Genomic DNA, 114049 nt, shown 5'->3' with positions numbered 1-114049 from the left:
GTAATCACTATTCCGTATTCACATTCTCCATAATGTCATCTTAACATTGACAATATTGTAAAAACCGGTACTAGTATCGGCATCAGGGATGCTGGTCTTTGAAATAAATACAGTTTCATTACCCACATCAGTATCGGAAAGGACTACTTTTTTCGAGATCATTACTGCGTTGTCCGAAGGGTCTCCGTTGTAAATATATGAATTATCCATCACAATCCCATTATCCGCAATCCAGCTAAAATGGACGTTATGTGCGATTCCCCTTGGGACTGCTATTTGTGTCAGAGTATCGGTAAGTGAACTGTTAAGGGTTGTCTTGTTCTGGTTATTTGTCGACCTGTATGTGCTGCCGTTCCAGACATATTCTTTCCCGTCCCAGTTCATTACATCCTCTTTTAGTTGCGAGTCCTGTCCGTATGATGAATATGAGAGGGCACTCAGCATGTCCTGGCCCATTGTCTGGAGCTGTGCTTCGATATGAGCATTTGCCGTAGAAGATGTAAGTGGTGTAAGAGAAGTTGCCTGGACTGCGAATATTATTATCCCGACCATTATCATCGCTGCAATTACAGCTTCAAGGGTGTGCATCTGGGCTGATGGATCTGTTTTAAAACCGGATTTTACTTTGCCTGGCAATTTACCACACCCTGAATGACATGATGAGGGTTTCGGTGCTTCCGGTGATGTCATCTTTTAGCAGCACGACCCTTTTGGTCTGTCCCACATTAACGCCCAAAGGTATCTTCTTACCGGCTGAGTCAATGATTCCCGTGCTGTTTTCCAGGGTTACATTAAGATCGTATCGCAGGTAACTGCCGTTTAATCCAAGTGAATCACTCGTAGTATCATAACTGTCGTTGAGCTCGGTGAAGAAATTATCAACTTCTGTTTTATTAACAAGGTTCGGGGTGCTTTCATCGCCAGAGCTTAGTCTTTTTTCCACAAGGGTGGTTGATATCCTGTCGGCTATAAGCGTAACCTCATCTGAATTGGACTGAAAAGGTGTGAAGATACCTGAGGTATAGTTGAAAACGAATACCACTGCAAACAGAAAAACCGTGATACTGATTAGATAATCTATGGTGATCTGACCTTTATCGTCCATAATACCCATTATAATATAGTTATCTATTATATAAATATAAGCTGTATTATATTTTCCAGATCATGACTTTCTCCTTATATTGAGTCGGTGCATATGTTTCCTGAATGCATTTGATAGGCAATCTTAAAAACGGGGAGTGCGTATCATACCTTCTGATGGATGAGATAAGGATTATCCACACAGGGGATACACATTTAGGGTACCGTCAGTACCACAGTGAAGTACGCAGACAGGATTTCATGGACGCTTTCTCCAGGGTCATAGATGATGCTATTGAGATGGAAGTGGATGCTGTAGTGCATGCAGGTGACCTTTTTGATTCAAGGAATCCCACACTGGATGACATACTCGGAACAATGGAACTATTTTCCAGACTCAGAAACGCCGGAATTCCGCTGCTTGCAATTGTGGGAAACCATGAAAGCAAGCAGGATACCCAATGGCTGGATCTTTACGCGAGTATGGGACTTGTTGTAAGGCTTGGCGCTACGCCATTTCTGCTGGGGGATGTTGCGATCTACGGCATAGACTGTGTTCCCAAATCCCGTATTCCTTTGTTCGATTACTCGGTCTTTGATGGCAAGGCTACGGATGCAGGGTACAATCTGCTTGTCATGCATCAGCTCATGAAGCCATTTGCTTTCGGGGAATGGGACATGCATGAAGTGCTGGATGCTGTGCCGTTCGATGTGGATGCGGTACTTCTCGGAGACAACCACAAGCATGAGATCATAAAAGTGGATGATACATGGGTTACGTATTGCGGTAGTACGGAACGCAACAGTACGTCCGAGAAAGAACCTCGTTCCTATAATATAGTCTCCGTAAGTGATGCAGGAGTGGATATCAGCAGGCGTATTATCCGGACACGGGATTTTGTTTTCATCCCCGTGACACTTGAAAATGATGTTGATGCCTATAATGAGATATTCTCAGCCATAAAGGAATACGATGTGGAAGATAAGGTGGTATTTGTCAATATATCCGGGGAGCCTGCTGCTAAAGTCACATTCAGTGAGATTGAGAAATTTCTGCTCTCCCGAAATGCCCTGGTGCCGGGTATCAAGGATCTCAGGACAGGTGAGATATCGCTGGACGATGCTCAGGTGCCTGTTTCTTTTGCCGACCCGGATGACGCGGTAAAGGAAGAAATAAAGAAAATGCATCTGACTCAGGGAGGCCTGCTGGTGGATGAGATTGTCAGGGATCCCTCGGTGGTGAAGACAAAGGTAGATGCCGAAGTGGAAAAAAGAGTTGGTGATCTGCTGGAAAGCACCGATTTCTCGGAACATGTGATTGTGAGGTCAGTGCCGGAAGAAGCAGTAAAAGCAGTCGAGGTGATTCCTGATACACAGGTTCATGTTGGCGATGTGGATGTTCCTGTCAGAGTTTCGGAGGATGCCGCAAATGCGGGCGATGTTCCGGCAGGCGAAGCTGCGGCGGGTCAGAAGGCTGTTACTTCTGCCGAGGTCCGGGCTGAGGATACTCCGGAACAGATTCCTGAAAAAGTCCAAGAGAAAGAAATTTCAGTCACGGAAAATGTGGATGAAGTATCTGATAATGATATCCCGGTAGATGACAGGGAACAGGAAAAAGCAAAAGAAAAGACAAAAGATAGATCTTCAACCAAAAAAAGCTCTTCCCCGGAGAAGGAAACAGAGCATAAACCACGTCAGTATAACCTTGGTGACTACCTATGATGATAAAACGGCTCAAGATCCAGAACATAAGAAGTTACGAAAGCCTGGACCTTTCCTTTGACGAGGGTGTGACCGTGGTCTCGGGAGTAAACGGTAGTGGTAAGTCCAGTCTGCTGGAAGCTTGCTTTACATGCCTTTTCGGAAGCAAAACGCTCGACAGGGACTTCGTGCTCTCGGACATAATACGCAAGGGTGCGACCAGGGCATCCATTATGCTTGAATTCGAGCAAAGTGGCCATGACTATTCCATTGAGCAGACTTTCAGGAACGATCCGGAAAAAGGACGTGCTTCAAATACAAGTGCGGTCTTGAAAAAGGACGGAGAGATAATCTTCGACCAGGCATCCCGTACCTATGAAGCGATCAGGTCATTGTTGAATATGGACGAGGAAGCCTACAGGAACTGTGTGTATATCAGGCAGGGTGAGATAGATGTCCTGATAAACTCAAAGCCAAAGGACCGGCAGAAGATGATCGACGATCTTCTCCGGCTCGGTAAACTGGAAGATTACAGGGAACGTGCGTCCAGTGCGCGTATAGGTGTGGGCCGGCACCAGCGTGATGCACAGAGGCGTATCAAGGAAGTGACCGCTGAAGTAGAAGGGATTGAGGATTCCAAGCCTGCAGAAAGGCTGGCTAAGCTTCGTTCCCGCTCCAAAGAACTTGAAGATTCCATTTCCTCACTGAATGAAAAAAGAGATCGTGCTCTTTCCCTAAAAGACGAGACCTCTAAGAGAATAGCAGGATACAGGGAACTTGCGGACAAGAGGGCTTCTGTCCTGGAGCAGATAAAGGAGCTTGGTGGGAAAAAAACAAAGGCTTATGCCCAGATCGAGTCGCTTTCCAGAGATATAGATTCCAGAAAGGAAACTATCGAAAAAACTGAGGCCAAAATTTCTGAGATGCGTTCAAAGTTAAGTGCTGAAGATGCGGATATTGAAGCTGTGATCTCAGATATTGAAGATAAAGAGCGTTCGATGAGGGATAAATTAAGCGGCATTAACAGGGATAAGGCTGTTATCGAAAAAGAGATGTCAGTTATGTCTTCTTCTCTTGATGAGAACAGCAAACAAAGCGAGCTTCTGGAAAAAGCCGGAAAGCAGGCAGAGGAAAAGATGACATCTACAGAGGATGAGATAAAAAAAATGCAAAAGATGATCTCGGACTCCGGGGAAAAAAGATCTGATGTACTATCCAGAATAGAATCCATGAGCCTCACATTGGAAAAATTGGAAAATATCGAAGATATATTCGATCTGGTAAATGATCAACTAAAGAATCTTCACGGGCAGGAGCGGGAGATTTCCGTCAAGATTGCCGATTTGGAAGAGAAGATCAAAAAATCAGGTGAGCTGCTGGATAAAGGTAAATGCCCGACCTGCAGTCAGGACTTGCATGGTTCGGCCATCGAAGAGAATACCAGGGCCGATTCCCTCAAAGTAAAAGAATTCACAGAAAAACTCTCTGAGCTAAAGAAAAAACAGGAAACCCTTGAATCCAAACTTGGCCGGGTCAAGGATGCCCGGGTCTACAGGACACAGGTAGAGGACTTGGATAAAGAAATAAAATCCCTGAATGAGCGGATATCGGATCATAAGAAACTGCTGGAAGAATATCAGACCGGTATGGAAGACCGGGAAAAGCAGAAGAAAGAACTCCTTACACAGAAAAGTTCTCTTGAGGAATCCATGAAAGAGCTCAAGACAAAACTTTCACAAATGCAGGAGAGTATGCTAACAGCTCAAAAAGAGCATAAGGATCTGTTAGGGCTTCTTGAGATCGCAAAGGAAGTACGCAAAAGTACTCTTGAAGTCGAAAAAAGTGTCTCGGACATGAACAAGATGGAGGAGCGCATAACCGGGGTCCGGGAAATGATCTCTCTTTTTGACGGTCAGATAGCTGAGAAAAAAGCAGATGCCACTGAGCTGAATAAGCAGATGGGTGACCTTGATATTGACGAACTGGAGTCTAAACTTAAAAATTATGAAATAGCATTGAAAAATATAACTACTGAGATCGGAAAACTTACAACGGAAAGAGAAGGTGTTACAAAGCAGGCCGGAATGGTTGAAAGTGAGCTCAAGCGTCTGGATGAGCTTAAAAAGCTGCTTGATGTGCTTGGTAACAGGGCTGAATACCTTAATGCGGTCTATGAGGATGCCGAAGGTCTCGAGGCAATGTATATGAGAGTCCGTGCCGAGTTGCGCTCTAACAATATAGGTCTGCTGGATTCACTTATTAATGAGATATTTGCCTTCATGTATTCGAACAATGCATACTCGCACATCAGGCTGGATCATGAATACAACCTGACGGTGTTTGAGAAGGACGGCACTCCACTGGAACCAAAGTTGCTGAGTGGCGGCGAGAGGGCGATTTTCAATCTGGTATTAAGATGTGCAATATATCGTCTTCTTTCCATGGGAATGTCGGGGGAAGGCTCGGGGCTTCCGCCGCTTATCATGGACGAGCCCACGGTTTTCCTGGACCGCGGACATGTTCAGCAACTTATTAAACTGATAGATATGATGCGTGATATCGGTGTGGGGCAAATACTTGTTGTATCCCATGATGAGTCGCTGATAGACTCTGCGGATAATGTATTCACTGTCGAGAAGGATCCTATCTCCAATAGCTCAACAATTTACGCTAAATAACTTAAGGTCCATGAGGGTTCTTTATTCGGGAATAAGTGTAAAACCAAAGAAAAATAACAATTGCAACCATAAATTATATTATACTTTTGTTCATATATTAACACAAGATTTTTGAAACACTTTATGAGGGACGAATGGATTTGCGAGGTATTTAATGAATTCTGAAAACAGAGATTTTATCATTGAGCGGCTGGAGCGGCAGTTAAAGGAAAAAGAGGCGGAGATAGAAGATATCAAGACCACTCTCCGCGATTCAATACTCCGGGAGATCAGAAGCGATCTTAAAAGTGACTTGGATATCAATAACCGTATTGTTCAGCTCGAACAGAAAGTCCAGGCACTCTCAAGCAATCTGAACGGAATAATGGATGAACTCCTTGACCAGAAATCAATGATCAGGTCCCTCGGTGAACTATCAGTGTCCAGGCATAGAAATGAAGAGCCAAGGTCAGAGGAGGTCAGGCCAGAGGAAATAAGACCTGCTCAGGAAAAAACAGTGGAAAACACTGAGCCTAAACTATACAGGCCTGACCCGGAACCTGTTAACGAGGTTCAGCAGCCAGTCTCGCCTGAGGAGAAGGTGCCTTCCGAAACACCGGTGATCACTGCTCCGGTTAAACCCTATACTCCGCCACAAATGGCAACTCCTCCGGGCAGGGAAAATAATAACTCCAAGGTATCCATAAGATCCAATGGCGAAGCCTCTGATCCACAACAGGGCACATCTCCAAGACGTCCCGGCAATCTGCGTTTTAATGTGCGTGATGCTGCTCCTGCTGTCCGGTCGGAGGTAGAGGAACCCGAACCTGAATCACAATACATAGTCGCAGAGACCGATGATGAAAGGGAAATGCGTACCCGTGGAAAAGGACCTCGCGAACACTGTGATTATATAGTAGCTGAAGAGGAAAGCAAGCGCAGGCAGACCGAAACAGAATACGAGACAGTTGAGGCACGTGAAGATGAAGATGCAGTGATAACCATCACACGCAGGAAGTAATCATTACCTGACCTTAAGATTCAGGTCTTTATAAAAAAGGGGAATCACGTGCATATCAAGGAAATTGAGTTCATCAACTTCAAATCCTTCGGTAAAAAGGTAAAGATCCCGTTCTTTGAAGGCTTTACCACCATCTCCGGACCGAACGGTAGTGGCAAATCCAATATAATTGACGGTATACTTTTTGTGCTGGGGCTCTCCAGCTCCAGGACCATGAGGGCTGAAAAGCTTACGGATCTTATCTATAATGGTGACAGTTCTAAAAAACCGGATTTTGCCCAGGTAAGTATAAAGTTCGATAATTCTGACCGGAAGATGCCGGTAGCCAGTGACGAGATATCCATTACCAGAAAGATACGTGAGACCGATACCGGTTATTACAGTTATTTTTACTTCAACGGCAAGGCTGTGAGCCTGACCGATGTACACAATCATCTGGCAAAAGCTGGTGTGACTCCCGAGGGCTACAATGTTGTGATGCAGGGTGATGTAACCCGTATTATCAATATGACACCCGGAGAAAGGCGTAAGATCATCGATGAGATCGCCGGTGTCGCGGAATTCGATAATAAAAAAGACCGTGCCTTGAACGAACTTGAGATCGTGCGAGAAAGAGTTGAAAGGGTCGATATCATTATCGAAGAGGTCGGTCAGCAACTGGAAAAGCTCAAGTACGAACGTGATCAGGCACTCAAATACCAATCCCTCAAGGAAGAGAAGATGAAGTTCGAGGGTTTTGTCCTGCTCTCAAAGCTCAAGGATGCAAAGATCGAACTTGGCTCGGTTGAAGATGATATTGTCTCAAAGGAAGATGTGCTAGGAAAGCTGGGACAGTCTCTTGAGGAGCGCCGAAAAAAAGTTGAGGAACTGGAGAATGCCCTGGAAGAGATGACATCCACCATCCACAAGATGGGAGAGGACGAACAGATCCAGATCAAGAGGGATATCGAGGAGATCCGTGGTGAGATCTCCCGGTGTAATGACAGTATAGAGCTTGCTGACAACGAGATGGAGGATATCGAAGCCAGGCGAAGGAAGACCTTTGTTGAGATCGATGAGACCAAGGGTAAGCTTGAGGAACTGGACTCTCGCATTTCAGAAGAATCCATGCGCAAGGAAGGTATCCTGGCCGAGATGTCGGAACGCAAGACCGAAAGGATGATCCTGCAGAGCAAGATCTCAGATGTTGATGCCAAATTTGCGGAGACCAGGGACCAGGTTTCCGATCTGAAATCAAAGCTCGAACTTGCCAAGAACGAGAAGAACGAACTGATGCGTCAGGAGGATCGCCTGCTGGATGCCCTTAGGCGCAAGTCTGCCGAGGTCAGGGACATTGAAAGTGAGATCGAGGATGCAAAGTCCAAGGCTGAGTCTTCTGACAGTGACACACTTTCTGTAAAGTATGATATTGAGAAACTGAATGAGAAGATCGATGCTCTCACAAAGGACATTGATGATCTTGAGCGTAACCGCGCCCAGATAAAATCAGTTATCAAGGACCTCGAAGATGAGTTGCGTACCTATGAAAAAGACTATGCACGCCTTGAGATGAGAGTCAGGGCCTCAGAGGATCACAGTAATTATTCAAAGGCAGTCGAGATGGTGATGAATGAGAAAAAGCACCATGGTCTGCCAGGAATCTATGGTACGATCGCAGAGCTTGGAAGTGTGGACCAGAAGTATTCCACTGCTCTTGAGATCGCTGCCGGCGGAAGGATGCAGGCAATTGTCGTTGAGAACGATGAGGATGGAGCCCGTGCAATCGATTTCCTGAAACGCAACCGTGGTGGGAGAGCAACATTTCTTCCTCTGAACAAGATGGACCAGCGCAGGCCGTACAAGAATCTCTCCGACAGGCAGGGTGTGATTGGTTATGCTCTTGATCTCATTGAGTTCGATTCCAAGTTCGAGCCCGCTTTCTGGTATGTGTTCAGGGATACGCTTATTGTTGACACACTCAGTAATGCCCGCCGCCTTATGGGAGGCCTCAGGATGGTAACCCTTGAAGGTGATGTGGTCGAGAAGAGCGGTGCAATGGTGGGAGGTTCCAAACATCGCTCAAGCGGTCTGTCATTTGCAGCTTCCGAGAAGGACAAACTTGTAAAACTTGCTGAAAAGGTAACCGAATTCGACTCAAGACGAAGCACTGCAATAAAGAAACTGGACCAGATCGAGAGCCATATCTCACAGGTTAACCGCGAGATCCACGAACATGACAAGGAGATCTCCAAAAAGGAGATGTATATCGAGGAGATAGCAGGACGGGGTGAACGCCTTTCCCAGCTTATCGAATCAAAGAATGCCGAACTTGCTGAGATAGAGGAGTCCCGAAAAGAGCTCAGGGAAGAGATGGATTCTGTTGTCTCTCAGAAAGAAGAGAAGACCGGACTTGCGGAATCCCTCGAGCAGGAGATCTCTGTACTTGAGGAGAAACTTGCAGGCTCCGAAGTTCCCGAACTCAACCGCCAGGCAGAGCAGCTTGACGAGGAACTGAGACGTCTTGACGGCAGGGTACGTGACATCGAATCCGATATCAACGCATTGAAGCTTGACAGGGACTACGCAAACTCGAAGATCGAGGAGAATCGTGAACTGATCAAAACCATGGATGAGAAGAAATCCACGCACAAGGGCCGTGTGAAGCAGTTAAATGAAAAGATCGAAGAGCTCGAGGGGGCACTTCTGGAGAAAAAGCAGCGTGAGAGCGAACTTGCAGAGGAGCTCAGGGAACTCCAGCAGGAGCGCACCCGTCTGCATGATGAACACCTTGCGGTCAAGAAGCAGTTCGACGATACTAAATCAAAATTCGAGGAAGCCAATCGTCAGAAACTTGCACTGGATGCCACAAAGGCCGCACTTGAGGAGCAGGTCGGAGAGCTTAGCGAAGAGCTCCAGAGACGTGGTATCGAGGAAAGTGAAGAGGTTCCGAATTATGAGACCGTGCGCACGAGGATAGCGTCCATTGAAAAGGCAATGGAGAAACTCGAGCCTGTGAATATGCGTGCTATTGACGAATACGCTGAAGTGGAACTCAGGCTTGAAGAGCTTGTCACAAGGCGTGACACACTTGCAACTGAAAGGGAACAGATCCTGGAAAGGATCACACAGTACGAGGAGCTCAAGAAAGATACCTTCATGGCCACGTTCGAGGGTATAAACGAACCTTTCAAGGAGATATTCAATGAACTCTCGGATGGTATCGGTGAGCTTGTTCTTGACAATTATGAAGATCCCTTTGCCGGGGGCCTGACCTTAAAGGCACAGCCAAAGGAGAAAACTCTGCAACGCCTTGAAGCAATGTCAGGAGGAGAGAAGAGCCTCACGGCACTTTCCTTTGTATTTGCCATACAGCAGTATCGTCCGGCTCCTTTCTATGCATTTGATGAGATTGACATGTTCCTTGATGGTGCCAATGCGGGAAGGGTTGCCCAGCGTGTGAAAACCGCTGTGAAGAACGCACAGTTCATTGTGGTCTCCCTGAGAAAGCCGATGATAGAGGCTGCAGAGAGGACAATAGGTGTCACCATGCAGGAAAACAATATTACAAGCATCACGGGAGTGAAATTACGTTGAACGAGATCATTGATGAGATGGATATCGGACAGTCAGTGGAAACAGTTACTCTGACGGGATCCTCACTTCCTGAGACCATCGACCCTGCTTTCATGGAGACTCTCAGGGGACTTGGTGTGGATGAATCCTTGCTGGAGTTCTCTGATGATGTGCTCAACGAACCCGTGGAGATCCTGATGAACCTTGCAAAGAATGGTGATATCAATCCATGGGATATTGATATAGTAAATGTTACGGATATGTTCCTCGAGCGTATCGAGCAGATGCAGATGACAGACCTTCGTATATCCGGCAGGACACTGCTCTATGCATCGATCCTGTTGCGTATGAAGTCAACCGGGATCGTGCAAGAAGAGGAAGATGAAGACGACCTTGAAATGCTCGATGACGAACTTGATTTTTATGATGTCGAGGAATATCCTGTTCCAAAACTCCCCATTCGACGCCGTGCCACCAGGCCGGTCACCCTCCAGGAGCTTATTCTGGAGCTTCAGAAGGCAGAGAAGGTCGAAACCCGGAGAAAGGACAGGAAGGTACGCCGCAAACTTGAGGAAAAGGCTGCCGTTACCACTGATGAAGTACTCGGCATAGCCCATGAAGAGGATATTCTCGGGCGTGTCAGAACCCTTGGTGAGCGGCTTATGAAAGATATGGCTGAGAAGGAATTTGTGGTCCTTTCGGACCTGCTGGGTGATGACCGTTCAGAGAATATAATGACCTATGTATCACTTCTTTTCCTTGCAACTGAAAAGAAGGTCTGGCTGAAACAGAAGGAATTGTTTGGTGAACTCTACGTGTACCCGTTCGATAGTATGCGGGACACTGCTGAATAATAAAGTATCATTATGAGCGACAGGGAAACAATTGAGGCGGCTTTGTTTGCCGCAGGTTCGGCACTTGATGTCGCGACCCTTTCAAAACTGGTGGGCAAGCAAAAGAAAAAGGTAGCTCCCATAATCGAGCAGCTTATCAGTGAATACGAGTCTCGTGAAAGCGGAATCGAGATACTGGATCTTGGTGGCCGTTATGTGATGCAGGTGAAAGCCGAGTATGCAGAACTCGTAAGGCCTCTGGCTCCGAAGGAGTTGAGTGCTCCCATGCTTCGTACTCTTTCCATGATTGCTTATCATCAGCCCCTTGTCCAGTCCGAACTGATCGATATGAGGGGCAACTCCGCCTATGATCATATCCGTGAACTCAAGGAGCGTGGACTTGTTGAAGCTGCTCCTCACGGTAGGACAAAGATACTCAGCACCACTCCTCTTTTTGCTGACTATTTCGGACTTGAATCCAATGATCCGGAACTTGTGAAGAAGAAGATCGTTGAGCTCTCCCGTGTGCAGAGCGGACAGAGTGGCCTGAACAAGTGGCTTGGACGTAAGTTCGTGGGGGTCACTCCAATGTACGAATCCCTTATGGAGATGTGCGGTATCAGGGATTACAAGGTCATCAATGCCTACGAACCCACAGAAGAGGAGCTTGAGGAACTGGAAGATGTCTACAAGCTTGTGATCTCAAGGGGATATACCGAGAAGGTCAGCAAACACTACGATGGTGAGATCATCGAAGTGGGTTCCACGACCTTTGATGATATCATTGAGGCCATGAGGTCACTGGAAAACGTTTCCGATTCTGAGAAGGTGCAGTCCAATATTGAAACAGTAAAGGACCTGAAAGACCGCTATTTCTCCAAGGCACTTGTCTTCAGTAAAAAGGTACAACCTGCAACGGATATGGTTGCACGCATAGTAAGTGATCTGAGGCTCGGTGTTTCTGCTGACGGCATAATCATAGCTCCTGATTACGGTATGTCCGTTGAAGGTGTGAATGTCAGTGAAGGAGCGGACATTACGGTTCCCACGCATCGCAGCCTTGAAGGAGATCTTATCGAGAGGGTATGCGGCAAGTATGATGCGATACTGGACGGACTGAAGGAATTTGAGAACTGATGTCTTTATCAGTATCAATGTTATCCTGTAGTGTCCGATGCATTTTCTGCATTTATTTAAAAAGATATATAAACATGAGGGTATAAGTTTATATACTCAATTGCTGAATATAAGTCCGCTTTAAATACGAGGATATACCATGTCAGATTATAACATAAAGATTGAAAATGTAGTAGCATCTACTAAACTTGCAGAGGAGTTCGATCTTACAAAGATAGAGGCAGAATTCGAGGGCGCTGAGTATAACAAGCAGAAGTTCCCCGGACTTGTGTACAGGGTTTCTGACCCAAAGGCTGCATTTTTGGTCTTCACATCTGGAAAAGTGGTATGTACAGGTGCAAAGAATGTTGATGATGTTCACACCGTAATCGGCAATATGGCAAAGAAGCTCAATGATATCGGTATCAAGACAATAGCCGATCCTGAGATCACCGTACAGAATATTGTTGCTTCCGCGGACCTCCAGGCAGTACTCAACCTTAATGCTATTGCAATAGGTCTTGGTCTCGAGAACATTGAATATGAACCTGAACAGTTCCCCGGACTTGTCTACCGTATCGATGATCCGAAGGTCGTAGTACTTATTTTCAGTTCAGGTAAACTTGTGGTTACAGGCGGCAAATCTCCCGAGAACTGTGAGCAGGGTGTCGAGGTCGTAAGACAGCAGCTCGACAGCATGGGCTTACTGTAAAACGGACAAGTGTGAGTTCTTTGTCGAACGAAGATGTTTGTGTCCTGATACCTGCGTTAAACGAAGAAGCCACCATAGGGCAGCTCATAGAGGATTTTCATTCCGAGGGCTTTGATAACATCCTCGTTATGGATGGTCACAGCAGTGACCGCACCCGTGAGATCGCTGAAAAGAAAGGTGCAAAGGTCGTTGTCCAGAGTGGCAGGGGCAAGGGTCAGGCCATCCAGGAAGCCTTTGAACTGATAGACAGTGATTATACTGTCATGGTTGACGGTGACGGCACGTACCTTGCCAATGATATACACACGATACTCAAACCGCTGCGTGACGGAAGTGCGGATCAGGTCATAGGTAACAGGTTTGCGGATTATGAAGCCGGTGCCTTTACACGCTTAAACCGCATGGGTAACCGTGTGCTCAACAAACTGTTCGGTTTTGCATACGGTGAATGGCTTGAGGACATACTTACGGGTTACAGGGGCTATACTCTCAGGGCTATCAAATCCTTTGACCTGAGGGAGACCGGTTTTGAGATCGAGTCCGAGATGACCATAGACAGTATCAAGAAGGACCACAGAATAGAGGTTGTCCCGATCACCTATTTGAAAAGGCATTCCAAAGCAGCTACCAAACTAAATCCGCTGAAGGATGGTTTCAGGATAGGCCGTACGATCTATAAAATGGCAAAATTGCATAACCCTATGTTCTATTTCGGCCTGATTGGTGGCGTTTTCATTGTGGCAGGTCTGATCGCGGGAATTTATGTGGTCTCCGAATGGCTGCAGGGTGTTACCCGTGTTCCTCTTACCGTTTTAACTGCCCTTCTTATTATTGCCGGTTTTCAGATGTTCGTTTTCGGTATGTTAAGTGATCTGATAGTTTCTCTTCACAGGGAGAACATGCGCACCCTGCGCAAGATGCATGATCATGAGAAGGACTGATTTCTCTTTTCTTCTATTTTTTCCGGCAAAGATTCGGTACAATTCAAGTTTCTCTTACTATTTGTAAATACAACTTTATTTGTGTTAATTATTGAGGATGTATGGTTATTTTACTAGTCTTTCTTAAAAAAATAGCTCTTGCTAATCTTTTAGAATTTTATATTATCTGTTTGACTTGAGTTCTCTTTTCAGAATATGCAATACTAAAATAAACTTGACTTTATCTAAAGTTTGATTTTTGACAAGCCTTATATACAATTTGATTCTTCTAAGGTACATCAAAGACTGAGGTATAACAATGACAATCGTAACAGATGCAAAGAACGGTAAAATCACAGAAGAGATGAAGATCGTTGCCGAATCCGAAGGTAAGGATCCAGAATTCATCAGACGTGGAATCGCTGCAGGCAGAATTGTAATCCCTATGACCCCATACAGGGATATCAAGCTCTGTGGTATGGGTGAAGGCCTGAGGACAAAGGTCAACGCATCCATCGGTGCATCATCAGACATCGTTGATGAGGAAATGGAAGTTGCAAAGGCAAAGGCAGCAGAAGCTGCAGGCGCAGACACACTCATGGAACTCGGTACCGGCGGAGACTTCCTTGGTATCAGGAAAAAGGTATGTGACGCAATCTCCCTTCCTGTAGGTTCAGTTCCACTCTATCAGGCATTCATCACAGCAGCAAAGAGGGACGGTTCAATTGTCCACATGACAGAGGACGATCTCTGGCACGCAACCGAGGAGCAGGCTAAGCTCGGTACAAACTTCATGGCCATCCACACAGGTATCAACAACATTGTCCTTGACAGGTTGAAGGGACATGGCAGATACGGTGGTCTCTGTTCCCGTGGCGGTGCGTTCATGAGCACATGGATGCTGCACAACGAGAAGGAAAACCCGCTTTACGCAGACTTCGATTACCTTTGTGAGATCCTCAAGGAACACGAAGTTACCCTGTCCACTGGTAACGGAATGCGTGCAGGAGCAGTCCACGACGCAACCGACAGGGCACAGGTACAGGAGCTCATCATCAACTCCGAATGCGCACAGAAAGCACACGACGAATACGACCTTCAGGTAATCGTTGAAGGCCCGGGTCACGTACCACTTGACCAGGTAGAAATGAACGTCAAGCTCATGAAAGCAATGAGCGGTGGAAAACCATTCTACATGCTCGGTCCACTCGTATCAGACATCGGCGCAGGTCGCGACCACATCGTAACAGCTATCGGTGCATCAGCTTCCGCAGCAGCTGGCTGTGACTTCCTCTGTTACGTAACACCTGCAGAACACCTCGCACTTCCAAACCTTGAAGATGTTGTTGAAGGTGTCAAGACCTCAAAGATCGCAGCACATGTCGGTGACATGGTCAAGTACCCAGAAACAGCTCGTGATGTTGACCTTGCAATGGGCAGGGCACGCGCAAAACTCGACTGGGAGGCACAGTACAAGCTTGCACTCGACCCCGAACTCGCAAGGAGCATCAGGGACAGCAGAGCACCAGGCGACGAAGACGCATGTACAATGTGCGGTGACTTCTGCGCTCTTAAGATTGTCAACGCGAACTACGACCTCTGCAAGTAATGCCATCAGGCATTACTTTCTTTCATTTTCTTCCCTTTTTTTAGTTCTCTATTCCGGCTGTTTTCAACTTTTTAGTAATTAGGCCAAATTCAGGAATTGACAAATCCGTATCTGCTTTATAGTATTCAGGCCAATTTCCTGTTATGCCGGTAATCACACTGACGACTGATTTTGGTTCACTTTATCCCGCAGCTCTCAAGGCAGTTATACTCGGGATAGAGCCCGGAGCACAGATCGTGGATATTACCCATTCGATAGCCCATGCGGACATCCGGGCAGGAGCATTTGCGATGTATACGGTGGTGGATTATTTTCCGAAAGGCACCGTGCATGTGGCTGTGGTGGACCCGGGTGTAGGAACTGAGAGAAACTCTATTGTAATCTCCTCCGGTGGTCAGTTCTTTGTTGGTCCTGATAATGGGCTCATGATCCCTGCTGCTTTAAAGCTCGGAGATATCCAGGTCTACAAAATTACAAATACAGAGTTATTGGGTGATGTTTCATCTACTTTTCATGGAAGGGATATATTTGCCCGTATAGGTGCCCACCTCTTGGGGGATATGATGCCTGATGATGTGGGAGAAAAAACAGAAGGTTATGTGAATATGGATTTCGGAGCCGTGGATGCTATAGGTAACTCGGTTTCAGGTGAAGTGATCTATGTGGATGATTTTGGTAATATTATCACCAACATATCCGGAAAGCTGATACTGGATCGTATCGGTTTCGGAGAAAAGCTGAATGTGTCTGGGACAAAAATTCCGTTCATGCAGACCTATGGTTTTGTGAACAAAGGAGAACTTTTATCACTTATCGGAAGCCATGGATTTTTTGAGATTGCTGTGAACCTGGGAAGTGCGGCATCGGAACTTGGGATCAAAAATGGAGATAAGATTAATATTCTTATTCCTTGAATCAAATTACATCCATTCATAGTGCTGCATGACCTCAAGATTGAAATCGTACATGAGGCTGTTTTCCACATATCCGAAGAAAAGGCACTTCTGACACTTATCTGAGATTGCTTTCCTCTTCTCTCTGGTGGCTTCCCAGACGTTCTCAATACCATCACGTATGTGTCCGATGGGTTCCCTGTGGACCCGGCAGTTCTCGATACTTCCATCTGCGGCAACGTCAAGTATGATGTCATTGGCGTGGCAGCTAAAGTTTGTTTTGAGCTCTCTTACCATTTTCAGGTAGGTGAGGGAATTGATGATCGGGTATCCCTCTCTTTTCATGTCAATGATCCTGTCGACAACCCTGCGGTACTTTTCCATGTCCCGTATACCAAATTCGTTCCAGGTATCGCTATCAATCCCTCCGAACTCGTACATTGGTTCGAATGAGACTTTAACATCAAGTTCCTTTGCCATGATGATGAGCTCTTCAATGTCATCAAGGTTTTTGCCGCTGATCACACAGTTCAGAAGCAGGGGATTCTCCATCTTTTCCTTTGCTTTGATTATTCCCGGCAGTATCCTGTCAAATTCGATTCCTCTTATCTCTTTATAACTTGAGATACCGTCCACTGAAACTGAGAGATAATCCAGATTGTCAAGCTCATCTGCCCTTTTTTCCAGAAGCAGCCCGTTGGTAATAAGTGATGTTATCATGCCAAGTCCTTTTGCATGGGCAAGTATCTCAGGAAGGTCTTCTCTGAGCAGAGGTTCGACCGTCCAGGCATTATAGGCAAGTATGCCAAAATCCCTTGCTTCGTCAAGCAGCCTGAAGACTTCCTCAAGATCCATCTGCGAACCACTCTCTTTCCAGTATTCACAGAATCCGCACCTCATATTACATCTGCTGTTGATGGCATGGGAAAGTACAAAGGGTCTTTTTCTGATCCGCATCTGCCAGAGGGCCTTTGCGGCGATCACAGGTGAGAATGTCGTCATTTTCCTACTCTTAGGTTCTTTCGGCTTTTTAAGACTTGCCCGCTTAAAGAATATTCCATACAATCCAGGTAATACGAAAGATTAAGCTGATGTTCCAAAAGGTATATATTTCATTATTCCCGTATGCACAAGTATTACAAATGAGAATATTTTTCATATTATCTCATGATTCACAGGTTAAAGAGGAACTAAAATGCATATACCGGATTCATTTATGCCTTTAAGTCAGGCACTTATCTACTGGGTGGCCGCCCTGCCCTTTATACTGATGTCAGTCAGATGGGCGCGAAACGAACTTGACGAAACCAAGGTACCAATACTTGCAGCACTTGCCGCAGGTATATTTGCCATACAGGCCTTAAATATCCCGATAGGTATGGGTACCAGCGGACATATGGTGGGAGCGGCCCTTGTTGCAATAATCCTGGGTAGCCCGCTGGCAGGTGTACTTGTACTGACGCTTGTCCTGCTTGTACAGGGATTCGTGTTTGCTGACGGGGGCATCACGGTTATGGGTGCGAATATTCTCAATATGGGAGTAATATCCGGCTTTGTTGGCTACTATACCTTCGTAGTTCTGAGGAAGAGCAGGATCAGCATTGCAGCCTCCGCTTTTGTGGGTGCATGGCTGGGTCTGCTTGTATCCGCACTTGCAACTGCCGTTGAATTATATCTTGCAGGAACCTTCCCGCTGGTTCCGGGACTCACCGCAATGGGTCTTTATCATCTGATCATAGGATTCGTGGGCGAAGGTATTATCACTGCAGTGGTGATCACAGCAATACAGAAATCAAGGCCGGACCTCATTGATAACTCCTTTCTGAGTTCTGAGGCAAAGGGGGCGGCGGCATGAGTGATACAATGTCAGGCAATCAGAATATGAAGTTTCTCTATGCGGGTATAGCAATTGCGCTGCTAATATCCGTACTTGCACCATTCCTTGCATCATCTGATCCAGATGGTCTTGAGAGTGCTGCAATGGATATAGTAGATGAGGCGAAGCTGACCGCAATGGAAGAGGTGGCACCTGCTGTTGAATCTCCTATGCCTGATTATGCAATTGAAGGTATGGGTAAGACCGGAGAAGTTGCAGCTATTGTTGCAGGCACTCTTATTGTGCTTGTAATCGGTTTTGCTTTTGGTAAGCTGACCAAAAAATAATCTCTCTTCTTCCAGGATAAGGCTAGTTTCTTATCCTGCTTTTGATTTCATTTTTACATTAATATTTTACATCAAAACCAGCAAAAGCAGAATTGCTGCTGTGCTTATAATAAAAGTAGCATCCGTGAACCTGAGTTTGTTCTTGTGGATGTATATATTATCCGTATCATTACCGTAACCCCTGCACAGCATGCTTATGTATGTTCTCTCTCCCTGCTCGTAGGAACGCAGGAACAGTGAACTGATGGTGTAGCCCACCTGCTCCAGTATCCATCTGCGGGGTACGTTCTTGTTCCATATGTCAAAGAGTCTGGTCTTCTGTGCTGTCCTGATACGCTTGAGCATAATCCAGAACACAAAGAGATACCTGACCATCATGGTCAGCAGAAGTGTGAACTCCTTTGGTATTCCCAGGCGCCTTGCGGACACCACCATGTCGTTCATTTTCATTGTTGAGGATAGAAGCACGATGGCGCTTACGCAAACTATGTACTTTGCAAGGAGTGAAAGGCCGAAGTACAAGCCTTCATATGTCATTGTGATTCCCAGCGGAAATTCAGCGATAACTGTAAATGTGTCGATAAATGGCTGTCTTACAAACGGCTGTATCACGACCATTGCCAGGCCGAAGGGCAGAACTGCCAGAAATCGAATCAATACATAGAACAGGTTCAGCCTTGCCAGCAGTATAAGCGATAAAAGATACAGTTCAATTGCTGCAAGTCGGACGAAGTTGCTGTCATCAATACGTGGAAGGCTTACGGCAAAGACTATTATTGCAATGGTTGCGAGTATCTTGGCCCTGCCGTCCAGTCTGTGCACAGGGCTGTCCTTGTAGGATTCTCTCTCAATATCAGTAAGCGTGATTTGCATTTTCCTGCCTTTGTTTCTCTGCCTGTGATCCCAGAAGACGCAGTATCTCATCCCGGGCATCGGATGGTGTTATTTTTATGTCCACATCAACTCCGCTCTCCAGCAGCAGCTCGAAAACCTCTGCAATCCTGGGCATCCTGAGATGTGCATTCTCCAGTACCTCGTGTTTTTTGAATATCTCCCTGGCAGTTCCCTCGGCTTCTATCCTGCCATGATGGATAACGTAAACCCTGTCGGCGAACAGGGGCACGATATCTACATCGTGCGTGGAGAGTATTACTGTGATGCCAAGCTCCCGATTCATCTCTTCTATAACATTGATGACCTGATTTGCTGTCTGGGGGTCCAGTCCTGCGGTGGGTTCATCCAGCACAACGACCCTGGGTCGCATGGCAAGTATTCCTGCGATGGCCACGAGCTTTTTCTGTCCTCCGCTAAGGTGATGGGGAGAACGCTCTTCAAAACCTGACATGTGTACGAGTTTTAGTGCCTCTGCGACCCTGCTCTCAACTTCCTTTTCAGGAAGTCCCATATTCATGGGTCCGAAGGCAACGTCCTGTTCCACTGTGGGGGCAAGTATCTGGTCATCCGGATTCTGGAAAACGATTCCCACTGTTTGCCTCACTTCCCGGATGTTATTCCTGGATATCTCCTTCCCGTTGACAAGTACCTGACCTGAAGCCGGTTTTAGGATTCCGTTCAGGTGTTTGAAGAGGGTTGACTTTCCGGCACCGTTTGCACCCAGCAGTGCTATCTTCTCTCCGGGATATATCCTCAGACTGGCATCATCAAGAGCTTTTGTTTTGCTGCTTGCGTAAAAGTAGGAGGTGTTTTTCAGTTCTATTACAGGGGTATCTGGTTTCATGTTTATCCGTTGCCTGGACCTATTACGAGCATGAGTCTAATCTATGTGGACAGCACATTTGGTTCTACATAAGGATGCTGTTATAAATAGTTGTTTAGTAATACCATTTGAGGATTTTATCATATCTTTATCGGTGAATCTGATTATCTACCTTGTTAATATTGATTGAAATTGAAAATCTCCTGATATCAGAAAGAGGTCTTAGATACACGAAAATATATCTAGTAACAGGACAAATAATAGAGTGATGTTCAAAAAACTCCGCAGATACATTACCATTTTTCGCGTCTTTTCAAAATATAACCTTTTCAGTCTTCTGTACACAGAGGCCAATAATTATTATGTTTCCAGCAAACGTAACCCATGTGTTGCTGATGTCAAGAATCAGAAGAATGCTGAAAAGCTGAGAATGGCACTGGAGGAACTTGGTCCTACCTTTGTTAAGCTCGGGCAGATACTGAGCAAAAGACCGGATATCGTGCCTCCTGTATATGTGGAAGAACTATCCGGGCTTCAGGACAATGTCAGGTCCATCGATTTTGAACAGATGAAAATTGCCTTTGATGGCTTCCAATGCCGTATTGATGAATCAGGAGAGCAGGTAAGCGATTTTGATGTACTGGACGTTTTCGATAGTTTCAATAAGGTTCCCATAGCATCTGCTTCCATTGCACAGGTCTATGAGGCACAGCTCGATGGTAAAAAAGTTGCAGTAAAGATCACAAGACCCAATATTATCGATACCATAAACCTGGATCTGGACATACTCGATGATATGAAACCTCTCATGGTAAAGGTTCTGGGACTTGGAAGCAACTTTGATATTGACGCATTTCTTTTTGAGTTCAGGGACCTTCTGAACCGTGAGATTGACCTGAGGAACGAGGCCAGGAACCTGAAACGCTTCCGGGATAATTTCGAGGATGTGAAAGAGGTCCACGTTCCGCAGGTCTATGATGAATACTCCAATGAGAGTGTGCTCATCATGGAGTATATGGAAGGTGTTCCTGTAAAGAAAGTTTCCCGTATTTCCGTTGAAAAAAGGAAGTGGTATGCAAAGATCATCAGCCAGAGCTACCTGAAACAGGTATACCTTGACGGCTTCTACCATGCGGACCCCCACAGCTCCAATATCCTTATTCAGGAAGATGGTATCGCCTACATTGATTTCGGGGCCGTGGGTACGATAGATGACGAGCTTCGCCGCAATATGCTGAACCTTTTCTACGGTATCTATAAGAAAAAGATAGATATCGTCTTTGATGCGTTCCTGAAAATATCCGGAGTATACAGGGAAGATATTAACGTTCGCCGTTTCAGGATAGACCTTGACGATATCATCTCAAAGCAGAACTATTCCGTGGGGGAGCGTCAGAGTGATAATTACGCGACACTGGGTCTGAGATACAATCTCTCACTTCCAAGTGAGTTCTCCACCCTTGAGAGGGCACTGATCCTTATCGAAGCCAATTGCTTTGAGCTTGATCCGAAGTTCAATCTGCTGGAGAATGCAAAGGATATTATCAATCAGGTTTTACTGAAACGCTATTCTCCTTTCGAGGCTGCAGAATATCTCCAGCTTGAAGGAGACAGGTATCTTGATATCGTGAAGGACCTTCCACAGGGTATAAACGATGTGATCGAGACTATCCGGGGTTACAGGATCGAGAGGTTTGAGCAGAAAAGTAAAGAGATCAAACGTTATCGCACCGTTGATACTGCCCTGAAATACATATTCCTTATTGCTATATTGATCTCATCCGCGTATCTGGCTGTTAACGGTGAGGGTTACCTGCCGACTATGGGTGTGGTGGGGTTCAGTAGTTCCATTGTTCTTTTTGGAATCATGTTTTTCAGGAGTTCTTGAATTCCCTATTTTTTTTATCTTCCAAAAATGGATTGTTCATGGAATCCGGATTTTAAAAGAATAAGCCTTCGGCTTGATGATTGGTGAATATATAAGCTAAAAAAAGAAGGTGTTGCCCGCCGAATGGCGAGCAATGTTTTGATCTTATCCGAAAAGTGCTCCGAGGCCGGCCATTCCGTCCTCTTCTGCTTCTTCCTCTGATTCTTCTTCTGCAGCTGCCTCTTCCTCGGCGGCAGGTGCTTCTTCTGCGGCTGCTGCAGGTGCACCGGCTGCTGCAGGTGCTGCGACTGCTGCGGTTGCCATTGCCTCTTCGATGTCTACATCTTCAAGAGCTGCAACGAGTGCCTTTGCGCGTGCGTCGTTTACTTCTGTACCTGCTGCCTCGAGTACGGCAGTGATTGCTTCTTCTGTAACGTCTTTACCAGCTTTGTGCAATAAAAGTGCTGCATATATGTATTCCATGTGAAATCACCTTTTCTTTATCAACGTAATTAATGTGTAAATCTCTAATCTTAATTCTCATCCGAAGAGTGCTCCAAGTCCGGCCATTCCGTCCTCTTCTGACTCTTCCTCACTTTCCTCTTCCTTCTCTTCAACCGTCTCTTCTGCTTCGGCAGCTTCAGCCACTTCTGCTGTTGCAGCAGCGGTAGCTCTTGCGCCAAGAGCTTCTTTCAGTTCGTCATCAACAGCCTCTTCATTGTTGGCTGATGCTGCAGATGCCACTGAAAGCATCTCTGACTGTGCCTTCCCAAGCAGGGATCCCATGATATCCGGCTCGTACACAGTTGCATTGATTCCCAGGTTGCGTGCCTCTGATGCAGCCTTGGAGATAATTGCAGTGATGTTGTCCTTTGTCGGATATGTTGCATTGACTGACAGGTTGAATGCCTGCTGTGTTGCAAGAACGATATCTGAGAAGTATTTGCTTTCGTCTATTGCCAGGACATCCGGTGTGAACACGGATCCTGATTCAAGAACTGCCCTGAGATCAAGACCTACTGTTACAGGATAGATCTCAAGTCTTGTAAGCATGGATGCCAGTTTCTGTGAAACTACCTCGCCCTCTTTTGCGACGGTCTTTGTTTCTCTGACGACCACCTTTCCGGCATCGATTGCCGCAGGTATTCCCACGCTTTGCAGATCACCAAGTATCGGTCCCGGCGGGAAGCTTGTGGGTCCGGCCTCGACCACGATATCGTTTGGTGCTACCGCCCCTCCCTTGATCGGGGATGGGCTCTTACTCTGCTCAAGTATCTTGTAAAGCTTGAAAGGATTGTTCTCTGTGAATATAAGAGCAGTCTGTGAGTCTATGTACTCATGCATCTTATTGACGTCTTCATTTGATTCGTCAAATGCTCTTCTGATAAGTGTGTTCCTTGACACTTTCAAAACAGCAGTGCCCTGAAGACCCTTTCTCATTTTCTGGAGCTGCTTTGCAGGTATGCCGCCGATGGCTACTACTCCGAACAGAGGGTATTTGTTTATATGTTCCTTTATGTCCTCTACTTCATCTTTCTTCCACTGAGGTACATGTTCTGTGTGGTGAACTTCTTCCATTTACATCACCTTCACGGAATTGCCCATAGTGGTCGTAACATAAATAGACCTTACGTTATGCTTTCCCTTTTCCAGGGATTGCTCGACCCTATTCAGAACAGTTTCGACGTTGTCTGCAAGCTTGTCAACACCCATGTCCTTACGTCCGATTGATACGTGGAACGTAAGTTTATCCTTGGACCTTATCTTTATAGAACTCCTTGCGTTATTGATAAGGTCTCCAACATTTCTGCCTGGTGGCAGGGGTGTCGGCATCTTTCCTCTAGGACCCAGGATTGCACCCAGGTTCTTACCGATCTGGGCCATGTACTGTACCTCTGCAATGAAGAAGTCACACTCGTTGGCAATACTTCTAGCACGTGGCTTGTCTGAACCGAGTTCAGCAATGTCTTCTTCTCCGAAGACATATTCTGCACCTGCTTCCTTTGCCTGGAGACCTACTTCTCCTTTTGCAAATACAGCAATTGTGAGGTCCTTTCCAAGACCGTGTGGTAATAATATCTCCTCATCAACACGGTTTTTGGGTTGACTCATGTCAAGATTCTTCAAGTTGATTGCCAGATCCACACTTTCTGGAAAGTTACGTTGTGGTGATTCCTGCAATAACTTGTCAATTGCATCTACTATATTTTGTTCTGCCATTCTTTACCTCCCGTAGTTTGAACATAGTGTTCAGGCAGGACCGTTGCGGTCTACTACGGCTTTTTTATTCGAGTTCATCAGACTATTGTCTCAGTCTAATGGGCTCTCCTTTATTTAAGCAATAGTTTTAAACTTATCGGTTAAAGCTGATATCAAGCCTGAATTACCAGGCTTCGTTTGCGAGCACATCGTCGAATTTGCCTTCATCTATCTGTTTCTGGCATTCTCTTGCGTGTACTCCTTCAGCGTTAACTCCCATCGGTACGCATGCTCCGAGGACTTCCTTCACAGCTGCCTTTAAGCTGTAAGCAAGTATGTCGTCCCTCTTCATACGGGCTATCTTTGCAGCCTGACTTACACTGAGGTCGCCAACGACTTCAGAACCGGCAAGACCGGATCCCTTCTGGATTCCAAGCTCCGAAAGGATAAGCGCGGATGTAGGAGGTGTACCAACTTCTATCTCGAAGTTCTTGTTCGAATCTACTATTACTTTGACAGGGACCTGCATCCCATTGAAATCTTTTGTTTTCTCGTTGATCTTATCGATCACATCTTTGACATTAATCCCAAGTGGACCAAGGGCCGGACCGAGTGGCGGACCGGGGTTTGCCTTTCCTCCGGGGACCAGTGCTTCAACAACATCTGCCATTTGAATATCACCGTTGAATTTTGATTATTGATAAATTGTAATCAGGTGTTTTCCTCTTCTTCTTTCCTGAGGACTCTTACAGTATCACCACGAATAGTTATAGGTATCGGTACAACAGCATCAAAGAGCTCGACTGTAATCTCTTCATGACCTTCATCCACCCTCTTGACGCGTGCCCTCTCACCCTTGAAAGGTCCGGATGTGACCTCGATGATCGCACCTTCTGCGATACCTGTTACAGTTGGCTTTGGTGTAAGGAAATGTGATATCTCTTCTATACTTGACTGTCCTTTCACTACTGCCCTTGCATGTGGAACTGTCTGGATTGCCTGTTCTACCACACCTGGCTCCGGGGCTTCTATCAGTATGTAACCCTTGAGCTCATCCGGTGCGATGATGGCCCTGATATCCAGATGATCCTTCCGTGCAACCTGTGTGATCATGTTTGCAACGGAACGTTCCTGGTTTGCGGTTGTTTTTACAACAAATATTGCAGATTCTTCGACCATGCTTACACCAATTGTGGTATCTCTACCAGCAATACGTATATCAGGAATCCGACAAAGCCAATAGCAAGTATTCCGAGCCCTGCAACCTTTGCGATTGTCTGGAACTCTTCTCTTGATGGTTTCTTTGTCAGTTTGAGGACCCTGAGATATGTTTTAAGGGTCTGTCCCATGTTACTGTTCAGTTTGTTCAGATCAAATGCATTTTCTGCCAAGTACATCACAACCGGTCATGATTGATGAATATATAAGAATGGATTGTTTGAGGCTGCTTTGAAATATAAGCATTTCTATTGAATGCCTGATTACAGCGCCACCTAAATAACGTCAATGATAAAATACTTTTCGATTGAAGGATGAAATAATCCTTCAATCGTTATCTGCAAAAGCGTAAATTATTTTACGAAATCGATGCCGTATCTTCTGGTAACGTTCTTTGCGCCACCATGGCCGTATATCTGTGGGGACTTCACACCTGTTACAACTATCATTGTACGCACTGTCTGCTCAAGTGAGTTGTCGATCTGAGCACCCCATATGAGTCTTGCATCGGGGTCAATACGGCTGTAGACTTCCTGTACCACGCTTTCTGCTTCCGCGATGGTCATATCTGCCCCGCCGACCACATTCACAAGTGCGGATGTGGCACCGGATATGTCAACATCAAGCAGAGGGCTGCGAAGTGCTTTCTGCACGGATTCCACTGCTTTCATCTCGCCGTCTGCCTCGCCAAGTCCGATCATTGCCACGCCTCCATTCTGCATGACTGTTCTGACATCGGCAAAGTCAAGGTTAACAAGACCTGGTTTTGTGATAAGCTCAGTGATACCTTTTACTGCTCTCATAAGGACTTCATCGGACACTTTGAATGCTGCCTGAAGTGGTAATCTTGGAACAACTTCAAGAAGCTTGTCATTTGGAACCACAATTACTGTGTCTGCTACTTCTCTGAGTCTTTCGAGTCCTGCCTCGGCATTCGTACGCCTGACATGGCCCTCCACTCCGAAAGGAAGTGTTACAACGGCAATTGTCAATGCGCCTGCATCCCTGGCAGCTTCAGCGACCACTGGTGCGGAACCGGTTCCGGTTCCTCCGCCCAGACCTGCTGTAATGAAGACCATGTCACTGCCGGCTACGGCCTCTGCAATGTCGTCTACGCTTTCAAGAGCAGCGTCCTCACCTATCTGTGGAAGACTGCCTGCGCCGAGTCCTCTTGTCTTCTTCTTTCCGATGAGTATCTTCCTGTCAGCGTTAATGTTCAGAAGGTGCTGTGCATCGGTGTTAAGGGCAACGAGCTCAGCACCCTTGATTCCTTCGTCGGCCATTCTCTGGGTACTGTTTGATCCACCGCCGCCGCAACCTATTACTTTAATGTTTGTCTGCAGTTCACTTAACAGATCTTCCAGCTCTGCATTGATATTCTTATTTTGCTGAGCCGGCTCAGAACTGCGAAGCTGTGACTCCTGTTCAGATCTTGCCAGTGCCTCTTCTACTATGGATTTCATCTTTTTTCCCTCAAGTGAAAATCGTATCTTTAACTCCGGGTAGGGTTATTTGGTGAATTGGTTAATGGGATTTCTTTGATCTTGCGTTCATGGACCATATCCGGCCTGATCGTTTTTCCATTAACTGTAACAGTTTCCATATTTGCCAGTTTACCGTACAGCGGGCCGGGGTTTATGCCCATGTCTTTTGCCATCATGGGACTGAATCTTTCGGTAACTATGTACAGCAGATTCTCCTGTGGGGCATATTTAACTTCATAATGCTCTTTTAGTATTTTAATGCATTCATTTGTGATATCCTGCATCGTAATTTTGACATGTTCGGCCGGAATAATCATATGATTGGATATTGTCCCGTTATCTCTTTCGATATATACAAGGGGTAACTCTTCCAAAGTATTAAGTAAGCTTCCCCTGTCTGCGCTAAAAGTTTCCTGTACAAGTTTGCTGCTTATTTCACTATCTTTTAAATTGTTTCCTTCCTGAACCCATCCTTCAGAATTTAGATATTGGCTCCTTAGCCTGTCTGTGATCCTGAATCTTCCTCCGCTGCACAGCTTCTCTGCCATATACCTTATGCGGAGGAACCGGTCCCATTCCAGGCCTTTAAGTTCTTTAATGTCTCCTTCACGCAGTATCGGATATCCAAGCTCTTCTATGATTTCCCGGATCCTTTCTCTTTCTGCGGAAGGCATTGACTTTCTGTCAAAATATGCAAAATCAGCTCCGGATTTAAGAAAAGCCTGTTCAATAAGATCTTTATCAATGTCTGCAAGCTGATAGTCCGGGAAATTATGGCCAAAGGCGATATCTTCTTCAAGCAGAAGTTTTGTCTGCCGGCTCGCGTAGTGCCCTCCGCCAAAACCAATGGCTACAGGTAAGTCCATCTCTTCTGCTTCCAGGATCGACCTTGCGACTATCTCTCCTGCATCAGGATCAGACCACTGCTTTTCTCCACTGCCGATCTCCGCATAGACCATCGGGATCCTGATATCAGAGGGGCCGTGGTGTGTGGATTCCATGTTTATCTCGTAGTTTGCTTCCCGAGCTTGGGTTTGCATATTCTTGAGAATGGAACTCATTATGCCGGGAGAAGCTACTGAAAGTTCGTAGGGTTTGCCTCCGAAATCCGCACTCTTGACATTACCTGTGAAGTGCGCGGTAAGAACAGATCTTCCATCACTACTTTTGTGCTTGGAGGCAACTATTATCAGATCGGTGTCAAAGCCATACTTTTTCATCTTCTGATCAATACGGTCCTGATATATGTGGTGCTGATCTATCTCGATAATCCTGTAATCCTTATTTTCGTAAACCCCGGCCAACTCTTCCCACGCTTCAGGCAGGTTCTTTGCTTTCTCCCATTCTCCCTTTAGAAGCAGATGTTCTTTGATATTCTGGCCTGCCCTGTCGACTGTGGAACAAAGTATGTTTATCTTTTTAGATTTCATGGATCTCTGGCCAATATATGATCAGTTCTATTATGGATATCTATTTCCGATGGTTTTATATTTTTTTTGGCTATTTTATAATTTTCCCTGCTTTAAGTTTCTGAATGATGCTCTCTCGTTTTTCAGTAAACTTAAGACATATTATGGCATCTGTATGATTTGAGATCAGTAAATGCAAGATACAAACGTGAAGTGATTATGTGGGCAGTATTACAATAGACAATGTGCTTATAGAGTGGCTTGGATATGCAGGTTTTATGATCAAAGCGGAAGAGCTGGTGGTACATATCGACCCTTATCTATTACCGGACGTTTTTTCTCCTGAAGACATGGCGGATATACTCCTGATAACTCATGAACATGAAGGCCACTGTAATCCCGATTCTATCAGAAAGGTCCGCAAACCCCGTGCAACCACTCTTATTCCTGAGAATATGAGTCTGCAGTTCAGGGGCGATGCCAGAAGGGTCGAAGAAGGCGATTCCCTCACAGGTGATCTAAATATTAAAGGTGTGGGTATAGAAGTGGTTCCCGCTTATAATGTCGGATCTGATTATCATTCACGGGCTGACGGGGTTGGATATGTTGTCGAAATCGGAGGTCTGAAGATCTATCATGCGGGTGATACGGGCCTGATTCCTGAGATGAATGGCATATCCTGCGATATTGCACTGCTTCCCATAGGTGGTACTTCAACGATGGATGAAGAACAGGCAGCAGATGCGGTGGCAATCCTTTCACCAAAGACCGTGATACCCATGCATTATGGCGCAGATGGTATATCTGCGAATCCAGAAAAATTCAGTGCAATGGTAAAGGAAAGATCACCTGGGACTGATGTTGCAATACTTTGATTTATTTTGATTCTTATTCAGGCAGGTATCATGGCAAAACGCAAACATAAAAAAAAGGCGGTTGCAAAGGAAATTGCCCTTGAACGTATAAAATATCTGTTCGAACTGGCCGACAGGGAATATCCTACAGATCCTGATCGTAGTGACAGGTATGTCTCCCTTGCAAGAAGAATTGGTATGCGCTATCGTGTAAGTGTTCCTCCTGAGCTGAAAAAAAGGATGTGCAAGAGCTGTAGTTCTTTTCTCACACCGGGGAGTAACTGCAGGGTACGCCTGAAAGGCGGCCTATTGATAGTTACATGTCAGAAATGTGGGAATATACAGCGTTATCTGTTTTCAAAGAAAAAGAAACCTTAGAATTTCAGATAATTGATAATAATCTGGTCATCAGGTAGGCCACTACAAAAATAATTATGCCCATGCCAAGGTAGAGAAAGATATTCCTGTACACCACTTCTTTCTCAGAGCCTGCCTTAATGCCAAATCCTCCGCTGCATCCTCCTGTGCTGCAGGAATTGCATGCAGTGTTCTTGTCATTTTGCTCCTGTGATTTTTTATTTATGACAGGGATTATTATCTTGTTATCTGACATCAGTTGCTCGTTATGATCTCATTTGATTTAGTAGTTTCCAATCCGGCAATTCATAGCGAGGAACTGGCAAAAGGGTATTTAGCGACGAGAGGGGGATTCGAACCCCCGAGGCGCATAGCACCACAGGATTAGCAATCCTGCGCCATACCGGGCTTGGCTATCTCGTCAGAAATCGAGTTCGTTCCTAAACGTAATTCATCTATTTAACGCTTTCCGGTTTCATTGAAGTGACGGGCATGCCTTGAGTCGTTGTTTTTCCCATTCCCAAATGGTCTGTGACCTCTTCTCCACCCCGCAGCCCTACAAGCGACGGCTGCCCACGGTCGGTCTGCTCCCTTCCGGGCCTGGACTGGTTCCCGCGGTTAAGATATGAAAACAGGTTCTCCAACAAGCCCTCATATCAACACCGTCCAAGCAGGACGGGGTTTCTCAGTTGAAATCACAGGTTTGGAAATGATCCAAACATCTTCTCTTGGCTTCGTCCCCCGCGTATCGGCGATTTCGGGTTACAGGTAACGCCGGCCTACCCGGACTAGCCCGTCACCCCTACATGCTCATTACTGCTTATAAATGTATCCTTTACTATTGATTGAATAAAATGAGGCTTCAGGCAAGATATATTATATTTACCAGTGCAGTCATATCTACAATATGAATCTACAATAGGAGGTAGAAAAATGGAAGACCTAATAGGATTTGTAAGTGGTAATAAAAATCGTCAGAAACTGCTGGCTCTGCTGGGGTCAAAACACAGCCTTGATGCTGATAAAATGGCAAAGAATATGAGAGTGGCTTCACCCTCAGTGAATAAGATCATCGGGGAGCTGCTTGAAAGGAATCTTATAAAGCGGGATAATGGCTCTTATAGTCTGACAGAACTCGGGGAATCTGTGGAGAAAAGGATACAGAGTATCTGAGATATTCTGCTTTTAGTATCTAGTTATATATTTCTAGATCAGGGTATCAGTACGCATCTTAATTCCATCTTCTGTGATGGCGTACTCCTTTACTGATCTTTTATGTTTTGTACCCCTTGATTTTACAATGCACATATATCTGCGGTTCTTTGCCCTTGAGTTATGGAGAACCACAACCGAATCCATCAAAAAGGCAACATCTATCTTTTCCTCGCCGGGTCCCTCAGAAGGGCTTACCTCGGTTGTGAAAAGTGAAGTTATGTTCCTGCTTTTGAGATGGCTTGTAAGCGAATGTATGTATGCTCTCAGTTTCAGGTTATCGGATATAGACATCTCCAGATTGTTGATCCCGTCAAAGAAAACCCTCTTGCTGCTCATATTTTCAAGGGTATTCTTGATACGGGTTGAATGCTCCGCAGGGTATATATTCCCGGGGTTGGTGCAGATGAATTGTAACATGCCGCTGTTAACATGCGTTTCAAGGTCCCATCCGAGCCTTTTCGCATCCATGAGCAACTGATGGGGTGAGTCTTCAAAAGTGATAATAAGTCCCGGCTCGCCATTTTCAAGCCCGTGGTATATGAATTGAAGTCCGAAAATCTTTTTTCCGGTACCGGGTCTTCCTGCTATCAGTGTACTGCTGTATTTGAGGAGTCCGCCGCCTAGCATATCATCAAGGCCCGGTATCCCTGCTTCAACACGTGTATCTTCAAGCCTGAAATCGTCTTCCGGTTTAATGGGTGGGTATACTGTGAATCCGCCTGATGTTATATCATACAGGTATTTGCAAGAAGTGATCTCAGAACGTTTTCCGGGATCTATGCCTCGCATCTTGATAAATTCCAGGTAATGGTCCGCCCTTGAGTCGTTCTCTCCCCTTGACATGTAGATTATCCCGTCCGAGAGATGGCTTACGACTGACTGGTGCAGCTCTGACTTTACAAGCTCACCAACGAGTAAGGTGAGCATGTTCCTCTCCTGGAGCATGGAGTCAAGTGTGTAGAAAAAGCGTCTCCTTTCCTGTTCAACAAATCCGAATCCCAGGGGTGTTATGGGGTCTATCACAAGCCTGTCAGGTTTGACGGATTCGATCACATTGCCGATGTCGATAAGTGTTGTAAGCGGATCCTTTTCCGATAGCTGTCGGTTTATTGCATGTACTTCAAAAGAATCATCAAAAAAGTCAAGGGTGGAATGATACATCTTCAGCTTATTCGTTTTGGATGTGGTTATAGGGATGTAAAGGGCCTTCTCGCCCTGCCTGGATGCTTCCGAGAGCATCTGGAGGGACATTATGGTCTTTCCAACTCCTGTTGTACCGGCTATCAGCAGGGTTGCAGGTGATTTGAAGCCTCCTAGTAGATCATCGAGGCTCTCGATCCCACAGGATATGTTCTTAAGTTCTTCCATTTTGATCTTCTGTGTTTTTTATACGCATGGGCTTTCACAGTGTTATTGTTCGCAAATTTAAAATATATTTTAATACTATCATTCTTCAGGTGATGTCATGAACTATCGATGTCCAGTATGTGAAGGAAAAATGAACCGATGGAGATATCCGGTTCTCAAAAGGCATGACCATTTCGGTCGTGCGCTTGCCATATATAAATGTGTGGAGTGCGGTCATGAGGAAACATACCCGGATATATGATCTCTTGGATTTTTATTTTTGACCTTTATCAGAACATTGAATATACTTCTTCATGTGGATGTATCACAAAGCCGCCTGGTGTGATATCATAGGGATGGATCTTCTTGCTGTGGTCGGACCCTCTCATCTTATAGATCTCCATGCTTCTCATACGGACATTCTCGTGCCTTTTGTAGTATAATACTATAGTACCGTCAGTGACGAAGTTTTCAACACCGAATCTTGAAGGTTTTGATTCGTCAATAAGCTCACATGTCATCATGGAGGTCAGACCTATGACTTCCAGCGTGGTGCTAAGTTTCAGGAGTTCTATTCTAATTTTGGCAGGGTCCTGAAGGTAGAAACTCACGGATGTTGTAGAGTCGACAAGTGCACGCTTTGCATTGATCTCTTCTTGCGTAGCAATAATCTGATCCATCATGGATCTGATATCAAAAGGTCTTACATCTACATATTTTTCCTGTGACGGTATTCCAATCTTGGTGGAACATGCATCAATGATAACAAGCTTATTCTCGTCTTCAAGTGCCTGTAGATCCCATCCAAACTTGAGAACGTTTTCTCTTATCTGCTCGGGCCTTTCCTCGGTTGCGACAATTATTCCGTTTTCCCCGTATTTCGTTATCCCGTTGTAAATGAATTGGATGGAAAAATTAGTTTTACCTGCACCAGAAGTACCTGATATCAGGTAGGTCCTGTCACGGATAAGGCCACCACCGCATAATTCGTCAAAACCCGGAATGCCTGTCTTGACACGATTTGTTTCATCATCCATTGATATCTCTTCAGAAACTGCACCATCGAACATCTTATTTATTCACTCCTAATGATTGGTAATATCCCTCATCGATTATGTCAAAATTTTTGTGTATATTGCCAGACTTTATTTCATGTCTCTTTTATGTTATAACATATATAAATATATTGAACTATTCCGTGTATAATGACTTTGATTTTATCGATATTCAATGAAAAATATAATATGCAATGTAATATAGCATCGACGATTAGTAAATATTAGTTCACGTTTTGTCTGTTTTTTCTTTTAAATTTCAATGTGACTTCGACATTTCCCGTCAATTGCATCGATGTTTGCCAATGCAATGCGATAATTGTTCTGATATAGACCACAAAAGATTTAATACGGCAATTGTTTAATAGAACACTTGTAATCCAATATGACGGGATCAAGAGGGTGATGAGCTTCCTTTCGTCAATGAGCGTAATGTTCACCGATGAAAGGTTGATTTAACGTACATGTGTACGTTTTATTGTTTATCAATCACTCTTTACCTTGACCATATATCTATAAATTAACTAACGGAGGAGAATTATGAAAAGACTAACAGCAACTTTAATGGCTGCCCTTATGGTCTTGACAGTATTTGCTGGCGTAGCAAGCGCTGCAGATACTGTGGAGGTCAGGGGACCAGTCTATAACGGTTCTAGTGTGTCAGATATAGTAGACAGCTATAGCGGATCATCAAATTACATTGAAATGAATGCAACGAATTTTGCAGGATTCTACTACGATCTTGATGACGGACTCGAATCCGAATATCTCAGGATATACAATAAAGGAAAGGAAGGTATAGGCGAAAATTTGAGCGGTGACAAGATACCAGAAGGTGCCCTTGTCTATTATTCCGTTATCAACGAAACCGACTTTGAGATCACATACAATAACAATGATACAGATGGGGACCCAATCCGCAGCCAGTATCCAGTTATTGGTTTCTTTGCCGAGGAATATGTTCCACTCAAGAACACCACACCTGACAAGCTTGCAAAACTGCTTCTTGACAACGATGACAAGTACACACTCAGGACCGGTTCAGCACTCGAGCTTCCAAACGGCTATGAACTGACCGCAAAGCAGATCGATGTCGAGGGTGACAAGGTCTGGATGGAGCTTAGCAAGGATGGAGAGTTTATAGAGGATCAGGTAGTTGATCTTACAGGAACTACAGGCTCTGCAACCTGGAGCTATGAAGAAGACGTTGCCGGTGAGGATGATGTTGAAGTTTTCAGAGTACGCGTCACTGATGTCTTCCAGGGCCAGGTCGACAGCCTCGCTGTAATTGAGGGTGTCTGGATGATTGACTATATGAATGTTGTTGAAATCGATGATGACGACACATTTGGCGAGCTCGAAGTTCAGACAACAGGTAAACTCAGCGAATTCAATAATGCATATGGTATCAAGATGTGGAATGATAATTCCATGACCCTTGATGAAGATGATACAGAGAAAATCGCTGAAGGTCTTGCCTTCAAGACGGCTGATGTTGAATCTGGCGATGTCATGAGATTCTACCTCATGAAAGAATACACAGAACCAGGTACATATGAAATCAGAGGACAGGTCTTTGAAGATGAGCCAGGATCCTGGACTTATGCAAACTTTGCTGGATTCTACTATGACCTTGATGACAATCTTACAAGTGAATCTTTGATCATAACCACATCAGCTCCTTTCAACCTACAGAGTTCAAAAATTGATAAAGACGAGTTGGTTTACTATGCCAACATCACAGAAACCGGCTTTGAGATCGAGTACAATGAAGTAGATACAGATGGGGACCCAATCCGCGACAAGTATCCAGTTATTGGTCTCTTTGCCGAAGCATATGTTCCACTCAAGAACGACACGCCTGACCTACTCGCCAAACTTATCCTGGACAATGATGACAAGTATACACTCAGGACCGGTTCAGCACTCGAGCTTCCAAACGGCTATGAACTGACCGCAAAGCAGATCGATGTCGAGGGTGACAAGGTCTGGATGGAGCTTAGCAAGGATGGAGAGTTTATAGAGGATCAGGTAGTTGATCTTACAGGAACTACAGGCTCTGCAACCTGGAGCTATGAAGAAGACGTTGCCGGTGAGGATGATGTTGAAGTTTTCAGAGTACGCGTCACTGATGTCTTCCAGGGCCAGGTCGACAGCCTCGCTGTAATTGAGGGTGTCTGGATGATTGACTATATGAATGTTGTTGAAATCGATGATGACGACACATTTGGCGAACTCGAAGTTCAGACAACAGGTAAACTCGGTAATGACGCTGCTGGAAATCCTGTTTATGGAATTAAGATGACTAATGATAATTCCATAACCCTTGATGAAGATGACACCGAGGAAATCGCTGAAGGTCTTGCCTTCAAGACGGCTGATGTTGAATCTGGCAATGACACACTGAGGTACTATCTGTACAAGGAAGTCACCATCGAAGGCGAGGAAACAACCCAGCCTGATGAAGAAGAAGATATGGACGAAGAAGAGCAGGTAACTGACAACGAAACAGAAGGTAACGATACCGTTGAAACTCCAGTAGATGAGACTCCAGATGAAACTGAAGAGCCACCTGTGGAGGATGAAGGTAACGAGACAACTGATGAAGAACCAGTTCCTGGATTTGAAGCAGTCTTCGCAGTTGCAGGTCTTCTTGCAGTCGCATACCTTGTCAGAAGGAACTAAATAAACAATAAATAAACAGAAGGGATTTTTCCCTTCTAACTATTCTTTTTTGAGTTTACTACTAAATTTACGTCTTTTTTTGCTGTTCAATATCGAGGTGAAACAGTGGTTAATAAACTAGTATTAGTGTCAGCTTTAATCATAATGATGCTATTTGTTTCCGGTTGTACGGACGGACAGAATCCTGATGGTGGGCAGGAAAACAATGTTACGGATGTCGGAGAAAATACCGATATTGCTGAAATGTCAGCAGAGGACCTTACTACAATAGATAATCTTCCGGAAGGGTATGAGTATCTTGGTGCTCCTACGCTTACGGTAGAGGAAGTTCAAAGGGAATATGTTAATTCCTCAGGTATCACTGATGCATCTGAAGGCTTCTACAAGGCAGACAGTGTTGATCTATACATCGATGTGATTGAGCTGGAAAGTCCTGAAATGGCAGAAGAATTCGTTTCAGAGTACAGATCCGGCTTCAAAGAACTTGCAAGTGGTACGCGCTTCACGGAAGAGAGTTTCAACGGACATTCTGCAGTAAGAATAAAAACCTATTCCACGGTAGGAGGGGAACAGGTTCCACGATACACTTACATCTGGAGTAATGACAGATTTGTTTTTGTTGTAGGTGGTGCGACTGAGGATTATACAATGCTGCGCACACATGCAGAAGCTACGGGGTACTGACCCTGTGGCTTTCCTTTCTATAAAAGACGTTCAATCGACATGCTTTAATATAACTTTGCCCTTTGTACATGCTGCACTGCCCGGATAGCCTAGTTGGTTGGGGCGCCAGACTCATAGGGAAAATTAACCGTGCGTCCAAATCTCCTGAGAAATCTGGAGGTCGCGTGTTCGAGTCACGCTCCGGGCATCAAATCTCTATTTTCATGCCTTAATACTTTCACTTAGGTAGGCAAATTTTCTTTTTAAAGAAGTGGAAGTTAAAGTATGTCTCTTTACAACTATGATCGCTCACTTGCCGCGGCTGAATCGAAGATAGAACAGGCAACTTACAGCGAGAATAACAAGAAGCTGATATTTCGTTTTGAGAGCTATCTTTTTGCTGAAGGACTGTCAAAGGCGCGGGTGATCAAGTACCTGAGCCAGCTTAACATGATTGCGGGATGGGCTGATTTTGAACTGGATGAAGCGTCGCGGGAAGATATAGAATATATTGCAGGGATAGTTGCAAAAAAGGATGTTAAGGACTGGACCAAACACGGCTATCTTACGGCAATAAAGAGGTTTTACCGCTGGTTGAACGGCGGGGAGGATCCGGAGATAACCGCCTGGATAAAACCCAAGGTAAAAAATCCTGTAAAGCTTCCTGAAGAGATGCTACCTGAGGATGATATCATGTCTATGGTTGAGTCTGTCGATCATCCAAGGGATAAAGCACTTGTATCTATTTTCTGGGATGCCGGAGGAAGACCTGGGGAACTGGGTGAGCTGGACATTAAACATATTGTCTTTGATCAGTACGGAGCTGTGGCTGTAGTAGATGGCAAGACGGGAATGAGAAGGATACGGCTTGTATTCAGTACACCTTACCTTGCCGCGTGGATTAACATTCATCCTGATAAAAACAATCCAAATGCTCCCCTGTGGGTTGGTATTGGCCAGAGGGGAAGAGGGAAAAAACTGAAATATGCAGCTATCAGGATGATCATTAAAAGAGCGGCCAAAAAAGCAGGAATTAGGAAGAGGACATACTGCTATCTGTTCAGGCATTCCCGGAGTACGGATCTGGCGCAATATCTTACTGAATCACAGATGAAGGAACATCTTGGATGGAAGCAGGATTCAAAGATGCCTGCGGTCTATGTGCACCTGTCTGGAAAGCAAATTGATGATGCCATGTTGAGAATACACGGCATAGTTAAGAAAGAGGACCATAAACCGGAACTCACAACTGTTATCTGTGCCAGGTGCAAGCATGTGAACAGTACGGCTTCTAAATTCTGTGCACAATGTGGTATGACACTGAGTATAGATGCTGCGGTAGAGGTGGAGGAGAAACGCTCAGATATCGCTATGGCCCTGATGGAGCTTGTTGAAAAGGATCCTGAGGTTGCTGAGGTTTTGAGGAAGGTGATGGAGTGATGTTTATTAAGTTTAAAACCTACTATTAATAGTAATGTCTGATACTGAAAAAACGTATGATGGAGATGATGCAAAGAATTATAAAAATCAGTCATTCGAATCTTTAAAATACGTCTTCAACATGCAAAATGAAAGAATAAAGGAAATTGGCAATAAAGCGAACAATAGCTTACTACTTGCCACTATCCTTATTGGTGTCGGTTTTACTATTTATTCAATTGATTCTGACAAAGGAAATGCATATAATAAGATAATTATGCTTTTAACATTTATCGTATTATTATCGTCTCTTACTTCGTCTTTTGTTGTTATGTATCTGATAGCTTTACGCCCCATTCCTTTTATAAACACTGATAAAGTCTACATGTGTCTTAACCGTTCAGATTTAGATCAAAATTGCTTAATTGGTAATCTCATTGTACTAAAGGAAATGAATGAAAAATATTTTCCTTACTATCAAAAGTTATCTCTCGTTAGCTACGCGTTAATGCTAGTAGGGATGATTTTTGAAGTATATTATGCAGTTTTAGTAGTTATTTAAGTAAATTTTACTTCAACCATAATAACCACCATACTGAAACTCTGCCTATACGCCCCCAAAGGCGGGCGCTTGGAGTGAACACAGGCAAGCATTCAAAAGTGTTTTGTAAGTTCTTGATGCAGCTAGGTAAATGATGCGAAGATATTAAGAAATACGAACATGGGAAGGAGTTAAATTGATTTTGAGAAGAGCAGTAATTTTGATGTTGAAGTTATCAAAGACCGCGAAAATGATACGAATTAAAGGATAGAGTGGCATGTGAATGGATGAAGGGATTCCTTTTTTGAGTGAAGTAGAAACCTTTTCTTTGTAGGAGATTAGTGTTTCTCATCTCGGAACACCTCCCGGGGCTAGCCAAACAACGAGAAAGATATCACTCTGAGAGATGAATTATATCACTTTTATACGATATTCGTTTTACTTATATAGAGTTTTTAACATTCAGTAAATATGAATAATTTAGATATTGATACCTATATTCAAGAAGCCGAAGCAATTGAAGGGCTATATTTAGAGTTAATTGAAAATACGGCAAAACCAAACAAAAGGACACAACTATTTAGTACAATTTTTAAAGAAGCTGAAACTAAAGGTATGTATGCTCAACCTTTACCAGTTAGTAAATATGAAGTGGAAGAAGAAATTTGTGAAACTGACCTTAAAACAAAACCTCTCCAACGGCAAGTATTGAGGAAATATGAAATATGGTACGAAATTTGCAGAATGGTTGTACAGGAATATCTTGGGAATGAAGAAACAGGTAAGTATGAACTCTTCTGTAAGCAATATAAAAAGATAAAAGATTTAATAAAACTATCAACTCCTAATAGTGAAAAAGAGTGCTTAATAAACAATTTTATGGATTATTTTGACATTCAAGTCAATATATTGTATACAATAAAACCTATCGTTTCCTTAAGAAAGAACAATTATAAAAAGTTGGTTTCTGCAGATTTATTAAATTCAGAACTTGATGGGGCAGAAATACTTTATGAAAAAGATTTTGTTCGCCCTGCGGGAATCATAGCGGGAATTGTTCTTGAAAGATATTTAAAAACATTGTGTGAGTTAAATGAAATAGAATTGGATTCAAAAGATACATTGTATCCAATGGCTCAAAAGCTTCGTAAGTCTGATAAAGTCCCTTATTTTGACTTAGCAATATTTAAGTCGATAGATCATCTTGCTACTTTAAGAAATAAATGTGCTCATCCAAAAGAAGAACCTAAAAAGCACGAAGTCAGAGAATTAATTGATAAAACGAAGAAAATAACCTTTATGGCTTTTTCTTAAAACTATTTTAGAGAATGGTGTAATTAATAATAGGTGAGAATATGGATCCTGCGACAACGGGAATAGGGGCCGGTTTAGCTCTGTATGGTGGAAAAGACATTGTTGACAAGTTGTTAGGCCCAACAGCAGAGTATCTCGGTGAAGAGATAAAAAATAGTGTAGCAAAGAAAAATGAGAATCTTAAAAGAATCTTTAGTAAAAGTGTAGATACACTCGGAGAAAAGATTAACCAGTCCGGACAGGTGCCACCTAGAGTTCTAAAACAGGTATGGGATGAAGGGAGGTTTATAGAGGATGAACTGACTGCTCAATATTTTGGTGGGATTCTAGCTTCATCAAGGAGTGAAGATGGAACAGATGATCGAACATTACCTTATTTAGATTTAGTCAAATCTATGTCTACATATCAAATAAAATTTCATCACCTTTTTTATACATTGGCTAGGAGGTATTATTTTGATAGTGAATATGATTGCGAAAAAGATGAAGATCGAAACAAAATGAGATTATTTATTCCTTTGAGCTTGTGTCGTGAACTGATGGGACTTAGTGAAAATAGGAATACAGATTCAATCTTTAGGCATACTATACTTGGTTTATATCGATTAGGATTAATTGCTCAAGGCTATGCTTATGGCAAATATGAAAAAGATGTATTGAATTTTCCAGAAATAGAAGAGCCAGGAATAGTCTCATGTATTTCTTCAGCAGGCATTGAATTATATTTACTTGCACATGGATATCCTGATGTTGAAATTAACCAATTTTTGAATCCTGACATTCATCTTGGAGAAATGGACATTTCAGCTGCGGAGTTAGGTAAAACTTTTGAAATCAAAAATTATAGGTTAAACTTCCTTCCACATTCATTTTGAATATTATATCCAAGTGTACCAATAACCTCGCAGGTATTATACAATTCAATAACTAGCGAAGGATCAATTAGGATTTGCGAGGGAAAGAGGAAAAATTCCCCACTTGTCTTTTTTAAGACTATTGACCTTAATCAGCACAGGCCTATCAGTATCGTCTTGAAAGGTTTCAACGATTAGAATTACCATTATCATATCAATATATCGACCGTCTATGAGGTTCATGGATTACATATTGAGGTATGCATTCATGTTACGTTTTGCCAGTTTTGAGAAAATCCTTTTTTCTTCTAGTTCTTCCGAAATTATTATTGCCAAAAATATGGTGGATTTTGTTCATTCTATGTTTACGTGGGTTCCTGTAGCATTCAGAAGCTTGATAAAATGAATTGCTTTTTCCCTTGCAAGTTGTGAGGGCGCCGGCCAGGTGGGCCGGGCGCCAGTCTCACAAGGTAAATGCAAGAGATCAGTCCTGCATTTGATTTACAGTCGTTTCTATTTCTTCCCTGTCAAGTTGCAGATGGTATTTGAGATAAGGGACAATCACATCGTTCAGGAGAAGCGCTGTTCCAAAGCCACCGATTGAGCAGATGATTGCCACTGTGAGCAATGCCTGTACGTATTGAGCAAGGAAATGATCGGAAACGTATAGCTGGTTCTGGAACAGGATTATATCGGTTGTACTTACGTTGAGCATAGTATGGCCTCTTCTGGTTTTTGGGCAATATCGTCTTCTGGATCATCCGCAATGTCGAGCACATCTGCCCAGTTCTCAAACTGTATCTGGTCGATGTCCGGGGATCTGTAGAAGTGTGTGTCATAGGCATTGCCTACTGTACGGCTGAATGGGAAGCGTTCAACACAGTAGATAGCATGGGGTGACGTGTAGCGTTGTGCAACTGCCAGCTCATCCAGGAAGACGTCAGCAGAGAACCACAAGGGCCAGCCAAGGAAGGGGACCTTGTGGCAATGCATGAGAATGAATTCCTCGGTGATCTCCCGGATTACCACATCGATCCTTGCGGGATTGTGGGCTATGAGGAAGATATCGTTGTTGAGGTGACGGTTCGTTGCAAAGAAGGTGTGCTCATCATGCTGGAACTTCTTGTAATCCCGGCTGTTGTAGTTCCTGTAGGCTTCGTCTATCACTATCATGGAGTCAGTGATATTCTGCTTTGCAAGTTCTGATTTCCAGACATCTGTAAAGCCTTTCTTTGGGTGCTCTACCGGGAAGTTGGTGAAGTAGTGTTCTTTACGGTTCTTTCCCATTGATCCTAAGAGCTTGCGGACGGTGTAGTATGTCTTACCAGCTCCGGGAACTCCCCAGATGATCTTGATCGCCATATTTTGAATTGATTAAAGAGGGGGTGGTTGGATGTGCTCCAACCGATGCACACGAAGCTATACGGTGGTCAGCGGTGGAGCATACCCTTGACCAGGTAGGCAACGGATCCGAAGATACCAAGACCTACGAACACGATAAGCGGGGGTTCCATGAAGATACCCATGATATCAACGACCCAACCACTTACTGAAGTGATTACCTCGGACAGGTTGCCGAGAAATCCGGTAAGATCAGCCATGCTTTTTCACCTCCTTTTTACCTTCTCCCAACGCGAAACATATTCGCAGTGAGCCTGAACAGATGAAGGATGAAGAATATCACAAGCAGTGAAACAAAGCAGGCAGTCATGTACAATACAAGTGCCTGGTAATCGTTGGCCGGCACTCCCACAATGTCTATCAGGATATCATACATCGGCGCCATTATTCACCATCCTCCTTTTTGAATGATAAGAAATACAATACAACAACAAGCTGCACACCCTGGCAGAAAGCTATGAACAGAAGCAGGACTATCACCAGCTCCAGATTATAGACCGTCACAGGTGCAGGGTCTGTAAAGTTGAATGTTGAGAAGTTAAGGGTCATCTGGACCGCTCCTTTGATTTACGTTTTCTATTGTCAATGGTTGAACCATACCGCTTATACAGTGAAACCCGGTTCTTGGCCTGCTTCAGATGATACCTAGAGCGCCCTTTCTGGTACATCCCGGCTGAGAATGTACGCAAACCGTCTGCGGTCCTCTCCAGATCCTTTTCAAGCTCAACGCCGAACAAACGACAGATGAACCAGATTACAAGCCTGAGCAGAAGCAGTGATATGAATACTGTAAGCAGGCTGAATTCGCCAAAATCAACCTGTGCAAGTATCGAGAACCACTCCGCAACCATACCGGCTATGAACTGCATTACTATGACAAAATCACCCATTCTTTACACCTCATGTAATCCTCGTTATCAGGTTGTAAGCCCACAGAGCGACACCGAACACAAAAGCAGCCAGTATCAGTACTCCCCACTCTCCAGGAAAGAACGATAACACAGAATCAAGGAACTGATAGACCGCATCAAAGAGTGAGTAAACACTATCAAAGAGACTCAGGAATGGATCCAGTAACTGATCAAGCAAAGACCGGACCATCAGGACCAGCATTTTAAAGGGATACAGCAGGGCATCCATAAGGGATCCCAGCAGTTGCGAAAGATCATCCAGGAAGGTCACTGCACACCCCTCCATATCCAGGCAACGATTACCAGGAAGATCGAGAAAGTACCTGTTGTGATGTAGGATTCAGGAAGGGCTGAGAATAGAGCAGTGAGAATCGCACCTGCAGGAGCAAACATCAGGGAAACAGAGTTCATTGTGGAAGTTCCCACGCCTGAAATGGTAGAAATTCCTTCCTTCATGGTCCGGACAGGGGATGTAACTGCATATACAAATCCACCAAGAGCACCATGCAGGGAATTGACAGCGTTATCAACACCATCATAGTATCCCTGGAGAACACTGTCGTTTATTGTTGTGTTCCCGTCACCTGGGTCTAGTTCCGGTGGTTCATACTCTGGATCATCCTGTATAGGATCTGTGAGGTTATCGGGAATCTCAGGGTCCGGGATATCAGGAGAATCAACCGGATCTTCCTGATCTTCCAGGTTAATGGTGAAAGAATACAGATCCATAGGGTAATAATCGCTTGGATCATCATCATAAGAGCGTTCCAGGTATGCAGTATATGTTCCGGATTCCGAGAAACTAACATCGAAGTATCCGGATCGAGCAGTAACGCCGGAACGAGAATAATAATTCCCTTCGGGGTCAGGGTTGATTGAAACCCAGTAATCATAAGTTAAAATATTGAAATTCTCGATATCCCAGTAAAAACGAATAGTATTATTTCCAATTAGTTCTGAATTGGTCCAGATCTCTGACTTAGAGCTTGCAGGACGCTGCACAAACTCAATTTCCATTTCATCTAGAACGTTAGTGTGCCATTCAGTAGCACCAATGGAATCATTATAATATTCGTAATACTCCATCACCTCAAAAGATTTAACACCAGGCTGGTCAGGAACAATCGAGAAATCATATTCATAGTATTTCTCATCATCGTCTATTACTGAATAATAAGTAACATCCGACAAGAACCCGTTCTCATCATTAAGATAATAGCTGTGGGTATCGAAATTTTCGTTGTCAATATGGTGAATATTGACTTGGAAATTAGCAGTTTCACCAACAAAAAAAGAGCTGCTATCGTTCCATTCTATTGTTCCGGTTGAATATGAGCTGTAATCTACAGTTTCAACGGTAAGGGCTGAAACATCATCAATGTCAAAATACATACTGGCACTGGTAGAATCATCATGGAGATAGAAGGTTAGTTTTGTAGGACCCGTATAACCTGAAACGTCTATACTATCAGAAACATATGTACTACCGGTATGAACATCATAAATTTTAACAGGCACATCATTGAGAGCAACAACACCATATTGAGAACCGGGAATTGGATTTCTTGAAGCATATTTATAAGTCAGTTCATCAACATCGGTCAGATCAACATACTGGTATCTTCCGATCTTACCCTTATCACCCGAACCAAGATACATATTAAAAACATCAGATTTACCGCCAAAAGAATCAGTAAATACACACGCCCAACCTTCATAAGCTCCCCAGTCGACAAAGTACCATTCCCAATGCAACGGGATAAAAGTTGAAGAAACACTGTAATCATAATCAGGTTCGCTGAAATTACCATTAAAAACCATTTCAACAGGTTCAGCAGATGTAGGAATAATTAAGAGTAAGAGAGCCAGCAAAAACAGTATTCTGGGTTGGTGGCTGGATATACAAGAATTCATTGCAGGCCCTCTTGAATATGATTGAAAAAGGATTTCTCACTGGGCTATACCTTTCAAGCGAGAGAGTATATCCGGGATCTTAAGTCCGAGAAGCTCAAGATCGTCTGCAAAGATCGAGAAGTTTTCATATTCATCCTTGAATTTGTTGTATTTTGACAACTGCGCCCATCTGACGGTAGATCCGTCTTCCTTTTTCTTTTCAGATACCGATACACTGATACCAGGAAGGCGCACCCTGTCGCCTACCTGCCGAATTCCATATTCATTGAAGTCTGACATATTCATCAGGTAAGGCTTGCAAAAAAGAACATATAAACATTACAAATTATCTTAAATTTAAGCTTAAATTTAGGCTTAAAATTAGGTATAAAAAAGAGTTTTGAAAAAAGTGACAGGCTGAATTACTGCGCAAATCAGCCTTTTGTTAAATGGATGGTGTGTCAATACGGCTGGTCGCCTCATTCACACAGGGTTGGGGATCACTTACTGCTAGGTTCATTTAGTGAACGGACCGTATCGCATGCGAAGCGGTCCTGCAAAAGAGGCTTTGCGTCAATGTGACCGGCTCTGCAAGTCACATTCACGCGGGAATTGGGATAACTGGTCGAGACTCCGGTTGAGTTCTTGGTACATTTGCTGAACGCTCATTCGCTCCGGTCCCGTTGGTCCTCGCGAGCTGCAAGGCTAACTGGGAGTATGAGGATACCCCGGTATAATCTGGGAGCTTGGTTTGTGGGGAGTCTGGTTTTGAGTGGATCGGGGGTTTTTGGACTACTAAAAGGTGGGGCTTGCAGCCCCACGCATACCGTTTACTACGGGGGCAAGGTTTGACGGCCCCACTCCGTAAACGATATCGCTTTTGTATGGGGATTGAGGGCTGTGAAAAAAGGAATTTGTGAGACTATACCATCTGCACAATCTCACTGGATTTTCAGATAAATCATTACCACTTATTTTTTATTTATAAGTGGGGGGATAGGAATAGGCATTTGCATTTTTTCTGCGAGATTTATTGCTACCGGCATAGTAAAATAAAAAATTGAATTATCTATTTGAGTTCTAATAGGCTGAGGCAACTTTTTGTCACCTGTGTTTTCCCATTCAGAAATTAACTCCTCTTTAGAGTCAACTCCTATCAAAACATCTAACTGAGCATTTATATTACCTATGTCTGTTTTAGTATTGTGTTCTAAAATAGATAATGTAAAACTAGACTTGATAACAAAATCATCACTCTCAGTTTCTTTAAGCTCTATCAGTGATATATTGATATTTATTTTTACAGCTAGTTTCTCTTTATTTGGAATCACATTTTCTCGATATGCATCCAATTTTTTGATATATATACCCTTTACTTCCGCCTGCATAAAATATCATCCTGTCGATATTATTGAATATAAGAGATAGCATCATCGTCTGTACTACTAAAAACAATATTGTCTTGAGGACATTGAGCGAAGGTTCTTATTGGAGTATTTGTATTTATCGAAAAATTTGAAACGGGTTCCATAAATTCTATAGATTCAAAACTATATGCAGAATTATCAGTTACCTTGAAAATAACAGTTTCATTTTTATTTTCAATCAATGAAATTGTTTCTTTTTCAATTTCGCAAAGCTCAGATATACGCTCTGCTGAAGGTACCCACTCAAAAGATTCTAGCATTTCTTCAACTTCGTCTTTCGAAACCTCAAGCAAACTAGAAGCTTCGGAAAAAGTCATTTCACCTTCGTATAGTGAACGCAAAGTATCTTTTATTAAATCATTCATGTTTGTACCCTCACTGTAGACCAAATACGACTTAACTCCTTATTAAGTGGTTCTCTATATAAATCAAATCTATATTTGAAATTTTTTTTGCAATCATTTATTATTGCGATTTGGTCTTGTCTATTAGTATTGAGATTTTGTCTACTTAAATCATTTAATACGTTATCTATTTCTTTGTTCTTGAACAAATATAAACTCTTCTCAAAAAAAACATCATACTCGATATTTCCTTGTTTATATAAATATGCAAGTAAAGAAACTGTAGTAAGTGGCCTTAAATGTTCAAAATTTCTATAACGTTGATATTTTTCCGTTTTATCTACAACATTTAAATCGGAACTAACAACATAATCAGCATCTATTGTTTTTGCTAGAAACAAAACATGGCGATCTTTTTTACCCATATTTATTTTTAAAGGTTCAAGCTCATCTGAAAATTGTTCAAATGCCGATTGATCATTTTCATGTATACTTACTTTCGGAGAACGCTGAAGTTTTCTACGAATGTCTCCGTTAAATATTTCCTGATAATTGATTGAAGAAATGTGTATTGTGTCTTCTCCAAGCACATTTAAAAAATCGTCTAAAAAACTTACTTTGTGAACATTTAAATCAATAGCAACACATGCGTCAATCACGATTTTTTTGCCCAATTATCCACTTCCTGTACAAGCAAGTTTAATACATAACGATAATATTTAAAACATTCGTCATTCTTTTTTTAGATACATTATTATCTTAGAAATCATTTAACGTCCCAAATAATAAAAGAGTACAATATTTTTTAATTCTTATTCTTGAAAACAGCTAGAGTACATAATACTTAAGCGTTACAAAACACAAGGCCAATTTCGAATGGAAAATTTGAAACCCAATTTTAGACTTAAAATCGCATTACAGGTCAATCGTGGCACACACGCCTTAATCGTGTACCTAAGGGAACGGATGAAAAAAGCCACAAGCGCCGCTTCGCGGCGCTAATGCTGGGTAGGTGGGATATTTCAGAGGAATAGAATATATTGCATAAGCAGTAGCAGGAGATTTTTTAGAGGAAAATCGTAAGAGAAAATTTCAGTACCATGGATAGATAGGTTGCAGTGGAAACAAAGAGCAGTTACCATTGAAATGATTTTATCAGAAAGTTAATATGTTATTATATATTTTTATATGTGTTGTCAATGGTGCTTTAAAATGTCCAAAGTTTACAGAGATTCTCCAATAGGTAATGCCAGTCATTTTAATTTTGAGAATTACGCAGATTCTTTATCAAAAATTATTCTCAACAAGGATAATAAGACTCCTTTTACAGTAGCAATTAATGGTAAATGGGGTAGTGGAAAAACAACTTTGATGAGAACATTAAAAAATAAATTAGATGAATCTACTTTGGATAAACAGACAAGAAAGGTCAAAACCGTATGGTTTGATGCATGGAAATATTCAGAATGCGATTCAATGCTTGCAGCTTTGATACGCGAAATTTTAGAAGAAATGGAAAGAAAAGGGCTTTTAGACAAACTTAAATCTAAAGTTCTGGTTGGTTCTGAAAAAATAGATGTGTTAAAACAGATGAGTGATTTGGCGAAAATATTAACTCTTGGAAATGGTCCAGAACTTGAAAAATGGACTAGAAAGACGGAATATCAAAATAAACTATCATTTTTCGACCTTTTCCAAGATTACATGAAGACAATACTTCAAACATTTGTTCTTGAGAAAACTGAAGGTAAATACACAGATAACGATGGAGTTATGGTAATTTTTATTGATGATTTGGATAGATGCTCTCCAAAAAATATAGCATCTGTTTTAGAATCCATCAATCTATTTTTAGATCAAGAAGGATGCTTTTTCATTATAGGAACTGATATTTCTATGATTGCAAAAGCAATCGATGCTCAATACAATGGCATAAAAGATTTTTCTGGTGTGGACTATATTAAAAAGATGATCCAGCTAAATTTTGATCTCCCTCTTCTAAAAGATGATCATATAAGGTCTTTCATTAAAGATGAATTAAAAGCTGATTCCGAATTAGATCCCTATTTAGATATAATTGTCAAAGGTTTGAAAGGCAATCAGAGAGAAATTATACGATTTTTGAATTCACTAAATTTGATGAGAATTTTAGGAGAATCACTTAAAGGTGAATTAGGATATGAAGAAGAGCTTTTGATTAAATGGAATATTCTATGCTTCTCTTCACCTAAGTTTACGGATGAGATTAAAGGGAATCAAAAAATTCTTTTTGAAATTCAGAATATTGCTAGGATGGATGATGAAAAAAGGGATGAGGCAATTTCAAATTTTAAAAAAGAAGAAGGCAAAGAGGAATACTACGATTACTGCAAAAATGAAAAGATTGTTCATGTTCTCTCAAGTGGAGAAGAGCAATTTGAAGAAACTAACATTGGAACTTATTTATTTCTCAGTAGCATTGCTCCAAAAGAGATTGAGTTAGATACATCTTCCCATGAATATGAAATTAAACCAAGAGCAGACCTTAGGGGAGCAGACCTAAGGGAGGCAGACCTTAGGGGGGCAGATCTGAAGGAGGCAGACTTGAGGGGGGCAGACCTGAGAGTAGCAGACCTAAGGGAGGCAAACCTAAAGGGGGCAAACCTTAGGGGGGCAGACCTGAGAGTAGCAGACCTAAGGAAAGCAAGCCTGATAGATGCAGATTTGAGAGAGGCAAAACTGAGGGATGCAAATTTGAAGGGAGCAGGCTTGCTGAATGCAGATCTGAGAGAGGCAGACTTGCTGGACGCGGGCATGAATGAAGTAGACCTAGCATGGGCAAACCTAAAGGGAGCAAATCTGACGGGGGCAAGCCTAATAGGGGCAGATCTGTTAGAGGTAGACCTGACGGGGACAGACCTGACAGGTTCTAATCTGCGAGGAGTACGGAATTTATTTGTCGAACAGCTTTCCAAGGTAAAATCACTTTCTAAAGCTAAATTAGACAATGAAATTCTTACAAATATAGTGAATACAAAACATCCACTAGCTGCGAAAGTGAATCCTATAGATACTGTAGCAGCAAGTACAGCTTCAGTGAGAGGCAGGCTGTATGCTGGTACAGATCTTAACAATATAATAGGTTCAGATGATAATGATTTTATCGAAATGAACGCAACTAACTTTGATGGATTCGTTTTCGGAGAAAAGCTTAAAGTTTACGGTGGGTCTTTTATCAATGATAGAAATATAATGAAAGGTGGACTTGCGTACGAAACCCAAATTAAACAGATTGATTTTGAATCTGGTGCTTGGGGAGACAGTTATAACGCCATGGGCTTGTTTGGAGATAAGTATATTCCATTAAAGAAAAACACGCCAGACAAGTTAACCAAGCTGCTCCTTGACAACGGCGACAAGTATACCCTGAGAGTCGGCTCTGCGCTTGAACTGCCAAATGGTTATGAACTTACCGCAAAACAGATTGATGTAAGTGGTGACAAAGTATGGATGGAATTATCAAGAAACGGCGAATTCATAGATGATAGAGTAATCATTGCTGGTGACAAAACACGTGGAACATGGATATTCAATACCAATGTTGCAGATGAGATTGGTGTTGAAGTTATGAGGGTGCATGTAACCAATATATTCCAAGGTCAAGTAGACAGCCTTGTTGTAGTCGAAGGTCTCTGGCTCATTGACTACAAGGATGTTCTTGAGATTGAAATCGGCAACAAGTTTGGAAAACTTGAAGTCGAATCTATTGGTTCCAACGTTATCGTTATGAAGAACACATGTACCGTTACACTCAGCAAGGACAACACTGTAGACATTGCAGAAGGCATGAAGTTCAAAGTTGCTGACTCAAACAATCTTAAGTTCAATCTAATTAGAGATAAACACTAAATTTGTTCACTGATTTATTCAAACTGTTTATTTTTCATAGCTACTGCTAACTGAATACACGGCTGTATCTCATTGTGTTGTGGCTAGACCGAACTCCAATCTTACGATGAACACCAAGTTCGTTTAGTTCTTTTCTCAGTTTATCGGCATGTCTGTAACTATCAACGATAATAGGTTCCTGGTCCTGGGACTTTTTAGCAGACTTTTTGGATTTGATTATCCTTAGGTTCTTGGCACGTTCCCGGTATTGTCGGATGACTCCGGAATCTATGAACACCTCACCGAATATCTTCTTGAAGCCTATGTGGAATGCGCTGCAGAAGTCTATAAGGGGCTGTTTTGATGCTTCCCAGATGCTCCTTGTTTTGAAGAACACCTTTGTGCAGTGTTCCCTTACTGTGTCGAGATATCCTTCCGATTTCCAGTAATTGATGTAACGCCATAGGGAACGCTCGGGTATTTCGGTTCCTTCCTGGATATCCCGGAAATCTGCACAGCCTTCAGACTGCAGGGCTATGTATGCAAGGGCTTTGACTGCTCTCATGTTCTCTCCAAGGTCTATATGCTGGCTCTGGTGAGATTGGTTCTTATAGTCCCATTCTGGAAGATCATGACGATGATCGAAAACAGATTCTGCATTAAAGTAGTTGTCAGAAACGTACTCTAGGGGTTGGTTCAGGAAGCTGATAAGAGAATACAGGAGTTTATCCAGATCTCTTTTCAGGGAAAGGAATTCAGAGATAGAGGGGTTTAATTTTGTATTGGATTTGAGGAATACTTCTAGTTTGGGATGTCTTAGAGGATCCTCGGGTACACGGTCAAGGAAATTGGTGATACGGTATGATTTTACGCTGTGCTGCCATTCAGTTCTTAAATTGCATACTGAAAAATCGGGATTATCCAGCTTATACATATCGTATTTACCGGATTTGAGAGTTTTTACAAGCTTGGAGTCTCCGAGCATAGAGGACTCCTGCTCTATTGCCTGCAGCATGGCTACCATATCATGTTCGTGTCGCTCATGATATCGGACATGCCTGGCCATCTGGTAAATGGTGGACCTTGAACGATCAATCTTATCCTGGAAGCGTGAAGCTCCAAGGAAATCCATTATTTCAAAAATGATATCGAAGTGTTCGTCTAGGTCTATATATGAGGATTCGATATGGATCTGAGTCCCTACGGTTGGAAGATTGAGGACCTTACCATTTTTTGTCTTTGTACCTGCTCCAAAGAGAGGTTTAATTGAATAACTGCATTTTGATGCTCCTGTTTCATCCTTCCAGTGGAACATGTATTCAAATGCAAGTTTCTTGGTTTTTGGATTATAGAGGCCGCCTTGTTTTGAGAAGAACTTGAAGTTTCGGTGGCCTATCTTGATGTAGTGATTATACGGATCATCTACATTGTGGGAGAAGTAATTGACCACTGCAAAGTAGAAGTTCAGGTCTGTTATGTGCAAAAAACAGCCGAACTCATGGGTCACAGGTTCAGGGAATTTCATTCCTGGTCAATGGCCGGCCTGATTATACCATACGGTCCTGTATCATCATAGCCAAGCTCGAACCTGACACAGCCGGTGATGATGTTCCCGTTAAGGTCCCGGAGACCAAGGGCAAAGGCAAGCTCGGAAGGGATAGTGACATAGATGCCACTACCATTGTTGTCCTTCAATCGGTATTTTGCCTTAGCCATCAGACTACCTCCAGATAAGCAGACCAGTCCCTGGGATAGTATCTGGAGCAGTTCTTGTAACCCTTGAAACCGTTCCTTGTCTTTTCACGATGGATTCCCATCAGGCACTTAGGCCCGCCTGATCCATCGTGAATACAGGAAATGCAGGGATTATCAGAGCTTTTTCTTGCTCGCATTTTTATCCCTCCACTTTGTGCAGGATCTGAAGTGATGGCATGAAGATCTTCCTGCCTGAGGATGTCATGAATACTCCCGGACACTTGCAGGCAACAACCTCTTCTGGGCTTATATTCCGCTGTCCGAAGGGATTCAAAATAAGACGAGACATTAAGCAGACACCCCTGCAAGATATTTGATAGTTCTTGCTACACGCATATTCCAGTCAGAACCGGACTCTGCATCGTTGTCTATCAGTTCCTTGTTGTCCTGGTAGATGTGCAGAGCAATCTCACGGGATAGAGGATTGAGACTCATGCCTGTACCTCCGCGACAGATACTTCAGTCTGATCACATTTCCACAAAGGATGGTGCAATCTATTGCCGCGGAGATAGCTTTCGCTAATTGGTTGATATGCTGTGCTAAAAAAGTCTTTACTATACGTATTTGTTTGCATTTATTTAGCCTTCTTAGTCATTTTATCTGGTAGTCAGCCAGATGTAAATTCTTTTAGCAGAAACAATATATATAAGTTTCGCCAAATTCTAAATTGGGCTGTGGTTCCTAAGTCTAGTCAACTTAGATCGCCCTTTTGCAGGCGATTAGCCACCACAGCCCAAGAAACCTATTAGCCAACTGGTAAAAATAGGTAAAGTTAGTAAAGTGAAAGTATTAGACTGGCATAAAATTTAGGGATTTATCCCCGCTCCGGGCATCAAATCTTTCATTTTGAAGTTGATTTTATAGCATCTTGTTTTTTAGACACTTTTTCAAACTATATTCTTTTGTGGTATTTTGAAATCTTCTTATTTGCCAAAACAAAACATATATGAATAGTACAACCCTAAGATAGGGCATGAATTTTCAGATACTGGACGCCGATTATATCCGTGAGGATAAAGGACCCGTGATCCGCCTTTTCGGAAGGAATGAGGATGGGGAAAGTGTCTGCTGCTTTGTACCGGACTTTGAGCCTTATTTTTATGTCAATATCACTGGTGATCCGGAATCTGCCGGGGAATTACTGAAGGAACGTTTTCCCTCGGCGATCAAAAGAGTGGAGCTTGTCCGGAAGTTCGAGCCTGTGGGATATCAGGTCTCTAAAAAAACAATGTTAAAGATCATCACATTCGAACCGGGAAATGTTCCTGAAATACGTGATGACATCTCGAACATACCTGCTGTAAAAGAAATATATGAAACTGACATCCTTTTCAGGAATCGTTTCCTGATCGACCGGGAACTGCATGGTATGGGCTGGGTAAATGTCGAAGAATCATCCGAAATAAGCCACTCAGGCGGACAGACCCGATACTGTGATAAGGCGTTCACAGCTTCTTCTCTGGAAGAAATTGAAAAACTCTCCAATGCTCCGCTGAAACATCTGGCATTTGATATTGAATGCCTGCCTCTGGGTGGTTCCCTACCTGTACCTGAATCTTCTCCTATAATCATGATAAGTCTTTCCTTCAGTCCTGCTTTTGAAGAATTTGATACTAAAGTCCTGGTTGCCAAGGAAGTTGAAGGTGTTTCGGACAATGTAGAATGTTTCGAGAACGAAGTAGCCATGCTTGAGCGTTTTTTCGAGATCTTCCAGAACTATGATCCGGATATCGTTGAGGGATATAACGAAATTGATTTTGATATACCTTATATCGCTGACAGGGTGAATGTGCTCAATGACATGGGCCATAGGCTAAAGCCTGTTGTTGGCAGGGATGGCAGAATACTGAGTTACCGCAGGATAGGCAACCGTACAATGGTATCGATCCCGGGGCGTGTTGTCGTGGATGCCCTCCCGCTTATCAGGACTCAATACAGTCTCAAGCGCTATACGCTGAGAAATGTTGCAAAAGAATTGCTTGAGAGGGAAAAGCTGGACGTTGCTCCCGCTGAGATGGAAGAGTACTGGAATGACGACGGTGAAAAGATACTGCATTTCATTGATTATGCACAGCGTGACTCCGAGCTGGCCCTTGAGCTGTTCATGAAACTCAGGCTTCTGGATAAACACATCGCTATAGCGCAGGTAAGTGGTTCGCTCCTGCAGGAAGTGGTGGACGGGGGTCAGACCTCCATGGTTGAGAACCTGCTCCTGCGTGAGTACGGTAAAAGGGACCGTGTCATCTCTACAAAACCGTCCGATGATCTGGTGAGTTTCAGAAATCGCAGTAGTGAAGGTCTGAAAGGAGGCGAGGTGCTTGAGCCCAAGAAGGGCCTGCTTGAGAACATAGTCATACTTGACTACAAGTCTCTCTATCCCACCATAATGATGGCACACAACCTCTGCTATACCACTGTTGTGGATCAGGACCGTCCCGACAGCGAGACTATAAAGCCACCTTCCGGAGGAGAATTCGTTTCAACAGAAGTCTCGAAAGGTATAATGCCGTCTATTCTCGAGAATCTGCTGGACCGAAGGGTGGAAACCAAGAAACTCATGAAAAATGCGGTCAATGAGAGTGAATATCGTGTACTCGATGCTACTCAGCTTGCCCTGAAGATCCTTCTGAACAGTTTCTATGGTTATTCCGGATATACAAGGGCACGGCTTTACAGCCTTGCACTTGCAAATGCAGTTACCAGTTTCGGAAGAGAGAATATTCTCAATACCCGCTCAATTGTCAATGGTAGCATAAATAAGGTAATACTGCGTGACAGCAAAGTCTGTTTCACCGAAGAAGTTGATGCTATCAATGATGATGATCGCATAGTAGCGCTCTCTGTTGTGTACGGTGACACCGACAGTGTGTTTGTACAGTGCAGCTCTGATGATCCGATCTCCCTTGAAGATGCGGAACTTGTGGGCAACAGGATCGCAGGCACGGTCTCGGCTTCACTGCCGGATCCCATGGAACTTGAGTTCGAGTCGATTGCCCGCAGAGGTCTTTTCATAGCCAAGAAACGATATGCTATCTGGGTCTTTGAGAGGTCCGGTGATCAGTGGGAAGACTCCATAAAGGTCAAGGGAATGGAGACCGTCCGCCGGGACTGGTGTGGATTGACATCCAAGACCCTGAACAAAGTACTTGAACTGGTTCTTAAAGAAGGTGACTATGAAGCTGCAGTATTGCATGTGAGGGATGTAGTTGACGGAATCCGGAACATCGATGTTCAGAAGGATGAGGATATAATCGATGATCTTGTGATGACAAGGATGTTCTCAAAAAGTGCTTCCCGATATAAGAACAAACAGCCTCATCTTACGGTTGTCGAGAAGATCGAGGAAAGGACGGGTAACCCTCCTCCGGTTGGTGAACGTATACCTTTTGTCATAGTTGCAGGTAAAGATTTGTTCGTTAATCGCGCCGAAGATCCGGACTACGTTAGAGAGCACAACATACCCATTGATGTGGACTATTATGTCAAGAAGCAGTTGTTGCCTCCTGTGGAGCGCATACTTGGCGTATTTGGCGTGGATACTGCAAACCTTGACTATGATTCAAAACAAAAGGGTCTGTTCGATTTTTCTGACAAGCCAAAGGAATTGCCCATAAAAAGAATAAAAAGAGAAGAAAAGCCAGTTGATGACTCACAGGCAAGCAATGCCCAGAGTTCACTGTTTGACTTTTAGTTTTGTCTAATTAAGGTCTGCTCTTTCGCCGGATGCAATGTATACAACACTTTCACAGATATTGCAGGCATGGTCTCCTATCCTTTCAAGGTAGCGCAGGACAAATAGCAGGTATGAAGCATTGTTGATTATTAATTTATCCTCGCTCATCATCTCCATGAGCTGATTTTCAGATTCATAGAAGAGCTTGTCAACCTCATCATCCTTTGCGGCTGTTTTTCTTGCCAGGTCTTCATCCAGCGTTTCAAAGGCAATCATTGAATGCTGCAGCATTTGCTTACCCATTTCAGACATCTTAAGGATATTGGAGAAAGGTTTTGTATGTTCTTCTTCAATGCATTTTGTGACCTTGGCAATGTCCACTGCAAGATCACTCATTCTTTCAAGATCAAGTGATATCTTTAAGCAAGATGTTACCAACCTCATGTCTCCGGCAGTGGGGCTCTGGCGTGCAATTAGCTGACTGACACACTTTTCGATCTTCAGATCATATTCGTCAATCTCTCTGTCACCCTGAATTACCTGTTCTGCAAGCTCCATGTCAATGGAATTTAGGGAATACATGGAATCTTCCACAGACTTGTAGGACTTCTCCCCCATTTCAATAACATATCTTTTGAGTGTATCCAGATTTTCCTGATATCGTTGACGTGTCATTTTTTCACCCAAATCTTCCGGTGATGTAATCCTCGGTTTCTTTTTCCTTAGGACTCTCAAAGATCTGTTCGGTCTTTCCGAACTCTATCAGATCTCCCAGCAGGAAGAATGCCGTATAATCTGATATCCTGGCAGCCTGCTGCATATTGTGTGTTACTATAACTATAGTATAATTCTTTTTTAACTCTGATATAAGGTCTTCGATTTTACCTGTGGATATGGGGTCCAGTGCACTTGCAGGCTCATCAAGAAGAATCACCTCAGGTTTGACTGCGAGTGTCCTTGCTATGCATAATCTCTGTTGCTGGCCACCACTAAGGTCAAGGGCCGAGACCTTTAACCTGTCTGAGACCTCATTCCATAGGGCACCTGATTTGAGTGCATCCTCTACAACGCCGTCGAGATCTTTTTTCTTGGCGCCATGTATGCGGGGACCATATGCTATATTGTCGTATATGGACATAGGGAAGGGATTTGGCTTCTGGAATACCATTCCCACTCTTTTTCTCAGGTCTACTACATCCACATCCCTGGAGTATATGTCCTCTCCATTGATGTTCACATCGCCTTCTATCCTGCAGCTGGGAATAAGGTCGTTCATTCTGTTCAGGCATCTGAGAAACGTAGATTTTCCGCAACCAGAGGGTCCAATGAAAGCTGTGACACTGTTTTTTGGAATATCTATTGATATATCATGAAGGGCGTGGTTCTCGCCGTACCAGAGATTCAGGTCCCTGACCTCTATCTCTGTTCCGTTTGTGAAATTATCTGACATTTGATGTACCTCTAAGACACTGGAATTCTCTTTTTGACTAAATTATGATTGTGATTACCGTTTTATCTTCTTCTTGTAGTGGTTTCTGATAGTGACGGCCAGCAGGTTCACTCCAAGGACTATTAACAGCAGTACAAGTGCGGTTCCGTATTGAATGGGTCTTGTTTGTGAGATGTTGGTACCTGCGGTTGCAAGCACGAACAGGTGGTATGGCAATGCCATGAACTGTGAGAATACCGAATCCGGTAACCTTGGAAGGAAATAAGCTGCACCAGTAAGCAAAATTGGCGCAGTTTCTCCTGCTACTCTTCCTACACTGAGTATTGCACCTGTTACCATTCCGGGTATTGCTGCCGGGAGGACAACCTTGCGTATTGTCTGCCATTTGGTTACTCCCAGGGCGAGTGACGCTTCTCTGTATTCCTTTGGTACGGTAATGAGGGCTTCCTGGCTTGCTCTTATAATAACCGGCAGGATCAGCAATGCAAGAGTTAACGAGGCTGAAAGTATTGCTGGGCCGAAGCCAAAGTATTTTACGAACATCGCAAGTCCGAACAGTCCGAAAACCACCGATGGCGTTCCCGCAAGATTATTTATCGCGAGTTCTATGGTCCATGTGGTCCTTCCTGGCTTTGCGTATTCATTCAGGTAGATCGCTGCAAGAATACCCACAGGAAGTGCAACTGCCATGGATATCACTATCAGGTAGACAGTTCCGACAATAGCGGGATATATGCCTCCCTCTGTCATCCTGCTTCGTGGCATCTCTGTTATGAAGTCAATGCTAAGTGCACCGAGTCCGTTGTAGAGTACATAAGCCAGTATGGCAATGACGAAAAAGACAACCAGTGCAGCGGAGAGCCTAAGTATTGTAAATGCTATCTTTTCATTTGTTTTGGGATTGAATAACATCGCTATCACAGGTTGAATTTGTATCTCTTTTTTATGTTGCTGGCTACAACACTTATGATGAATGTGATTATGAACAGCACAGAACCAACAGCGAACAGTGCATGGAAGTGTTCACTTCCCTGAGGCACCTCTCCCATTTCAAGGGCTATGGTGGCTGTCATGGTCCTGACCGGATCGAACAGTCCCGAGGGGAATCCCGGTATCACCGCTGCATTTCCTGTTACCATCATGACTGTCATGGTCTCGCCGATGGCACGTCCTATGCCAAGCATTACCGCTGCTGATATTCCTGAGAGTGCAGCGGGTATTGTTACCTTGTAGATGGTCTGCCATTTAGTGGATCCAAGTGCCAGCGATCCTTCCTTGATGGCTCGCGGGACAGAACTGATTGCATCTTCCGATATTGATATTATGGTGGGCAATGCCATTATCCCCAGCATTATGGATCCTGTAAGTGCCGTTTGTCCCGTACGAAGGTCCAGAGCATCCTGTAACAATGGTACAAGTACTACCAGGCCAAAGAATCCGAAGACCACTGATGGGATACCTGCAAGAATCTCTGTGAAGGGCTTGAGTATGCCGGCAATGCGAGGGTCCGCAAGTTCGGAGATGTAGATTGCTGCGGCTATTCCAAGAGGAACTGAGAATAATATGGCTCCAATAGTTACAATTACGGAACCAAGGAACAAAGGTACCAGGCCGAACAATGGTGGGCTGGATGTGGGATACCATCTCTCACCTGTAAGGAAGTCTATAACTGACTCATCCTGGAAAAGAAGAATTCCGTCCCGGAATAAAAAAAGACAGAGAAGGAAAAGAGCTATTACCGCCACTGCTCCAGAAACGAAGAGCAGTGACTCGATCGCCTTTTCCTTTTTATTCCTTTTTATCATTTCTTTCCCTTTTAGGAGTTACTCAGGCTACAGGGAAATATCCTATTTCTGAGACAATTTCCTGTCCGGTCGGGCTCAGTACGAAGTCGATGAATTCTCCTTCAAGGCCTTCAGGCTCACCATTGGTGTAGTACTGCAGTGGTCTTGCAAGAGGATAGTCTCCACTGATTATGTTCTCAGGGTTAGCTTCTACGAATCCGTCTCCACCGTCAAGTGAGAGTGCCTTTGTGCTTTCATCAAGGTATGCAAATCCGATGTAGCCGATTGCACCCTCATTCTGGGAGACTTCCTGAACAATTGCACCGGTGGTTGGCTGGGTGATTGCGTCCTGGCGGTATTCCTCATCGAGAAGAACTTCTTCCTTGAAGTATCCGTATGTTCCTGAACTGCTGTCACGGCTCATTACTGCAATTTCCTGGTTATCTCCGCCAACTTCTTCCCAGTTGCTGATACTTCCGTCGTAGATTCCTTTAAGCTGTTCAAAGGTGAGTTCACTGACAGGATTATCAGGGTTGACTATGACTGCAATACCATCGATTGCAATTTGAGTTCTCACTGGATCAATTCCATTGGCCTGTGCATTTTCTATCTCTGAGTCTTTCATGAGCCTTGAGGCCATTGCGATCTCTACTTCACCGTCGATAAGTGCTGCAATACCTACTCCTGACCCTCCGCCAATGACGGTAACACTTGCTTCAGGGTTTTCCATCATGAAATCTTCAGCTTCTGCCTGGGTCAGTGGAAGTACGGTGTCAGAACCCTTTACTATTATACTTCCGGATGCTGAGTCTCCTGTAGTTGTTGCTCCGGCTTCTTCCTCTGTATCTTCTCCCTGGTCCACACAGCCAACACCGGCAAATGCAGACACTAGAATGAGTAATACAATAGAACAGATGGAGATGTTTCTTAAAAACTTCTTGTCCATTTTATTTCTTCTCCTTTTGGTTTTGTACTATATGATTGATTTTATGCCAGGTGAACCAACACGAAAAGACTACATAAAAATTATGTATGTACAATATATAATCCTATACACATCCAGATAGTAATCATATTCTATATAGCACCTATTGTGATTATATATTATTACTAGGTCGGTGTCAGGTAAAAATGAGATATGTACATCCTGTATCATAAAATGCATATACTCTGAAAAAGATACTTGCTGTCATGCCAGATATCCTGATTAAGAATACAAAAGTTTATGTGAATAATTATCTCCAGCCTGCCGAAGTTCTCATTGAGGACGGGAAGATCATTAAGATCGCAAGGCAGATAGATGCTCAAAGATTGAATGAGGTCATAGATGCAAAGGGCGCCCTGACGCTGCCTGCGGGAATTGACGCACATGTGCATTTCAGGGAACCTGGTCTTATAGAGAAGGAAGACTGGTACACAGGTTCCTGCTCTGCCGCAGCAGGTGGCGTTACGACAGTCATCGATCACCCAAATACCATTCCCCCGACAATCGATAAGAAGTCCTTCAGGGAGAAGGTCAAACTTGCAAACAGAAAATCAATAATCGATTTTGGGATATACGGAGGAGTTACCGGTAATATTGAAAAGCTTCCTGAACTCTGGGAACTTGGTGCTACAGCTTTTGGTGAGATCTTTATGGCCGAGTCCACAGGAGCACTCAATATCAGTGAAGAAACCCTTGATGAGGCACTGGCTGTTATCAAAGAGCTCGGTGCCATGGCCTGCATCCATGCCGAGGATGAGAAGATACGGCAGGAGTGTGAGGCTTACCTGAAAAATGATTTCACTCCCCAGTCACACTCCAGGGCGAGGCCAAATCTGTGTGAGGCTTTTGCTGCTGAGAAGGCTTTAAAGCTTGCAAAGAAGCATGGAACTCAGACTCATTTCTGTCATATCAGTGCATTTGAGACCGTGGGTCTTCTGCGTAAGGAGAAATACCTTCAGCAGAGTTCCGGCGCCCCCTGCAATGTCACCAGTGAGGTAACTCCTCACCATCTATTCCTGTCAACCAGGGACTGGGAGCGCCTTGGTTCATTCGGTAAAATGAACCCTCCATTGAGGGATCGCCGCAATCCTAAAATGCTTCTGAACGCCTTGAACGATGGTACTATAGATATAGTGGCAACAGACCATGCTCCGCATACGGAGGCTGAAAAAGACGTTGGCATAAAATCAGCACCATCAGGTGTTCCGGGTGTGGAGACATTCCTGCCTTTAATGCTTGTGGCAGTTAAGAGAAATCTTATCCCCATCGGACGGATGATCGATGTAACAAGCAAAAATCCCGCAAGGATATTCGGACTCAACCGCTATTCCAAGGGAATATTTGCCGAAGGTTATGATGCGGACCTGATCATTGTGGACCCCTCAAATATTACTACCATAAAAGGGGATAATCTCCACAGTAAGGCTGGCTGGACGCCTTATGAGGGAATGGATGGCATTTTCCCTGAACACACCCTTTCAAGGGGTGAAATCATCTGGGACGGTGAGGTCCTGGCATCACGTGGACATGGCAGCTTCCTGCCCGGAAAAGGACTGATCTCTGAAGAAGACTAAGTATGTACATAATAAATTGGGTATGTACATAAAACCATAACCTTTTAAATATATAAAACGATATTAATGTTCACGGTGGTGTGATGAAAACAAAATTCCCCATCCATACTACATTAAGTGCAGATGCGATCAAGGTCCTTGAACGATACGAAAAAGAACTTGGTGCGAAAAACGTCGTACTGGAAAAAGCTCTTCTTAATCTAGATACTACCCGATTTAAAGCAAAACTTGATACACAGAACATTGACAAACTGATAAAACGTATAAATACCGGTATACCCGGCCTGGATGACTTCCTTGAGGGAGGTATCCCAAAAGGCTTTGCGGTCATTGTTACCGGTCCCCCTGGTACTGGAAAGACTACCTTTTCAATGCAGTATCTCATGGAGGGGGTTAAAAATGGAGAGAGATGCATCTTTTTCTCATTCGAGGAAAGGGCGCAACAGCTCGTGCAACATTTCACCCGTTTCGGCTGGGATGTGGGCAAGTACATCGACGATGGCTATCTCGAGATATTCGGTATTTCCATGCTGACTTCGGAAGAAATGATAGAGATCATCGATTCACATAAACCCGAACGTGTGGTGTTTGATTCTCTGAACGTTCTTACGGCCCCGGCAGATTTCCGCACATCCACGGCATGGAGGAGTCTGCACAGGTTGCTCAAGAAGAACATGATCACTTCTCTTCTTGTTACTGAAAAGTCACATGGCATTGAAAGGAAAGAGTTCGATGATTTTGATTTCCTGGGTGATGGTGTGGTTTTCCTCGATTTCATTCAGACGAACGATATTGATACTACGCCCATGCCTGTTATGGCCGTGCAGAAGATGCGGGCAACCCGGGTTGACCATACGCCGCAACCTTTCAGGTTCACAAATTCCGGAATAGCCAAGTATCGCGCACTCAATATCCCTTCGCAGACATTGCAACAGAGGATTGAGAAAAGAAGGGCAGAAAGACTGGGTATTGAAAAATCAGCTGAAATGTGATAGAAGGCTTGCAAGAATGGCAGTGACATATATTGCTCTGAAGCTGCCTGCCCCTCCTATACTGATATAGGCACTACCACTGTTCTCTTTGTTAAAGGCAATGACTGATGCTATTGTTCCGATCAGTATGCCTCCTATTCCTGCAATGAAAGTCACGGATCCTGCATTCTGAGGTTCAATAAGCAGTGAGAATGGCACTGCTATGATGCCTATATATTGCGGGACAACTATTCCTACGCCGTTGATCATCTCTGACAGAAAACTGACTGCTACTATTATTATAAGCATCACTTCAAGGGCAGTGATGTTTGCTTCTGTCAGAAAAAGATAGGTGATCGCAAACAGGGGGATTATAAGTCCGCCAAAGTTCAGGGTTATGGTGGTATCAAAAACCCTTTCTTTGCCGATGTTCAGTTCCCTGACAACAGGGACTGAAAAAATATATTCGATAAAAGGAGCAAACCTAGTAAGCTGCTCTGTTTTTTTGGTCCTGGTCTTAAGGACCGGTATCTCTACAAAAGAGCCTGCAAGCATCAGTATAAGTATTGCCAGAAGCGGATAAGCAGATATGGTTCCGATGGAAAGTTCCTGATTGTAACAGAGGATGGTAATCGGTAGCAATATCAGGATAAAACCTGCATACATTTTGATATCGGATCTGTTGATATATCCTCGCATTTATCCACCGGTCTTATATCGACTTTAATACATTTAAATATTTTTGTTAAAATATAATACTAAATCAGTAATAGTCGAGCTGGGATTGCAGGAGTTCCTGTCTCTTTTTCTCAAGGAAACTGTAAACGGTTCCGTGCGGTGCACCGTCAACAAGCATCTCTATGGCCGTTCTGGCAATCTGGTTCTGCTCTGGGTTTCCGATGATACTGACAGTTTTGCCGTAAACCGATATCTTTACTCCTATCAGCCTTTCGGTAATCTCTCTTGTCTTACCGCCCTTGCCTATTATCCGGCCTTTGAGACGAAGCAGATCCTTCTGGGTACTTGCGATCTTTGAAAGGTCTATGACCTCAAGCATTATCAGGTCATCGTCAAGCATGGATATGGTCTTGTCAGGATTGAATCCTCGTGCGATGGCATTTACGACTTCTGCGGCCCGCAGGGCACCTACAGGGTCATCTCCCTGAATAATCTCCACCACTCCGCTCTCACTATCGATGTCAAGTTTTGCATCTGACTTGCTCTCGATCAATTCTTTAACGCTTCCCTTTGGGCCTATGATGGCACCTATTCTGTCTTTGGGAACTTTTACATGTGTCATAGTGAATCTACCGTTTCAGTAATTATGATAATTTATTGGTCTTTTGTTTTATTTCCTTCATGCTCGAGTAGATATCTTCAGCCTGCTCTTTGATACCGTATCGTTTAAAGAAGCGCAGTATGTTCTCTATGTCCCGCATCAGGAATTCCCTTGCTTTGGGATGCTCGAGCGTTACGGATTGACCCATATCGATAAAGATGGGTTCCATTGTACGTGGGTTCACTATTATATTATATTCGCTCAAATCTCCGTGTACGAGATTTGCTTTCACGTAAAGAAGTTCCACATATCTGATCACGGTGTCAAAAATAAGCTTTGCATCTTCCGGATCAAGATTAACGTCTTTTAACAGGGGGTAAGCTTTGCCTTCCTCTCCTAAAAACTCCATCATGAGCACGTTGCGCTCGGCATGGACGGGCTCCGGGACTCTAACTCCTGCTTCTTTTGCGCGCGTGAGGTTTCTGTGTTCTTTTTTTGTCCATGCGAAGATTATGTCCTTTTTTGCATGCCTCACGTTACGAAACCTGGGATCTCCAAGGATGTACTCTTCCATGGATCTGAAAGTACTGGATGAGATTCTGTATATCTTTACTGCAATGTCGCCGTCTTTGCCTTCTCCGAGAAAAACGTTGGCTTCTTTGCCAGTACTGATGGATCCTCCGATGGCATTGAGGATTCCCTTGTTAGATACGGTGTAAAGTATCTTCAGGGTTGCGTCATCAAATACATTCTCCTTTACCTTGAGAGTATTTGTGTCTTTGCGACGCATACGCATTTTATCGACTTTGGTGTCGATCCGTTGCACCCTTTTTGCAACTTCTTTTTTCATGGATCAACCTTTAAGGTAACCTTTGCGTTCCAGCCAGTTTGCCTGTGGACGGGTGTATTTCCAGATTACGTCCGCTTTTTCGTCCTGGAATTCCCACGGAACTGCAAGTACAATGTCACCTTCGCGTATCTATGTTTTCTTCTTCATTGAACCAGGGATCCTGCCCATTCTTACAACGCCGTCCATGCATCTGAGTCTTACACGGTTTGCCCCGAGCATGCTCTCGACTGTTGCAAGTACTTCGTTGTTCTCTTTGCGTGGGGTTCTTACTCTGGTTACTGCGGTTTCACCCGCGCTTCTGGTACTATGCTTCTTTCTCTGCAGTTATGATTCCTCATTTAGGTTTATCTTTCTCGGATTTGAATACTTATTGTATCATATGTTGTTAAATCTTGTGTACATGTGGCTGTTTTTCAGATGACTTTAATCTATTTCAAATTAATTAAATACGTGAGTTTTATATACTAGTGCACGTATCTAGGTATCCCTGCAAAGGTGGCTTTTGTAGGTGCTTCGTGCACTACTCTTGCTGAATTTTGCAGTTAGAAAGGCATTCCACAAGTCTTATATCGGATTAAATCTTACAGTTATAATCCGAGTGGAAATGTGGTTATTGCCACGAACATTCATAAATGCTAACAATCTTTGCCTGCGTTCTTCGGAATGCAAAGGTATATATACGATTGCAGCGTTAGAAAGTCTCCGCGCATCCGTGCGCGAAAATGACTCAAAAAAGAAGTCGGTCAAAGTCTTCGGCCTTGATGGTCGGAAGGTTTATATATGATCGCTGCCTTGTAGGAGTCCTCGCGCAATGCGCGAAAATCAATTACAATCACCGCCTTATAACAAGTGGAGGCAGGAGTTATTTCCTGTCTGACGTTGGATTTGGCAGTTCGGTTAATTCTGACCGGTAGTGCATAATACACTACATAAGGAATTAACCAAACTTATGTGCAGAAAGGAAAATTCTCTCAAATAGAATTTCTCCGATCGATTCCTTAAAATGACTTCCAAAATTTTGTGTGTGATCAACAATTCTGGTTGATCCTGCCAGAGGTTACTGCTATCAGTGTTCGATTAAGCCATGCGAGTCAAATGTTCTTCGTGAACATGGCGTACTGCTCAGTAACACGTGGATAACCTGCCCTAAGGTCCGGCATAACCCCGGGAAACTGGGGATAATACCGGATAAACCATAGATACTGGAATGTTCTGTGGTTAAAAGTTCCGGCGCCTTAGGATGGATCTGCGGCCTATCAGGTAGTAGTGGGTGTAAAGTACCTACTAGCCGACGACGGGTACGGGTTGTGAGAGCAAGAGCCCGGAGATGGATTCTGAGACATGAATCCAGGCCCTACGGGGCGCAGCAGGCGCGAAATCTTTACAATGCGGGAAACCGCGATAAGGGGACACTGAGTGCCAGCATATTATGCTGGCTGTCCACCTGTATAAATCACAGGTGTTAGCAAGGGCCGGGCAAGACCGGTGCCAGCCGCCGCGGTAACACCGGCGGCCCGAGTGGTAGCCACTATTATTGGGTCTAAAGGGTCCGTAGCCGGTTTGATCAGTCTTCCGGGAAATCTGACAGCTCAACTGTTAGGCTTCCGGGGGATACTGTCAGGCTTGGGACCGGGAGAGGTAAGAGGTACTACAGGGGTAGGAGTGAAATCTTGTAATCCCTGTGGGACCACCAGTGGCGAAGGCGTCTTACCAGAACGGGTCCGACGGTGAGGGACGAAAGCTGGGGGCACGAACCGGATTAGATACCCGGGTAGTCCCAGCCGTAAACGATGCTCGCTAGGTGTCTGGGATGGTGCGACCGTTTCAGGTGCCGCAGGGAAGCCGTGAAGCGAGCCACCTGGGAAGTACGGCCGCAAGGCTGAAACTTAAAGGAATTGGCGGGGGAGCACTACAACGGGTGGAGCCTGCGGTTTAATTGGACTCAACGCCGGAAAACTCACCTGGGGCGACAGCAATATGTAGGTCAGGCTGAAGGTCTTACCTGAATCGCTGAGAGGAGGTGCATGGCCGTCGTCAGTTCGTACTGTGAAGCATCCTGTTAAGTCAGGCAACGAGCGAGACCCGTGCCCACTGTTGCCAGCATATCCTTCGGGATGATGGGTACTCTGTGGGGACCGCTGGTGCTAAACCAGAGGAAGGTGCGGGCTACGGTAGGTCAGTATGCCCCGAATCTCCAGGGCTACACGCGGGCTACAATGACCGGGACAATGGGCTCCTACCCCGAAAGGGGTTGGTAATCTCATAAACCCGGCCGTAGTTCGGATCGAGGGCTGCAACTCGCCCTCGTGAAGCTGGAATCCGTAGTAATCGCGTTTCAATATAGCGCGGTGAATACGTCCCTGCTCCTTGCACACACCGCCCGTCAAACCACCCGAGTGAGGTATGGGTGAGGGCACGAACTTTGTGTCGTGTTCGAACCTAAATTTCGCAAGGGGGGTTAAGTCGTAACAAGGTAGCCGTAGGGGAATCTGCGGCTGGATCACCTCCTAAGCAGATCGGCACAAAGCCGATCACCACTTACCGGTCAGAAATCGATAAACTGCCAGATCCAATACACAAGCGGGACGCTCAAGGGCTTGTAGATCAGTTGGAAGATCGTCGCCTTTGCAAGGCGAAGGCCCTGGGTTCGAATCCCAGCAAGTCCATTTAATTATTAGTGCACCAGGCAAGTAATTTTGCCAGGGAAGGATGAAGTGTTCACATCCCCAATGTCGAACACAATGAGATCATTATAAGCATGCATATATCAGACGCTCACTGGATAAAGTGAGGTGGACTCTGGTAATTATGCCTTCAGGTGGATGGCTCGGCTCAAGTGCTGACGAGGGACGTGCCAAGCTGCGATATGCCCAGGGTAGGTGCATGGAACCGATGAACCTGGGATCTCCTAATGGGTCTTCCTGATGCGTTTTGCGCATCGATCAGCAATGATCGGGAACGCCCCGAACTGAAACATCTTAGTAGGGGCAGGAAAAGAAATCGAAGAGATGCCGCTAGTAATGGCGAATGAACACGGTATAGTTCAAACTGAATCCCGCCGGTAACGGACGGGAGATGTGGTGTTATAGGCTTTTTCTAAAGATCCCACTTGATCATAACCGAATTTCTCTGGAACGTGAAACCAAAGAGTGTGAAAGTCACGTAGGTATTGATCAAAGGATCTGGATTTTGTCCTGAGTAGCGTGGGTCGGAATTCCCGCGCGAATTTGGGAGGCACCAACTTCCAAAACTAAATACATCTTGAGACCGATAGCGAACTAGTAGGGTGACCGAAAACTGAAAAGTACCCCAAAAAGGGAGGTTAAAAGTGCCTGAAACCTGGAGGCGATGGAGCGATATGGCATGAAAGGATCTGTGATACGAAGGAAACAGTCGCGAGGCTGCTGTACGAGTATCATTGCCGATGTCATATCTTACGTTTTGAAGAACGGGCCAGGGAGTGTATTAGAATGGCGAAGGCTAACTTTTAAATTAGGAAGCCGAAGCGAAAGCAACATGCTCGCAACCCTTGTGGTGAGGAGCGACGTATACAAGTGCGTGGAGTCATTGTGATACGACCCGAAGCCGGGTGATCTAGGCGTGGGCAGGTTGAAGCGTGGCGAAAGCTACGTGGAGGACCGCAAGCGGTATTGATCTGCAAATCATTCGTGTGACCTGCGTCTTGGAGTGAAAGGCTAATCAAACCCGGCATCAGCTGGTTCCTTCCGAAACATGTCGTAGCATGACCTGACTGGAGATAGTCGGTGGAGTAGAGCACTGATTGGAGATCCTGGGGGAGAAATCCCTCACTCTCCTGCCAAACTCCAAAACCACCGTCGTCTTAGAAGGTCGGAGTCCGGGCTACTGGGGTAAGCTTGTAGTCCGTAAGGGAGACAACCCAGCCCGTGGTTAAGGTCCCAAAGTGTCGACTAAGTGTTAATACTAAAGGGTGTCCTAAGCCCTAGACAGCTGGAAGGTTAGCTTAGAAGCAGCTACCCTTTAAAGAGTGCGTAACAGCCCACCAGTCGAGGTTTAGGGCCCCGAAAATGGACGGGGCTCAAGTCGACCACCGATACCACGGAGCACCGTAAAGGTGATCTTGTAGGAAGGCGTTGCGCTCGGGCAGAAGCAGGGCTGTGAAGTCCTGTGGACCGTGCGGAAACGAAAATCCTGGTAATAGTAACAGCATAGATAGGTGAGAATCCTATCCGCCGAAGGGGCTAGGTTTCCTCGGCAATGATCGTCAGCCGAGGGTTAGTCGGTCCTAAGTTGTACCGTAATTCGAGTACATCAAAAGGGAAACAGGTTAATATTCCTGTACCATCTGGCAATAAACTGACGTTTTTGGGCAGGCCAAGCGGCGTTGTCGCGCCGTCTAAGCATCGAACTCTGTGGAGAGCCGTAATGGCGAGAAGCAGACGAATATGTTATGGCGAAAGTTGGCTGCACCCGGGAACCCGTGAAAAGGGAGTCAGATGTCCGTACCGAGAACTGACACAGGTGCCCCTAGCTGAAAAGGCTTAGGCGTGTCGGAATATTTTGGCTAAGGGAATTCGGCAAATTAGCTCCGTAACTTCGGGAGAAGGAGTGCCTGCTGTGTAGACAGCAGGTCGCAGTGACAAGAGAGCTCTAACTGTCTAATACCAACATAGGAGATCGCAAACCTGAAAAGGCTAGTACGATCTCTGAATCCTGCTCAGTGCAGGTACCTGAACACCCAGTACAATGGGACGAAGGGCCTGTAAACAGCGGGGGTAACTATGACCCTCTTAAGGTAGCGTAGTACCTTGTCGCTTAATTGGCGACTCGCATGAATGGATCAATGAGAGCTCTACTGTCCCTAGCCAGAGTCCGGTGAAGCTTACTTTCTAGTGCACAGTCTAGAGACCTCTAGGGGGAAGTGAAGACCCCGTAGAGCTTTACTGCAGCCTGTCGCTGGGTTGTGATCTCGGATGTACAGTGTAGGTAGGAGGCGTCGAAGTCGGTGCGCCAGCATCGATGGAGCCACCAATGGGACACTACCCTTCTGAGATTACGATTCTAACTCCGCGAGGAGGACCCCGATAGGTGGGCAGTTTGCCTGGGGCGGGACGCCCTTGAAAAGATATCAAGGGCGCACAATGGTTGACTCAAGTGGGTCGGAAACCTACTGAAGAGTGCAAGAGCATAAGTCAGCCTGACGTTATTCAGCATAGCAGTGGATGACGAGACGAAAGTCGGTTCTAGCGAACTTTTGTGTCCCGCTTGGTGCGGGCCAAAAATGACAGAAAAGTTACCTCGGGGATAATTGAGTTGTTGCCGGCAAGAGCACATATCGACCCGGCAGCTTGCTACTTCGATGTCGGTTCTTTCCATCCTGGCCGTGCAGCAGCGGCCAAGGGTGAGGTTGTTCGCCTATTAAAGGAGATCGTGAGCTGGGTTTAGACCGTCGTGAGACAGGTCGGTTACTATCTACTAGAGGTGTACGTGGTCTGAGGGTAAGCTACCTTTAGTACGAGAGGAACAGGGTAGCGGCGCCACTGGTGTATCGGTTGTCTGACAAGGCATAGCCGAGCAGCTACGCGCTAAGGAATAAGAGCTGAATGCATCTAAGCTCGAAATCTGACCTGAAAAGAGACTGCATTAAGGGTTCCGATAGAAGATCGGTTTGATAGGGTCGGGATGTAAGCACCAAGGCAACGAGGTGTTCAGTCCGCGGCTACTAACCATCCGTGCCTATCTACCTTACTTTGTCCAGGCGAAATCTGATATGTGTATGTGATTATCTTGATCTAAAAGGTAAAGTATTTAAGATACTGGCTACAATGAATTATCGCTCTTTGCGCCAAGGTGGCGGAGCGGCTACGCAATCGCCTGCAGAGCGATTTCATTCCGGTTCGAATCCGGACCTTGGCTTTACCTTCATCATATGTAAGTGAGTCTGGCGGCCATAGCGGCAGGGCAACTCCTGTACCCATCCCGAACACAGAAGATAAGCCTGCCAGCGTTTCGTACTGTACTGAAGTACGAGAGTCTTTGGGAACTACGAATCGCTGCTGGCTCACTTACATTTACTCTAACTTAAACCTACTTTTTCTACTGACTTTTACAATGCTGAGATTAATCTCTGTTATTTACATTGCTTTTTACAAGTTGTCAATCGTTCTTAGCGGAAGCTGTGAGAGTTTTATATGATTTTATCCATTCAAACGTTGTCTGTTCTCGTTAAAAGCGGATTGGCAAAAAAATATCTCTGCATTTGTATTTTACCAGTAATATACACAAAAGCATCTATATACCATCAAAAACGTTCAGTATTTGTTTCTCTCTCGTTCGAAAGTAATGGGGTCAATTGACCCTTGTTACTTTTTTGAGTTTTCTGCATTACTACGTACTTATTACTTACAATATCTCCAGCCATCCCTTTATCATTATCACCAGGATAATAACCGGCAGTACAAAGTTCAGATAGGGTTTTATCCAGAGAGGAAATTTAATTCCTTTTCCTTCATCCACCTCCTCTATGAAATTATCCCATCCCCAACCGAATCTGTAGGTGCAGAAAAGGACAAAGGAGAGTGCACCTATCGGGAGGATAAGATTACTGAAAACAAAGTCCTCAAGATCGATGATGCCGGTTCCGTTTCCAAGAGGTTGTATCCATTTCAGTAATGTAAAACCCAGTGTGCAGGGTAGGGAAAGTATGAAAATACCTGTTGCATTGATCAACGCAGCCTTTTTTCTTCCCCATCCTCTCTCATCCATGGTAAATGCCATGATGTTCTCAAAAACGGCTATCAGTGTCGTCATTGCCGCAAATGACAGGAATACAAAGAAGAAAGTTCCCCATATCTGCCCGCCTGTCATCTGGTTGAATATATTGGGCAGGGTCACAAATATCAGTCCCGGCCCGGAATCCGCAGCAATACCAAAGGCAAAGGCTGCAGGGAATATTACAAGTCCTGTGAGCAGTGCAATTGTCGTATCAAGTGCAACAACATTGATGGATTCACCTGTAAGGCGGCGCTCTTTACCGATGTAGCTTCCGAAGATCGCCATTCCTCCCGCTCCTATGCTGAGTGTGAAAAAAGCCTGTCCCATTGCTGCATTTACAGCTTCCCAGCTCAGTCTTGAAAAATCCGGAAGCAGGTAAAAAGTGATACCCTCTGCTGCTCCGGGCAGCGTCACAGCTCTGACTATAAGTGCAAGCAGGATTACAAACAGACCTGCCATCAGGGATTTACTGGCCTTCTCCACTCCCTTCTGCAGTCCGAGGGAACATACCCAGAATCCGAGGAGCACAGCCAGTGTCATCCAGAATACAAGAGCTTCCGTGTTTCCCAGAAAGCTGCTAAAGAAGGTACCTACTTCTTCAGGTCCCATTCCGTTGAATCTGCCGCTGAGTGAAAAATAAACATACGCAAGTCCCCATCCGGCCACAGTAGTGTAGAACATTGCCAGAAGGAAATTTCCCATCATGGCAAAATAACCAAGTCTGTGCCATTTGCTTCCATCAGGTTCCAGATTCCTCATGGAACCTGCGATATTAAGTCTCCCGCCCCTTCCGATGGAATACTCCATTATAAGTATTGGCAGGCCAAGCAAAAGTAAAAACATCAGATAGACTGTGACAAAGGCGGCACCACCATATTTCCCCGTAATAAAAGGGAATCTCCAGACATTCCCAAGACCGATGGCACATCCTGCTGATATAAGCAGAAATCCGATTCTGCTTGCCAGCTGTTCTCTTTTATCAGGCATCGTTTTTCTCCGTGAGAGGATAATAATACGGTACAATAAATATATTTACTCTGAGTGGCGGTTATTATTTTAAGTTTTTGAGCAGCCGATAGAACCAATAAATAATAGGATTATGTAACTCTAATATCCATAATAAATATCTACTGTGGGGAAATCACATGAAAGAATATGATCTAATCGTTATTGGTACGGGTTCCGGTATGAACTATGTCTATCCTATGATGGATGCGAACCCGGAACTTAAAGTTGCTGTCGTGGATAAGGACGAACCCGGAGGGATATGTCTCACCCGCGGATGCATACCTTCAAAGATACTCCTTTACCCGGCAGAACTTGTGAGAGATATAAAAAAAGCAAAGAATTTCGGTATACGGGCCAGTATCGAAGACATCGATTTCAGGGCTGTCATGGGCAGGATGAGAAACTCCATATCTGAGGACATAGAAAACGTAAAGAAAGGCTATTCCTACAGTGAAAGGATCGATTACTACAGGGATATTGCCAGTTTCACAGCTCCCTATACACTCAGGGTCGGAGACGAAGAGATCAGCGCAGAGATGATATTTCTGTGCACCGGCTCAAAACCCATGATCCCGCCCATTAAGGGACTTGATGATACCGGTTATCTGACAAGTGACACTGTTCTTGAACTTGAGGCACTTCCTGAAAGTCTGGCTATCATCGGTGGAGGCTACATCGCGGCAGAATACGGACATTTTTTCTCTGCAATGGGATCAAAGGTCACGGTCCTCGGAAGAAATCCTTTCTTCATTCCAGGTGAAGAACCGGAAGTCTCGACGCTTGCAAAGAAGATGATGTCGGGTTACATGGATATCATCACAAACTGTGAGGTTCTTGAGGTCAGCTCATCTCCAGAAGGTAAAAAAGTGATCTGCAAAGACCGTGAGACCGATGAGGAGATAATAGTAGTTGCAAGTGAGATACTTGTTGCCACAGGAAGGTCTCCGAATACTGATATCCTGAATCCTGAAAAGGGTGGAATAGAAGTAGATGACAGAGGCTGGATAAAGGTAAATGAACACCTGGAAACTTCGGCAAAGAATGTCTGGGCTTTCGGGGATGCAAATGGGATGTACCTTTTCAAACATGTAGCTAACCATGAATCCACTGTAGTCTATTATAACGCAGTTCTTGGCAAGAAAAAGAGTGTGGATTATCATGCGGTACCCCACGCGGTTTTCTCATATCCTGAAATCGCTGCAGTGGGAATGAATGAGTTCAGGGCCATAGAGGAATACGGAGAAGAGAATATCATAATAGGTTTCTATCGGTTTGAGGAAACCGGAAAAGGTCATGCAATGGACCTTAAGGATGAATTTGTGAAAATAATCATGGAAGCAGAGAATGAAAAAATTCTCGGTGCTCATATAATAGGGCCACATGCTTCAGTACTCATCCATGAGATCACTCCTGTGATATACACTTCCGAACAGAGTGCCCACCCGATAATGCATGCTATGGATATACATCCTTCTCTGAGTGAAGTGATCAAGAGGGCATTTTATTCAAGGATGCATGTAGGCGACTATCACATGATCATGAAGGGTCTGGGTCTTGAGGAGTAAATAGTAATATGCAGCCCATAAGTAAATTGGGTTATTCGTCAGCTTTTAAGGCCTGTTCCTTCATGCAGGTCAGATAGATCAATATTAAATTTGCTGAATATCTCTGCTTGATGGGATATCACTAAAAAAGAAAAGGGAATATAATCCCTTTGATTTTGGCTTTAAGCGTTGTTGATGATCTCGATTGCTTCATGTGGGATGTAGAAATCATCATCTGCGCTGAGTGTTCCATCTCCATCGGCCATCGGGACAGCCACAACGATACCTTCAAGATCGTACTCAGTGCCATCAATTCTCAGGATGTCCTTGCTTATTGGAAGTTCAGCTTCACCGTTGATCACAAGGACCGGGTTTGCAGGGTCGGTTGTATCAAGTGACCACATTCCAGGGAATGCTTCATCAACTTCCACAAAGAGCTCCTCATTTACATCAGCAAGATCGAAGCCGAATGCATCAGCTACACATGTTGCAAGTTCGGTATTGTCAAGGAGTCCGGTTGGCTTGTCGGGACCATACGCCCAGAGAGGTACATCTCCACCAGCATGTCCGCCTGTTGTCCATCCTATCTCTACAGTGCCTTCTTCTCCCTCAATTGGATTAACAAGTTCTTCCACTGTCAGATCTGTGTAAGATGTATCATAGTTTCCTATTGTCATACCACCGGTGTTGTGATCAGGGAAGACTATTACCAGTGTGTGTCCGTCCTGTTCGGCAAAGTCAACAGCAACCTCAACAGCTTCATCAAATGCAAGGAAGTCTGTTACCATGTGTTCAGGGTCGTTTGCGTGTCCTGCCCAGTCAACCTGACTGCCTTCCACCATAAGGAAGAATCCGTCCTTATCCTGAGATAGCAGCTCGATCGCTTTATCAGTCATCTCTGAAATTGAAGGCTCTTCTGTACCCTCGCGGTCGATATCGTAATGCATGTGTCCGCTTGAAAACATTCCCCAGGCCTGGCCTGATTTCAGGGATTCCATTTCATCTGCTGTAGTAACAAACTGGTATCCTTCGTCCAGGAGAACTTCTTTGAGGTTCTCACCATCGTTACGACTGTTACTCAGATAATTCTCTCCGCCTGCAAATACGACATCGATATCCTGGTAGACTATGTGTTCCATTATTTCGCTGTCCATTCCTCTGTCATGTATGTGTACTGCATAAGCTGCAGGTGTTGCATGGGTAACACTGGAAGTTGCAATAAGGCCAGTTGCTTTTCCTTCAAGTTTTGCACCTTCGAGTACTGATGCCACTGGTGCATAAGGCTCGGTCATGTCTTCTGCTTCATATATTGAAAGCAGATCATCGGTCCTTGGTCCTACTCCAAGGAATCTGGCTGTGGTCTTCTCACCTGTTGCAAAGGCTGTTGCAGCAGCAGCAGAACCGGTGATGACCGAGTTTGCCATGTTTGTGGAAACCATTCCTGTGAACATACTGTCAAGCTGCAGTTCCTCTCCACTGTACCAGCGTGCAAGGGTCTGAATATCCTGGTCACATCCGTCTGGTACCATGACAATTACATTCTTTATCTTTGAGTTATCCTTTTGCTTCGTAAGTCCTTTTGCATGCTCTGGAAAATCAATATCATTTTTGTTTTCTCTATCAAATTGTTTTCCAGATACTGCGGAAGCCATGCTTCCGAGCAGAATTAACCCTACGATTGCGAGGGTTACCATAAAATTAATCTTTTGTCTTTCCATATTTGACCAACCTTGGATTGCGAATGAATCCAGCATGGGACTTTACCGGAAAGAACATGAACTTTGTACCAATATTTTGTTGAGTGGTAAATAGCTCTTTTTAGAAACAATGAGCTCTATATGAGATTGTAATTATTATTTCTCTATAGTGTTCTATAACACTGACAATATTCTATATTTTCAAAATTTCAGGCCAGGAATACAGCTTCCTACTGTTTCCTGATATTGCTGTAGTACATACATTCGTCCGGTGAGAAAAGAGGCATTTCCACAGATTCCTTAGTAGACTGTACCGGTGCTCCACGGATAAGCACTGCAGGAATACTTTCCCCGGCTTCTCCCATAAGAATCTGTGCGGCAGAAACAAGATTATCGGCAACAGCTTTTCGGGTGATCTTCATCTCCTTTCCGAAAAGATCCACCGAACCCCTGACATCCTCTACAGGTACTATACCGGAGCTTCCCAGGGCAATGCCCACACACCCGAGTCTGAGGGGTTGTGTGCGGCTGTCACCCACTATCACTCCTATATGGCAATTGCAATGACTCTCTATGTCACTGCGGATCCGTTCGGCACTGGCCTGCGGGTCTTCGGGAAGCAGTACCACATATCCTTCAGGGGCGTTAGAACTGTCAATGCCCGCATTAGGTGAGAGAGTACCGTCCGTGATGGTCAGTGCGGCACCGGGAACTCCACCGAATATTTCGTCACATTCCTGCAGTATAAGCTCCATTTCCCGTGGGTCCAGACGGTATTGAAGTGCGAGTTCTTTTGCTTTTCCGGATGGCTCCACATCCCCAAGAAATACCAGACGATTCTCGGCGGTTGCAAGTGGTGATTCTGCAATGATGAGGATATCATTGTCCTGAAAAGTGATCCCTGAATTTTCGACAGAACTTATAAGTATCTCTGCAATATTGTCTCCCGGTCTGATGAGCGGAGTCCTTATTCCGAATATCTGCAACGAGGAATGATCTGTCTGCATTCAGTTATCTCCGGAAAGATAGTTTTTCATGATCTTAATTGCACAGTAATCTCCACACATGGAACATGGCCCCTCATCAGGGCACATCTGAGTCGGTCTGTCCGGATCAATAGCAAGCTCTGCCTGTGCTTTCCAGTCAAATTCAGCTCTTTTTCTTGCAAGCATGAGGTCATTATCACTCAAGCCGTATTTTATGGAATCTCCTATATGGGCTGCTATTCTGAATGCGATAAGCCCTTCTCTGACCTGTTGCGGGCTTGGCAACGAGAGATGTTCTGCGGGTGTTATGTAGCAAAGGTAATCTGCACCTGCTCCGCTTGCCATGCTCGCTCCCACCGCACCTGCGATATGATCGTACCCTACCGCAATATCCGTTGGCAGAGGACCGGCTACAAATAATGGAAAGTCTGCTTTTTCCTTATATAATTTCACGGATTCCGGTATCTCTGATGCCTGAATATGGCCGCCCATGCCGTTGATGATCACCTGTACGCCTATATCATTTGCTCTTTTAGCAAGTGTGGCGTTCCTTTCGATTTCCATCAACTGCGCACCGTCCTTCAAGTCATGAACACACCCGCTTCTCATGGTATTTCCCAGGGAGAGCACGACATCGTTCTTCCTGAGTATCTGCATGATCTCGTCAAAATGCTCGATGAAAGGATTCTCACAATCATTAAGAAGCATAAAGCTGCTGGTAAAGGATCCTCCCTTGGATACCATTCCCATGACCCTTCCGGAACCTTTGAGTTGCTCCAGCATCTTCCTTTCGACACAGTGCAGAAGTACCGAACTTACACCCTCATAAATGTGTTTTTTCAGATATGAAAGAATGTCATCAAAGCTGACATTATCCATTCCGCATTCGACTATTGTCTGGTATATTGGTACTGTTGTAACAGGGAGTTGAGTATTTTCAAGTACCAGCTTTCTGATGGCGGATATGTCTCCTCCCATTGAGAGGTCGGTGATGGTGGCAGCACCGTATTTCTGTGCGATCTTAACTTTCTCTATCTCGGAACCCGGATCAATTGAAGCTGAAGACGTCCCCATGTTGACATTGATCTTGGTACCTGCACCCTTTCCGATCGCAACGGGAGGACAACCTTTTCGTGTCATAATCACGAGGCTGCCGTTTGCAACCCTTTCCAGAACAAGTTCTTCTTCAATATTCTCTGTCCTTGCAACTTCAAGCATCTCGGCTGTGAGGGTGCCATCCTTTGCGTGGTCTATTTGCGTTTTAGTCATCAAATGTTCTTCCTGATTCCGGCCATTTCAAGTATCCGGGGGGTTCTATCATGTTTTCCTATAGGCATGATGTGGATTCCCCTGCAGAGTTTTTTGAGCTCACGCGCTGTTTCCGCACATATGGCCAGACCTTCGTCAACTGGTCTCTCTGCATTTTCAATCCTTTGTATTATTTCTTCAGGAACATTAATTCCCGGCACGTTCTGATTCATAAATCGTGCCATTCTCGCGGATTTGAGAGGGATCAATCCGGCAATGACGGGAGCTTCGATATCTTCTGTCATCTCCATGAACATCTCGAACTGGCCGGTGTCATAAACAGCCTGAGTCTGAATGAAATCAAGTCCCGATTTTGCCTTTTTCCGCAGCTTCATCATCTGCATAAGTTTTGAAGGATTCGTATTTGTAACCGCACCCACCGTGAATTCAGGGGGATTATCTATAACATTGCCCGCAAGGTCATATCCTTCCCTCATCCTGCGGACAATATCAAGAAGCTGAACGGAATCCATATCATATACCGGCCTTGAACCGGGATGGTCGCCTTTGGTGGTGTGATCCCCGGTCATCACACAGATGTTCCTGATACCCATTGCATAGGCTCCCAGCAGCTCCGATTGCAGTGCAAGCCTGTTGCGGTCCCTGCATGTGAGCTGCATGATAACCTCGTGTCCCGCATCCTGCAGTGCCCTGCTGACTGCCAGCGGACTCATTCTCATGACCGCACGCTGGTTATCCGTGACATTGAGAGCATCTACCTGATCCCGTATAAGCTCTGCATCCGCAAGGGCTTCGCTGAGATCTGTTCCTTTCGGGGGGCTGATCTCTGCCGTAATAAGAAAATGATCGGATTCAAGTTTATCTTTGAAGGTCAGGGACATCGAGGAGGTTATATGCAGGTCGGGCTTTTAAAATCATCGCAGCAGGTGGTCAAGTCTTTCCCGAATCAGGCAGACCCTGACCTATTGCAATCATGGACTGTTTCAGACTATCATCATGAATCTTGACGTCAAATCAGTGATGAAATGAAATTAGCAATCAGAAACATGAAGAATGCAATCAATATCCAAACAAATATATTTAATCTACAGCTCTTTCTATCCGCTATTGCTTTTAAGCTGAGCATCAGTATCAAGAATATGGCAATAAATACGTAAATATTTGTCAGATTGTAAGCGTAGAAATAATCCATGTCCTAAATCTCCATTCTATTTTTATTGCCAAGTACAAACGTGCTATTCATGATGGCTTCTCCTGCATTCCAGTATCAGCAATCATTCTGAAATCTTCCGCATCATGACTATAGAATCTGAATTTGCCCTTCTTGGCAATGACTTCAATAAAAGAAGAATATCTAAGCCTTTTTTCAGCATTTAAAGATAGGATTAGTAAAAAAATGGGTACAATAGAATTGGACAGGACTGAAAAAACCATTGCTTCAACTGGTCTCCCATCTATGAGGTCTTTATTGATATTATTATATGCATGGAAAGATACGTAGATTAAAGCTGCAAGCATAAATATAGTCTTTAACTCAACAAATCACACTTTTTATTTGTGCATTAAAAGTTTCCATCCATTTTTTTGCAAACGATAATGAGCTCTCTACCCTCATAAATTCCATTTTGATAATATTCCTCAAATGTTCTTTTGATCTGACAAATTTGACTGATACTTCTCTTTTGATTGTTTTCCAGACAAATTCTACTGGATTTAGATCTGGTGAATAAGGTGGTAGAAACACAAGTGTTATTTTTAAATCTCTCGCTTTACTTATCGTTTTCTTTGCATGATGCGATCTTGCATTATCGAGAACAAGAATTATTCTTTTCCCTGGGTTTTGCTCTACAATTTTTTCCAAGAATTTGCACACATCTTCTGTTTTTGAGCTTTCCATAAAATCAATGATACTGTTCCCGTTGATAGAATAAAATGCAAATGCATTTGCTTTAATGTAATCCATATTTTTTATTATCAACGGTTTTTTAAATGACCATAACCTTTGAGTGTTTGCTTTTGTTTGTGGGGAAGATTCATCCAGGAAACCTACGATATACTGCTCGTCTTGACCAATATCTTTTGGAATTGCTTCGCTTAGTTTTTTTTAAGATCTCTTCAGCGTTTTTAGGTTTTCTGTAGTCAAGAGGATATGGTTTTGAGTGATACATGTTAAAATTGTGGAGTATAACTCCTACTTGTTTCTCTGAATATTCTACGCCGTATTTTTCCTTTATTAACTCCCAGACTTCTCTTGTGGTCCAGTAATCCTTATTTTCTAACAAAGTTCTTAATTCCTTTTTTTGTTCATCAGTAAGTTTGGATTTCCTACCTCCACCAAAATTTGGTATTAAGGCGGCATAGCCGCCTTTATTCCAACTTTCTTGCCAGCAATATCCTGTTTTCTTAGTCACTCCGACTTTAGTAGAAGCTTCTTCTACAGAATCACCTAAATATCTAAATTTAACAAAATAGAGCCTTTTCAACACTCTTGAATTACTTTCATACTTGATCAGATCGTTAACCTCGTCGAGAGTTACCTTTCGGTCAATCAGAATTTGTTCTTTCCCCGCCATAAAATAAGATAGGAATTAATACGTGTAGTAAGTTGCGTTGAACACTATAAATAGAACAAAATGCGGTATATGGCACTAATATTGTTTTTTAGCTTTACCAGTTCAATGTCTTTCTTTTTTACTTCAATGGGACTGAAAAAATATCTCTGGATTACAATCCTGTCCTTGTTTACTTCTACAGTAGTGATATCCTGCAATATAAGCGCTCCGAAGCAAAAAAACCAATCTGAAAAAAACAGTATGTCAAAAACAGGTGACTGGATTCCCGGCAAAAACATTAGAAATAGTGAAATAAAAAAAGCAATAGTAATTATCAGGACATTACTGAAATCACCAATTATGTCCACATTCATTCTTTTTTTTATATACTCTGTCGGTGACATGTCATCAATGCTCCTGAGCTTCTATTCTCTTTTTTAATGTTGCAGTTTCCTGTGAATAAAATATGAATCTGGATTTATCCGTATCAACTCTCAGTAAGGTAGAATATGGGAGTTTAATCCAAATTCCATATAAAATAACCATCAATAAGAATACTAACCAGAATTCATACAGAATTACAAGTATTCCCTGTGTTAGTGTTTCTCCCTGTATTGCATACAGGACATCCTGGAGTCTGTGGTAAGCAACATATACTGTTAGAAGCAGGAGAATTATGAATATTAAGTAGCGAAAGATCGGATTTGTGTTCTTTTTGATCTGGATATCTTTTATTCTTCTCTTGTCAATTATTATTGGAGCAAAAAAAGGTCTGTGAATAATTGCCATTTGGGTTGTGATCTCTACAACAGTATTATCTTTTAGCAGAAGCAGAATAAAGCTCAGGTATAAGCTAAAATATATAAGTATTTTACATTCAGGTGTTTGGCCACACAGGAAATACAGGATAATTATTACCAGTACTACAGGTATAAGAACTTTCAATATGGTGGTGTCAAAAAAGATATCCACATGCATTTTCTGTTTAATATCAGTTTCAGCATTCATATTGTCTGTTCTCTGTTTTGTTGAATCTGCAGGACATAATTAATTTATTTAGTAAATACTAAAATTTGCTTAAGATATTAAATGATTATGGCCAAAAGTTCCAATTGAAAAGATAATCTACTTTTTGTTTTGCCTTTCTCCAATCATCCCTTCTCCTATTACTATAAAACCGATTCCAATTAGAGTTCCAACAAATATCCCGTTTATCAGGTCATCATACAGGTATCCTAATAATGTACTGACAATAAGGATTGTAAGGAAATGCAAAAATCGTTCTCTGACCGGGACTTTTTTCATGTTCACTCTCTCTTTGGTTTGATTTGATTTTTTGTTTTCAGTTGGAAAAGTGGCCATAATCTATTAATCTAAGTTTTTTTATTTAATATATAAACAATTCTCTGAACATCGGAATAACTATATGAAGTCATTCAATGAAATCCGTTTTGTCACTATGATAATCTCATAAAATGGTGGAGCCAAATATCAATTGAAAATTAATATCTCCCTGTTACTGAAAATATCGTGTATCATGCTTCTCATCTCAACAGCTTGCTTTACTGGAAGTGCCGGATATACTATTATTCCCTCTTCAGAACGTCCTGACGACATCCCGGAAGAATTGATTGATAGCAGCGGAGCTGATGGGACGCATACTTTTTGGGATTTACCTCTTTACTTTAAACTGATATCGATATTTTGTTTCCTTTCGTTTTCATCCTTTGGATTTTTCAAGTTCTTTCCGTTCCTTCTTGGAAAGATCGGATTCAGGAGGGGAGAGAAAAACAGGAAACGCATCCTCTCCTATATTTCTAACCATCCGGGGTGTTCTGAAGGCGATATATTAAAAGATCTTCGTATGAAAAGAGGAACCTTCAGGTATCATGCAGATAAACTCAAAATGGCCAACATGCTGTCATCTGCCTGATTTGGCAGGCTGACGGGTTATTTTCGCAAAGGACTCTGTACTGAAGACGAAATTATTTCACTAAACCCTTATCCGGAAAACAACACAACAACGGATGTATTTGAAGCCATTCTCAAGGAGCCGGGCATTACAAATAAGGATTTGTCCTTAAAGCTGGGTGTGGACAAAAGCACTATAAGCTGGCATGTCAGCAAACTCACGGATGAAAATTTTATCTGTTTCGAAAAAAGTGGCAGGTTCAAAAGATATTATCCGAATACAAATCCCAGAATAAGCCCTGACCAGCTAACCTGAAAATAAATTACCCTGTGACCTCTTCGCAAGTCCACACTTTTTCCAGCAAATCAAGTCTGCCTATCTTCTCAAGCCTGCTGTAGATCAGTTCCCATACACAGTCCTTTTCAGGGTCAACCTCGCATTTTCCCTCGATGGAACCGCCGCAGGGGCCATTAAGTAATTGCTTTGGACACTGGCCTTTAGGGCAGATGCCGCCAAAATAATACACCTTACAATCTCCGCACATGGCACAGAGTTCAGGGATAATTTCTCCCTGTGAGCGCCCTCCGAGGGATTCCGTGTTATTGGACGGATAAACAGCTAGCTCCACGATCTGGGATACAATGGAAACTCCACTTCCGCATGCCATGACAAGGACGGTTTTTGCATCCTTTATGGCAGGGTTTTTTTCCATAAGTGAATCAAAGGAAGCAACACTGCATGCAGCGCTGGGTATGCACCATCCCACCACATGTTTTCCCGCCTCTTCAAGGCGCTGGCGCATGTTCAGGACTTCAGGTTCCCCTCCTACATGCAGCTTAGCAGCACATGCACTGCATCCGATAATGAATATATCGTCTTCATCCTTTAACAGTTCAAGGACCTCTTCAAAGGGTTTTGCAGATGAGATTATCATAATTCTCTCCGGTAACGATGCTCCACATCCATATCATGCTCAAGGGCCTCTGCTATCATCTCAGCAATAAGCGGTAGATTACGTGCCTGGTACGAGAGTTTTGGTATCAGTTTCTCGAATTGCAGAAGTGTACCTATTATCAGGATATCTGTCTTTTCGGTCTCATGGGAAACTGCATTGCGTTCAAGGGCTGCATCTCCTCCACGGGCCAGGATTTCCTGCTTGATTATCAGTGCCTCGGTGGTAGTGATGTTGTTTACGCGCATGACCTTGCTCACGGTCTTGTTCTTCATGACCTTTGCACCTGTGCCGGTGACACCGATGTTCTTCATCAGGTATTCTGCATCATCAGGATGGATTATGTCCTTCAGGGATACCTCGAAATCCCCTGCCTTTACAGAGGATTCTTTCTTCCTCATCGCCCTTGCAACCTCGACCACATCCTTTGTTTCGGGAATGTCGTGTGTCCTGATGATATGTGCTCCTTTATGTACAACAATTGCCGTTGCGGCAAGGCTTCCGTACAATCTCTCGCTTGCGGGTTTATGCAGCACCGCATCGATACAGGATTTTCGTGAGATCGCTGCAAGCAGGGGCTTTTCAAAGACCTTCAGGCTTTCGAACTGGTCGATGGTCTCAAAATCATATATGGGGTCCTTTTCAGGGATCCACTTGCCTATGGCAGGGTCCAGTATGAGCTTATCAGTATCTATCCCTCTGGCATCCGCCCTGTCAATTATGGATGCCAGTGAATCCATTATAGCATCCATGCCGATAGGGTCTCCGGGAACGTTTTCCGATGCCATCACCACTGCAGGACAGTCATAATCTGCAACAACATCGATCATGTGGGGATCACTTGTAAAGCCTGATACGTCATTGACAATATCGGCACCGTGTTTTAGTGATTCTTCAGCAACGCTTGAGTATACCGTATCCACGGATATGAGTGCATCCACGTTGTCCTTCAGGATATCCAGTGCAGGGATCATGCGCTCCAGTTCCTCTTCTTTCCCGATAACGGGTTTTGCAAGAGGCCATGTGGAGCGTGCTCCGATATCCAGTATAGTTGCCCCGTCATCTACCATTTTATGGGCAACATCAAGAAGAGAATCAGTACTAACCACAGAACCCTTGTAAAAGGATTCCTTGCTGAGGTTAATGACTCCCATCAACCTGACAGGATGTTCATCACCAACTTTCAAACCGCATATGTCAACATCAACAACCATTATTCAGCCCTGAATCAATTCAGTATAAAAAACAGCATTTTTAAATAAATATTAGTGTGTTTCAGCAAAATTCCTTGCTGCCATGAGCACGTGTTCCATGAGGATTGCGATAGTCATTGGCCCAACTCCTCCGGGGACCGGAGTAATGAGGGAGGCTTTTTTGACCACATTATCGTAATCGACATCTCCGTAGACCTTGCCGTTCTCCTCGGTGATCCCTACATCAAAAATAACCGCACCTTCTTTCACCATATCGGCTTTTATGAGGTGTTTGACACCTGTACCCACAACAAGGATATCAGCATCTAGGGTATACTTCTTCAGGTCGTCGGTGTACACATGACATACGGAAACAGTTGCGTTCCTGTTGACCAGCATTGCAGCCATTGGTTTTCCAACGACATTGCTGTGTCCCACAATAACTGCATGTTTTCCCTGTACCTCAACATCATATTCTTCCAGAGCCCTGATCACTCCTTTAGGTGTGCAGGGTACGAGTCCTTCTTCTCCTATCAGGAGTTTTCCCATATTATAAGGATGGAAGCCGTCGGCATCCTTGGCAGGATCGATTGCAAGCATGGCAGCTTTCTCATCCAGGCACTCGGGGAGAGGTAGCTGTAGAAGGATTCCGTGTATGTCCTCCCTTTCATTAAGTTCCCAGATGCGCTGCATGAGCTGTTCCTGGGTGGTGTACTCGGGCATCTCGTGGTCCTCCGCATGTATGCCGACCCTCTCGCATGCTTTGTGCTTCAGGCGCACGTACATCTTTGATGCCGGATCAGCACCTACGAGTATTGTTGCAAGTCCGGGTACTATACCCTCTTCTGCCTGGAGCTGGTCTATTCCCTTTTCGACCTGTTCCTCTACCTTCCTTGCCAGGCTTCTGCCGTCTATCTTCCTGGAATCGTAGTTCTCTTCTGCCATATGCAAACCCCTGTTATATTCCCTATACAGGATTGCCTTTCAATTATTTATATATGGGGAATCCGCTGCAGAGTTGCTCCACGTCGGAGTTTATGCTGTGAAGGACAGTATCTTTGTCGAGATTATTGATGACATCACTGATGTACCCTGCAATCTCCTTCATCTGCTCTTCTTTCATTCCCCTGGTGGTTGCCGCAGGTGTACCGATCCTGATACCGCTTGTGATGAACGGACTTCTTGTTTCGAAAGGAATGGTATTCTTGTTGAGCACGATGCCTGCCTTACTCATTGCAGCCTCTGCATCTTTGCCGGTAATATCGAATTTGTTCAGGTTCAGGAGCATGACATGGTTGTCCGTTCCGCCTGAGACTATATCGAAATCCTTTTCCTGAAGCTCTTTTGCCAGAACATTCGCATTCTTTACTGTCTGATGCTGGTCTGCTTTGAACTTCTCTCCCATGGCTTCCTTGAATGCAACAGCCTTAGCCGCGATGACATGCATAAGCGGTCCGCCCTGGATTCCGGGGAAAACTGACTTGTTCAGGTTCTTTGCATACTCCTCTTTACACATCACCATTCCACCCCTGGGGCCCCTGAGGGTCTTGTGGGTCGTGGTTGTGACAAAATCAGCGTAAGGGACAGGACTTGGATGTGCTCCGGCGGCAACAAGTCCTGCTATGTGTGCAATATCCGCAAGCAGGTATGCTCCAACCTCATCGGCTATTTCCCTGAATGCCTTGAAATCCAGTGTTCTTGAATATGCTGAAGCTCCACAGACTATCATCCGGGGCTTGTTCACCTTTGCAGTCTCCATGAGTGCGTCGTAATCAAGAGCTTCGGTTTCCCTGTCAACACCATATGGTACTATATTATAGAGCTGTCCTGCAAAGTTCACGGGACTTCCGTGTGAGAGGTGCCCTCCGTGTGAGAGGTCCATTGACATGATGGTATCTCCGGGCTTGAGAACTGAGAAGTAACATGCCATATTGGCACCGGAACCGGAATGTGGCTGGACGTTCACATGCTCTGCACCGAAGATTTCCTTTGCCCTCTCAATGGCAAGATCCTCTGCAATATCGACGTATTCGCATCCGCCGTAGTAGCGTTTTCCTGAATATCCTTCAGCGTATTTATTCGTCATCACAGAGCCCTGTGCTTCCATTACTGCCCGGCTTGCATAGTTCTCTGATGCTATCAGGTTCAATTTGTAATCCTGACGGTTCGCCTCAAGCTTGAGAGCCTCGGCGATCTCTGGGTCAACTTCCGAGATATAAGACATTTTAATCAACCGTTAGATCCGTAATAATAAATTCCTGGGTATATGAATGTAAATTATGTGTGTACTACAATCCTGCCTTCCACTTTAAGCTTACCCTCAGCAAAAAGCTTCACAGCCTCGGGAAATATCTTGTGTTCCTGTTCAAGGATACGTGCCGCAAGGGTGTCAGCGGTATCGTCTTCAAGGACAGGTACGCATTTCTGAATGATTATCGGTCCTGTATCCATACCCTCATCAACAAAATGAACAGTACATCCCGATACCTTTACACCGTATTTGAAAGCCTGCTGCTGTGCATGCAGTCCCTTAAATGCCGGAAGCAGTGCAGGATGGATATTTATGATCCTGTTCGGATAGGCGCTGATTATCTCCTTTCCTACAATGCGCATATAGCCTGCAAGAAGGATCAGATCGATATTGTGCTCCTTAAGGGTCTTCAATATTTCCAGCTCAAAGGCCGGCTTGTTCTCAAAAGATAAAGGATCCGTAAAAACAGCAGGAATCCCGTGTTTGCGGGCTCGTTCAAGAGCATAGGCATCTCCGACGTCGCTGATAACGACCTTAATTTCTGCGTCCCGGATATAACCGCTTTCTATATTGTCTATCACAGACTGCAGATTGGAGCCCCTTCCTGAAACAAGCACTGCTATCTTGGTAGTCATTGCTACTCCTTAAGGGATTTCCATATATTAGGGTTTTGGAAATTACCTCTTCCGATAAAAAAAGATCAGACTTTTATATCTTTCACGCTGGGCTTCTTCGTCCTCTCATCGATAAGCTCTGCAAGCTCCTCTGTTCCGGCCAGCTGATCAAGTTCCCTTTTCTCGATAAGTACTGTGTTCTCGACAGTCTGAGTCTTGATCTTGCCGTTGATAATAAAGACTGATTTTGTCATCGTCACACAGGATATGCTGCTCATAAGATCCGCACGCTTTATCATTGCACTGCTATAGTTACTGATTCCTGTGAGCAATGTGTCACATGTATCCCTTGAGATGGCCTTAAAGGGTGCCTGGCTGGTAGACATAACCTGATAACCAAGCATGTGGAGCATGTTCAGTATTCCATCATCAGGTGTCTGCTTTTCAATAATATGTTTTTCAACAATCTCTTCCGGTGCGATCTCAATCCTTCCATGCTTATCAAAGCGTTGCAGCAGATCAATGGATTGCGCCAGTGCCACATCAAGTATCTCTTCAAGGTGCAGGACGATGTCAATTGAAGCATCCATGTTGCCATCTTCATATTTGCTGATAGTCCTGCGTGAGACTCCGAGCTCTGAGGCAAGTGATCCCAGTGACATAGAAACCTTCTGGCGTGCTTCTTTTAGCACATCCCCGTCAATGGATACATAGAGCCCTCCGGGCGAAGCGGATACAAGAGGCGGTATATTCTCTACAAAATAATCATAAAAGGTCTGTAAATTGACTGCAGGTATGTCATAGCGCATATAGACAACGCTGTCTTCCAGCAGCTGATCCCGGGTCTTTGCTCCGACAAGCAGTGCGGAGCCTCCAAGGTATCTTGCAAGACATCTCATCTCCTTTGCGGTTTCTTCATTGAGGCCGTCAATATTGTATAATACCTTACAGAAAAGAAGTGTTTCAGCATTCCTGGCCGCCAGGTCAAAACTTCTGGGTCTTATGTTACAGCGTTTTGAAACGATGAATCCTGCCTGTTTTAATACATCAACGATCTGATGTATTAGAATTTCTTTCGTCATTACGAAATAGCCTTCGTTTGCAGGTCTATATAAATATATCTATTATATACCGGGGATATTTAACCCAGACACTTTCTGACTTATATTTAGACATGTTCTCCACGCAAAAATTTATTTATACATTGTTTAAAAGTAATAGTGTATATACAAAAAAAGCGTAAAACCACTATCATATTTTCTCACATGCACACTCTGTCTTAAAAAGTTATCAAATATTTTCAGGAAAAGGTGTCATATTGGATCTAAAAACATCCGGAAGGAAAAAGATATTCTCAAAGACCATTTCACTTTTCCTGCTCATGGGCCTGCTTTTCTGGGTATTCGATTCCATTGTTGATTATCTTTTCTTCTACGATAACAATTTCAGCAATCTGCTGTTATTGGATGTACCGGGCCATGAGATCTATGTCCGCTCTTCTTTCCTGCTTATTATGCTCATTCTGGGTGTTCTTAGCTCAAAAATGATATATGAGCATAACCTGACCCTGCAGGAGAACGAAACACGTTTCAGAAAAGCTGTCGAAAACTTTCCCTTTTCCATTGCTCTTATTGATCAGAAAGCAGATCCTGTATATTTCAACAAAAAATTCACTGAAACCTTCGGATACACAGATGAGGACATCCCCACTATGGAAAAATGGTGGGAGCTTGCCTATCCTGATGAGGAATACAGGAAGGAGGTCTATTCATCATGGATGGATTCCTGCAGATCGGTCATACGTGGCGAAAAGTTATGCAGATCCGAATGGAAGGTAAGCTGCAAAGATGGTTCTGTAAAGAATATAGAGTTCCATTTTACTAAAACCGATGGCGACCAGGGGATGCTTATCTTCAACGATGTGACCTCTAAAAAAGAAGCTGAAAAGGCCCTTTTCCTGGATGAGTCCCGGCTGGAAGCGTTGCTGGAACTTAATAATATGATTGACTCAAATATCCGTGAGATCACTCTCTTTGCCCTGGAGGAAGCTGTGAAACTTACCCGGAGCAAGATCGGTTATATTGGTTTTCTCAGTGAGGATGAATCAATTATAACAATGCATTCCTGGTCCAGAAATGCCATGCAAACGTGTGAGATCAAGGACAGACCCATAGAGTACAGGGTGGCTGATACGGGGATATGGGGTGAGCCGATACGTCAGCGAAAGCCCATCATAATAAATGACTTCTCAGCCGACCATCCCCTGAAGAAAGGCTACCCTGAAGGCCATGTGAGCATCAGCAGCCATCTTGGGGTACCAGTATTCGATAATGACAATATAGTTGTAATTGCAGGTGTCGGCAATAAGGAAGGCGACTATGACAGTTCTGATGTCCGGCAGATAACCCTGCTCATGAAAGGCATGTGGAACATCGTTAAGAAAAAACGGGATGATGATAAGTTCAGGGAATATGCAGAGGAACTGGCAAGGAAGAACAAGGAACTTGAGTCTCTTGACATCATGAAGAACGAGTTCCTCTCAAACCTCACCCATGAACTCAAAACACCACTGATATCCATAAAAGGTTATGCAGAACTGCTCCATGAAGGACAGCTTGGTTCTCTGAACAATAGCCAGAGCAAGAGTGTGGGCAACATAGTCATGAGTGCCGAAAAGCTGCACAAAAGGATCGACTCCCTGCTATGTATGCAGAATGTGCAGTCCGGCAATATACAATACGACATTGATGTTATCCATGTCAGCGATGTTCTGGAAAAAGTGTTATATGAGACCAATCTCTTCCAGGGTGACAGTCTGCCTGAAATTAAAAGGAATTTCCCGGCTTCTCTGCCCTTTGTGCTTGGTAACCTTAACTATATTGAAATGGTATTCTCTCACCTTCTGGAAAATGCCGTTAAATTCACCCCGGTCTCCGGGGAGATCACGGTCTCAGCTTATCCTAAAAATGGCTGTCTGCATGTAGTTTTCAAGGATACGGGCATCGGTATTCCTAAAGAGCGGATGCCGGATCTTTTCAGACGCTTCTATCAGGTGGACGGTTCGATGACCCGCAAATATGGTGGAAACGGGGTCGGACTATATCTCTGTAAGAGTATCGTTGAAGGTCATGGAGGTACCATAAGGCTGGAAAGCGAACCTGATACCGGTACACAGGTCGAGGTAATTCTGCCTGTAATGAAGCCAACCGACACTTATTAATCGTTTCTTGTCATGCGGGACCATTAGTTACAATCACGATTATTTGCTGGTGACCCAATGACCCGCGATACGATAAAAATGGTTATCGGAATAGATGACACGGATTCCAGGGAAGGTATGTGCACAACATATCTAGGAGCTCTGCTTGCAGATGAGATATCGGCATTCGGAGAGCATGTAGGCGACCCCCTGCTCATACGTCTGAACCCCACGATTCCCTATAAGACCAGAGGAAACGCTTCGGTTGCTATCTGTGTGAGATGCCGGAACCCCGGGAAGGTGATCGATCATGTGGTATCAAGAATCGAATCTCTTTCCATAATGGAATGTGAGAACACAAATCCGGGCGTTGTTTTTGTACTTGAGAGCGATTTTGAAGTGGTCAAAAAGGAACTTCGCAGCTTTTTCAGACGGGCTGTAAGGGATGTTATCGGTATAGACGAGGCAAAGGACCTTGCAGACAAACTTTCTCTCAAGTTCAGGGCTTTTAAGAACGGAAGAGGCCTGATAGGTGCGCTTGCAGCCTGCGGGGCAATGCTCAATCCCGGATGGGATCACACCTATGAGTATCTTGCATACAGGAAAAAGGAAGTCTGGGGCAGCAGGCGCTCTGTTGATTCCGGATCCCTGTACGAGGCCGACGATTGCACATATCCGGAAACATGGGACTCTGTGGACAGGGAGAACAATGTTGTGGTTTGTGTGCCCCGATCCCCTGACCCTGTACTTTACGGTATCAGGGGAAATAGTAAACATGCGGTGAAAAAGGCAGCGCAAATGGTCCGTTCCGAGGATATTGAGCGCTCATGTATTTATAAAACAAATCAGGGAACAGATATGCACCTTGTCCGGGCAGCAGGGGTAGATGGTGTGGAAGCAATGCACTCATATATTCTGGAAGGAACAGTTGAGAATGCTGCAGATACTATTCAGGGCGGACATTCCATCTTCGTATTGAAAGATGATTCTGGACAGAGCATTGATTGTGCGGCCTTTGAGCCGACAAAGAATTTCAGGGATGTAGTACGTGAACTGCTTCCCGGTGACCGGGTTGTTGTTTACGGCAGTGTTATGGACAATACTCTGAACATCGAGAAGATGAAGGTACTCTCACTTGCGGAGAAACTGGAAAAAAGAAATCCCGGATGCCCTTCCTGTGGCAAGAGGATGAAATCCGCAGGTGCGGATCAGGGATACCGCTGTAAAAAATGCGGAACAAGCGCAAACGAAGCTGAAACCGTCCGCCGGGAGAGAAACATAGAAGCGGGGTTCTATGAAGTACCGCCCTGCGCCAGAAGACACCTTGCAAAACCCCTTGTGAGGTTTACAGATTCGGAGAATACACTTTTTCCTGCAAGGTGAAGCTATATATTGAAATTATACTGTGATGTAGGATCCTCTCAGTGAATCCAGGTCTGCAGCAGGTGGAGCTTTCTGTTTATGCAGGTTCGTGTGGATCCTTGAGACCACGGAATCCCTTTGCTGGGCTGTCAGTCCCAAGGTGTTCTGTGCCATCTGCGGACTTTCTCCTTCAAGCAGGAGCCCCAGGAACCTGTCAACAAGTTCGTAACTGATACCAAGTTCGTCCTCGTCGGTCTGTCCTTCCCAGAGTCCGGCGGATGGGGCTTTGTCGATGATATCCGCAGGCACTCCCACCATGTTTGCCATCTCTCTTACTTCTGTTTTGTAGAGATCGCCAATTGGTTCCAGGTCAACTCCTCCGTCACCGTACTTTGTGAAGTAGCCAAGCAGTATCTCGGTCTTATTACCTGTACCCATTACCATCCTTCCCATGATATTGGCGTAGTAATAGAGTATTGACATACGTATCCTTGCCTTTAGATTACCGTTGGCATGATTGAAGGATTGTCCGCTGTCAGGTATGGCTTCCATGTAGGATACCAGAGGCCCTGAAATATCAATGGTCTTGAACTCGATCCCAAGGCGTTCGGCTATCTCGGTAGCATCCAGGACATCTTCTGCAGGCGTGAGCTTGAGTTCGGGCAGATGGATCCCCAGCACATTTTCCTTTCCAAGGGCCTCCACTGTGAGGTATGCTGTCAGGGCCGAATCGATCCCTCCGCTGATCCCGACAACAGCTCCCTTTACTCCTGCTTCTTTTGTTCTTTCCCTGATAAAATCAACAATAATATCCCTGGCTTTTTCGATGTCCATGTTACATACCTGCTTACTTTAGAGAAGTATCGGCAATAATGCTTAATCTTTTTTGCCCTGAGATGTGGATAATTTGATACCTTCGTCGCTGATATCATAAACAATGGGATCCAGTGAGATCTTCGTTCCTCTCATCTTGGGTATATGCATGAAGCGCTCCATTTTTCCCGTATAGGGATTTTCCTTTGTCAGCAGTCTTATGGTCCCATAGGTGGAATACTCGGCTATCCTGTGGGTGAGCTCATGGGCAGTTCCGTCTATCATCAGCAATGATGTGATCTTCTGTGATGAGAGGAAATATGCTATTGTTTCAAGCTTATCCCTGAACAGGCGAACCTCGTCTCCTATTGAAAAGGTACCTATGTTGTCGATAACCACTGCCTCGACATCATCCGCTATCAGGTGGGTGAGGTTTGTAAGATCTTCCATGTGCATGCTTGTATCACCTAAACTCTCGGATGATATTCCGGTATAGGAAGCCCTCATTTCCAGTATGCGCATTATCAATAACAGATTGCTTTCAAAGAAGGGTTTCAGATCAAACCCCAGCAATTTAGCGTGGAGCAGTATCTTTTCAGGTGTTTCCTCTGTGGCTATCATCATACACTTCTTGCCTTGAGAACATGCCTGGTGCAAAAACTGGATTCCCATGATGGTCTTACCGGTACCGGGTTCCCCGGTTATGAGGATTGATTCTCCTTCCGGGTAGCCGCCCTGTAATTTTTTATCAAATCTGGATATACCTGTGGATAATCTGTTCATTATAACCATGTATTATTATATGCAGTAAATATATATAATCTGGCATTGAAATCTATATATTTGTTTATGTTTCTCGAGACCGGTTCGTTTTATTGTCCTGGAATAAGATACTTCCAAAGAGTTAATCAGGGTCGGACGCATTATCAGGGATGATGGTTCACTATATAGCCGACTCAGCAGTCTTTATAATGGGGAAGGATATCGACCCGGGAACGATCATAACGGTCAGCTCCGTTGTTGAGGAGCTCAGAAGTTCCGAGGCTTCCCTGAGGTTCGAACTTGCCCGCGAAGGAGGCACCAGGGTGGAATTACCAGATCCTCTCATACGCAAAAAGGTGCTTGAAATAGCCGAAGGGACGCGGGATGTCGAGGAACTGTCTTCAACGGATATAGATATACTTTCCAAGGCACTCGAGTACAAAGATGACGCCGTGCTGCTCACGGATGATTATGCAGTGCAGAACGTGGCACATGTGCTGGGTATTGAGGTTATGCCTGTGGCCCAGAAAAAGATACGCGACGTACTCCAGTGGCAGAAGGAATGCACCGGATGTCACAGGCGCTTTGATAAGGGAGATGTCTGTCCGGTCTGCGGCTGCACCCTGAAAAAAAGGCGTAAAAGAAAAATATAACATCTTTCACATGTATTAGGAACTAATGAATCTTATCTTATCTTAGCGGGGTTCACATGAAGAATATTGATAAATTGATCCAGAAAGCCGAGGAGTTGCAGGCGAACGGGCTTGTTACCAGGCAGATCGCAGATGAACTGAATGTTTCCAGAGATACGGTTACATGGCTTTTGACCCGTTCCAGGAAGGAAGAGGTCCCTCCTGCTCCCAAGGACATTTCAGTAAACTGGAGCAACATAGGGAAAAGTGCTTTCAGGCTCCGCCATATAGGTATCGCCCTCTGTGACATGGTAGTTGATACTATGAGCAAAACAGATGTGGAAGCAGACCTGATTGTGGGTATTGGCCTGAGTGGTGTTCCGCTTGCAAGCCTTATGGCAGATGAGCTGGAACTCGGACTTTCCGTCTATCATGCATATAACGAACAGAATGATGAAACTCAGAACAGGGGCGCCTTCAGCAGGAACTTTGCAGGTATCGATGGCAAGAGCTGTATCATTGTGGATGATGTCATCACAACCGGAAGCACAATGAAAGACGTGATCAAGCACCTGAGAAGCGCCGGTGCAAAGCCAATTGCGGTTGCGGTCCTTGTTGACAAGAGCGGCTCGGAGACAATATCCGATGTACCTGTGAACTCACTGGTACGTATAGTAAGGGTTGACTGAGAATCAGTTATTGAAATTAAAATTTAAAGTGTAGAAGTGTTAATCCACTTCTACGGCTCCTACTTTTTCTGCAAGCTTGGACAGTACTTCGGTACGCATTCCTTCAACGAATTTGATACTGCCTACCACAAGGTGTCCTCCTCCGTTGACTCCTCCGCCTTTTACTTCCTCGTGGAGTTCCTTTACCATCTTCGGGATGTTCATCCTCACACCTCTGGAACGTATCACTGCAAAGTCCGGACCAAAACCAAGTGTTATCACTGGCTTGCCTTCGAATCTTTTGCAGAGGCGGTCATGGACTTCTCCCGATGTCTTGCCCGGTGGCGGGAATGTGAACTTGTGGGCATAGTTTTCCACATCAAGCACATTCAGGAGTGCTCCGTTTGCAAGTGTCTGTGTCTTGACATGGGCCATGCAGACGTCTATCTGTTCGTCGATCATCTCGTTTGCCTGCTCGCATAACAGTTTCACAAGATTTTTGTGTACCTTTGTGTCACCGAAATCGAGGATATCATCAAGTATTCCCTTACCATTGTTGAACTTGAGCCAGTATGCTTCAAAATCAAGTGCAAGTGCCATATCCTTCAGGTCCTGCAGGGAGTATCTGTCAGAGACCATGTCTATGTAATCCTTTGCTTCTTCCGCTTCGGAACGGTCTCCTACTGCCGCAACCGCTGGAAGATGCTTGATAAGGTCCTCTACATCCGGATTGATCATACGTGCGACCTCAGTGCACAGCATTCCTGCTGTCATACCGAAGTCACCGCCGACGTGTGCGGGATTCACATGTGCTTTGAGGAATTCATCGACTTCCTCATCCGGATGATGGTGATCCACGACTATCATTTCAATACCGTATACCCTTGCCTGTCTCATGGCAGGCACGTCCTCAAGGGTTGAGCCGTTATCCACGCTGACAACAAGTGGCATCTTCTGGCCGTGACGTGCCATGTCCTCAAGTGCGAAACTGATGTCACGCACAACATCTGTGGTCTCGTAGAATGGTGCCTTGGAAGGAGCTCTCTTGTAGAAATAGTACTCTCCGTCCTGGCCATTGACCTCGCGTATCAATGGTAATATAGCCTTCTCGATCGCCAGGGCAGCGGTCATTCCGTCGGCATCAGCATGGTGTCGGAGCAGTATGGGTATTGACTTGATCACCGCCTTGCGTATCTCCTTGGCAACCTTCATCATGGCTGGCCTGAGCTTCTCAAGAACCTCGCTCTCCACCATGAAATCAACAGTGTAAGGCTCAGCTCTTCTGTCAAGGGCAGCCTCTATACGCTTTAATATCTCGTCTTCCTTTGCACCACTCACTTTCTTAAGACTTCTGATCTCAAGCTGAACGCTATCGCCACGGGAGGTGATCTCACCTGTGGCGGAGACTATCATATCCGAGCCGATATGTGGGTAAGCTCTCTCCCCTGCACTCTCAAAGGCAGCGGCGGATATCTGTCCGCTCTCATCGGCTATGGTGAAGATCGTCGGACCCGCGGTTTGCTTGACCTGTATTACTTCTCCTTCCATCCTAACATTCATTCCCACAAGATCTGACGCCTCGGATGCAAGCTTAAGAGGAAGGCCTTTTTCCAGCTCTACAGTCTGGTATTCTTTTATCTTCACAGGTACAAGGTCCAGTTTGCCTTTCGGTCTGATCTCCTTGACCCCTACGATCACCGGCTCACCGACTTTGAGTTCCTCTTTCAGGTTGCTGGAATGGATGAGTCCCCTGAGACTGGAGTTCAGGTCTACGAAAACTCCGAAGTCCGCCAGGTTCCTGACTGTTGAATGATAATATTTTCCTACTTCCATCTCATTGATGTCGCAGGAATCATCTATCTTGTATACTATCTGCTTTTTAGCACAGCCTGCACATACCTCTTCTCCGTTATACAGGTCTGCTATTGCATTCCCGCATATCTTACACTTATAAAATGCACCTTTTCCGGAACACACTGTACAGTCTTCTCTTGTTTCAATCTCACCTGATCCGCCACAGCGGTTGCAGTCCGAACCGTTTTTGAGAAAGCTGTCCACGTCTTTCTCGGAAAGCTTCATAAGATCAATGGATTTTGATTTTCCCGCTCCTTTGCACTCGGGACATTTATTTGAGCCGACGACCCTGTAACCTTTCCCGTCGCACTCCTGACATTTTTCGCTCATTATATCAAGTCCTAAATGTAGCACGTTGGATTTATGTCTTTGCTTGGTTTATTAATTTATTTATATGCAGGGAAAGCCCTTCCTATTTGCTGAAGCCGTTTTCCTGTTGGTGGTTTGAAATTATCAACATCAAAATCAATCACATTAATAAACAATAAAGGAGTTCTATAATTTGCTGGGCCTGAAGGTTATTGATCCAATGATAACAATTTTGCTATCATGCTTTCGTGTACATTCCCCTCAAGTAATATCTCAGGCCCATCTCCTATATCTCTTCTGAAAACGTTTTCAAGTTTTGACCGATGTGTTTTTAATTCACTGAGCCTTTCTTTTAAATATCGATATTATAGTAAGGTGTGTGTTATAATTGGTCGAAGTTGAACTTATAACTATTATTATTGCGGTTTTCGCATTTGTTATTCTGTCCAAGGCGATACAGATAGTAAAGGAATACGAACGTGTTGTTATCTTCCGTTTAGGTCGGTTGAGCGGGGTGAAAGGTCCGGGTCTGTTCTTCATCATCCCTGTCATCGATACGGTGGAGAAGGTGGACCTTCGTGTGGTTACCATAGATGTCCCCAAACAGGTGGTGATCACCAAGGACAACGTAACCGTTGCAGTTGATGCTGTTATCTATTATAAGGTGATAGAGCCTTCAAAGGCCGTCAATGAGGTTGAGAACTACAGGTATGCCACATCGACCCTGTCCCAGACAACGCTACGTGATGTCATCGGACAGATCGAGCTTGACGATGTCCTGTCCAAAAGAGAGGAGATTAACCTGCAGATTCAGGAACTATTGGATGCTTCCACTGATCCGTGGGGTATCAAGGTTACCAACGTGACCATCAGGGATGTGAGCATCGACGAGACTATGCTGCGTGCGATTGCAAAGCAGGCCGAGGCAGAACGTGAGAAGCGTGCCCGTATCATCCTTGCGGACGGTGAGTTCATTGCCGCAGAGAAGATGAAGGATGCCGCCAAGTTGTATGAACAGGTGCCTGTGACGATAAAGCTCAGGGAATTGCAGACACTTGCAGAGATCTCCAGGGAAAGGAATCTGATAGTGGTCTCAAATTCCACCAATACGGCAGAGATAGCAGCCATGTCGAAGGCATTCTCAAAGCAAGATTTGTCAAAGGAGTAATATGAGATTCCTGCAAAGGTTCTGTATTATCCTTTTTTTAATTTTTATCCTGATCTCATCCATTGCACCGGGTATTGTATCGGCTCAGGACGAGCGGAGGGTGCTGGTACTTGAGATATCCGATTCGATCACACCGGTCACCGATGACATTATCGCCGATGCGATTGCCTTTGCAGAGAACGAAGACTATGAAGCTCTCGTGATAACCCTTAATACTCCGGGAGGAGGTCTCGATGAAACCCTCAACATCATTGAGCAGATAGGAGTTACCGACGTACCTGTGATAGGATATGTTTATCCTGAAGGCACCCAGGCATGGTCTGCCGGAACGCTGATTCTTATCAGTACGGATATCGCCGCCATGGCTCCCTTTACGGTCATTGGTTCTGCACAGCCCGTGACAGTGACGACTGGGGGCTCGGAGCCGGTAAACGATTCCAAGGTCATCAATGCCATAGTGACCCGTACAACCGAGAGTGCCAAAAAGCATGGCAGGAACCAGACCGCAGCAGCCGAGTTCATTACAGAGAACCTGAACCTTGATGCTGAAACCGCCCTTGAATATGATGTTATAGAGTATGTGTCCCCTTCTGTTGAGGATCTGCTTGTGCAGGTTGATGGTGAGGAGATAAAGGGCAGAGTGCTTGAAACAGAGGGTGCCACGATCGTATACTATGATACTCCTCTCAGACTCGCCTTCATGAACATAATATCCAATCCCATAGTCTCGTCGTTGCTGCTGCTGCTAGGTATATATGCGGTAATACTGGGGATATCGAATCCGGGGTTCGGAGCAGAACTCTTCGGAATCGTGGCTATTGCTCTTGGTCTGATCGGGACGGGCTTTGATGTGAACATAGGGGCTGTTTTCCTGATACTGGTGGGTATTGGACTGATCGTGCTGGAATTGCAGGCTCCCGGAATAGGAATATTCGGAATTGCAGGCCTTGTATGCATCATAGCCGGCAGTGTGCTGCTAGCACCTACGGATTTCCCGAGGAACTACACCCCTGCCGATTTCCAGAGGACTATACTGGTGTCCGTAGTCGCGCCGACAATTCTGGTGGGTTTGTTCCTGCTCTTTGCTTTGTACAAAGTTGTAGAGGTCAGAAAACGCAAGCCTCAGTTCGGTGAACTGCTGGGTGAGACTGCAACTGTGATCAGGCCCATTGAACCGGGGTCAGAAGGCTACGTGCTTCACAGGGGGGAATACTGGAAGGCACGCTCAGGTGTGTCCATAGAGAAAGGAGATAAGGTAACAATTATGGAAAAGGATGATACGGTGCTCATAGTTGAGCCAGTGAAAGAAGAAAAAGCTGAAAGTGCGGAAGAATAGACCCTGTCTATCCCTTCCTTACCTTTTCGATTACCCGTTTCTTTTTTGCGATTGCTTCAAGGGTTGCCCTGTCAATGGCCCTCTGCATCTCCTCAAAGTCACGGGGTTCTTCCTCGCCTATCATCTTCTTGATGGGGGTGTATGCCGATTCCCTGAAACGCGGGGTGAAATCCTTCAATTCACCGTTTATCTCGATCATGGCACCGCTGCCCTCCTCTACCTGTCCAATGATGCTGATATCAACACCTGCGGACCTGATGGTTTCCATTATATCATCGGCAAACTCTTCCGGTGCGATAATGAGCAGGGCATCAAGCGAGACTCCGAGGTAGTCGATCTCAAGGGATTCCAGCATTTCAAGTACCACGGGATTTACGAGTTTTCTCATCTTCTTTTCCCGGAATACGAGCCTGACGCCTGCGGTTCTTGATATCTCCTTTGCATCACCGCGTATGCCACCGTTTGTGACATCCGTCATGGCATGGATATGTTCCACAAGACCTGAGTCAAGGAGTTTTTCACATGCTTCCAGGAACTTGATGTTAATGGTCTCATCCACCACCTCATGCATGCCGTAGTAGAGTGCGGCCGTGGAAATGGTTCCGCCGCCTGCTCCCTCGGTCATTAGGATCATGTCCCCTGCCTTTGTCTGCTCGCGTGCCGTGAGGTCCGATGTGACTCCAACAGCTCCGACACCGCCGGTCATGCGCTCACCTATTACCATGTCACCGCCGATCCTGAGCGTGCTTCCTGTGATAAGCGGTATCCCGGAAAGCTCTGCCACTGCTGTGATACCTGCGATGTGGTCCAGGATCTTGCCAACGTCTCCGTCGTCCGCAACATGGATGTCCGAGAGCATGGCAATCGGTCTTGCACCCATGACATATACATCCCTGAGGGCTGCACGGGCTACGTGAAAACCTGCAAGGAAGGAAAAGTCGCTCAGCCTGGAGTGTATGCCGTCAACTGTCAATATAATATACTCCCCTGCTTCCCCGGCTTTTACAACACCCGAGTCGTCAAGGTGGGTGGTGTCAACCACGGCCTCGGTCTTCCCTATCACTTCTGCTATCTTTTCATGGGTATAGAAGTCTCCCATGCCACGTGATCCGACACCGAACTCGCCCATGCTCACTCCGGATACTGTCGGCTCGAGTACGTCTCCTCTCACGTTTATAGTAGCCTTTGCTTCCACAATGGTGGCTCTGGCAAGATCCCTGGCATGCTTTTCACTCGTCTTTTTTACTTCCAGTATCCTCGAGGCAAGTTTTTCCTCGAGGTCGGGATCATTATTCCTGAGCCCTCTTTTTGCGTAGCCTTCGATGTCCATGTTTTTCCTCTTATTAGCACATTGCAACAAAGTTTCTGAGCATTTTCAGACCGGTGTCCCCGCTTTTCTCGGGATGGAACTGGGTGCCTATTACATTGCCCGCATCATTGACCACGGAAGCTGCAAACTTTTTACCGTATTCGCATGAGGCAAGTGTGTTACCTTTTCCCGTATCCACATAGAATGAGTGTACGAAATACACATAAGTGTCATCGGGTATATCCTTGAAAAGGGGATGGTCCTGATCTATGCTGATGGAGTTCCATCCCATGTGGGGTACTTTCAGATCGGTGTGCGGGAACCTGAGGACTTCTCCTTTTATCAGGCCAAGTCCTGTGGAATGTCCTCCTTCTTCCGACCGGCTCATCAGTATCTGCTGTCCGAGGCAGATCCCGAGCATGGGCTTTCCGGAATCCACATACTCATTGATCGTATCAAGCATTTGTTTTATGTTCTTCATGGCATCCTTAAAAGCGCCAACTCCTGGCAGGATTACCCCGTCAGCACTCATTATCTCTTCGGGATCACTGGATATCACGACATTCGCACCTGCGTGTTCCAGTCCCTTGCGGACACTTCTGAGGTTGCCGAGTCCGTAGTCTATGATTACGATCTTTTTCATGAGAATTTAAAGCAGGGTTTTGGTACATGAATGTAACGATTATTTATTATTCAGATCACAATATAAAAAGACGAAACAAATCATAGAATTTATATACAATGTTATTTTTTTGGAAGTGGTGGTATTTTTTGAAAAAGATAAGAAAAATATTTGCCGATGATTCGGCAATCGAACTTCCGATCAATATCGTCGTAATGCTCGTGGTTGGTATGGTGGCTCTGGCCGCACTTATCGCTATCATTCCGCCTCCGACCAAGAACATGGCTGTGACGATCGATGCGGTTGGCCTTAACAGCACTTCTACAAGCCCCGGAAATACTGTTATTGTCAGTTCTGCAACGGCAAACTCTCCCTTTGCCATAGATGTGGAACTGTCCGTAACCGATCCTGACGGATATCCTGTCAGGGATGCCAACGTGGTCCTGCGCGGGCTCGGTGGTGTTGCGACAAGTGTTACTGATGACGACGGCTACTGTCTGCTGACCACCAGTAACACAAGCAGCGGGGATGAGATCAGCCTCGGGACCAACCAGAACGAAGGAAGTATGGACCTTACGATATCTGCAGACGGTTTCTACGATTACGAAAAAACCGATGCAGTGAGGGTTGTCAGGACCACATGAGCTGGTTCTGATATTTTTTTTTTTACTATGTCCGACCATTCTTTTTTAAATGACTGCAGTGCAGCCACGGGACTCCCGATACGCATGGTGGTACTGACCATCATCGGTATGATAGGGATGTACGCTATTCTCTCAGCGGTCCTCAGCACTCCCCTTACCCCAGGTAGCATGTATGCAACGGTAAATAGCAGCAGTTTCAGCATCAATGATACTAACACGGATTCCCCTGAGTTGCTGGTGCGGGTTATCGATCAGGAGGACGCAGCTGTTGGAGGCGCCAATGTCATAATATGGGGCCCTGCAAGAAAACAGGTAATAGGTGGGATTACGGACGTCTCGGGGGAGTTTAGCTTCAGACTTACAAATGTCACGCTTCCCACTGGCAAGAGCGAGGGCTTCATAGCTGTGGAAGTAATGCAGGAAGGCTATCTTGATTATTCGGATGATTTTTTTGTCAAGGTAAGAAAGGAATAGAGTCTTGGGGTTTATGCTCTTGAATGGTTGGCCAGATAGAACTTCATGAGCACGGCGACTGCGAAGATGAAAGCGATACCAAAGGAGAAGTAGGGAGAGCGGATGATGTCCCATCTCCCGGCCATGATAAGGCCGCCGGTTGCCAGAAGGATCAGTGCCCCGACGATTCCTGACATTTCCATCGGGACCTGCATTGAGCCGATGTTGATACGGTTACGCTTCTCTGTTTTTTCAAGACGCTCGCGCAATTGTGCGATCTCTGTTTTCAGTTCTTCTGAGGAATGCTCTGTATTTTTATTTTTGTCTTTGGATAACAGATCCTTAAGCCCTGCATTCTCTTCTTTTAGCCCTTGGAGGCTCTGGCTGAGTTCCGCGACCTGCTGGCGCAGGTGCTGCAACTCCGTATCGAGTTCTTCAGAGGTGGCGGTGCTGCTTTTGAGATCCGCCAGTTCCTGTGTGATCGCTGTGATGCCTTCCCTGGTCTCTTCGAGTTCCCGCTCAAGTTCAGCCTCATACTCCGCCAGTTCTACTCCTGAAGCGTCTCCTCCGGACAATCTTCTCTCCACGGCACGCAGCCGTTTTTCAACACTTCGCAGACCCTGGTCAAGGGAGTGGAGCCTGCCATTGATGTCTTCTCTGATCCTTTTTTCGTCACTCATATGAATCTGCCTGCCAACAGATCCATACTTAATTAATATTTTGTATTAAAACCCTTCGATTTTTACTCAGATACCTGAAGGGTTATGTTCTCTGGAGTGACGTTGCGGACGTGGTATTTCTTTTTATCAAGGGTGATGGATGTGGATCTTGCAGGAAAGAAAAGATTGAGGCCATGTCCCTGATACCCTTCTGAAAAGAGCAGGCCGATGGAGAACGTCTTCTCACCGGACATTCCACAGTAGACCATTTCCACATTACCTCCGAAAAAGCTTCCCTTGATCTTTTTCTTCTCGCCGACTTCGAGTATGAATATCTCTTCCATGATTACTTACCAGCAGATGCCCTCGTAGTCGATATCAGTACTGAGCTTTTCCGGCTCTATCATCTTCCTGCCGTCGATGACCACCTTCTTTGTCATGAGTTCGAACTCTTTGTCCAGTTTCCCGAACTCAACCCATTCTGTCATTATCAGGCATCCTTCGGCCTCTTCGAGGGCCTCGGATGAGTATTCGCAATAAGTGATATCGGGAAAGATCTTCCGCATGTTCTCCTCTGCCATGGGATCATATGCAGCAATATCGGCTTCCTGTCGCAGGAGTTCCGCAATAACCGGAATTGAGCGTGATTCCCGGATGTCGTCTGTATCGTTCTTGAAGGCCAGCCCGAGCACGGCTATTCTTTTGTTCTTGAGCTCGCCCAGTTTTCCCTGCAAAAGTTCCACCATTTTCAGGGGCTGGCGGTCGTTGACACCAACAACAGATTCCAGTAGCTGTGGCTTATATCCTATCTCGTTGGCCTTGCCGATTATGGCCTTCACATCCTTGGGGAAACAGGATCCGCCGAATCCGGCACCTGAGTTGAGGAAGCTGCGCTCGATCCTGAAGTCTGTGCCTACGGCATCCATGACCTCGTAGGTATCGATGCCGAGCTGCTTGCAGATATTGCCGATCTCGTTGGAAAATGATATCTTGGTTGCCAGGAATGAGTTGTTGACGTACTTGATCATCTCGGCGGTCCTGGGATTTGTGTGCGTGATCTCACAGTCCAGCCCGCGGTAGAGCTCGGAGATCACAAAGCCCGACCTCTCGTCAATGGCGCCCACCACGATCTTGTCAGGGTGCATGAAGTCATACACGGCCTTGCCTTCCCTGAGGAATTCCGGGTTCATCACGATCCCGAAGTCCCTGCCTGCCTTCTTGCCGGAGTGCTCCTCCACGATCGGCAGCACGACCTTCTCGGTGGTCTCGGGCACGACAGTACTCTTCACCACGACCACATGGTAGTGGTCCTTCTTTGCGATGGCCTTTCCGAGACTGGCACTCGCAGCCTTCACGATGGAGAGGTCGATACTCCCGTCCTCTCCCGATGGCGTGCCAACGCAGATAAAGGACGCATCCGAGTTCTGCACCGCATAGTCATAATCGGATGTTGCAATGAGCGTCTTCTGTGAATACTTCTCCAGCAGGTCGTCAAGCCCCTCCTCCCAGATGGGCGCCCTGCCGGAGTTGATCATTTCCACTTTCTTCTCATCGATATCGATACAGATGACCTCATGGCCAAGTTCGGCAAAGCAGGCGGCAGAGACCGAGCCTACGTAGCCGGAGCCTATTATGGATACTTTCATGGGTGTTTTCTCCTGGGAGTGTAAATTGTTGTGGAGTGTATATTAGGATTTGGGAATGAAGCTATTTTGAATAAGTTATTTATTCCAAATAGCAATTTCTTAATATATTCTTAATTTAATACTTCTTTCAAATTTTGGTTAAAAGTGTGAATGCTATGAAATCAGGATTGTATGAACATATTGTAAATGAGTTCCTTTCCAAAGACTTGTTCGACATCGATGATAAGCATAAACATTTATCTCGACTTAATGATGCCGATAGCAATGACTACTTAGCACAATATATGTATCGAGTTCTTTCTCATGTTTTATCTGAGATTAAAGGCGATAAGAACGGGAAAACAAAGATCGATAAGCAGATTGAAATATGCAATGCAATAGTAGATGTTTTGAATAATTATGGTATCGAAACCCAAGGTTTAGACATCTCAGAATCTGCTGAAAAACTCATGGCAGTGTTTGATGAAAATTTAAGTTTTGATTTCTCGCGTCCTGATACTCCACTTTCCCTAGGTACATTGCTTACAGGCACAAGGCAAGACCCTTCATTAGTTTCTCAACTTAAAAAAGAGATTTTGTCGTCTGATAGAGTGGATATTCTTTGTTCTTTCATAAAATGGAGCGGTATCAGAATACTTCAGGAAGAACTAAAGGAGTTCACTTCACGAAATGGAACGGAATTAAGGATTATAACAACTAGTTACATGGGCGCAACCGATGCAAAAGCTATTGAGTTTCTAGAAAGTTTGCCAAACACGACTTTAAAGGTGAGTTATGATAGTAGAAGGACGAGATTGCATGCGAAAGCCTATTTGTTTGAAAGACAAACTGGTTTTTCTTCGGCATATATTGGTTCTTCTAATATTTCTAATGCAGCATTGACTGACGGATTAGAATGGAATATAAAAATTAGTCAGTATGAGCAGTCTTTTCAATGGGCTAAAATTAAAGCCACCTTTGATACCTATTGGAACGATAGGGAATTTGAGACTTATAAAAAAGATGACAAGTCTAGATTGATAAAGGCGTTGCAAGCAGAAAAATATGAAAACAATACAGATTTCTTGATGCCTAATTTTGATTTAACGCCATATCCATTCCAAAAAGAAATACTCGAATCAATATGGGCTGAACGTCAACTGCATAGAAACAAACACTTAATAGTGGCTGCAACAGGCACGGGTAAAACAATGATTGCAGCTTTTGATTTCAAGAAATTCAGGAAGGAGTTTTTTGAAACCCACAAAAGAGAGCCACGTCTATTGTTCATAGCACATAGAGAAGAGATATTAAAGCAATCTCTATACATATTTCGAATGGTTCTAAGAGATCATAATTATGGGGATATGATGGTTGGTGGAAATATTCCTGCAACTACGGGACAAATATTTGCATCAATTCAAACATATAACTCTAAAGAAATTCACGGCCTTTTAGATTCTGAATATTTCGATTATATTGTAGTAGACGAGTTTCATCACGCAGCAGCACCTAGTTATAAATCATTTTTAGATCACGTAAATCCAAGCTGTCTGTTAGGTTTAACTGCAACTCCAGAACGTGCTGATAATTTAGATGTTAAGAAGTTCTTTGATAATCACATAACTGCTGAAATTCGCTTGCCAGATGCAATAGACAGAAAGTTGCTTTGTCCTTTCCAATATTTTGGTATTACTGATAGTGTTGATTATTCCAAGTTGAAATGGCAGCGTGGAGGTTATGTTCAAAGTGAACTCAGCGATCGATATGTATCAGATGACCATCGTGCAAAAATGATTTGTGAAAAAACGGTACAGACTGTTTTGGATATCAGAAACGTCAAAGGTTTAGGTTTCTGCGTTTCAAAAGCACATGCAGAATACATGTCTGAAATATTCAACAAATACGGTATTGCAAGTGAATATTTAACTTCAGATTCCAGCAAAGATGTAAGAAACTCTGTTCAGAATAAATTGCTAAACAAAGAGATTAACTTCATTTTTGTTGTAGACTTGTACAATGAAGGAGTTGACATTCCTGAGATTGACACCGTTCTTTTTTTGCGTCCAACAGAAAGTTTAACAGTATTCCTTCAACAATTAGGACGTGGACTTAGGCTAAGCGATGATAAAGACTGTTTAACGGTATTGGATTTTGTGGGACAAGCGAACAAAAACTATAGATTTGATTTGAAGTTCAAAGCATTGATTGAAAATATAGGTCAAGATATCGCTTTTGAAGTAGAGCAAGGATTCCCACATTTGCCTGCTGGTTGCAGTATAGAATTGGAGAGAAAATCTAAGGAATACATATTAGATAATATTAGTCAAGTTCTCAATCTAAGACGACAAACAATCGTGAATAGAATTTCTAGCTTTGTTGCTGACACAGGAATGGAATTGTCTTTTGAAAATTTCATAAATTACTATAATTTCGACCTTGATGATATCTACAAAAAAATGTGCTGGTCAAGAGCACTGGCAGAAGCTGAAATCATTGATGATTTCAATGAACCTGATGAAAAACAATTAACTAGCGGTCTAAGAAGAATTCAACATATCGATGATAGCAGCTACATTGATTGTGTCATCAGCTGTCTAATTGGCAAAAATATAGATGAGGGTAATCTCTCGGAAAAAGAAAGATACTATTTGACAATGTTTGTTCTAACTATCTGGAATAAGGAAAAGTTCTCCTCTTTAAAAAATGCTTTTTCTAAGTTAGTAGATAATTCTACAATCTATGATGAAATTATCATGTTGTTAGAACACAAAAAGAGTATCATAAGAAATATTTCTCCAGAAATAACTTTGCCATATATTTCATCTCTAAGGTTACATTCTAAATACACGCAAGCAGAAGCACTTGCTGGACTTGGATATTTTGATTTGCAAAAAAACCATACTATACAGACTGGAGTATTATACATCAAAGACAAAAAGACAGATGTGTTTTTCATTACATTAAACAAGAATGAAAAAGACTATTCTCCAACTACGATGTACAATGACTATGCAATTAATGAAAATCTCTTCCATTGGCAAAGTCAAGCATCAACCAGGATTGATTCTAAAACCGGACAGAGATATATTAACCACAAAGGTATGGGTCATACAATCCTTCTTTTTGTGAGAATAAACAAAAGTGTCAATTCTTTAGCTCAACCCTATTATTTCTTGGGGCCAGCGGAATATGTGAGTCATGAAGGCGAAAAACCGATTAACTTCGTATGGAGACTAAAATATCCAATGCCTGCTCACTTATTAAGAGAGACCTCAAGACTTGTTGTAGGGTGACCACAAACACCTATATTTTATGTAGTCCCCCCACCTTTCCACAACAGATCTTTTTCGGCAAATTAATCTACTTTTAGATGATATCTCTACAATAAACAATATTCTAAAATGTAACCTAATTTAGTGGAGCGTGTAGCAATGACTTCAAGAAATACCCATGTGTGTCCCGTACAACTATCCGGCAGCCTTGATAACAGAATCAGGAAATGGCTGCAGAATCCGCAGAAGATACTTGCCCCTTATGTCAGGGAGGGTATGGATGTGCTGGAGGTTGGCTGCGGTCCGGGTTTCTTTACCCTTGATCTGGCCTGGATGGTCGGCAACAGCGGTAAGGTGGTGGCCGTTGACCTGCAGGAAGGCATGCTTGAGCAGATAAGGGAAAAGATCCGGGGGTCTGAGATCGAGCAGAACGTCGAGCTGCATCAGTGCACCGAGGACAGGATTGGCGTATCCGGAAGCTTTGATCTTGTCTTCCTCTTCTATGTGGTACATGAGCTGCCGGACAAGGAATCGTTCTTCAGTGAACTGGTATCCGTGCTCAAAGACGGTGGCCGCATATACATGGAGGAGCCGCCCTTCCATGTTTCCAAAAGGGAATTCGAGGAGAGCCTCAGGATAGCCGGCGATGCCGGGCTTAGGGTTGCGGACAGGCCGGGGCGTTTTCCTGACAGGGCGGCGGTGCTGGAAAAGGCGTAGGAGCTATTTGATCACTTATTTACTGTAAGAACGATTGGAGAACTGATAGCACACAACCACCCGCCGCAGGCGGCACGACCCTTTGCTGCTGAACTAGTGGAGGGACATTAATGCAAGCTACTGTTCACTAAAGTTCAAAAGGAATATTTTTTATTGCATGGACTATCAGTAATTTCCTGCCAGAAGTTCATCGAAATCCGGGTGAAACCTAGTTTCTTGGTAGTGGAACAAAAGGAAGCCACGTATATCTCAAAAATTTACATTGACCACACTCTGTGGAAATCCTGCTGAAATAAATGCAATGGTCTTCAGTACATTGTGAAGGAATGTGCCGCCTTCGGCGGATGGTTACGTTGTTCCTTCTCTTGGAGGGACAAATCTTAATTGCTCATTGGCACATACAAAATATTTAAAAACCTCAAAGCATCGATGCCCATGGATTCAAAAACCCCGATTCCGTCAAAAGAACAACTCCTGCCTATCCTCAGAGAGTTTTTCAGTAAAGAGGAATGTGTTGAGCTTGCCTATCTTTTTGGCTCGGTGGCAGAGGGTAAATCCACCGCTTTGAGTGACATTGACATAGGCATTTACCTGTCCCGCGGGCTGACGAAAGTCCAGAGGAACAAAAAGCGTCTTGAACAGATTGCAGGTTTATGTGATCTTCTCAGAACCGATAGGATCGACCTGCAAGTGCTCAACGATACACCTCCGGTACTCAGCTTTGAGATAATCCGGCCCAATGTTCTGGTGTTTGAAAGGGACAGTGATCTGAAGGTGGATGTAGAGCAGAGTATCATGTCCGTGTACCTTGACTGGAAATATTACGAGGACCGCATGAACCGGCACAGACTGGAAAGGATTCTGGAAAAGGGGCTGGCATAATGCACTACGGGGACAGAATACAAAGGAAACTTGATTTCATGCAGAAGTGTGTCAGCTATCTTGGATCCGTGGATGCAGACAGCTCCGAGCTTGAGGATAATTACGAGCTTCGTAGTGCTGTTGAGCGTAACTTCCAGCTAGCAATTGAAAGTGCGATAGACATCGGCGAGATGATAATTTCCAGAGAAGGATTCGAAAGGCCTGAGATTTACAGAAGTGTATTTCTAATATTGGGGAGGAATGGGATAATTCCCGAGGATTTTGCAAAAGAATTCGCCCAGGCAGCAGGATTCAGGAATGTTCTTGTTCATATGTATGAAGAAGTGAATATCGATATCCTTCATATGTTCCTGACAGAAAGGCTGGAGGATTTCGATGAATTTGCAAAGTACATAGCACAGTACCTAAACAGAAACTCCTGAGTAGAATCCTTTGATTTGTGTCATAAGCCTGGAGCACGATGCTTAATTCTTATTCTCTCACTGGAATTTTCTATCACTAATCTGAAATGCATCAAAAAAGAAAAACCATCCTGGCCTTCAGGCCGGGCAGATAACCAAAATCCAAAAGTTCACATCATATGCACTGTCACGGTCTCGCCTTCCTCAACCGCATCCAGCACACTTTCTGCTACAGTGGAATCGTTCCTGACCTTGATATCACCATGACGTCCCACGGTTGCCGAGAACAGGAACCTGTCCCCTGCGTATATTTCCACATCCTGTGCCGCCAGTTCGGGAACATTGAGGATCACGTGCCTGTCGGTACGCTCTATAATGGGTCGCTGGGGCTTAATCTCCTTTTCTTCACCCTGCTTCTTTTGCTCCTTCTCATCGGACCTGCGTACGTCAATGTGGATACCTAGCATCCTCTCGATGTCATCAATGGTGCTGCCGCCCTTGCCTATAATGCGGGGCAGGTCCTTTTCACGTACCTTGACCAGCGCCCGGCTGTCCGAGACCATCTCTACGCTGACGGGACCGCTGGCATAGTCCTCCAGCACTTCCTGAACCTCTCCCTCTGCAAGTTTCCAGGATGGTTTTCTCTCCTGCTCCTCTCCCAGGGGCATCACAACGACCTGCTCGCCGTATGTGTATATCTCGAACTCGCTCTTTCCTGTCTCAAAGTCCGATATCAGGATGACGGGTCTTGCAAGATCCTGCTCCATCATGCCTGCTGGCACTTTCACGGTGAACTGGAGGATCTGCACCTTGGCAACCTCTCCTTTATCGATGAAGATCACAGTATCAACGACCTGGGGTATCACACCAAGCTCAACCCTGCCGATAAGTCTCTGGATAGCATCCACGGCCCGGTTGGCATGCACGACTCCTATCATTCCAACACCTGCAAGCCTCATGTCCGAGAATATCTCAAAGTCCTTTGTCTTGCGTACCTCATCGTAGATCGTATAGTCCGGGCGTACAAGCAGGAGCACGTCCGCGGTGTTCTCCAGGCTGTCATCAAGGGGTGCATACTGGGTTATCTCGTTCGGTACCTGCAGGTCCCTGGGGGATTCCATGGTCTTGACAACAAATCCCTTATTGTTCAGGTAAGTTGCCACACCAGCGGCAAAAGTGGATTTTCCTGCACCGGGAGGTCCTGAGATAAGAATTCCTCTCTGGTCGCGTATTCTCTCCTTGAGCTTATCGCTCAGGCGGTACTGTTCCAGTGATACCGATGCCACAGGACGCACTGCGGTTATTTCGAAATCATCGGAGAACGGGGGATTTGCAATGGCTATTCTCATATTGCCTATCTGCAATACCGATGCCCCGCTGAAGGAGAGCTCGAAGAAAGAGTTATGGTCCGAGCGTGCCCTGTCAAGCAGCTCTCTTGACATATCCTTCAGTTCTCCGTAAGTGCTGGGTACATCGCCTATCTTGACGTATCTTACGTCCCCTATGGAGCCTTTCTTTGCCATGGGAGGGACTCTGTTCTTAAGGTGGACCGACATGGTATCCGGTGTGAAGAACTTCTCTATGCTCAGGGGCTCCGGGTCCTTTGGTTCGGGCTTGACAAATTCCACATCTATGCCCATAGCCTTTGCGACCATGGACTGTATCCTGTCACCTGTAATGAACTTCGCTCCAAGCTCGATTGCCGTTTCACGTATCAGGGAATCGATCTCCCCACCCCTGGCAAGTTTTACCTGGTCGAGGTTCGGTCTTTTACCATGGAAGAAAAGCTTGATCCTGTTCTCGTTTGCCAGATCCTGCAGTCTCTGCAACTCCTCGAGTCCCTCGAACCCGATCTCAAGTCCGCGGTTTGCCTGTGCTTCAAGCTCCGCCACCACGGCTTCGGGAATAACTATACTGGAACCCTTGAAATCTCCCCTTTTCACGCCTTCAGAAATGATCGCATCTATAACTGAACTCGTATCAGGGACGACTTTCTGTCCGTCCTTGCTACCTTCTATCATAATGAGCTCTATGAAGTGGATTCTATAATTCAGTTGCGACCCCGGTAAGCCGGTAGTGGCACCACCGGTAGATATTTTCCCGGGCCGCATCAAAAATATCAGTACACGTCTTCAGGGTCAAATATTTTCTTCCCTGTTACATCTCCTTCGATCGTGCGGTAAAAACATGATCTGTAGCCTGTGTGGCATGCGCCGCCTTCCTGCTCGACCATGATCAGGACCGCATCCATGTCGCAGTCGATGTAGATTGCTTTTACATCCTGCATATGGCCGGAGCTCTCTCCTTTTTTCCAGAGTTTGCCACGGCTGCGGCTCCAGTAGTGGACTATTCCTGTCTCAATGGTCTTCTCGAGTGCTTCCCTGTTCATAAAAGCGGACATAAGCACTTCTTTTGTATCATTGTCCTGCGCAATTGCCTGTATCAGGCCATTATCATCATACTTCAGCTCATCCAGATCTATCATGGTGTCACCGGTGTTCTCTTAAGATTTTTAATTAACAGCAATCACTAATTGATATATACTATAAAAGTCTATTATCTATCAATATAAATATAATTACTACATAATTATAGATGTAAGTTTACCGATTACATTTACAGAGGGTGAAAACATGGATTATAGTTTCGATGGAACCGGAGGATATCGTATTCCCACCGGTATAAGCGGATTGGATGTACAGCTTGGAGGAGGTGTTCCTCCAGGCACGACAATACTTGCACTGGGAGAGCCTGGAGCAAATTCGGAGATGTTCGCAAAGCAGTTCGTCTACGGAGGGCTCCTGAACAATGAGGATGTCTATTATTTCTCTTCAGAACACCCCGTATCCGAGATCATTCATGAAATGGAGGATCACAAATGGGAAGTAGGAAAGCACATCGAGAACGGCAGTCTCCAGTTTATCGATGCTTACGGTCCCAGGTTCTACAATGTGCTTCCCAAAGAGTTCACAAGTAATCTTTCTGCAAAGGATTTCCTGAAAAAAGGGACTGATTCCCTGAACCTGCTCAAATCCACGGTCATGTACAAAAGAGAGAACAAGTACCGTGGTGTGGTCGATTCGATCTCCTATTTCCTGCGTGCATATGATCTCAATACTGTCGTGGAGGCCATAGAGATAGTATCTTCCGTTGGCAAGGCAACGGGAGCCATCCAGCTCATACTCATGACCAGCGGCATGCATGATGCAATTACCGAGAACAATCTCAAGCACATATGTGACGGTGTCATCGAGTTCAGGCTCAAGGAACGCGGCAGTGAGATCGAGCGCACCATCATGATCCGGAAGATGCGCGGGATGATCGTTCCCAACAGGACGATATCATACATTATCACTAACAAGGGAATTGAGCTTGAAACCACTACACGGGTACTCTGAAAAGGACCCTGCAGATTTTATTTTTTTTAACAGATAGGTTTATTGCTTATCTTTTTATTTTATGACGGCTATTTTATTTGTGCAAAACAGGGGATACTGATTTTCATGAAACAAGATTTAGTGCGCATCTTGAGGGATATATTCTCCTCGGCTGGTTACAGTGTTACGGATTCTCATAAGCATGATTTTATCGCTGAGAAGAACGGTCAGAGAACGTACGTCAAATTATCTTCAAATCCGGATTCGGTGGAGATAAAGAACTTTGCCAACCAGATGACAGATGGCGAGGGATTGTACATTATAACAGACAGGACAGACGCTGATATGCTTCAATATGCTGAAGAAGCAGGCCTGAAGGTATGGGATCGTGATGACATGTCCCTGCAGATAGGCAGGGCTGTTGTGGCTGATATTGAAGGCAATGCCATGGATCTGGACCTGCTGGACAGTCCTGCCAGGAAAAGAGTGGTTGCTGCAGCGCCCATTGCAAAAACTGTCACTCCTCAGAGTGCCGATGAGATTGCAAAGGTGGCTATCGAATCTATTTTCGGGAACGGTACAGCTTACAAGGCAGAAGAACCTGCACCTGCATCTGAAGGCTCCGTTC

110 protein-coding genes, 4 tRNA genes, 3 rRNA genes, 1 other RNA gene and 1 pseudogene (1 of these 119 running past the window's edge) are annotated in these 114049 nt (G+C 44.5%); 50 read left to right on the top strand and 69 right to left on the bottom strand.

Annotated elements, in window-relative coordinates:
- Window positions 1-18 precede the first annotated feature (18 nt).
- Together HWN40_RS13455 and HWN40_RS13450 are read right to left on the bottom strand one after the other, a co-directional pair.
- Window positions 19-636 carry a DUF7288 family protein gene (locus HWN40_RS13455; protein WP_246275934.1) on the bottom strand — a complete coding sequence of 206 codons (618 nt, stop codon included), beginning with the start codon at window positions 634-636 and terminating at the stop codon, window positions 19-21.
- Between the two features lies 1 nt (window position 637).
- On the bottom strand, window positions 638-1105 hold the full coding sequence (locus HWN40_RS13450; RefSeq protein WP_176966205.1) for a DUF7287 family protein: 468 nt from the start codon (window positions 1103-1105) through the stop codon (window positions 638-640).
- 155 nt (window positions 1106-1260) lie between these two features.
- Here HWN40_RS13450 and HWN40_RS13445 point away from each other — a divergent pair, with 155 nt between their 5' ends.
- The 10 genes from HWN40_RS13445 (at window position 1261) to HWN40_RS13400 (ending at window position 16118) form a co-directional block, all read left to right on the top strand.
- On the top strand, window positions 1261-2805 hold the full coding sequence (locus HWN40_RS13445) for a metallophosphoesterase family protein (protein ID WP_176966204.1): 1545 nt from the start codon (window positions 1261-1263) through the stop codon (window positions 2803-2805).
- The gene (locus tag HWN40_RS13440) at window positions 2802-5462 is read left to right on the top strand and encodes an AAA family ATPase (RefSeq protein ID WP_176966203.1); all 2661 of its coding nucleotides are present in this window, start codon (window positions 2802-2804) and stop codon (window positions 5460-5462) included. The genes HWN40_RS13445 and HWN40_RS13440 overlap by 4 nt, the downstream gene beginning before the upstream one ends.
- A 154-nt stretch (window positions 5463-5616) precedes the next feature.
- A complete protein-coding gene (locus HWN40_RS13435) occupies window positions 5617-6462 on the top strand; it encodes a magnesium transporter CorA family protein (protein ID WP_176966202.1) in 846 nt (281 codons plus the stop codon).
- A 48-nt stretch (window positions 6463-6510) separates the two neighbouring features.
- Window positions 6511-10035: a chromosome segregation protein SMC gene (gene smc, locus HWN40_RS13430; protein WP_176966201.1), complete on the top strand. Its 3525-nt coding sequence runs from the start codon at window positions 6511-6513 to the stop codon at window positions 10033-10035.
- Window positions 10032-10868 carry a segregation/condensation protein A gene (locus tag HWN40_RS13425; RefSeq protein ID WP_246275933.1) on the top strand — a complete coding sequence of 279 codons (837 nt, stop codon included), beginning with the start codon at window positions 10032-10034 and terminating at the stop codon, window positions 10866-10868. The genes smc and HWN40_RS13425 overlap by 4 nt, the downstream gene beginning before the upstream one ends.
- A gap of 12 nt (window positions 10869-10880) precedes the next feature.
- Window positions 10881-11984, top strand: coding sequence for an SMC-Scp complex subunit ScpB (gene scpB / locus HWN40_RS13420; protein WP_176966200.1), 1104 nt, complete (start codon window positions 10881-10883; stop codon window positions 11982-11984).
- A gap of 139 nt (window positions 11985-12123) precedes the next feature.
- Window positions 12124-12675 (top strand): TATA-box-binding protein, encoded by a 552-nt coding sequence (locus HWN40_RS13415; RefSeq protein ID WP_176966199.1) that lies wholly within the window; start codon window positions 12124-12126, stop codon window positions 12673-12675.
- Window positions 12676-12695: 20 nt separating this feature from the next.
- Window positions 12696-13616: an S-layer glycoprotein N-glycosyltransferase AglJ gene (gene aglJ, locus HWN40_RS13410; protein WP_176966198.1), complete on the top strand. Its 921-nt coding sequence runs from the start codon at window positions 12696-12698 to the stop codon at window positions 13614-13616.
- Window positions 13617-13914: 298 nt separating this feature from the next.
- Complete coding sequence (gene thiC / locus HWN40_RS13405; RefSeq protein WP_176966197.1) at window positions 13915-15204, top strand: phosphomethylpyrimidine synthase ThiC; 1290 nt, start codon at window positions 13915-13917, stop codon at window positions 15202-15204.
- Between the two features lie 143 nt (window positions 15205-15347).
- Window positions 15348-16118: an SAM hydrolase/SAM-dependent halogenase family protein gene (locus HWN40_RS13400; protein ID WP_176966196.1), complete on the top strand. Its 771-nt coding sequence runs from the start codon at window positions 15348-15350 to the stop codon at window positions 16116-16118.
- 6 nt (window positions 16119-16124) lie between these two features.
- Here the strand turns inward: HWN40_RS13400 and HWN40_RS13395 are convergent, their stop codons facing one another.
- Window positions 16125-17099: a radical SAM protein gene (locus HWN40_RS13395; RefSeq protein WP_176966195.1), complete on the bottom strand. Its 975-nt coding sequence runs from the start codon at window positions 17097-17099 to the stop codon at window positions 16125-16127.
- A gap of 193 nt (window positions 17100-17292) precedes the next feature.
- Here HWN40_RS13395 and cbiM point away from each other — a divergent pair, with 193 nt between their 5' ends.
- Complete coding sequence (gene cbiM, locus HWN40_RS13390; RefSeq protein WP_176966194.1) at window positions 17293-17952, top strand: cobalt transporter CbiM; 660 nt, start codon at window positions 17293-17295, stop codon at window positions 17950-17952.
- A complete protein-coding gene (locus tag HWN40_RS13385; protein ID WP_246275932.1) occupies window positions 17949-18260 on the top strand; it encodes a PDGLE domain-containing protein in 312 nt (103 codons plus the stop codon). The genes cbiM and HWN40_RS13385 overlap by 4 nt, the downstream gene beginning before the upstream one ends.
- A gap of 66 nt (window positions 18261-18326) precedes the next feature.
- On the opposite strand, the gene cbiQ is transcribed toward HWN40_RS13385, so the two are convergent.
- Both cbiQ and HWN40_RS13375 read right to left on the bottom strand, forming a co-directional pair.
- Window positions 18327-19133, bottom strand: coding sequence for a cobalt ECF transporter T component CbiQ (cbiQ, locus tag HWN40_RS13380; protein WP_176966193.1), 807 nt, complete (start codon window positions 19131-19133; stop codon window positions 18327-18329).
- On the bottom strand, window positions 19114-19998 hold the full coding sequence (locus HWN40_RS13375; protein WP_176966192.1) for an energy-coupling factor ABC transporter ATP-binding protein: 885 nt from the start codon (window positions 19996-19998) through the stop codon (window positions 19114-19116). The genes cbiQ and HWN40_RS13375 overlap by 20 nt, the downstream gene beginning before the upstream one ends.
- 247 nt (window positions 19999-20245) lie before the next feature.
- On the opposite strand from HWN40_RS13375, the gene HWN40_RS13370 reads away from it, so the two are divergent.
- The gene (locus HWN40_RS13370) at window positions 20246-21865 is read left to right on the top strand and encodes an ABC1 kinase family protein (protein WP_176966191.1); all 1620 of its coding nucleotides are present in this window, start codon (window positions 20246-20248) and stop codon (window positions 21863-21865) included.
- A 144-nt stretch (window positions 21866-22009) separates the two neighbouring features.
- On the opposite strand, the gene rpl12p is transcribed toward HWN40_RS13370, so the two are convergent.
- From rpl12p to HWN40_RS13330, 8 genes are all read right to left on the bottom strand, one after another.
- Window positions 22010-22327 (bottom strand): 50S ribosomal protein P1, encoded by a 318-nt coding sequence (gene rpl12p, locus HWN40_RS13365; protein ID WP_176966190.1) that lies wholly within the window; start codon window positions 22325-22327, stop codon window positions 22010-22012.
- 57 nt (window positions 22328-22384) lie between these two features.
- Window positions 22385-23422: a 50S ribosomal protein L10 gene (locus tag HWN40_RS13360; protein WP_176966189.1), complete on the bottom strand. Its 1038-nt coding sequence runs from the start codon at window positions 23420-23422 to the stop codon at window positions 22385-22387.
- Complete coding sequence (locus tag HWN40_RS13355) at window positions 23423-24064, bottom strand: 50S ribosomal protein L1 (protein ID WP_176966188.1); 642 nt, start codon at window positions 24062-24064, stop codon at window positions 23423-23425. It abuts the gene before it with no gap.
- A gap of 163 nt (window positions 24065-24227) precedes the next feature.
- On the bottom strand, window positions 24228-24713 hold the full coding sequence (locus tag HWN40_RS13350) for a 50S ribosomal protein L11 (protein ID WP_176966187.1): 486 nt from the start codon (window positions 24711-24713) through the stop codon (window positions 24228-24230).
- Window positions 24714-24754: 41 nt separating this feature from the next.
- Window positions 24755-25222, bottom strand: coding sequence for a transcription elongation factor Spt5 (locus HWN40_RS13345; protein ID WP_176966186.1), 468 nt, complete (start codon window positions 25220-25222; stop codon window positions 24755-24757).
- Between the two features lie 2 nt (window positions 25223-25224).
- A complete protein-coding gene (locus tag HWN40_RS13340; RefSeq protein ID WP_425487368.1) occupies window positions 25225-25392 on the bottom strand; it encodes a protein translocase SEC61 complex subunit gamma in 168 nt (55 codons plus the stop codon).
- 222 nt (window positions 25393-25614) lie between these two features.
- Complete coding sequence (ftsZ, locus tag HWN40_RS13335; RefSeq protein ID WP_176966184.1) at window positions 25615-26724, bottom strand: cell division protein FtsZ; 1110 nt, start codon at window positions 26722-26724, stop codon at window positions 25615-25617.
- A gap of 29 nt (window positions 26725-26753) precedes the next feature.
- Entirely contained in the window at window positions 26754-28175 is a 1422-nt protein-coding gene (locus HWN40_RS13330; protein ID WP_176966183.1) for a D-aminoacyl-tRNA deacylase, read from the bottom strand.
- 200 nt (window positions 28176-28375) lie between these two features.
- On the opposite strand from HWN40_RS13330, the gene HWN40_RS13325 reads away from it, so the two are divergent.
- Window positions 28376-29029, top strand: a complete 654-nt coding sequence (locus tag HWN40_RS13325) for an MBL fold metallo-hydrolase (protein ID WP_176966182.1) — start codon at window positions 28376-28378, stop codon at window positions 29027-29029.
- A gap of 30 nt (window positions 29030-29059) precedes the next feature.
- Window positions 29060-29386 carry a ribonuclease P protein component 4 gene (locus HWN40_RS13320; protein ID WP_176966181.1) on the top strand — a complete coding sequence of 109 codons (327 nt, stop codon included), beginning with the start codon at window positions 29060-29062 and terminating at the stop codon, window positions 29384-29386.
- 4 nt (window positions 29387-29390) lie between these two features.
- Here the strand turns inward: HWN40_RS13320 and HWN40_RS13315 are convergent, their stop codons facing one another.
- The 3 genes from HWN40_RS13315 to ffs all read right to left on the bottom strand — a co-directional run bounded on the left by HWN40_RS13315 (window position 29391) and on the right by ffs (window position 30164).
- The gene (locus HWN40_RS13315; RefSeq protein WP_176966180.1) at window positions 29391-29621 is read right to left on the bottom strand and encodes a hypothetical protein; all 231 of its coding nucleotides are present in this window, start codon (window positions 29619-29621) and stop codon (window positions 29391-29393) included.
- Between the two features lie 82 nt (window positions 29622-29703).
- A tRNA-Ser gene (locus HWN40_RS13310) sits at window positions 29704-29788 on the bottom strand.
- 61 nt (window positions 29789-29849) lie between these two features.
- Window positions 29850-30164: signal recognition particle sRNA (gene ffs / locus HWN40_RS13305), an RNA gene on the bottom strand.
- 134 nt (window positions 30165-30298) lie between these two features.
- Here ffs and HWN40_RS13300 point away from each other — a divergent pair.
- Window positions 30299-30538 carry a transcriptional regulator gene (locus HWN40_RS13300; RefSeq protein ID WP_176966179.1) on the top strand — a complete coding sequence of 80 codons (240 nt, stop codon included), beginning with the start codon at window positions 30299-30301 and terminating at the stop codon, window positions 30536-30538.
- Window positions 30539-30571: 33 nt separating this feature from the next.
- On the opposite strand, the gene HWN40_RS13295 is transcribed toward HWN40_RS13300, so the two are convergent.
- Window positions 30572-31948 carry an ATPase domain-containing protein gene (locus tag HWN40_RS13295; protein WP_176966178.1) on the bottom strand — a complete coding sequence of 459 codons (1377 nt, stop codon included), beginning with the start codon at window positions 31946-31948 and terminating at the stop codon, window positions 30572-30574.
- A gap of 97 nt (window positions 31949-32045) precedes the next feature.
- Between HWN40_RS13295 and HWN40_RS13290 the strand changes: the two genes are divergently transcribed.
- The gene (locus HWN40_RS13290; protein WP_176966177.1) at window positions 32046-32189 is read left to right on the top strand and encodes a hypothetical protein; all 144 of its coding nucleotides are present in this window, start codon (window positions 32046-32048) and stop codon (window positions 32187-32189) included.
- 28 nt (window positions 32190-32217) lie between these two features.
- Here HWN40_RS13290 and HWN40_RS13285 read toward each other — a convergent pair whose 3' ends face one another.
- Window positions 32218-32997 (bottom strand): ATPase domain-containing protein, encoded by a 780-nt coding sequence (locus HWN40_RS13285; protein ID WP_091710929.1) that lies wholly within the window; start codon window positions 32995-32997, stop codon window positions 32218-32220.
- Window positions 32998-33522: 525 nt separating this feature from the next.
- Here HWN40_RS13285 and HWN40_RS13280 point away from each other — a divergent pair.
- The 7 genes from HWN40_RS13280 (at window position 33523) to HWN40_RS13250 (ending at window position 40479) form a co-directional block, all read left to right on the top strand.
- Window positions 33523-35667: an S-layer protein domain-containing protein gene (locus HWN40_RS13280; protein WP_176966176.1), complete on the top strand. Its 2145-nt coding sequence runs from the start codon at window positions 33523-33525 to the stop codon at window positions 35665-35667.
- Window positions 35668-35772: 105 nt separating this feature from the next.
- Window positions 35773-36351 carry a hypothetical protein gene (locus HWN40_RS13275; protein WP_176966175.1) on the top strand — a complete coding sequence of 193 codons (579 nt, stop codon included), beginning with the start codon at window positions 35773-35775 and terminating at the stop codon, window positions 36349-36351.
- A 78-nt stretch (window positions 36352-36429) separates the two neighbouring features.
- Window positions 36430-36538: transfer RNA gene (locus HWN40_RS13270), tRNA-Met, on the top strand.
- A 77-nt stretch (window positions 36539-36615) separates the two neighbouring features.
- Complete coding sequence (locus tag HWN40_RS13265; protein WP_176966174.1) at window positions 36616-37770, top strand: tyrosine-type recombinase/integrase; 1155 nt, start codon at window positions 36616-36618, stop codon at window positions 37768-37770.
- 34 nt (window positions 37771-37804) lie between these two features.
- Window positions 37805-38311: a hypothetical protein gene (locus HWN40_RS13260; RefSeq protein WP_176966173.1), complete on the top strand. Its 507-nt coding sequence runs from the start codon at window positions 37805-37807 to the stop codon at window positions 38309-38311.
- 450 nt (window positions 38312-38761) lie between these two features.
- Window positions 38762-39604: a hypothetical protein gene (locus tag HWN40_RS13255; protein ID WP_176966172.1), complete on the top strand. Its 843-nt coding sequence runs from the start codon at window positions 38762-38764 to the stop codon at window positions 39602-39604.
- A 41-nt stretch (window positions 39605-39645) separates the two neighbouring features.
- Complete coding sequence (locus HWN40_RS13250) at window positions 39646-40479, top strand: hypothetical protein (RefSeq protein WP_176966171.1); 834 nt, start codon at window positions 39646-39648, stop codon at window positions 40477-40479.
- A 463-nt stretch (window positions 40480-40942) separates the two neighbouring features.
- Here HWN40_RS13250 and HWN40_RS13245 read toward each other — a convergent pair whose 3' ends face one another.
- From HWN40_RS13245 to HWN40_RS13190, 12 genes are all read right to left on the bottom strand, one after another.
- The gene (locus HWN40_RS13245) at window positions 40943-41173 is read right to left on the bottom strand and encodes a hypothetical protein (protein ID WP_176966170.1); all 231 of its coding nucleotides are present in this window, start codon (window positions 41171-41173) and stop codon (window positions 40943-40945) included.
- Complete coding sequence (locus HWN40_RS13240) at window positions 41161-41820, bottom strand: zonular occludens toxin domain-containing protein (protein ID WP_176966169.1); 660 nt, start codon at window positions 41818-41820, stop codon at window positions 41161-41163. The genes HWN40_RS13245 and HWN40_RS13240 overlap by 13 nt, the downstream gene beginning before the upstream one ends.
- Window positions 41821-41888: 68 nt before the next feature.
- Window positions 41889-42059 (bottom strand): hypothetical protein, encoded by a 171-nt coding sequence (locus tag HWN40_RS13235; RefSeq protein ID WP_176966168.1) that lies wholly within the window; start codon window positions 42057-42059, stop codon window positions 41889-41891.
- Window positions 42060-42076: 17 nt separating this feature from the next.
- Window positions 42077-42244 (bottom strand): hypothetical protein, encoded by a 168-nt coding sequence (locus HWN40_RS13230; RefSeq protein ID WP_176966167.1) that lies wholly within the window; start codon window positions 42242-42244, stop codon window positions 42077-42079.
- Window positions 42244-42408 carry a hypothetical protein gene (locus HWN40_RS13225; RefSeq protein ID WP_176966166.1) on the bottom strand — a complete coding sequence of 55 codons (165 nt, stop codon included), beginning with the start codon at window positions 42406-42408 and terminating at the stop codon, window positions 42244-42246. Before HWN40_RS13225 ends, HWN40_RS13230 begins: the two co-directional genes overlap by 1 nt.
- Window positions 42405-42749, bottom strand: coding sequence for a hypothetical protein (locus HWN40_RS13220; protein WP_176966165.1), 345 nt, complete (start codon window positions 42747-42749; stop codon window positions 42405-42407). Before HWN40_RS13220 ends, HWN40_RS13225 begins: the two co-directional genes overlap by 4 nt.
- Window positions 42750-42759: 10 nt before the next feature.
- The gene (locus tag HWN40_RS13215; protein ID WP_176966164.1) at window positions 42760-43041 is read right to left on the bottom strand and encodes a hypothetical protein; all 282 of its coding nucleotides are present in this window, start codon (window positions 43039-43041) and stop codon (window positions 42760-42762) included.
- Window positions 43038-44684 carry a hypothetical protein gene (locus tag HWN40_RS13210; RefSeq protein WP_176966163.1) on the bottom strand — a complete coding sequence of 549 codons (1647 nt, stop codon included), beginning with the start codon at window positions 44682-44684 and terminating at the stop codon, window positions 43038-43040. The genes HWN40_RS13215 and HWN40_RS13210 overlap by 4 nt, the downstream gene beginning before the upstream one ends.
- Window positions 44685-44720: 36 nt before the next feature.
- Window positions 44721-44969: a hypothetical protein gene (locus tag HWN40_RS13205; RefSeq protein ID WP_176966162.1), complete on the bottom strand. Its 249-nt coding sequence runs from the start codon at window positions 44967-44969 to the stop codon at window positions 44721-44723.
- Window positions 44970-45634: 665 nt separating this feature from the next.
- A complete protein-coding gene (locus HWN40_RS13200; RefSeq protein ID WP_176966161.1) occupies window positions 45635-46051 on the bottom strand; it encodes a hypothetical protein in 417 nt (138 codons plus the stop codon).
- 20 nt (window positions 46052-46071) lie between these two features.
- Window positions 46072-46455 carry a hypothetical protein gene (locus HWN40_RS13195; RefSeq protein ID WP_176966160.1) on the bottom strand — a complete coding sequence of 128 codons (384 nt, stop codon included), beginning with the start codon at window positions 46453-46455 and terminating at the stop codon, window positions 46072-46074.
- Entirely contained in the window at window positions 46452-47108 is a 657-nt protein-coding gene (locus HWN40_RS13190; protein WP_176966159.1) for a hypothetical protein, read from the bottom strand. The genes HWN40_RS13195 and HWN40_RS13190 overlap by 4 nt, the downstream gene beginning before the upstream one ends.
- A gap of 538 nt (window positions 47109-47646) precedes the next feature.
- Between HWN40_RS13190 and HWN40_RS13185 the strand changes: the two genes are divergently transcribed.
- Window positions 47647-50322: an S-layer protein domain-containing protein gene (locus HWN40_RS13185; RefSeq protein ID WP_176966158.1), complete on the top strand. Its 2676-nt coding sequence runs from the start codon at window positions 47647-47649 to the stop codon at window positions 50320-50322.
- Window positions 50323-50368: 46 nt separating this feature from the next.
- On the opposite strand, the gene HWN40_RS13180 is transcribed toward HWN40_RS13185, so the two are convergent.
- Genes HWN40_RS13180 through HWN40_RS13160 form a run of 5 tightly spaced genes read right to left on the bottom strand, consistent with a single transcriptional unit; the run spans window position 50369 to window position 52491 of the window.
- The gene (locus HWN40_RS13180; protein WP_176966157.1) at window positions 50369-51826 is read right to left on the bottom strand and encodes a DUF7845 domain-containing protein; all 1458 of its coding nucleotides are present in this window, start codon (window positions 51824-51826) and stop codon (window positions 50369-50371) included.
- Window positions 51823-52017, bottom strand: coding sequence for a hypothetical protein (locus tag HWN40_RS13175; RefSeq protein ID WP_176966156.1), 195 nt, complete (start codon window positions 52015-52017; stop codon window positions 51823-51825). Before HWN40_RS13175 ends, HWN40_RS13180 begins: the two co-directional genes overlap by 4 nt.
- Window positions 52017-52193 (bottom strand): hypothetical protein, encoded by a 177-nt coding sequence (locus HWN40_RS13170; RefSeq protein WP_176966155.1) that lies wholly within the window; start codon window positions 52191-52193, stop codon window positions 52017-52019. The genes HWN40_RS13175 and HWN40_RS13170 overlap by 1 nt, the downstream gene beginning before the upstream one ends.
- A 2-nt stretch (window positions 52194-52195) precedes the next feature.
- Window positions 52196-52345: a hypothetical protein gene (locus tag HWN40_RS13165; RefSeq protein ID WP_176966154.1), complete on the bottom strand. Its 150-nt coding sequence runs from the start codon at window positions 52343-52345 to the stop codon at window positions 52196-52198.
- Window positions 52345-52491: a hypothetical protein gene (locus HWN40_RS13160; protein ID WP_176966153.1), complete on the bottom strand. Its 147-nt coding sequence runs from the start codon at window positions 52489-52491 to the stop codon at window positions 52345-52347. Before HWN40_RS13160 ends, HWN40_RS13165 begins: the two co-directional genes overlap by 1 nt.
- Before the next feature lie 539 nt (window positions 52492-53030).
- Between HWN40_RS13160 and HWN40_RS13155 the strand changes: the two genes are divergently transcribed.
- A complete protein-coding gene (locus HWN40_RS13155) occupies window positions 53031-55748 on the top strand; it encodes a DNA-directed DNA polymerase (protein WP_176966152.1) in 2718 nt (905 codons plus the stop codon).
- A gap of 6 nt (window positions 55749-55754) precedes the next feature.
- Here HWN40_RS13155 and phoU read toward each other — a convergent pair whose 3' ends face one another.
- The 5 genes from phoU to HWN40_RS13130 are packed head-to-tail and all read right to left on the bottom strand — an operon-like array spanning window position 55755 to window position 59910.
- Window positions 55755-56405, bottom strand: coding sequence for a phosphate signaling complex protein PhoU (gene phoU, locus HWN40_RS13150; protein WP_176966151.1), 651 nt, complete (start codon window positions 56403-56405; stop codon window positions 55755-55757).
- Between the two features lie 4 nt (window positions 56406-56409).
- Window positions 56410-57180, bottom strand: coding sequence for a phosphate ABC transporter ATP-binding protein PstB (gene pstB, locus HWN40_RS13145; protein WP_176966150.1), 771 nt, complete (start codon window positions 57178-57180; stop codon window positions 56410-56412).
- A gap of 54 nt (window positions 57181-57234) precedes the next feature.
- Window positions 57235-58092, bottom strand: a complete 858-nt coding sequence (pstA, locus tag HWN40_RS13140; RefSeq protein ID WP_176966149.1) for a phosphate ABC transporter permease PstA — start codon at window positions 58090-58092, stop codon at window positions 57235-57237.
- A 5-nt stretch (window positions 58093-58097) separates the two neighbouring features.
- Window positions 58098-58985: a phosphate ABC transporter permease subunit PstC gene (gene pstC / locus HWN40_RS13135; protein ID WP_176966148.1), complete on the bottom strand. Its 888-nt coding sequence runs from the start codon at window positions 58983-58985 to the stop codon at window positions 58098-58100.
- Window positions 58986-59007: 22 nt separating this feature from the next.
- A complete protein-coding gene (locus HWN40_RS13130) occupies window positions 59008-59910 on the bottom strand; it encodes a PstS family phosphate ABC transporter substrate-binding protein (RefSeq protein ID WP_176966147.1) in 903 nt (300 codons plus the stop codon).
- 245 nt (window positions 59911-60155) lie between these two features.
- Between HWN40_RS13130 and HWN40_RS13125 the strand changes: the two genes are divergently transcribed.
- Window positions 60156-61523, top strand: coding sequence for a dihydroorotase (locus HWN40_RS13125; protein WP_176966146.1), 1368 nt, complete (start codon window positions 60156-60158; stop codon window positions 61521-61523).
- An 83-nt stretch (window positions 61524-61606) separates the two neighbouring features.
- Window positions 61607-62515: an RAD55 family ATPase gene (locus HWN40_RS13120; protein ID WP_176966145.1), complete on the top strand. Its 909-nt coding sequence runs from the start codon at window positions 61607-61609 to the stop codon at window positions 62513-62515.
- Here HWN40_RS13120 and HWN40_RS13115 read toward each other — a convergent pair.
- The 4 genes and pseudogenes from HWN40_RS13115 to eif1A form a co-directional block, all read right to left on the bottom strand.
- On the bottom strand, window positions 62501-63193 hold the full coding sequence (locus HWN40_RS13115) for a DUF1614 domain-containing protein (RefSeq protein ID WP_176966144.1): 693 nt from the start codon (window positions 63191-63193) through the stop codon (window positions 62501-62503). The genes HWN40_RS13120 and HWN40_RS13115 overlap by 15 nt on opposite strands.
- Before the next feature lie 64 nt (window positions 63194-63257).
- Window positions 63258-63794: a KH domain-containing protein gene (locus HWN40_RS13110; RefSeq protein ID WP_176966143.1), complete on the bottom strand. Its 537-nt coding sequence runs from the start codon at window positions 63792-63794 to the stop codon at window positions 63258-63260.
- A gap of 22 nt (window positions 63795-63816) precedes the next feature.
- Window positions 63817-64623, bottom strand: a complete 807-nt coding sequence (locus tag HWN40_RS13105) for a serine protein kinase RIO (RefSeq protein ID WP_176966142.1) — start codon at window positions 64621-64623, stop codon at window positions 63817-63819.
- A 3-nt stretch (window positions 64624-64626) separates the two neighbouring features.
- Window positions 64627-64947: pseudogene (gene eif1A, locus HWN40_RS13100) on the bottom strand (translation initiation factor eIF-1A).
- A 710-nt stretch (window positions 64948-65657) separates the two neighbouring features.
- On the opposite strand from eif1A, the gene HWN40_RS13095 reads away from it, so the two are divergent.
- The 5 genes from HWN40_RS13095 to rrf all read left to right on the top strand — a co-directional run bounded on the left by HWN40_RS13095 (window position 65658) and on the right by rrf (window position 70664).
- Window positions 65658-67132, top strand: a 16S ribosomal RNA gene (locus HWN40_RS13095).
- An 84-nt stretch (window positions 67133-67216) separates the two neighbouring features.
- Window positions 67217-67289 (top strand) — tRNA-Ala (locus HWN40_RS13090).
- Window positions 67290-67419: 130 nt separating this feature from the next.
- A 23S ribosomal RNA gene (locus HWN40_RS13085) occupies window positions 67420-70348 on the top strand.
- Between the two features lie 98 nt (window positions 70349-70446).
- Window positions 70447-70518: transfer RNA gene (locus HWN40_RS13080), tRNA-Cys, on the top strand.
- Between the two features lie 24 nt (window positions 70519-70542).
- Window positions 70543-70664: ribosomal RNA gene (rrf, locus tag HWN40_RS13075) — 5S ribosomal RNA — on the top strand.
- The 16S, 23S and 5S rRNA genes sit together here with 2 tRNA genes alongside, the layout of an rRNA operon.
- Before the next feature lie 340 nt (window positions 70665-71004).
- On the opposite strand, the gene HWN40_RS13070 is transcribed toward rrf, so the two are convergent.
- Window positions 71005-72363: a sodium-dependent transporter gene (locus tag HWN40_RS13070; protein ID WP_176966141.1), complete on the bottom strand. Its 1359-nt coding sequence runs from the start codon at window positions 72361-72363 to the stop codon at window positions 71005-71007.
- A 158-nt stretch (window positions 72364-72521) separates the two neighbouring features.
- On the opposite strand from HWN40_RS13070, the gene HWN40_RS13065 reads away from it, so the two are divergent.
- The gene (locus tag HWN40_RS13065; RefSeq protein WP_176966140.1) at window positions 72522-73949 is read left to right on the top strand and encodes a dihydrolipoyl dehydrogenase; all 1428 of its coding nucleotides are present in this window, start codon (window positions 72522-72524) and stop codon (window positions 73947-73949) included.
- Between the two features lie 161 nt (window positions 73950-74110).
- Here the strand turns inward: HWN40_RS13065 and HWN40_RS13060 are convergent, their stop codons facing one another.
- The 8 genes from HWN40_RS13060 to HWN40_RS13025 form a co-directional block, all read right to left on the bottom strand.
- Window positions 74111-75646 (bottom strand): alkaline phosphatase, encoded by a 1536-nt coding sequence (locus HWN40_RS13060; RefSeq protein WP_176966139.1) that lies wholly within the window; start codon window positions 75644-75646, stop codon window positions 74111-74113.
- 209 nt (window positions 75647-75855) lie between these two features.
- Entirely contained in the window at window positions 75856-76632 is a 777-nt protein-coding gene (gene cofE, locus HWN40_RS13055) for a coenzyme F420-0:L-glutamate ligase (RefSeq protein ID WP_176966138.1), read from the bottom strand.
- Window positions 76633-77880, bottom strand: coding sequence for a phosphomethylpyrimidine synthase ThiC (thiC, locus tag HWN40_RS13050; protein ID WP_176966137.1), 1248 nt, complete (start codon window positions 77878-77880; stop codon window positions 76633-76635).
- Window positions 77880-78761 carry a methylenetetrahydrofolate reductase gene (locus HWN40_RS13045; protein ID WP_176966136.1) on the bottom strand — a complete coding sequence of 294 codons (882 nt, stop codon included), beginning with the start codon at window positions 78759-78761 and terminating at the stop codon, window positions 77880-77882. The genes thiC (HWN40_RS13050) and HWN40_RS13045 overlap by 1 nt, the downstream gene beginning before the upstream one ends.
- A gap of 358 nt (window positions 78762-79119) precedes the next feature.
- Window positions 79120-79398, bottom strand: coding sequence for a hypothetical protein (locus tag HWN40_RS13040; RefSeq protein ID WP_176966135.1), 279 nt, complete (start codon window positions 79396-79398; stop codon window positions 79120-79122).
- Between the two features lie 16 nt (window positions 79399-79414).
- Window positions 79415-80453, bottom strand: a protein-coding gene (locus HWN40_RS13035; protein WP_176966134.1) for an IS630 family transposase whose coding sequence is annotated in 2 segments (ribosomal slippage) — window positions 79415-79984 and window positions 79986-80453 — 1038 coding nt in all. Because the reading frame shifts where the segments join, the coding sequence is not laid out codon by codon here.
- A 387-nt stretch (window positions 80454-80840) separates the two neighbouring features.
- The gene (locus tag HWN40_RS13030) at window positions 80841-81440 is read right to left on the bottom strand and encodes a hypothetical protein (protein ID WP_176966133.1); all 600 of its coding nucleotides are present in this window, start codon (window positions 81438-81440) and stop codon (window positions 80841-80843) included.
- Window positions 81441-81557: 117 nt separating this feature from the next.
- Window positions 81558-81794 (bottom strand): hypothetical protein, encoded by a 237-nt coding sequence (locus tag HWN40_RS13025; protein ID WP_176966132.1) that lies wholly within the window; start codon window positions 81792-81794, stop codon window positions 81558-81560.
- 175 nt (window positions 81795-81969) lie between these two features.
- Between HWN40_RS13025 and HWN40_RS13020 the strand changes: the two genes are divergently transcribed.
- The gene (locus HWN40_RS13020) at window positions 81970-82365 is read left to right on the top strand and encodes a hypothetical protein (protein ID WP_176966131.1); all 396 of its coding nucleotides are present in this window, start codon (window positions 81970-81972) and stop codon (window positions 82363-82365) included.
- A gap of 9 nt (window positions 82366-82374) precedes the next feature.
- A complete protein-coding gene (locus tag HWN40_RS13735; protein ID WP_176966430.1) occupies window positions 82375-82659 on the top strand; it encodes a winged helix-turn-helix domain-containing protein in 285 nt (94 codons plus the stop codon).
- Between the two features lie 7 nt (window positions 82660-82666).
- Here HWN40_RS13735 and HWN40_RS13010 read toward each other — a convergent pair whose 3' ends face one another.
- The 6 genes from HWN40_RS13010 to HWN40_RS12985 all read right to left on the bottom strand — a co-directional run bounded on the left by HWN40_RS13010 (window position 82667) and on the right by HWN40_RS12985 (window position 88436).
- The gene (locus HWN40_RS13010; protein WP_176966130.1) at window positions 82667-83278 is read right to left on the bottom strand and encodes a methylenetetrahydrofolate reductase C-terminal domain-containing protein; all 612 of its coding nucleotides are present in this window, start codon (window positions 83276-83278) and stop codon (window positions 82667-82669) included.
- Window positions 83275-84510: a dihydropteroate synthase gene (folP, locus tag HWN40_RS13005; protein WP_176966129.1), complete on the bottom strand. Its 1236-nt coding sequence runs from the start codon at window positions 84508-84510 to the stop codon at window positions 83275-83277. Before folP ends, HWN40_RS13010 begins: the two co-directional genes overlap by 4 nt.
- A gap of 51 nt (window positions 84511-84561) precedes the next feature.
- Window positions 84562-85434: a bifunctional methylenetetrahydrofolate dehydrogenase/methenyltetrahydrofolate cyclohydrolase gene (locus HWN40_RS13000; RefSeq protein ID WP_176966128.1), complete on the bottom strand. Its 873-nt coding sequence runs from the start codon at window positions 85432-85434 to the stop codon at window positions 84562-84564.
- A 43-nt stretch (window positions 85435-85477) separates the two neighbouring features.
- Window positions 85478-86713 carry a serine hydroxymethyltransferase gene (gene glyA, locus HWN40_RS12995; protein WP_176966127.1) on the bottom strand — a complete coding sequence of 412 codons (1236 nt, stop codon included), beginning with the start codon at window positions 86711-86713 and terminating at the stop codon, window positions 85478-85480.
- A 53-nt stretch (window positions 86714-86766) separates the two neighbouring features.
- On the bottom strand, window positions 86767-87375 hold the full coding sequence (gene purN, locus HWN40_RS12990; RefSeq protein ID WP_176966126.1) for a phosphoribosylglycinamide formyltransferase: 609 nt from the start codon (window positions 87373-87375) through the stop codon (window positions 86767-86769).
- A 65-nt stretch (window positions 87376-87440) separates the two neighbouring features.
- Window positions 87441-88436, bottom strand: coding sequence for a transcriptional regulator (locus tag HWN40_RS12985; protein WP_176966125.1), 996 nt, complete (start codon window positions 88434-88436; stop codon window positions 87441-87443).
- Window positions 88437-88672: 236 nt separating this feature from the next.
- Here HWN40_RS12985 and HWN40_RS12980 point away from each other — a divergent pair, with 236 nt between their 5' ends.
- Window positions 88673-90574, top strand: coding sequence for a sensor histidine kinase (locus HWN40_RS12980; RefSeq protein WP_176966124.1), 1902 nt, complete (start codon window positions 88673-88675; stop codon window positions 90572-90574).
- Between the two features lie 57 nt (window positions 90575-90631).
- A complete protein-coding gene (locus tag HWN40_RS12975) occupies window positions 90632-91936 on the top strand; it encodes a tRNA(Ile)(2)-agmatinylcytidine synthase (protein WP_246275931.1) in 1305 nt (434 codons plus the stop codon).
- Between the two features lie 15 nt (window positions 91937-91951).
- On the opposite strand, the gene HWN40_RS12970 is transcribed toward HWN40_RS12975, so the two are convergent.
- Both HWN40_RS12970 and HWN40_RS12965 read right to left on the bottom strand, forming a co-directional pair.
- Window positions 91952-92749 carry an NAD+ synthase gene (locus tag HWN40_RS12970; protein WP_176966123.1) on the bottom strand — a complete coding sequence of 266 codons (798 nt, stop codon included), beginning with the start codon at window positions 92747-92749 and terminating at the stop codon, window positions 91952-91954.
- A 42-nt stretch (window positions 92750-92791) separates the two neighbouring features.
- Entirely contained in the window at window positions 92792-93520 is a 729-nt protein-coding gene (locus HWN40_RS12965; protein WP_246275930.1) for an RAD55 family ATPase, read from the bottom strand.
- Window positions 93521-93660: 140 nt separating this feature from the next.
- On the opposite strand from HWN40_RS12965, the gene HWN40_RS12960 reads away from it, so the two are divergent.
- Both HWN40_RS12960 and HWN40_RS12955 read left to right on the top strand, forming a co-directional pair.
- Complete coding sequence (locus HWN40_RS12960; protein WP_425487358.1) at window positions 93661-94143, top strand: NOB1 family endonuclease; 483 nt, start codon at window positions 93661-93663, stop codon at window positions 94141-94143.
- A 56-nt stretch (window positions 94144-94199) separates the two neighbouring features.
- Window positions 94200-94811 (top strand): orotate phosphoribosyltransferase-like protein, encoded by a 612-nt coding sequence (locus HWN40_RS12955; protein ID WP_176966122.1) that lies wholly within the window; start codon window positions 94200-94202, stop codon window positions 94809-94811.
- A 39-nt stretch (window positions 94812-94850) separates the two neighbouring features.
- Here the strand turns inward: HWN40_RS12955 and HWN40_RS12950 are convergent, their stop codons facing one another.
- On the bottom strand, window positions 94851-96974 hold the full coding sequence (locus HWN40_RS12950; RefSeq protein ID WP_176966121.1) for a DHH family phosphoesterase: 2124 nt from the start codon (window positions 96972-96974) through the stop codon (window positions 94851-94853).
- Between the two features lie 367 nt (window positions 96975-97341).
- On the opposite strand from HWN40_RS12950, the gene HWN40_RS12945 reads away from it, so the two are divergent.
- A complete protein-coding gene (locus HWN40_RS12945) occupies window positions 97342-98121 on the top strand; it encodes a slipin family protein (protein WP_176966120.1) in 780 nt (259 codons plus the stop codon).
- 1 nt (window position 98122) lies between these two features.
- A complete protein-coding gene (locus tag HWN40_RS12940) occupies window positions 98123-99457 on the top strand; it encodes an NfeD family protein (RefSeq protein ID WP_176966119.1) in 1335 nt (444 codons plus the stop codon).
- A gap of 7 nt (window positions 99458-99464) precedes the next feature.
- Here HWN40_RS12940 and HWN40_RS12935 read toward each other — a convergent pair whose 3' ends face one another.
- Both HWN40_RS12935 and hisH read right to left on the bottom strand, forming a co-directional pair.
- A complete protein-coding gene (locus HWN40_RS12935; RefSeq protein WP_176966118.1) occupies window positions 99465-100787 on the bottom strand; it encodes an AIR synthase-related protein in 1323 nt (440 codons plus the stop codon).
- 13 nt (window positions 100788-100800) lie between these two features.
- Window positions 100801-101409, bottom strand: coding sequence for an imidazole glycerol phosphate synthase subunit HisH (hisH, locus tag HWN40_RS12930; protein ID WP_176966117.1), 609 nt, complete (start codon window positions 101407-101409; stop codon window positions 100801-100803).
- Window positions 101410-101537: 128 nt separating this feature from the next.
- Here hisH and HWN40_RS12925 point away from each other — a divergent pair, with 128 nt between their 5' ends.
- The gene (locus tag HWN40_RS12925) at window positions 101538-102032 is read left to right on the top strand and encodes a peptidase associated/transthyretin-like domain-containing protein (protein WP_246275928.1); all 495 of its coding nucleotides are present in this window, start codon (window positions 101538-101540) and stop codon (window positions 102030-102032) included.
- 27 nt (window positions 102033-102059) lie between these two features.
- Entirely contained in the window at window positions 102060-102506 is a 447-nt protein-coding gene (locus HWN40_RS12920) for a peptidase associated/transthyretin-like domain-containing protein (protein ID WP_176966115.1), read from the top strand.
- 11 nt (window positions 102507-102517) lie between these two features.
- Here the strand turns inward: HWN40_RS12920 and HWN40_RS12915 are convergent, their stop codons facing one another.
- From HWN40_RS12915 to HWN40_RS12905, 3 genes are all read right to left on the bottom strand, one after another.
- A complete protein-coding gene (locus tag HWN40_RS12915) occupies window positions 102518-103165 on the bottom strand; it encodes a hypothetical protein (protein WP_176966114.1) in 648 nt (215 codons plus the stop codon).
- Between the two features lie 62 nt (window positions 103166-103227).
- Window positions 103228-103488, bottom strand: a complete 261-nt coding sequence (locus HWN40_RS12910) for a hypothetical protein (protein WP_176966113.1) — start codon at window positions 103486-103488, stop codon at window positions 103228-103230.
- Between the two features lie 6 nt (window positions 103489-103494).
- Window positions 103495-104790, bottom strand: a complete 1296-nt coding sequence (locus HWN40_RS12905; protein ID WP_176966112.1) for a UDP-glucose dehydrogenase family protein — start codon at window positions 104788-104790, stop codon at window positions 103495-103497.
- Between the two features lie 155 nt (window positions 104791-104945).
- Here HWN40_RS12905 and HWN40_RS12900 point away from each other — a divergent pair, with 155 nt between their 5' ends.
- The 4 genes from HWN40_RS12900 (at window position 104946) to hepT (ending at window position 110065) form a co-directional block, all read left to right on the top strand.
- Complete coding sequence (locus tag HWN40_RS12900) at window positions 104946-108065, top strand: DEAD/DEAH box helicase (protein ID WP_176966111.1); 3120 nt, start codon at window positions 104946-104948, stop codon at window positions 108063-108065.
- 138 nt (window positions 108066-108203) lie between these two features.
- Complete coding sequence (locus HWN40_RS12895) at window positions 108204-108761, top strand: class I SAM-dependent methyltransferase (RefSeq protein WP_176966110.1); 558 nt, start codon at window positions 108204-108206, stop codon at window positions 108759-108761.
- 435 nt (window positions 108762-109196) lie between these two features.
- Window positions 109197-109643 carry a type VII toxin-antitoxin system MntA family adenylyltransferase antitoxin gene (gene mntA / locus HWN40_RS12890; protein WP_176966109.1) on the top strand — a complete coding sequence of 149 codons (447 nt, stop codon included), beginning with the start codon at window positions 109197-109199 and terminating at the stop codon, window positions 109641-109643.
- Window positions 109643-110065 carry a type VII toxin-antitoxin system HepT family RNase toxin gene (gene hepT / locus HWN40_RS12885; RefSeq protein WP_176966108.1) on the top strand — a complete coding sequence of 141 codons (423 nt, stop codon included), beginning with the start codon at window positions 109643-109645 and terminating at the stop codon, window positions 110063-110065. Before mntA ends, hepT begins: the two co-directional genes overlap by 1 nt.
- A 149-nt stretch (window positions 110066-110214) precedes the next feature.
- Here the strand turns inward: hepT and HWN40_RS12880 are convergent, their stop codons facing one another.
- Together HWN40_RS12880 and hisI are read right to left on the bottom strand one after the other, a co-directional pair.
- Window positions 110215-112065, bottom strand: a complete 1851-nt coding sequence (locus HWN40_RS12880; RefSeq protein WP_176966107.1) for a PINc/VapC family ATPase — start codon at window positions 112063-112065, stop codon at window positions 110215-110217.
- Window positions 112066-112163: 98 nt separating this feature from the next.
- Window positions 112164-112529, bottom strand: a complete 366-nt coding sequence (hisI, locus tag HWN40_RS12875) for a phosphoribosyl-AMP cyclohydrolase (RefSeq protein ID WP_176966106.1) — start codon at window positions 112527-112529, stop codon at window positions 112164-112166.
- Between the two features lie 148 nt (window positions 112530-112677).
- Here hisI and HWN40_RS12870 point away from each other — a divergent pair, with 148 nt between their 5' ends.
- Together HWN40_RS12870 and HWN40_RS12865 are read left to right on the top strand one after the other, a co-directional pair.
- Window positions 112678-113442, top strand: a complete 765-nt coding sequence (locus tag HWN40_RS12870; protein WP_176966105.1) for an RAD55 family ATPase — start codon at window positions 112678-112680, stop codon at window positions 113440-113442.
- Window positions 113443-113547: 105 nt separating this feature from the next.
- Window positions 113548-114049: the 5' portion of a hypothetical protein gene (locus tag HWN40_RS12865; RefSeq protein ID WP_176966104.1), read on the top strand. Its footprint extends 668 nt past the window's final position; the window shows 502 of its 1170 coding nt (coding positions 1-502); its start codon is at window positions 113548-113550; its stop codon lies off the right edge, out of view.

Source organism: Methanolobus zinderi (genome assembly GCF_013388255.1).
GTDB classification, from domain to species: domain Archaea; phylum Halobacteriota; class Methanosarcinia; order Methanosarcinales; family Methanosarcinaceae; genus Methanolobus; species Methanolobus zinderi.
This window is presented reverse-complemented; position numbering and strand designations above follow the sequence as displayed.

Excerpts from the sequence above, each read along its gene's own strand:
- HWN40_RS13450 (WP_176966205.1), bottom strand. The coding sequence starts at position 1,105 with ATGGACGATAAAGGTCAGATCACCATAGATTATCTAATCAGTATCACG.
- HWN40_RS13445 (WP_176966204.1), top strand. The coding sequence starts at position 1,261 with ATGGATGAGATAAGGATTATCCACACAGGGGATACACATTTAGGGTAC.
- HWN40_RS13440 (WP_176966203.1), top strand. The coding sequence starts at position 2,802 with ATGATGATAAAACGGCTCAAGATCCAGAACATAAGAAGTTACGAAAGC.
- HWN40_RS13435 (WP_176966202.1), top strand. The coding sequence starts at position 5,617 with ATGAATTCTGAAAACAGAGATTTTATCATTGAGCGGCTGGAGCGGCAG.
- scpB (WP_176966200.1), top strand. The coding sequence starts at position 10,881 with ATGAGCGACAGGGAAACAATTGAGGCGGCTTTGTTTGCCGCAGGTTCG.
- HWN40_RS13415 (WP_176966199.1), top strand. The coding sequence starts at position 12,124 with ATGTCAGATTATAACATAAAGATTGAAAATGTAGTAGCATCTACTAAA.
- thiC (WP_176966197.1), top strand. The coding sequence starts at position 13,915 with ATGACAATCGTAACAGATGCAAAGAACGGTAAAATCACAGAAGAGATG.
- HWN40_RS13400 (WP_176966196.1), top strand. The coding sequence starts at position 15,348 with ATGCCGGTAATCACACTGACGACTGATTTTGGTTCACTTTATCCCGCA.
- HWN40_RS13395 (WP_176966195.1), bottom strand. The coding sequence starts at position 17,099 with ATGACGACATTCTCACCTGTGATCGCCGCAAAGGCCCTCTGGCAGATG.
- cbiM (WP_176966194.1), top strand. The coding sequence starts at position 17,293 with ATGCATATACCGGATTCATTTATGCCTTTAAGTCAGGCACTTATCTAC.
- HWN40_RS13385 (WP_246275932.1), top strand. The coding sequence starts at position 17,949 with ATGAGTGATACAATGTCAGGCAATCAGAATATGAAGTTTCTCTATGCG.
- cbiQ (WP_176966193.1), bottom strand. The coding sequence starts at position 19,133 with ATGCAAATCACGCTTACTGATATTGAGAGAGAATCCTACAAGGACAGC.
- HWN40_RS13375 (WP_176966192.1), bottom strand. The coding sequence starts at position 19,998 with ATGAAACCAGATACCCCTGTAATAGAACTGAAAAACACCTCCTACTTT.
- HWN40_RS13370 (WP_176966191.1), top strand. The coding sequence starts at position 20,246 with ATGTTCAAAAAACTCCGCAGATACATTACCATTTTTCGCGTCTTTTCA.
- rpl12p (WP_176966190.1), bottom strand. The coding sequence starts at position 22,327 with ATGGAATACATATATGCAGCACTTTTATTGCACAAAGCTGGTAAAGAC.
- HWN40_RS13360 (WP_176966189.1), bottom strand. The coding sequence starts at position 23,422 with ATGGAAGAAGTTCACCACACAGAACATGTACCTCAGTGGAAGAAAGAT.
- HWN40_RS13355 (WP_176966188.1), bottom strand. The coding sequence starts at position 24,064 with ATGGCAGAACAAAATATAGTAGATGCAATTGACAAGTTATTGCAGGAA.
- HWN40_RS13350 (WP_176966187.1), bottom strand. The coding sequence starts at position 24,713 with ATGGCAGATGTTGTTGAAGCACTGGTCCCCGGAGGAAAGGCAAACCCC.
- HWN40_RS13345 (WP_176966186.1), bottom strand. The coding sequence starts at position 25,222 with ATGGTCGAAGAATCTGCAATATTTGTTGTAAAAACAACCGCAAACCAG.
- HWN40_RS13340 (WP_425487368.1), bottom strand. The coding sequence starts at position 25,392 with ATGGGACAGACCCTTAAAACATATCTCAGGGTCCTCAAACTGACAAAG.
- ftsZ (WP_176966184.1), bottom strand. The coding sequence starts at position 26,724 with ATGAAATCCATAGTAGAAGAGGCACTGGCAAGATCTGAACAGGAGTCA.
- HWN40_RS13330 (WP_176966183.1), bottom strand. The coding sequence starts at position 28,175 with ATGAAATCTAAAAAGATAAACATACTTTGTTCCACAGTCGACAGGGCA.
- HWN40_RS13320 (WP_176966181.1), top strand. The coding sequence starts at position 29,060 with ATGGCAAAACGCAAACATAAAAAAAAGGCGGTTGCAAAGGAAATTGCC.
- HWN40_RS13315 (WP_176966180.1), bottom strand. The coding sequence starts at position 29,621 with ATGTCAGATAACAAGATAATAATCCCTGTCATAAATAAAAAATCACAG.
- HWN40_RS13300 (WP_176966179.1), top strand. The coding sequence starts at position 30,299 with ATGGAAGACCTAATAGGATTTGTAAGTGGTAATAAAAATCGTCAGAAA.
- HWN40_RS13295 (WP_176966178.1), bottom strand. The coding sequence starts at position 31,948 with ATGGAAGAACTTAAGAACATATCCTGTGGGATCGAGAGCCTCGATGAT.
- HWN40_RS13290 (WP_176966177.1), top strand. The coding sequence starts at position 32,046 with ATGAACTATCGATGTCCAGTATGTGAAGGAAAAATGAACCGATGGAGA.
- HWN40_RS13285 (WP_091710929.1), bottom strand. The coding sequence starts at position 32,997 with ATGTTCGATGGTGCAGTTTCTGAAGAGATATCAATGGATGATGAAACA.
- HWN40_RS13280 (WP_176966176.1), top strand. The coding sequence starts at position 33,523 with ATGAAAAGACTAACAGCAACTTTAATGGCTGCCCTTATGGTCTTGACA.
- HWN40_RS13265 (WP_176966174.1), top strand. The coding sequence starts at position 36,616 with ATGTCTCTTTACAACTATGATCGCTCACTTGCCGCGGCTGAATCGAAG.
- HWN40_RS13260 (WP_176966173.1), top strand. The coding sequence starts at position 37,805 with ATGTCTGATACTGAAAAAACGTATGATGGAGATGATGCAAAGAATTAT.
- HWN40_RS13255 (WP_176966172.1), top strand. The coding sequence starts at position 38,762 with ATGAATAATTTAGATATTGATACCTATATTCAAGAAGCCGAAGCAATT.
- HWN40_RS13250 (WP_176966171.1), top strand. The coding sequence starts at position 39,646 with ATGGATCCTGCGACAACGGGAATAGGGGCCGGTTTAGCTCTGTATGGT.
- HWN40_RS13245 (WP_176966170.1), bottom strand. The coding sequence starts at position 41,173 with ATGCTCAACGTAAGTACAACCGATATAATCCTGTTCCAGAACCAGCTA.
- HWN40_RS13240 (WP_176966169.1), bottom strand. The coding sequence starts at position 41,820 with ATGGCGATCAAGATCATCTGGGGAGTTCCCGGAGCTGGTAAGACATAC.
- HWN40_RS13235 (WP_176966168.1), bottom strand. The coding sequence starts at position 42,059 with ATGGCTGATCTTACCGGATTTCTCGGCAACCTGTCCGAGGTAATCACT.
- HWN40_RS13230 (WP_176966167.1), bottom strand. The coding sequence starts at position 42,244 with ATGGCGCCGATGTATGATATCCTGATAGACATTGTGGGAGTGCCGGCC.
- HWN40_RS13225 (WP_176966166.1), bottom strand. The coding sequence starts at position 42,408 with ATGACCCTTAACTTCTCAACATTCAACTTTACAGACCCTGCACCTGTG.
- HWN40_RS13220 (WP_176966165.1), bottom strand. The coding sequence starts at position 42,749 with ATGGGTGATTTTGTCATAGTAATGCAGTTCATAGCCGGTATGGTTGCG.
- HWN40_RS13210 (WP_176966163.1), bottom strand. The coding sequence starts at position 44,684 with ATGAATTCTTGTATATCCAGCCACCAACCCAGAATACTGTTTTTGCTG.
- HWN40_RS13205 (WP_176966162.1), bottom strand. The coding sequence starts at position 44,969 with ATGAATATGTCAGACTTCAATGAATATGGAATTCGGCAGGTAGGCGAC.
- HWN40_RS13200 (WP_176966161.1), bottom strand. The coding sequence starts at position 46,051 with ATGCAGGCGGAAGTAAAGGGTATATATATCAAAAAATTGGATGCATAT.
- HWN40_RS13195 (WP_176966160.1), bottom strand. The coding sequence starts at position 46,455 with ATGAATGATTTAATAAAAGATACTTTGCGTTCACTATACGAAGGTGAA.
- HWN40_RS13185 (WP_176966158.1), top strand. The coding sequence starts at position 47,647 with ATGTCCAAAGTTTACAGAGATTCTCCAATAGGTAATGCCAGTCATTTT.
- HWN40_RS13180 (WP_176966157.1), bottom strand. The coding sequence starts at position 51,826 with ATGAAATTCCCTGAACCTGTGACCCATGAGTTCGGCTGTTTTTTGCAC.
- HWN40_RS13175 (WP_176966156.1), bottom strand. The coding sequence starts at position 52,017 with ATGGCTAAGGCAAAATACCGATTGAAGGACAACAATGGTAGTGGCATC.
- HWN40_RS13170 (WP_176966155.1), bottom strand. The coding sequence starts at position 52,193 with ATGCGAGCAAGAAAAAGCTCTGATAATCCCTGCATTTCCTGTATTCAC.
- HWN40_RS13165 (WP_176966154.1), bottom strand. The coding sequence starts at position 52,345 with ATGTCTCGTCTTATTTTGAATCCCTTCGGACAGCGGAATATAAGCCCA.
- HWN40_RS13160 (WP_176966153.1), bottom strand. The coding sequence starts at position 52,491 with ATGAGTCTCAATCCTCTATCCCGTGAGATTGCTCTGCACATCTACCAG.
- HWN40_RS13155 (WP_176966152.1), top strand. The coding sequence starts at position 53,031 with ATGAATTTTCAGATACTGGACGCCGATTATATCCGTGAGGATAAAGGA.
- phoU (WP_176966151.1), bottom strand. The coding sequence starts at position 56,405 with ATGACACGTCAACGATATCAGGAAAATCTGGATACACTCAAAAGATAT.
- pstB (WP_176966150.1), bottom strand. The coding sequence starts at position 57,180 with ATGTCAGATAATTTCACAAACGGAACAGAGATAGAGGTCAGGGACCTG.
- pstA (WP_176966149.1), bottom strand. The coding sequence starts at position 58,092 with ATGTTATTCAATCCCAAAACAAATGAAAAGATAGCATTTACAATACTT.
- pstC (WP_176966148.1), bottom strand. The coding sequence starts at position 58,985 with ATGATAAAAAGGAATAAAAAGGAAAAGGCGATCGAGTCACTGCTCTTC.
- HWN40_RS13130 (WP_176966147.1), bottom strand. The coding sequence starts at position 59,910 with ATGGACAAGAAGTTTTTAAGAAACATCTCCATCTGTTCTATTGTATTA.
- HWN40_RS13125 (WP_176966146.1), top strand. The coding sequence starts at position 60,156 with ATGCCAGATATCCTGATTAAGAATACAAAAGTTTATGTGAATAATTAT.
- HWN40_RS13120 (WP_176966145.1), top strand. The coding sequence starts at position 61,607 with ATGAAAACAAAATTCCCCATCCATACTACATTAAGTGCAGATGCGATC.
- HWN40_RS13115 (WP_176966144.1), bottom strand. The coding sequence starts at position 63,193 with ATGCGAGGATATATCAACAGATCCGATATCAAAATGTATGCAGGTTTT.
- HWN40_RS13110 (WP_176966143.1), bottom strand. The coding sequence starts at position 63,794 with ATGACACATGTAAAAGTTCCCAAAGACAGAATAGGTGCCATCATAGGC.
- HWN40_RS13105 (WP_176966142.1), bottom strand. The coding sequence starts at position 64,623 with ATGAAAAAAGAAGTTGCAAAAAGGGTGCAACGGATCGACACCAAAGTC.
- HWN40_RS13070 (WP_176966141.1), bottom strand. The coding sequence starts at position 72,363 with ATGCCTGATAAAAGAGAACAGCTGGCAAGCAGAATCGGATTTCTGCTT.
- HWN40_RS13065 (WP_176966140.1), top strand. The coding sequence starts at position 72,522 with ATGAAAGAATATGATCTAATCGTTATTGGTACGGGTTCCGGTATGAAC.
- HWN40_RS13060 (WP_176966139.1), bottom strand. The coding sequence starts at position 75,646 with ATGGAAAGACAAAAGATTAATTTTATGGTAACCCTCGCAATCGTAGGG.
- cofE (WP_176966138.1), bottom strand. The coding sequence starts at position 76,632 with ATGCAGACAGATCATTCCTCGTTGCAGATATTCGGAATAAGGACTCCG.
- thiC (WP_176966137.1), bottom strand. The coding sequence starts at position 77,880 with ATGACTAAAACGCAAATAGACCACGCAAAGGATGGCACCCTCACAGCC.
- HWN40_RS13045 (WP_176966136.1), bottom strand. The coding sequence starts at position 78,761 with ATGTCCCTGACCTTCAAAGATAAACTTGAATCCGATCATTTTCTTATT.
- HWN40_RS13040 (WP_176966135.1), bottom strand. The coding sequence starts at position 79,398 with ATGCTTGCAGCTTTAATCTACGTATCTTTCCATGCATATAATAATATC.
- HWN40_RS13030 (WP_176966133.1), bottom strand. The coding sequence starts at position 81,440 with ATGAATGCTGAAACTGATATTAAACAGAAAATGCATGTGGATATCTTT.
- HWN40_RS13025 (WP_176966132.1), bottom strand. The coding sequence starts at position 81,794 with ATGGCCACTTTTCCAACTGAAAACAAAAAATCAAATCAAACCAAAGAG.
- HWN40_RS13020 (WP_176966131.1), top strand. The coding sequence starts at position 81,970 with ATGCTTCTCATCTCAACAGCTTGCTTTACTGGAAGTGCCGGATATACT.
- HWN40_RS13010 (WP_176966130.1), bottom strand. The coding sequence starts at position 83,278 with ATGATAATCTCATCTGCAAAACCCTTTGAAGAGGTCCTTGAACTGTTA.
- folP (WP_176966129.1), bottom strand. The coding sequence starts at position 84,510 with ATGGTTGTTGATGTTGACATATGCGGTTTGAAAGTTGGTGATGAACAT.
- HWN40_RS13000 (WP_176966128.1), bottom strand. The coding sequence starts at position 85,434 with ATGGCAGAAGAGAACTACGATTCCAGGAAGATAGACGGCAGAAGCCTG.
- glyA (WP_176966127.1), bottom strand. The coding sequence starts at position 86,713 with ATGTCTTATATCTCGGAAGTTGACCCAGAGATCGCCGAGGCTCTCAAG.
- purN (WP_176966126.1), bottom strand. The coding sequence starts at position 87,375 with ATGACTACCAAGATAGCAGTGCTTGTTTCAGGAAGGGGCTCCAATCTG.
- HWN40_RS12985 (WP_176966125.1), bottom strand. The coding sequence starts at position 88,436 with ATGACGAAAGAAATTCTAATACATCAGATCGTTGATGTATTAAAACAG.
- HWN40_RS12975 (WP_246275931.1), top strand. The coding sequence starts at position 90,632 with ATGACCCGCGATACGATAAAAATGGTTATCGGAATAGATGACACGGAT.
- HWN40_RS12970 (WP_176966123.1), bottom strand. The coding sequence starts at position 92,749 with ATGGACATCGAAAAAGCCAGGGATATTATTGTTGATTTTATCAGGGAA.
- HWN40_RS12965 (WP_246275930.1), bottom strand. The coding sequence starts at position 93,520 with ATGGTTATAATGAACAGATTATCCACAGGTATATCCAGATTTGATAAA.
- HWN40_RS12960 (WP_425487358.1), top strand. The coding sequence starts at position 93,661 with ATGATGGTTCACTATATAGCCGACTCAGCAGTCTTTATAATGGGGAAG.
- HWN40_RS12955 (WP_176966122.1), top strand. The coding sequence starts at position 94,200 with ATGAAGAATATTGATAAATTGATCCAGAAAGCCGAGGAGTTGCAGGCG.
- HWN40_RS12950 (WP_176966121.1), bottom strand. The coding sequence starts at position 96,974 with ATGAGCGAAAAATGTCAGGAGTGCGACGGGAAAGGTTACAGGGTCGTC.
- HWN40_RS12940 (WP_176966119.1), top strand. The coding sequence starts at position 98,123 with ATGAGATTCCTGCAAAGGTTCTGTATTATCCTTTTTTTAATTTTTATC.
- HWN40_RS12935 (WP_176966118.1), bottom strand. The coding sequence starts at position 100,787 with ATGGACATCGAAGGCTACGCAAAAAGAGGGCTCAGGAATAATGATCCC.
- hisH (WP_176966117.1), bottom strand. The coding sequence starts at position 101,409 with ATGAAAAAGATCGTAATCATAGACTACGGACTCGGCAACCTCAGAAGT.
- HWN40_RS12920 (WP_176966115.1), top strand. The coding sequence starts at position 102,060 with ATGTCCGACCATTCTTTTTTAAATGACTGCAGTGCAGCCACGGGACTC.
- HWN40_RS12915 (WP_176966114.1), bottom strand. The coding sequence starts at position 103,165 with ATGAGTGACGAAAAAAGGATCAGAGAAGACATCAATGGCAGGCTCCAC.
- HWN40_RS12910 (WP_176966113.1), bottom strand. The coding sequence starts at position 103,488 with ATGGAAGAGATATTCATACTCGAAGTCGGCGAGAAGAAAAAGATCAAG.
- HWN40_RS12905 (WP_176966112.1), bottom strand. The coding sequence starts at position 104,790 with ATGAAAGTATCCATAATAGGCTCCGGCTACGTAGGCTCGGTCTCTGCC.
- HWN40_RS12900 (WP_176966111.1), top strand. The coding sequence starts at position 104,946 with ATGAAATCAGGATTGTATGAACATATTGTAAATGAGTTCCTTTCCAAA.
- HWN40_RS12895 (WP_176966110.1), top strand. The coding sequence starts at position 108,204 with ATGACTTCAAGAAATACCCATGTGTGTCCCGTACAACTATCCGGCAGC.
- mntA (WP_176966109.1), top strand. The coding sequence starts at position 109,197 with ATGGATTCAAAAACCCCGATTCCGTCAAAAGAACAACTCCTGCCTATC.
- hepT (WP_176966108.1), top strand. The coding sequence starts at position 109,643 with ATGCACTACGGGGACAGAATACAAAGGAAACTTGATTTCATGCAGAAG.
- HWN40_RS12880 (WP_176966107.1), bottom strand. The coding sequence starts at position 112,065 with ATGATAGAAGGTAGCAAGGACGGACAGAAAGTCGTCCCTGATACGAGT.
- hisI (WP_176966106.1), bottom strand. The coding sequence starts at position 112,529 with ATGATAGATCTGGATGAGCTGAAGTATGATGATAATGGCCTGATACAG.
- HWN40_RS12870 (WP_176966105.1), top strand. The coding sequence starts at position 112,678 with ATGGATTATAGTTTCGATGGAACCGGAGGATATCGTATTCCCACCGGT.